This window comes from Chitinophaga rupis, from assembly GCF_900109685.1.
Lineage (GTDB): Bacteria > Bacteroidota > Bacteroidia > Chitinophagales > Chitinophagaceae > Chitinophaga > Chitinophaga rupis.
In genome coordinates, this window is sequence record NZ_FOBB01000007.1 from 230,687 (window position 1) to 346,029 (window position 115,343).

Here is a 115,343-nt window from a genome sequence, read left to right on the forward strand (position 1 = left end):
GCAGGAGGTAGACACCATGTTACAATCATCCATCCGTCATGCGCAGGAAGATCTGCAGACACGTAACATGCTGGAAATACAAACCACCGCACAGCAGCTGCTGGATGTAACCGCTGCTTTCCTGGATAAGAATATGGAGCTGCTCTCCGGTGAAGAGATTCAAAACACCCGGCAGGCTATGAACGACCTGCAGGATGTAATAGCCACTAATGATAAAGCAGTAATAGAAGAAAAGATAGCTGTGCTGAATGAGCTGTCAAAACCTTATGCGGAGCGGCTTACAGATAAAGCTGCGCGAGCTGATATGAAACAGCATATAGAAGAATAATACCAAAAGCAATCGCCGTTCCTGCTAAGAGAACGGCGATGTTGCTTATAATAAGGATGTGTTACTTACAGGTGTTGTAAGCACACCTTTAAACTATCTTTCCAGTAAGGCACCTGGATGCCAAATGTTGTTTTGATCTTTTGTTTGTTTAACACGCTGTAGGCCGGGCGTTGCGCCGGGGTAGGGTACAGGTCCGTAGTAATGGGTGATATCTCGCAGGCTGCGCCGGTAAGCTCTTTCACTGTAACGGCAAAATCATACCAGCTGGTAACGCCTTCATTGCTGTAGTGGTATATGCCGCTCACGTTAGTGTCCGGGTTTTCTTTCCGGTATTGTAAGATCTGCAGTACGGCTTTTGCAAGGTCTACCGCATAGGTAGGCGTGCCTGCCTGGTCAAATACCACGTTCAGGCTGGGGCGTTCCTGCATCAGCTCCTTCATGCGTTTTACAAAGTTTACGCCGAACTGGGAGTATAACCAGGCCGTACGTATTACAATGGTATTGGGGTTGGCGCCTATGGCAGCAGCTTCCCCACGTAGTTTGGATGCGCCGTAAATGCTTTGCGGGTTGGGCTCATCCTCTTCAGTATAGGGGCGGTAATGTTTGCCGTCAAATACATAATCCGTAGAAATATGCACCAGCTGAGCGTTGTGCTGCAGGCAGGCTTCCGCCAGGTTCAGCACCGCTTCAAAATTCAGCTGAAAAGCCCTTTCTTCATCTGTTTCTGCTTTGTCAACGGCCGTATAGGCGGCACAGTTAATACAGGCATGGATCTCCTGCTGGGAGAAAAGGCCGGCTATGGCTTCAGGGTTGGTAATATCCAGCTCCTGGTAGTCAGTATAAATAAAATTAAGATCCGGGAAGCTGCCGGCTATCAGTTGAATAGCCTGCCCCAGTTGACCATGTGCGCCGGTTACCAGAATGTTTTGCATAAACACTAAGAATTATAAACAAAGTTATGTGTACAGTTTTCCAGCGTAGGTAATACCTGGTCTTTATCAGAAACAACGGCATCTTTCAGATCAAAACCCCAGTCAATGTTCAGGGCAGGATCATTGTAAATAAGACCGCCTTCGCTGGCTTTATGGTAAAAGTTATCGCACTTATACATTACCTCTGCTGTTTCACTCAGCACAGAGTAGCCATGTGCAAAACCTTTGGGCACCAGCAGCTGCTTTTTATTTTCTGCGCTTAGCTCTATGGTAAATACTTTGCCATAGGTAGGCGATCCCTTGCGGATATCCACTACCACATCCAGTATGCGCCCTTCCAAAGCCCTTATCAGCTTGGTTTGCGCATAAGGCTCCAGCTGAAAATGGAGGCCGCGTAGTACCCCGTAGGTAGAGCGGGCCTGGTTGTCCTGTACAAAGGGAAAGCGCAGCCCTTCCTGCTCAAAAGTGCCGGCGTTATAGCTCTCAAAAAAATATCCCCTGCTGTCGGCAAATACTCTGGGCTCATATACCAGTAGGTCCGGTATTCCTGTTTCCGTAAATGGCATCTTATGGTTGGTTATCTTTTTTGATATTGATCCTCGTAATATTCCTTGTAAGCCCCGCTGGTCACATGTTCCAGCCAGGTTTCATTGTTCAGGTACCAGTCCACCGTTTTTTCCAGCCCTTCTTCAAATTGCAGGGAAGGCTCCCAGCCCAGCTCTTTATTTAGCTTGGTGGCGTCAATGGCGTAACGCATATCATGGCCGGCACGGTCCTTTACAAACGTGATCAGCTGGGCGGAAGTGCCGGGAGCACGGCCCAGCTTTTTATCCATCACCATGCAAAGCAGGTTAATGAGGTCAATGTTCTTCCACTCATTAAACCCGCCTATGTTATAGGTTTCACCATTGCGCCCCTTATGGAAAATAGTGTCTATAGCACGGGCATGATCATCTACCCACAGCCAGTCACGCACATTTTCCCCTTTACCGTATACAGGCACGGGCTTGCTGTTCTTGATATTATGAATAGCCAGTGGGATCAGCTTTTCCGGAAAATGGTGGGAGCCATAGTTATTGGAACAGTTGCTGATAATAACCGGTAAATGATAGGTATGATGATAGGCCATCACAAAATGGTCAGAGCTGGCTTTGGAAGCAGAGTACGGCGAGCGGGGATCGTAAGCTGTTTCTTCTGTGAAAAAGCCTTCTGCACCCAGGGTGCCATATACTTCATCGGTAGATACGTGGTAGAACAGCTTGCCCTCCATATTATCCTGCCAGTATTTGCGGCTGGCATTCAGGAGTACCGCAGTACCCAGCACATTGGTTTTAATAAAGGCCAGCGGGTCCATAATAGAACGGTCCACATGACTTTCAGCGGCCAGGTGTATAACCCCGTCAAACTGGTGGGTAACAAACAGCTTGTCTATAAAAGCTTCATTTGTAATGTCGCCCTTTTCAAAGACGTAGTTAGGTTTATCCTTTACATCCTCAAGGTTTTCGAGGTTGCCCGCGTAGGTCAGTGCATCCAGATTCACGATCTTGTATTCCGGGTATTTTTCAACAAATAACCGCACTACATGTGATCCAATGAAACCGGCACCACCGGTGATCAATAAAGTACGTTGCATATGGCAAATTTTGAATGAATTACGAATGAATGCTGAAAGCTTAACGCCGAATGCTTAACGCTAAAAGCGCAATGCATAGAACACAGCACAATCAGCATTCCGCATTAAGCGTTCCGCCTTCAGCATAATTCCTAATTATTTATTTAGCGCTTCTTTAAAATACTGATATGTGATCTTCAACCCTTCCTGGCGGTCTACTTTCGGCGACCAGCCCAATAGCTGCTGTGCCTTGGTAATATCCGGCTTGCGCTGTTTAGGATCATCTTTCGGTAACGGCATGTATACAATTTTTTGTTTGGTGCCGGTAAGCGCAATGATCTCTTCTGCAAACTGTTTCAGGGTAATTTCCACCGGGTTGCCAATATTTACCGGCAGGTGGTAATCACTGAGCAGTAAGCGGTAAATGCCATCCACCAGGTCATCCACATAACAGAAAGAGCGGGTTTGTGAACCATCGCCAAACAGGGTCAGGTCCTGGCCGGTAAGTGCCTGGCTCATAAAAGCCGGTAATGCACGGCCGTCATCCAGCCGCATACGCGGGCCATAGGTATTGAAAATACGGATGATGCGCGTTTCAACACCATGAAAATTATGGTAAGCCATGGTAATAGATTCCATAAAACGTTTGGCTTCATCATACACACCGCGCGGTCCTACAGGGTTTACATTACCCCAGTATTCTTCCGTTTGCGGATGCACGGCCGGATCGCCATATACTTCAGAGGTGGAAGCCACCAATATGCGTGCCTTTTTTTCCTTGGCCAAACCCAGTAAATTATGGGTGCCAAGGGAACCTACCTTCAGCGTTTGAATGGGCTTTTTCAGGTAATCAATAGGGCTGGCGGGTGAAGCAAAGTGCAAAATGTAATCCAGGTTGCCGGGTACGTGCACAAACTTGGTTACATCATGATGGTAATACTCAAAATCCTCCAGGGGAAACAGGTGCTCAATATTTTTGATATTGCCTGTAAGCAGGTTATCCATGCCTATTACATGGTAGCCTTCTTTAATAAACCGGTCGCACAGGTGCGATCCCAGGAAACCAGCGGCGCCGGTTATTAAAACTCTTTTCTTGCTCATATTCTATATTAGATTTTACGGCTTACGGTTTTGATACCGCACGGCCTACGCTTTCATAATAAAAACCTAATTCCTGCATCCGCTGTACATCAAACAGGTTGCGCCCGTCAAAGATCACTTTATTCTTCAAAATGGCGTTGATCTGGTCAAAGTCCGGTGTGCGGAACACGCTCCATTCTGTAGCTATGATCAGCGCATCGGCGCCTTCCAGGCAATCGTACTGGTGCTTTGCATATTGTATCTTATCGCCCACCACCTGTTTTACATTAGGCATGGCTTCCGGGTCAAATACACATACCGTTGCCCCTTCGTTTACCAGCGCCTCAATAATATATAAGGCCGGCGCTTCACGGATATCATCTGTATTAGGCTTAAAGGCCAGGCCCCACAAGGCAAAACGTTTGCCTTTTAAACCGTCTTTGAAATAAGCTTTTATTTTTGGGATGAGGAATACTTTTTGCTTTTCATTCACATCCATCACCGCGTTCAGGATCTTAAAATCATACTTCACTTCTTCAGATGATCTTACCAGCGCCTGCACATCTTTGGGAAAACAGCTGCCGCCATAACCAATACCCGGAAACAGGAAACGCTTGCCGATACGGTCATCGCTGCCAATGCCCCTGCGTACCATATCCACATCGGCGCCCAGCTTTTCACATAGCACCGCTACCTCGTTCATAAAAGATATTTTGGTGGCCAGGAAAGAGTTAGCGGCGTATTTGGTCAGCTCCGCAGATCTTTCGTCCATATACAGGATAGGGTTACCCTGGCGTACAAAAGGCGCATACAGGTCGCCCATTACCTTGCGGGCCCTTTCGGAATTAGTACCTATCACCACACGGTCCGGCTTCATGAAATCATCCACTGCTACGCCTTCCCGTAAAAATTCGGGGTTAGATACTACATCAAATTCAACCTTGCTGTTCTTTAATATAGCTGCATGCACTTTTTCGGCAGTACCTACAGGCACGGTGCTTTTATCTACGATCACTTTATAGTCGGTCATCAGGTTACCCAGCTGTTCTGCCACTTTCAGTACAAAGGAAAGATCAGCCGCACCATCGGCGCCGGGCGGGGTAGGCAGCGCCAGGAAAATAACCTGCGCATCCTTAATGCCCTCTGCCAGGCCAGTAGTAAAGTGCAGGCGGCCTTCTTTCAGGTTACGCTCGAACAGCTTTTCCAGTCCGGGTTCATAAATGGTGATCTGTCCGGATGATAGCTTTTTTACTTTGTTCTCATCAATATCTACACACGTAACGTTATTCCCTGTTTCGGCAAAACAGGTACCGGTAACTAATCCTACGTAACCGGTGCCAACTACAGTAATTCTCATTGGGGCTTAGTTTAAGAATGATTTAACTGAGTGAATGATATGCTCCAGCTGATCCGGATCCATTTCGGTATGTATGGGTAAGGAAATTACTTTGGTGGTAAGATCGTCTGTAACCGGCAGCTTAAAGGCAGCGCCGCCAAAGCCGGCAAACATTTTTTGCTGGTGGGCCGGTACGGGGTAATAGATCATAGCCGGCACATTACGCTCCTGCAGGTACTTTTGCAGCTCATCCCGGCTAACGCCGTTCAGCTGTAAGGTGTATTGGTGGTATACATGATAACTGTAGGGGGCGCGGTAAGGCGTGGTAATTTGCGGAATGCCTGCAAAACCGGCATCATAAGCGTCTGCCACGGCTCTGCGGGCGGTAACATATTCATCCAGCAGTTGCAGCTTAATGCGCAGTACTACAGCCTGCAAAGTATCCAGGCGGGAGTTAACGCCTACCACATCGTGATAATAACGGGCGGATTGGCCGTGATTGGCTACCATCCTGATCCTGGCGGCTAATGCATCATCATTGGTGAACAGCGCGCCGCCATCTCCGTAACAACCCAGGTTCTTGGAAGGGAAAAACGAGGTGCAGCCAATATGGCCGATGGCGCCCAGCTTTTTAACGGTACCATTTTTAAAGGTATAATGACCGCCGATGGCCTGGGCATTATCTTCAATTACAGGAATATTATGTTTTTCAGCAATGGCCATCAGTGGTTCCATATCTGCGCTTTGGCCATACAGGTGCACCGGCACAATAGCCTTGGTTTTGGAGGTAATGGCCTTTTCTACAGCTACAGGGTCCAGGCAAAAGGTTTTCGGATCCACATCCACAAACACCGGTTTCAGGTGCAGCAAGGCAATAACCTCTGCGGTGGCTATAAAGGTAAAAGAGGGAGTGATCACTTCATCGCCGGGTTGCAGCCCCAAGGCCATCATGGCTATTTGCAACGCATCAGTACCATTGGCGCAGGGGATCACATGTTTAATATCCAGGTATTGCTGTAATTCCTGGCTAAACTGCTGTACCGGCGCCCCGTTTATGAAAGCGGCGCTTTCCAGCACATCCTGGATGGCAGCATCCACCTGCGGTTTAATTTTTAAATACTGGCGTTTCAAATCTACCATCTGAATAGGAACCATGCGGAATAGGTATTTTAATTTGTTTTAAAGTGGGCAAATTTACAAAAATTGCCATTGGAAGGCGATTATCTTTGTGCTACCCATAAAATTTGTCAGGATGTTTGCAGGTAACGCTATTATTGCCGGAACACCAGCTAAGCGGCTGATAATAAATTCATTCAACCATTATTACGAGCATGTTTTCAACCATTTTCTATAACCTGGGCATAGCCCTGTACAGCGCAGGTCTAAAAATAGCAGCTGCCACCGGAAATACCAAGGCAGCACTTTGGCTGAACGGCCGGAAAGATTGGGCTGCCCAAATGCAGAAAGCTCTTGCAGCCGGTAACGGCGGCCCCCTGGTATGGGTGCATGCAGCCTCCCTGGGGGAGTTTGAGCAGGGCCGGCCCGTGCTGGAGGCTTTCAGAAAGCAGCACCCGGAATGCCGCCTGCTGCTTACTTTTTTTTCCCCCTCCGGTTACGAAGTGCGGAAGAACTATGAAGGGGTAGATTACGTGTATTATTTACCGTTAGATACGCGCAAAAATGCGCGCCTTTTCCTGGACATTGTACAGCCCAAACTCGCCATTTTTATTAAATATGAGTTCTGGTACCATTTCATGGATACGCTGCACCAGCGCCAGGTCCCGGCCATCCTGATCTCCGGTATTTTCCGTGAGGACCAGCCCTTTTTTAAATGGTATGGAGGCTTGTTCCGCAAGCTGTTACAGCAGCTTACACACATTTTTGTGCAGAATGAGGCCTCCCGTAATATCCTTCAACAAATTGATATTAAACATGTTACTGTAGCCGGAGATACCCGGTTCGACCGGGTATGGGCCCTGCAGCAGGAGGCAGTAGAGCGGCCGCTGGTAAAACAGTTTGCCCGCAACCGGAAAACCGTGGTAGCCGGCAGTACCTGGGAAAGCGATGAAGCAGCATTGTTTGCCTGGTGGGCCGGGCATTATGAGCCGGACCGCCGCCTGGTAATAGCCCCGCACGAAATAAACGAAAGCCATATTATGCGCCTGCTGGAGCTGTTCCCCGGTGCCTTACGTTACTCCGACCTGGCAGGTACACATGTAAGCCTCCCGGAAGATGCGCCCCATGTGGATATTGAGCACCCCGGTAAAGTGCTGATCATCGATAATATCGGTATGCTTTCTTCCCTGTACCGTTATGCCTGTGTAGCTTATGTAGGCGGCGGGTTTGATAAAAATGGTATCCACAATGTATTAGAGCCTGCCACTTATGGCAAGCCGGTAGTATTTGGCCCTGTGTATGAGGAGTATGCAGAGGCGGTGGAGCTGGTGGCCCTGGGCGGCGCTTTTACCGTGCCGCATGAGCCCGCGCTCTCGCAACAGATGGAGGAATTATTAATGAACGATGAATTATGCACACAGGCCGGTTACATTGCCGGCAAATATGTGTCGGAAAGCAGGGGCGCTACCGGTAAGATCCTGGCTTATATTCAGGAAAAACGTTTCTTGACCAGCGTGTAAAAGTGCCGTACCGCACGGGTATCATCCAGCCATCCCTGGCGGATCTTCAGCTCCCTTTCAATCCAGTACTCTGCTTCCTGCAGGGTATGGAACTCGTTGATGGTTTTAATGGAGCGCTCGTACATGTCCACATCCCCGCGGAATAATTCCTGTATGAACTGGAACTTGTCATTGATGCCAATGGCCTGCCGCAGGTCCTTTACGGGCATTTCACCCAGCCTTTCGCCTATTTCTGATTTGGACTGTTTCAGCTTCTCGTTCAGGGAAGGCATAGTTTGCGCTGCCAGCTCATTGATCTCTTTACGCAGGTTGCTGTTATCCTTTGCTTTTTTAGCGGGTACGGTTGTTTCCACTTCAAACAGCGTAGCGCTCACCGGCTGCTTTTCCAGCAGGGGAGCGGGCTTAGGCTCGTAGCTCCTGGTTTCAGGAGCAGGTTGGGATACCTGAACCATAGCGGGTTTGGGCTCAGCTGGCCTGGTTTCAGGAATAGCAGCCGGTTGTACAGCCACTATCGGTTTAGGCTCAAAGATTGGTGCCTCCACAATTACCGCAGCTGGTTTTATCACTTCTGTTTCAACAGGTTGTGGCTTTGCTGCCGGCGGTTCCGGTCTTTTTTCCGGCACATCGGTAGTGGTATGGTAAGTGGTATTATTTGAATTCGTATATCCGTTGGCGTAAGTAGCGGGCGCCGGCTCCACTATGGTAATTGTTTGTGCCGGCGTAGGCATTATTACAGCAATATGGCTTTTTACCTGTTGCTGTTGTTCCTGCGCTTTTTGTTGTGTACGGACATGTAACACCTCAGCCTGAAGCATTTGCACATAATATGAAATGGACTGCAGGTCTGCGTTGGAATTTTTTAATTCCTGTAATTTGTCAATTAATGCATTGATCTTTTCCATGCCTTAATTGTTTTAAACGCGTTGTGAGAGAATTTATTTTATTTGCATAAAGTTAGCGTTTTTCAGACATTTTGCTAATCTAAACAAGTATAATATGTTTATTGAACCTTCCCTTGCAGGGGAAAGAAGAGGATGGATTGAAGTGATATGCGGTTCTATGTTCTCCGGTAAAACGGAAGAGCTGATAAGACGGCTGAAACGGGCCAGGATAGCCAATTTGCGGATAGAAATATTTAAGCCTGGTATAGATGTGCGTTATGATGAGCAGAATATTGTATCGCACGATGAGAATAAAGTACTCTCAACACCTATAGATAACTCGCAGCAAATATTGCTGTTAGCGCAGGAAGTAGATGTGGTGGGCATTGATGAAGCACAGTTCTTTGATGCAGAACTGCCTTACGTTTGCGACCAGCTGGCCCTGCGCGGCATACGCGTAATTGTGGCCGGTTTGGACATGGACTACCGGGGCCGCCCTTTTGGTACCATGCCGGCGCTGCTGGCCAAGGCCGATTATATTACCAAGCTGCACGCCATTTGTGTAAAGTGCGGTAATATAGCCAGCTACTCCTATCGTAAAACAGCCAGCAAAGCCACTGTAGTATTGGGTGAGCAGGATGTATATGAACCCCGCTGCCGCCATTGTTATTATGAAGGTGAGAACAAAAACGCCTGAAAACAAAAACGCCCTGACGAGTTATAAACCTGTCAGGGCGCTGTTATATTGCTTAAATTTTAGAATAACTTTAACTTTTCAGGCTTCACCTTGAAGGTGAATTTCTTCTGCGTAAGGTAGCTGAAGCACACTACAAAGAAGGTGGTAAGTATTTTGGAAATGGTAGGGTAGATATGCAAATGCTCCACAAATAACTTCATAAACACGTAGTTCAGCAGTATACAGGCGCTTACCAGCATAAAATAGCGGAACAATTGCGTACGCCCGCGCAGGTTAGATTCTGAGAACACCACATATTTACTGAGTAAAAAGCCGGTAGGAAAAGTAATGGCCAGCGACATGAACAGCGCTGCAATGTGCGGGGTAATGGTTACAAACGGTAAATGTACCATTTGCTTGTGTAACACAAAGTTGTACATAATAAAGTAAAGAACAATATCCAGCGCGGTATTACCGCCGCCACAGGCCAGGTAGCGGAAGGTTTGCAAGGGAATCAGCCTTGCAAAAGGACGATGAAAGAAGTCTATGACCTGTAGTATAAGGTTCCTCATTTCAAATTATAACTTAATACAAAGTTAGCCCATTTTATCTATCAGCCAACGGTTAGCTGTTATCTTAAGGTTTTTCTTTTCTTCCAGCTGCCATTTGCCGCAGTAACAGGCAAAGGTACTTGTCCAATCCGGCTTTCCTCCCATATCTGCGCCGCCAGGATGGCTGCTGCACGTGTGGCTGCATCATCCGTTTTGCGCAGCACCTCTGGTGCAAAATACTTGCCAATAAAGCCCGTATCAAATTGCCCTTCAATAAAAGCAGGCTGCTGCAGGGCCCAGTGGCCAAAGGGCAGTGTAGTGCGGATACCTTTTACATGATACTCCTCAATAGCGCGGATCAGCCGCAGCCGCGCCTCTTCCCGGTCACTGCCCCAGGCTATCAGCTTTGCGATCATGGGATCATAATAAATAGGAATATCCATACCCTGCTCATACCCGTCATCTACCCGTATCCCGTAGCCCTGCGGGCGAATGTAGGTAGTAAGGGTGCCTGTATCCGGTAAAAAATTATTGGCCGGGTCTTCTGCACAAATGCGTAGCTCTATGGCATGCCCGTTTATTTGCAGGCTTTCCTGTGTAAAGGAAAGGGTTTCGCCCCTGGCTATACGAATTTGCTCTTTTACCAGGTCCAGGCCGGTGATCATTTCAGTTACCGGGTGCTCCACCTGCAGGCGGGTATTCATTTCCAGGAAGTAAAAATTCAGGCTTTCATCTACCAGGAATTCTACCGTGCCGGCGCCATAATACTGGCAGGCGCGGGCCACATCCAGGGCGCATTTGCCCATGGCCGCGCGTATAGCAGGCGTAAGGCAGGAGGAGGGGGCCTCTTCTATCAGCTTCTGGTGCCGGCGCTGTATGCTGCACTCCCGCTCAAACAGGTATGCATAATTGCCGTGCTGGTCGCCCACGATCTGTATTTCAATATGCCGGGGTGCGCCTACATATTTTTCAATGAACACGGCATCATCCCCAAAAGCATTCAGCGCTTCACTTTTGGCCAGCCGGATCTGCTCTGCCAGCTCATTTTCATTATTTACAACCCGCATTCCTTTACCACCACCACCTGCAGAGGCTTTGATGAGGATTGGGAACCCGGTTTTTTTTACCACTTCCTGTGCTTCTTCCAGGCTGCGTAGCGGCGTTTCCGTGCCCGGTACCATGGGTACGCCAAATTTTTGCGCTGCTTGTTTTGCGGCCAGCTTGCTACCCATTATTTCAATGGACTGCGCGCTGGGGCCAATAAAGATAAGGCCCGCATCCGCTACCAACTGGGCAAAACGGGCATTCTCACTCAAAAAACCGTAACCGGGATGGATGGCATCAGCGCCGGTTTGCTTAGCTGCTGCTATAATCTTATCACCCAGTAAATAAGACTGGTTGGAGGGCGCGGGGCCAATACACACAGCTTCATCAGCATATTGTACAAATGGCATGGTACGATCCGCTTCTGAATATACCGCCACGGTTTGTATGCCCATTTCCCTTGCAGAACGCATTACTCGTAAAGCTATTTCTCCCCGGTTAGCTACCAGTATCTTTTGCATGCAGTTGTGATTGTTAGGGAGCGAATATAATACTTATTAGCTGTTAGCCATTAGCTGTTAGCTTTTAGCTAATGAGTAACGGCTAAAAGCCAACAGCTAAAAGCTAATAGCTAACAGCTAATCGCTTATCTTTACCCCCCATATGGCCGCCCTTCATCAAACACTTACCCTGGTTAAAAAAGACCTGGTGCTGGAATTGCGCCAGAAATATGCATTCTATGGCATACTGTTATATATTATCTCCACCGTGTTTGTGATCAATATGATGATGGGCAAACCCGAAGAGCAGATCTGGAATGCACAGTTCTGGGTAGTACAGCTGTTTGTATCTGTAAATGCCATCGCCAAAAGCTTTATGCAGGAAAGCCGCGGCAGGCTGCTATACTTTTATTCTGTGGTGCATCCGCGTTACTTTATAGCCGCCAAGCTGCTGTATAATATGCTGCTGATGGCCATTATGAGCATTATAGCCCTGGTAAGCTGCATTGTATTTTTAGGCAATCCCATTATTAATGTATGGTATTTTGTAGGGGTGGTTATGCTGGGCGGCATTAGCCTGTCGCTGTTATTCACCATGCTGGCGGCCATTGCAGCCCAGGCTAACCAGAATGCAGCGCTCATGGCCATTATGGGCTTCCCCATCATGATGCCTTTGCTGATGATGCTGGCCAACATTGCCCGCTCTGCCTTTGTGCCGGTATACCAGCCCGGGTTGCTTAATATGTTCCTGCTGCTCATAGGTATGGATGTGCTGATCATTGGCCTGGCCATGATCCTGTTCCCTTTTTTATGGAAAGATTAACAACCCCCTTCCTACCAACTACCTCTCCAATTTTGTGATTAGTGATAAAACCTGTAGGTTTGCCCCCAATATAGCTGACGAAAAAATGGCAAAACATTGGTGGAAAGCGCTGGCGGTACTATTGCTGCTGTATACGATCATAGCCGGGTTCCTGGTAAAGGTGCCGGCCATAGAAAATAACCAGCAATCCACGCGCAATCTCTTCTTTCACGTACCTATGTGGGTGTGCATGTACACCTTATTCACCATCTCCGTTGCCAACTCAATCCTTTATCTCACCAAATACGATCTGAAAAAAGATATACTGGCCAGTTGTGCAGCCAATGTAGGCGTATTATTTGGGCTCATGGGGTTTGTAACCGGCTCATTATGGGCCACCTACACCTGGGGCAGCACCCTCACCAATGATCCCAAGCAGATCGCAACCGCGGTGGCATTGCTCATTTACCTGGCTTACCTGGTGCTGCGCATGTCCTTTACAGACATTGACAAGCGGGCACGGGTATCTGCCATTTATAATATTTTTGCCTTTGCGCTCTTAATACCCTTGACCTATATTATTCCCCGCATGGTGGATTCCCTGCATCCCGGCAGCGCCAGCAGCCCGGGGTTTAAGTCAAAGGATACAGATGGCACATTAATGATGGTATTTTACCCTGCCTTTATTGGCTGGACCCTGCTAAGCGTATGGATCTACACCCTGCTGGCACGTTATAAAAGACTAGAGCTAAAAAATATTTTTAAATGATCAACAGAAGAGCATCTTACTTTTTTTCTACCCTGGTCTTACTGTTTACTTCCCTGTTAGCACAGGCACAACAGCAGAATACCGAAACCGGCCCTGTGAATGAAATGCTGCGCAGCAATGGCAAAATTTATGTAGTTGTAGTAGTGCTGGTGATTATTTTTATCGGGATTATTTTATACCTCATACGGCTGGATCGGAAGATCACTAAGCTGGAACACCAACAACAGTCTAAATCATAACCAAAGCAATACTTTCCAAAACAATTTTTTATGTCGCAAGATCAGCATTATAATTTCTTTGAAAGCGTAGAACGAAGCTTCGATAAGGCTGCGCAATTCACCAAATGGGAAAAAGGGATCCTGGAGCAGATCAAAGCCTGCAACGCAGTGTACCGTATTAAATTCCCGGTAAGGGTGGGTGATACCATTGAAGTAATAGAAGCCTACCGCGTACAGCACTCACATCACAAGCTGCCCTGTAAAGGTGGTATCCGTTTCAGTGAGGAGGTGAACCAGGACGAAGTGATGGCCCTGGCCGCGCTGATGACCTACAAATGCGCTATTGTGAATGTGCCTTTTGGCGGCGCCAAAGGGGGTATTAAGATCAATCCCCGCAACTACAGCCCTTTTCAGCTGGAAAATATTACCCGCCGTTACACCGCAGAGCTGGTGAAGAAGAACTTCATTGGCCCCGGTGTGGATGTACCGGCGCCTGATTATGGTACCGGCGAACGTGAAATGAGCTGGATCCTGGATACTTACATGAGCTTACGTCCCGGTGAAATTGACGGTTACGGTTGTGTAACCGGTAAACCGGTATCACAGGGCGGGGTACGTGGCCGCAAGGAAGCTACCGGCATGGGCGTATTCTATGGCCTGCGCGAGCTGTGTAATATTAAGGAAGATATGAAGAAGCTGGGCCTGGAGCCCGGCCTGGAAGGTAAGCGGGTAATTGTACAGGGTATGGGTAACGTGGGCTACCACGCTGCCAAATATTTCCACGAAGCGGGCGCTATTGTAGTATGCCTGATCGAATGGGATGGCGCCATTTATAATGAAAAGGGTATGGACCCGGATGCCGTGCTGAAACACCGCAATGAAACCGGTTCTATTGTAAATTTCCCCGGCGCTACCAACTTAAAGAAGAATACTGACGGCCTGGAAATGGATTGTGATATATTGATACCAGCTGCGCTGGAAAGCGTGATCCATAAAGACAATGCGCCCAACATCAAGGCTAAGATCATTGGGGAAGCAGCAAATGGTCCGTTAACGCCGGAAGCAGATGTGATCCTGAATAAAAAGGGTGCCATCGTAGTACCGGATATGTTCCTGAACGCCGGTGGGGTAACGGTTTCTTACTTTGAATGGTTAAAGAACCTGAGCCACGTACGTTATGGCCGTTTGGGCAAACGCTTTGATGAGAATATGAACATTCACATCCTGAGCACCATTGAAGACCTGACGGGTAAAAAAGTTTCTGAACAGGAAAGAAAGTTCATTGCCCATGGCGCTGATGAAGTAGACCTGGTATATTCCGGCCTGGAAGAAACCATGCACGCCGCTTTACATGAAGTGCGTGAAATAATGGTCACCAACAGTAAGATCCATGATATGCGTACCGCCGCTTATGTTTGCGCTATTGATAAAGTAGGCGCAGCATACGAGCAGCTGGGCATATTCCCGTAATCAATTAAGAATGCTAAACGCTCAATGCCTAAGGCAAAACGCTGATTGTGTTTTGTCTTAGGCATTATACTTTGTGCACTATAAGCTATGCTTTCGCGTTCAGCATTAAGCATTCAGCGTTCCGCCCAATTCGTAATTGATAATTCGTAATTAAATATATGCCGGTATTTCCCCCAGAAACTCCCACTTCCCCTGGTCCGGCTGGTATAAGCAACAATAAGTATGCACCCCGTTGGTGATCACCAGGTAAACTGCTTGTAACACCATATGGTAACGGGCAATCTGCTCTACTGTTGCCAGGCTTAAAGGCACGTTCATTTCCTTACACTCCACGATCATCCAGGGCAGCATGGCACGGTTATACACTACAATGTCACAGCGTTTTTTCAGCTCGCCTAAGTAGATCTCTTTTTCAATACCAATGAGCTTACCCGGGTATTGCAGGCTTTTTACGAGGTAGTTCAGGAAGTTTTGCCTCACCCATTCTTCCGGCGTAAGGGTTACATATTTTTTGCGGTACGTATCAAATATCAGCTCTTTGTTGCCTTCACGTACCAGCTTAAAATCAGGCGCAGGAAACTCAATGGCGATCATAATACAAAACTAACATAAAAAATACGGCCAAAAAGGTGTACATTTGCGTGTCAAAAGGCTATGAAGACAAAAGAAGACATTGTAGCTAATTGGCTCCCACGCTACACCGGAGAAAAGCTGGAAAATTTCGGCTCTCACATCCTCCTCACTAATTTCAGTAATTACCTTACACTTTTTGCAGAATGGAATGATGCCACCATTATTGGTCAGGGCCGTCCTATGCAATGTGCCACTGCAGGCGATATCACTATCATCAACTTTGGGATGGGCAGCCCCGGCGCCGCCACCATTATGGACCTGCTAAGCGCCATCAGCCCCAAAGCAGTACTGTTCCTGGGTAAATGTGGTGGGTTAAAGAAGAAGAATAATATTGGTGACCTCATTCTCCCCATTGCAGCAATACGGGGCGAAGGTACCTCCAATGATTACTTTCCGCCGGAAGTACCGGCCCTGCCGGCTTTTGCGCTGCAAAAGGCTATCTCCACCAGTATCCGGGAATATGGCTGCGACTACTGGACCGGTACCTGCTACAGCACTAACCGCCGGGTTTGGGAGCACGACCTGGAGTTTAAACGCTACCTGGAACGCATCCGCGCTATGGCAGTGGATATGGAAACTGCCACCATTTTCTCAGTGGGCTTTTTCAACAAAATTCCTACCGGTGCATTGCTGCTGGTAAGCGATCAGCCCATGGTGCCCGAAGGCGTAAAAACAGAGGACAGTGATAAGAAAGTAACTACCAACTTTGTAGAGCGTCACCTGAAAATAGGCATCGACTCCCTGAAAAACCTGATCAACAGCCACCAAACGGTGAAGCACCTACGATTTTAGATTTACGATTTACGATTTTAGATTTTTGGGAAGTAGTTAGGGCATAGGTATGTGATCATATGAATAGGAATAAACGCAGTAGTATTTAAGGGCGTAGATCCAACAGCAGTGTAAACCTTCCAAAATCGTAAATCTAAAATCTAAAATCGTATATTACTGCATGCTGGTGTCTATTCAGAACCTCACCGTAACGTTTGCAGTAGAACAGGAAGCCGTAAAGGCGGTGAACAACATCTTCCTGGACATTCCCCGGGGTGGTATCTTAGGCATTGTGGGTGAATCTGGCTCGGGGAAATCGGTAACAGCTTTATCCCTGATGCGCCTGGTACAATCACCCGGCAAAATAACAGCGGGTAATATTCTTTACCACGCACCTGCACAAGCCCCTGTAAACTTATTAGAACTCTCCCCGGCAGACATGCGTACCCGGCGCGGTAATGAAATAGCCATGATCTTCCAGGAGCCTATGACCTCCCTGAACCCGCTGCACACCTGCGGCGCCCAGGTTTCAGAAACCATCCGCCTGCATAAAAAAGTATCTTATAAGGAGGCCGAACAGCAAACCATTGCTTTATTTCACCAGGTAAGGCTCCCAAACCCGGAGCAGCTATTGCACCGCTATCCGCATGAATTGTCCGGCGGGCAAAAGCAGCGGGTTATGATAGCAATGGCCATCAGCTGTCAGCCCCGGCTCTTAATTGCAGATGAACCTACCACCGCATTAGATGTAACCGTGCAAAAAGCCATCCTGGAGCTGTTGAAAGAATTGCAGCAGCAAACAGGCATGAGCATCGTTTTTATTACCCACGACCTGGGCGTGATTGCCGAAATAGCCAATGAGGTGGTGGTAATGTATAAAGGCAGCATTGTAGAGCAAGGACCGGTGCAGAACATTTTCCGTAATCCGCAGCACCCTTATACCAAAGGGTTGCTGGCCTGCCGCCCCCCATTGGATAAACAATTGTACCGGCTGCCCGTTACGGCAGATTTTATGGAGGTGGATGCAACGGGGAACATCCGTGAAAAGAACTATGCCGTAAAGGAGCTTGTATATAAACTTGAAATACCGCAGTCCCGGCTTGTGGCACGGGAACAGCAGCTGCGGCAAAGTCCGCCCTTTTTAGAGGTAACTAACCTGCAAACCTGGTTCCCGGCCCAACGCAGTCTTTTGGGTAAAGTAAAGGGCTGGGTGAAGGCAGTGGATGATGTAAGCTTTACCGTGCGGCAGGGGGAAACAATGGGACTGGTCGGGGAATCCGGCTGTGGTAAAACTACCCTGGGCAGAACTTTGCTCCGCCTGGCAGAACCAACCGGCGGCAGTATTATTTACAAAGGGAAAGAGCTTACCACCTTATCTGCCGCAGACATGCGCGATCTCCGCAAGGATATGCAGATCATTTTCCAGGATCCGTACTCCTCCCTGAATCCGCGGCTCACCATTGGGCAGGCCATTATGGAGCCCATGCTGGTGCATGGATTATACGGACGGGAGCAGGACCGTAAGCAAAAAGTGCTGGAATTGCTGGAAAAGGTGAACCTGCGCCCCGAACATTTTTACCGTTACCCGCACGAGTTTTCCGGCGGGCAGCGTCAGCGTGTGGTCATTGCCCGGGCATTGGCGCTGCACCCATCCTTTATTATCTGCGATGAATCTGTAGCTGCCCTGGATGTAAGCATACAGGCCCAGGTGCTGAATTTGCTGATCAGCCTGCGGGAAGAATATGGTTTTACATATATCTTCATCTCCCACGACCTATCCGTGGTACGGTTTATGAGTGACCGGATGATGGTGATGAACAAAGGCAAAATTGTGGAAAGCGGTCCGGCAGGGCAGGTGTATGATCATCCGGAAAGTGCCTATACAAAACAGCTGATTGCCGCCATTCCTAAAAACATTTATGCATAAATAGTTGTTTTACAATTTTGAGAATGTTTTTTTGGTATCCTTGACACTTATTAATACCTTTGCAACCTTTAAATTCATTCATACCGTAATATGAAATTATCGCAATTCAAGTTCGATCTTCCTTTAAATCTGATCGCGCAGCACCCTTCCAAATCAAGAGATGAATCCCGTTTAATGGTGGTTAACCGTGCCACCGGGAAAATTGAGCACAAAGTTTTCAGGGACATTATCGGTTATTTCAACGATAAGGATGTAATGGTGGTGAACAACACCAAGGTATTCCCTGCACGTTTGTATGGCCGTAAAGAAAAAACCGGCGCCAAAATAGAAGTATTCCTGCTACGTGAGCTGAACAAGCAGAACCGCCTGTGGGATGTGATCGTAGACCCTGCCCGTAAAATACGTGTAGGTAACAAGCTGTATTTTGGAGACGATGAATCACTGGTAGCAGAAGTTATTGATAACACTACTTCCAGGGGCCGTACCATCCGCTTTTTATTTGAAGGCAATGATGATGAGTTTAAGGCAGTGCTGGACACCCTGGGTGAAACGCCTCTGCCTAAGTACATCAAACGTAAGCCTGAAGATGAGGACAAAGAGCGTTACCAGACCGTATATGCAAAATACGAAGGTGCAGTAGCCGCTCCCACCGCAGGTTTACACTTTAGCCGTGAGCTGATCAAACGCCTGGAAATTAAAGGGGTGAAGTTTGCAGAAGTAACGCTGCATACCGGTTTAGGTACTTTCCGGCCCATTGAAGTGGAAGACCTCAGCAAACACAAAATGGATGCAGAGTACTTCCATATTGAGGAATACGCCGTAAAGATCGTGAACAAGGCCAAGGACGAAAACCGTAAGATCTGCGCCATTGGTACCACTACCGTAAGGGCTGTAGAATCTTCCGTAACCGCGCAAAATCACTTAAAGGCAGCTGAAGGCTGGACCAATACCTTCATTCACCCGCCCTACGATTTTTCTATTCCCAATGCGCTGGTGACCAACTTTCACCTGCCTAAAACCAGCCTGTTGATCATGGTATGCGCCTTTGCAGGGTACGACCTGATCATGGAAGCTTACCAGCAGGCAATTAAAGAGAAATACCGCTTCTTCAGCTATGGCGATGCCATGCTGATCCTGTAAGCAGTTAAATATTTAGCTTTAAAGATGATTACACGAATTTGTGCAGGTTTTACCTCCACGGATTCGTGTAATTTTTTACATTCATACCTGTTTTAGCACTATGCAGCAGCGCAAAAAAATTGCCATTATAGTAGCAGGCGGCTCCGGTACCCGCATGGGTGCTGCTGTTCCCAAACAGTTCCTGGAGCTGGCTGGCAAGCCGGTATTATACCATACCATAGCTGCTTTCATCAACGCCTATGCAGATATGCAGGTGGTGCTGGTAGTGCCGGAAACGCATTTTGCACCTGCCCAACAGGTATTGAACAGCTTTCCTGCGCCACCACCGGTTACCCTGGTAAAAGGCGGGGAAACCCGCTTCCACTCTGTGCAGAATGGTTTACAGCAAGTGCCGGATAATGCGGTAGTATTTGTGCATGATGGCGTACGCCCTTTATTAACAGCTGCGTTGGTACGTCACTGTTATGAGCAAACCTTGCTGCACGGCAATGCTATACCGGTAATAGACATGAAAGACAGTGTGCGGGAAACAAATGCCGCCGGCAATAAGGCCGTAAACCGGGAGCAGTTCAAGATCATACAAACACCCCAAACCTTTTTATCAGAGCAGCTTTTGCCGGCCTTTGCCCTGCCTTATGATCCATTATTTACAGATGAAGCTACGGTAGTAGAGAAACTGGGTCACCCTATACACCTGGTACCCGGAGAAGACCGGAATATAAAAATTACCCGTCCGCTGGATCTGGTGATTGCAGAGGCGCTGTTAAGGCAGTAAATTTTAATTACGAATTACGAATTTTCAGGCTAACAACCTCTCCCAAATCTAAAATCGTAAATCTAAGATCTAAAATCAGGAGGTAGGGGTAGACTGGTTCTTACCGATCTTCTGCAATATCTGGTGAGCCACATCCAGGGCCTGCAGGCCGTCAATTACATTCACTGCTACCGGTTTGTTTTGCAGAATGCTGTCGCGGAATAGCTCCAGCTCCATGCGAATGGCGTTCGACTGTTTTACTTCCGGGTTATCAATAGCAATGGTCTTTTTACCCGAGTTGGTTTCAATGTCCAGTGTAAATAACCCTTCATCTTCCGGTGTTTTCAGCTTAATGATCTCTGTTTTTTTATCCAGGAAATCTATACCAATGTAGGCATCCTTCTGGAACAGGCGCATTTTGCGCATTTTTTTCAGGGAAATGCGGCTGCTGGTAAGATTGGCTACGCAGCCATTATGGAACTCAATGCGCACATTGGCAATGTCCGGCGTATCGCTCATCACTGCTACGCCACTGGCAGAAATACGGCTGATGGTGGATTGCACAATGCTGAGTACAATATCTATATCGTGGATCATCAGATCCAGTATCACACTTACATCTGTACCCCGGGGGTTAAACTCAGCCAGGCGGTGTACCTCTATGAACATGGGCTTCAGGTTATAGCTCTTCAGCGCCAGAAAGGCCGGGTTAAAACGCTCTACATGCCCCACCTGGAATTTTACATTAGCCTCTTCCACCAGTTTCACCAGTGTTTTGGCTTCATCCATCGTATTGGTCATGGGTTTTTCTACAAAAATGTGCTTGCCGTTGCGCAGGGCTATTTCGCAGAGTTTAAAGTGCAGGGTAGTGGGGGCTACTATATCAATGGCATCTACTAACTGTATCAGTTCTTCAGCAATGGTAAACCGGGGGATCTGGTATAGCTCTGCTACACTGGCTGCATTGGCATTGCTGGGATCATAAAACCCTACTACTTCTACATCCTTCATAGTTACCAGCTGGGAAAGATGGATCTTCCCTAAATGTCCAACACCAAAAATTCCAATTTTCAACATACCAGATAAGAATGAAATACGGGTTAGAATGAAATATCTGCGAATGTAAGGAAAAAGGGAATTATTATATCCAAAAGTTTAACTATGTAAAAAGTGCTTTATACCATAGTGCCTTCTTCTACCATACTGTAATAACCAGCTTCCGAAACAATGATGTGGTCCATAACATCAATGTCAAATAGCTTACCGGCTTCCTTAAGCTTGCGGGTAAGCCCTATATCTGCAAAGCTGGGAGAGAGGCTGCCGGAGGGATGGTTGTGGCATAAAAGCAACCGGGAAGCGCTTAGCTCCAATGCCTCTTTAAAAATTAGTTTAGGATCTACAATGGTGCTGCACATGCCGCCATTGCTGATGCAGCGGTAATGTAACACCCGGCAGTTATGGTTCAGGTATACTACAAAAAAGGCTTCATGGGCATAGTCGCTTAAAAGCGGTTTAAAGAACAGTGCCGCATCTGCGCCCCGGCATATTACTTTTTTTTCCAGCAGGGAGCCTGCCTGCCTGCGCCGGGCCAGTTCCATAGCTGCTATAATGGTAACGGCTTTTGCATTCCCGACACCCTTTAGTTTCTTAAGCTGCCGTACATTTAACCGGCCCAGCTCGTTAAGGTTATTGCGGGCTGCCTGTAATATTTCCTGCGCCAGTGTTAGCGCGGATTTTTGTTTGTGCCCGTTATTGAGCAAAATGGCTAATAACTCGGCATCGCTTAATGCACCGGTACCTTTTTTAATTAACTTTTCTCTGGGTTGATCGTCGGGGGCCCAATCTCGGATGGAGACGTACAACGGGTTAACATTCACACACATATCCAAATTTACCTCTTCCCCCATTGCAAAAAAAATCTTTTTCCCCACATTCCGCCACTTACAATTAATTACCTGAAAGCCCTGCTATTGCTGGATTTGCTCTTGGCCGAATGTGCAAAAGTGTTCAGGATGGCCCGGCCCGGCAAAAAAAATGGGGCAGATCCCTTCAAAAGTCATAGTTTTGCAACCTCTTTTCCACCACAATCATGCAACCAACAGTTAAAATCTTTACGGGCAACAGTAACCCCGCATTAGCCGAGAAAATTGCCAAACGTTATGGCAATGGTATAGGCAAGTTACAGATCCAGAAGTTCAGCGATGGCGAGTTCCAGCCGGTGTACATGGAAAGTATCCGCGGTGACTATGTTTTCCTGATCCAAAGCACCAATGCTCCCTCAGATAACCTGATGGAGCTGCTGCTAATGATAGATGCGGCTAAAAGGGCCTCTGCGGGGTATATTACGGCTGTAATCCCCTACTTTGGCTTTGCACGGCAGGACAGGAAGGATAAACCTAGGGTGGCTATTGCCTCCAAGCTGGTGGCTAATCTGCTTACTTCAGCAGGCGCTAACAGGGTGATAACCATGGATTTACATGCTCCCCAGATCCAGGGTTTCTTTGATATTCCCGTGGATCACCTGGACAGCTCTGCAATTTTCATCCCCTATATTGAGAATTTGAGGCTGGAAAACCTTACCTTTGCGTCCCCTGATGTGGGAAGCACCAACCGGGTAAGGGAAGTAGCGTCGTATTTCAATGCAGAAATGGTGATTTGCGACAAACACCGTAAACGGGCAAATGAAATAGCATCTATGGTGGTGATAGGAGATGTGACAGATAAGGACATTGTACTGATAGATGATATTATTGACACAGCAGGCACCCTTACCAAAGCGGCTAACCTGCTGATAGAAAAAGGTGCTAAAAGTGTGCGGGCTTTCTGTACACACCCGGTATTAAGCGGCAAGGCGTATGAGAATATTGAAAATTCTGTATTAAAAGAGCTGGTGGTATGTGATACCATGCCTTTGAAACAGGAAAGTTCAAAGATCAAAGTGATCAGTGTAGCAGAGCTTTTTGCAGTGGCCATCCGCAATATGTACGAGAACAAGTCTATTACCAGCCTGTTTGTACATAGCCAGCGGAGAGGAATGTAAGCGTTTTATTAATTTATATAAATGTTTAACAAATGAAAACAATAACCATCGAAGGACAACTCAGGAGCGACTTAGGCAAAAAAGCCACCCGCCAACTTCGTTCTGAGGAGCAAGTGCCTTGCGTTATTTATGGGGGTGCTGATACCGTGAGCTTTTCCGCTCCGGCAAAGGCTTTTAAAGACCTGGTGTATACACCTGACTTCCAGCTGGCCCAGATTAACGTGAATGGCAAAACTTACAGATGCATCCTGAAAGACAAACAGTTTGATGTAGTAACAGATGAGCTGTCACACGTAGATTTTCTGGAACTGGTAGAAGACAAGAAAGTAGTAGCCACCCTGCCTTTGAAAATGGTAGGCCAGTCTGTAGGTGTAAAAGCCGGCGGTAAACTGGTAGTAAAAATGAAAGCGCTGAAAGTAAAGGCCCTGCCTAAGCACCTGCGTGAGAACATTGAAGTGAACATCGACAACCTGGATCTGAATGCTAACATCCGCGTAGAAGATGTAAAGGACGAAAACCTGGAGATCCTGAACTCTCCCCGTATTCCGATCGCTTCTGTAGTTATGACTCGTCAGTTACGTCAGGACGAAGCCAACGCTGAAAAAGACGCTAAGAAGAAATAATATTTCTTTTGCAAATATTTCCGCAAAAGCCCCGGTCCCGGTACAACGGAGACCGGGGCTTTTTTTCATTCCTGATGAATAGGATGTTAATAGGATGTATGCAGATTAAATTTCTATTTTTGATTGTAATTTAAACAGCCGGAATATCCGGGTATCTTAAATGAAATACTTAATAGCCGGTTTAGGCAACATAGGTGATAAATACCATCACACCCGCCACAATATAGGCTTTGATGTTGTAGATGCTTTTGTGGCTAAACATAGCGGCGTATTTGCCAATGGCCGTTTGGCGGATGTGGCGGAATGCAGGTGGAAGGGAAAAACCTTTGTGGTTATAAAGCCCACCACTTTTATGAACCTGAGTGGTAAAGCGGTGAAGTACTGGATCGATAAGGAAAAGATCCCGGTAGAAAATTTACTGGTCATAATGGATGAGCTGGCCCTGCCATTGGAAGTACTGCGCCTGCGCCCCGGAGGTAGTGATGCCGGGCATAATGGTTTAAAGAGCATCCAGGAGCTGTTGGGTACCAATCAATATCCACGCCTGCGTTTTGGCATCGGTAATAATTTTCCGAAAGGCCAGCAGGTGGATTATGTATTGGGCAGATGGGAGCAGAAAGAGGAGCCGCTGGTGCAGCAGAAGATCGAAAAATCAGTAGAGATCATTGAAAGCTTTGCTACTATTGGCATTGAAAGAACTATGAATACTTATAATAATCTGACTTTCCCTTCTGCCGGGTAGTAACGGCAGCAGAGGCCATATTATTTAACCTTTAAAAATACGCATTATGAAGATTATTTGCGTTGGACGAAACTATGCTGAACACGCCAAAGAACTCAATAATGAGGTGCCAACAGAGCCGGTGTTGTTTATGAAGCCCAAAAACGCATTGTTACAGAATAACCACCCCTTTTATTATCCTGATTTTACGGATAACCTCCACTATGAATGTGAGCTGGTGCTGCGTGTATGCAAGAATGGTAAGCACATACAGGAAAAATTTGCCGATAAATATTATAATGAAATATCCGTAGGCATTGACTTTACCGCCCGCGACCTGCAGGATAAGCAGAAAACAAAAGGCCTGCCCTGGGAGATCGCCAAGTCATTTGATAACTCCGCTGTAGTAGGGAAGTTCATTCCCCTTACTCCCGAAACAGATAAAAAGGATATCAACTTTTGCCTGTACAAGAACAAAGAGATCGTGCAGCAGGGTAACACTAAGCACCTGATCTTTACATTCGATTTCCTGTTAGCCTACATTTCAAAATTCTTTACCCTCAACATCGGAGATCTCATCTTTACCGGCACACCGGTAGGAGTGGGGCCGGTAGAAATTGGGGACAACCTGGAAGCCTTTATTGAGAACGACAGCCTGCTGGAGTTTATGGTGAAATAAAATTCATATGCTGATGTGCAATACCGGCACATCAGCATATGAATCCCTGGTTTAGGGTATATTGCTGTAAATAACATCCAGTATCCTGGTTAATTCCATATAATCCTTTTCAGTCAGATCCTTCCACCCCGTTTTACGCATTTCCAGCACCAGGGGACGCACATCCTTATACTTTTCAATGCCGGCAGGGGTAAGCTGTAAAAACACCTTGCGCCGGTCGCTGGTGGCGCCTTCCCGCAGCACCAGGTCCTTTTTTACCATCAGCTCTATTATACGCGATACCGTCGTAATATCCTTTGAGGTTAAACGGGCCAGCTCGTTATGGGTGATCTTTTTATGCTTGTATAGGTTTTCCAGCAATAACCATTGGTCCACAGTCAAATCTTTTTGCTGGGCATCAAAGCTCTTTTGCCAATAGTTGCGGATCTTTTTCAAAGTAGCATCCAGCTTAAAAAAAGATGGATTACTGACGTAAGTATCGGGCATATTCAGTAATTTGCAGTAGCAATAGTTGTTATAGCAACTATTATTTTCTAGGGAATAGCTTACACCAAAACAATTTTACATGTTTAAAGATAATACAAGCGTTCCAACTTTAAAAACCCCTGCCAATGGGCAGGAGCGCTCCGGCAACCAGGAAGCTTTATTATTGAAGGCCTACCGGTTAATGCGCCTGGCCCGCCACATGGCCGCCACTTATGAAGCTAACCGCTCCACCTGCAAGTATGTACACTCCACCTCTGGCGGCCACGAAGCCATACAAATAGCCACCGGCCTGCAATTGCAGCCATGGGACTATGTTAGTCCCTATTACCGCGACGATAGCCTGCTGCTGGCTATGGATTTCTCCCCTGAGGAGCTTATGATGCAATTGCTGGCAAAAGCAGATGATCCTTTTTCAGCCGGCCGCTCTTATTACTGCCATCCCAGCAGCCGGCGGGATGACCGGCCGCTCATCCCTCACCAGAGCAGCGCCACCGGTATGCAGGTAATACCCGCCACCGGTATGGCCCAGGGCATTAGCTACCTGGAAAAAACAAACTCCGGTAAATTACGTAAAGGCCCGGACGGTGAGCTGCCCGTTGTATTGTGCTCTTTAGGCGATGGCAGCGTAACAGAGGGAGAGGTAAGCGAAGCCTGGCAATGCGCTGTATTATGGCAGCTGCCCATTATTTACCTGGTACAGGATAATGAATGGGGCATTTCTGCCACCGCAGCGGAAACCCGTGTAATGGATGCATATGAATATGCCGCCGGGTTCAAAGGATTGGAGCGCATGCGTATAGATGGCAGCGATTTTGAAAAAAGTTACCAGGGCATGGAAGCCGCCATTCATTATGTACGCACAGAAAGAAAACCTATACTGGTGCAGGCCAGCGTGCCTTTGCTGGGCCACCATACCTCCGGCGTACGCAAAGAATGGTACAGATCGGCAGAGGACCTGGCTGCCCATGACCGCCGCGATCCTTTGCCTCAATTGCGGCAGCTGCTGCTGGAAAAAGGTATTAAAGAAACCACGCTGGCTGCCATTGATGATGAAACAGCACATACTATTGCCGCTGCTTTTGAAATAGCCGTGGAAGCTGCAGCACCGGACCCGCAAACCGTGCAGGAGCATGTGTTTGCACCTGCTGCCGTAACAACGGAAACAGGCACACGTACTCCTGCAAATGGCAGCAAGGTGGTGATGGTAGATGCCGCTCTGCATGCAGTGGAAGAAATATTACAGCAATACCCCGAAGCTATTTTTTACGGACAGGATGTAGGGCGCCGCCTGGGAGGCGTGTTTCGTGAAGCGGCTACCCTGGCGGAAAAGTTTGGAGATCACCGTGTGTATAACACGGCCATACAGGAAGCCTATATTATTGGCGCTACAGCAGGGCTTTCAGCAGTAGGGGTAAAGCCTGTTGTGGAAGTGCAGTTTGCTGATTATATCTATCCTGGTTTTAACCAGCTGGTTACTGAAATATCCAAATCCTGTTATTTAAGCGCCGGTAAGTTCCCCGTGCAAACATTGATCCGCGTACCTATTGGCGCCTATGGCGGCGGTGGGCCTTACCATTCCGGCAGTATAGAAACCACTTTGCTGAGCATTAAAGGTATTAAAGTGGTGTACCCCTCCAATGGCGCCGATATGAAAGGCCTCATGAAAGCAGCCTTCCTGGACCCTAACCCCGTAGTAATGCTGGAACATAAGGGGCTGTACTGGAGCAAGGTGCCCGGTACCCAGGATGCTATGACCATAGAGCCGGATAAGGATTATATGATACCGCTGGGCAAAGGCAGGGTCGCATTACAGGCCCACCCTAAAGATGTGCAGCAGGGCAGCAGCCTTTGCATTATCACTTACGGCATGGGTGTTTATTGGGCACAAGCCGCTGCCAAAGCATTTCCCGGTAACGTTGAGATTATTGACCTGCGCACCTTATACCCGCTGGATGAAGCCCTGGTATTTGACACCGTAAATAAACATGGGAAATGCCTGGTGCTTACGGAAGAACAATTAAATAACTCTTTTGCGCAGGCGCTGGCCGCCCGCATACAGCAAAACTGTTTTCGTAAGCTGGATGCGCCGGTGTTTACGCTGGGCGCACTTAACCTGCCGGCTATTCCCATTAATACAACGCTGGAAAGCGCTATGCTGCCTACACCGGAAAAGGTGGAAGCCGCTATCCGGGAGCTGCTGGCCTATTGAGCTTTACGGGTAAATTTTTCTCTTTGTGCCAGGTACAGGCCGCCTATCACCAATGCTGTACCAGCAAAGGTATAAGCAGTAATAGGTTCATGTAATAACAGGGAAGAATATATGAAACCGAAAATGGGACACAGGAATAACCAGAAAGAAGCTTTTACCGCATCCTGCTTCACCAGGTAAAACCATAGCTGTAAGGCAATAATAGATACCGGTACAATCAGCCAGAATACAGATGCCCAGAAGGTGAGCGTTAAACGGGTAGTGCTGAAATGTGCCGCAAAACCGGTAAATGGTAATAATAGTAAGCCACCCAGCAATACCTGCCACCCGTTAATTACAATGTTGGGCAGCTTCCATTGTACCCGGCTATAGTACACCGTAGCAACCGATACCGATACCATTCCAAACAGCAAAATAGCTAAACCGTCAAGGGAGGCATGACTGTCCTGCAGCAGAGGGTACGTGGCCAGGCCCACGCCGGCTAATCCCAGGATAACGCCTATGATCTCGTACCAGCGCAGCTTTCTTTTTACCCAGATAGCGGAAATGAGCATAATGAAAAGCGGGCTGGTAGCGGTAGACAGGCTGCCAATGCCAGCAGATACCTTTTTCATAGACAATACAAAACAACCCAGGTAAATAGTGGTGTTCATGAGGGCAAAAATGATCAGATGGCCCCATTCGGCTCCTTTCGGTAAGGCATATTGTTTATCTCTGCGCAATACATACACATAGCATAACATAAGCAGGCCGGCTACCAGAAAACGTACGTTTGCCAATATCAGCGGATCTGCATCCCGGATACCAAATTTGGTAGCCACTGCAGCAGAAGCCCATAACATAGCAAAAAGAAAACCGGCAGAAAGTTGACGCATAAAATTGCGAAAATTACGAATTGTCAATTAAAACCCCAGCCATTTCCAGATAGTAACTCCACTCAGCCACCCCATCACCACTACCACCAGCCAACCCGCCGCCTGCATCCATACCGGATGGCGATAACCGTTCATTAAGCGTTTGCGGGTAGCGGCCAGCAATACCACGGCCAGGGCTACCGGCAATATCAGCCCGTTGAGCGCGCCAGCCATGATCAACAGTTTTACCGGCTGCCCTACCAGGATAAATACCAGCGTAGAGAATACAATGAAAAAGGAAATGAACCAGCGTTCATTTAAAGCAATAAAAGGATGGAATGTTTTTAAGAAGGAAACAGAGGTATAGGCAGCGCCCACCACAGAAGTAATAGCTGCGCTCCACATTACAATACCAAAAAAACGGTACCCCACCTCACCGGCTGCAAACCGGAAAACGGATGCCGGCGGGTTGCTGCTGTCCAGCAAAGCGCCTTGTGTTACAACACCTAAAGCAGCCAGGAATAACAAGGTGCGCATAACGCCCGTGATCACAATACCACTCACCGCGCTTTTATTCACATACCGTACATGCGAAGGACCGCTAATGCCCGCATCCAGCAGGCGGTGGGCGCCGGCAAAGCTGATGTAACCACCAACCGTACCACCCACCAGCGTAACAATAGTTTTAGTATCAATTACAGACGGCCATATGCTTTGCTGCAAAGCGGCGCCCAGGGGCGGATGGGAGCTTACCGCTACATACAATGTTAACAGTACCATTAAAATACCCAGCCACCGCGCAAAATGATCCAGGGCTTTGCCGGCTTCCTTTAACCAGAAAACAAACAGGGCTATGCCGCCGCTCAGCAGCGCGCCATAAGTAGTATCCAGGCCGCTTAATACCTGCATACCCATGCCGCAGCCGGCAATATTGCCAATGTTAAAAGCCAGCCCGCCCAATACGATCAGCGCAGCCAGGAAATAGCCCAGGCCGGGTAACAGCTCATTGGCCAGGTCCTGCGCACGTTTATCCGTTACCGTAAGTATGCGCCACATGTTTAATTGTGCGCCAATATCCAGCAGTACGGATATAAGGATTACAAAGCCAAAGGCCGCTGCCAGCTGCTGGGTGAATACGGTGGTTTGCGTTAAAAAGCCGGGGCCAATGGCGGAGGTAGCCATCAGGAAAGCGGCGCCCAGCAGGGCGGAAGATCGTTGTTTGCTCAAGGATGGCGGATGGTTAAGTGGTGATCATGTAAGGCAGCATGCACGGCACGGGCAAATGCAACAGCATGTGCGCCATCGCCATGAATGCAGATGGTATCTGCAGTCAGCGGTATCGTATGCCCGTTAACGGTAGTCACTTTTTGCTGGTTTACCATTTGCAGCACCTGTTGTATGGCCTGTTCCTCACTGTCTATAAGGGCGTTGGCCTGGCTGCGGGGTGTCAGGGAGCCATCATCCTGGTAGGTGCGGTCTGCAAATACTTCGCTGGCGGTTTTAAGTCCGGCCGCTTTTGCAGCCGTTATCAGCTGGCTGTTGCTTAACCCGAATAGGCAAAGTTTTTTATCTACATCATGTATGGCTCTGGCTATGATACGGGCCATGTTAGCGTCTTTGGCGGCCATATTATACAGGGCGCCATGTGGTTTTACATGTACCAGCGGCGCATGCAGGGACCGGCATATTACCTGCAGGGCATATACCTGGGTGGTAACCAGGTCATACAAAGCATTATCTGTTAAGTGCTGTTCTGTTCTGCCAAAGTTTTCCTTATCGGCAAAACCAGGATGTGCGCCAATAGCTACTTTATGCTGTACTGCCAGGGTAGCGGTATGCAGCATGGTATCCTTGTTGCCGGCATGGTAGCCGCAGGCAATATTAGCGCTGCTGATAAAGGGCATAATAGCGCTGTCAGTATCCAGCCCTTCACCCATGTCGCAGTTCAGATCAATGTAAGCCATAAAGAGAAAGCCATTCTTCTAACCGTAATTTACAGGCATTTTGCAGCAATTGCAAACGCTGGTCCTGCAGCACTAAAAGGTCTTCCGCTTCCTGTTGTGTAACCAGGCTAAAGTGCAGGTGCTGGTGCGGTTTCAGCTGTGCCAGGGATGGCTGGTCGGCAGTAATTACATGTGCTATACGCGGGTAGCCCCCGGTGGTTTGATGGTCGGCCATTAATATGATCAGCTGTCCGTTGGGTAACAATTGTATGGTACCCCTGGTAACACCGGCCGACAGTTGTTCTGTTTTTACCGCCGTTTTCAGGGAAGGCCCCTGCAGGCGAAAGCCCATCCGGTCACTTTGCGCAGCTATAGAAAAAGCCGTGCTGGTAAATTGTTCCTTTGCATGTGCATCCAGCAGGGTAAAACCGTTGCCATTGGTAATGCGTATATGATCGCCGGTAGTGTACAGGTCGCGCACGCCTATCATCCAGGGCAGCTCACGGGCCAGGTGCTGCTGTAATAGCTTGTTATACGGGGTAACCTGCCGCATAGGCAGCACATCATTTTTTTGCAGGCACCTGCCCTGGAAGCCGCCGGCGCCTGCTTTCAGATGGGTGCTGTAGCTTCCCAGCCAGGGCGTTAAGGCCAGGCCATGGCGTATAGCCATGTAGGTACAGGCACCGCTAACCGGTTTGGTAAAATGTAATACGGCCTGCCGGGTCATAAGCACAGGTTTATTAATAGGCACCGGCTGTTCGTTTACCATAGCGCCCAGGTCCGCACCGGACAAGGCTATCATGGCAAAATCTTCAAACAACAATGCCGCAGCAGGAAAGTGCATTTCTATCACCGCTTCATCAGGTGCATTGCCCACCAGGCTGTTAGCTACGTACATGGCTACACGGTCCATTACCCCGGTGGGGTTAATGCCCAGGTGCTGGTAACCGGTTCGTCCTGTATCCTGCACGGTATCCAGCAGGCCGGGTTGTAGTACGCGTATGCTCATAGCATTTATTTAAATGATTTATGCATGCTGTATGCTTAGCTGTTGAAACTCTTCCAGGGAAATGGGCACAAATTGTACCTGGTCGCCGGGCCTGCAATAACAGGGGTCGTCCAGCGCAGCATCAAACAGGCGTATGGGTGTTTGGCCGATAATATTCCACCCGCCGGGGGAAGCCAGCGGGTAAATACCTGTTTGCTCACCCGCAATGCCCACACTGCCGGCAGCTACCTGCAGGCGTGGTTGCTTTAAGCGGGGCGTGGCCAGGGTGTTATGCACTTTGCCCATATAAGGAAAGCCGGGTAAAAAGCCCAGCATATATACCGTGTAGGTGGCGGCTGTATGCAGGGTTATAATATCATTGGTGCTTATATTTTTTTGTTTAGCCATTTCCGTTATATCAGGCCCCAGCGAAGGGTGGTAACATACGGGTATTTGCAGGTGGCGGAGCGGAGGAGTGGTAACAGTGATGGTTTGCTGCAAAGTGGTGGTCAGCAGATCTTTGAGCCATGTAAAGGCCGGGCGTTTGGCTTCCTGTCTTACCTGTACAGCATCGTACAACACGGAAAGGGAAGCGTAAGCCGGTATCAGGTCTGTAACATATGGCAGCTGCAGGGATTGCAGGTGGTGGAATGCCTGCATTACCTGTGTATGCACAGGTAATGTGATCTCTTGTTCCCACTCAATTATCAATGCGCTATCGCCCAGCGGAGTTATGCTAAAGGTTGTGTTCATGATATCCCTGCCGGGGAAGATACGGAATCTTTCCGGAGCAGTGGAACATCGTCCGGCAGCTTGTTTTTGCCGGCTTTGGAAGGTTGCTTTTTCTTTTTACGGTTCAGCCATATGCATAAACCGGTTATAGGCAGGGAAGCCGCCACCAGTGCCGCTATCAGGGCAATGATCTTGGTAGGCCAGCCCAGCAGGCTGCCGGTATGAATGGGGTACACCAGCCTCCGGGCTTTCATGCCGCGGCTTTCCGTTTCGTAAGGGCGCACTTTTACCAGCTTGCCACTGCCTTTCTCAAAATAAGCAAAGCTGGTAATGTTGCTCACAGCAGCATCCGTATTCTGCCGGCTTACTGTGATGGCCTCATCTTTCTTTTCAGAAAAGCGGATCTTAATGGGGCCATGGTAGGCAAACAAACTATCGGTAGTAGCTAATACCTGGTCCAGGTAAGCAGTATGCATAACCTTTGCAGGCGTAACCTTAGGGGCGGTCATTTTTTTATAGGGCTTGCCATCAAAGGTGAGGAAAATGAGGTTATTCACCCATTCATAGCTCCAGGTAAGGCCCATCAGCGCAATGGTGAAAATAACAATGTGTACATAAAAGCCCAGTACGGCATGCAGGTCCCAGTTCAGGCGTTTCCAGGATGCGTCCCATTTCACCTGCATGCGTTGCCTGCGGGTATTACGTTTGGGCCACCACAATACCAGCCCGGTTAGCACCAGTATCAGGAAAATGGAGCAGGAAATGCCGGTGATCACTTTGCCCACGGCGCCCATACACAGATAGCGGTGCAGCTGCAGTACTACATAGAAAAAACGCCGTTGTTCCTTCACCGCTTCAACAATGGTACCGGTGTATTGGTTCACCGCTACATCCAGCACATCAGTTTTGCTTTTGCGCAGGGCAAAGATCATGCTGCGGCTGGCCTCCTGTTCTATATTAATATCATAGAGCTTATAACCGGGGTATTGCGCCTGTACGGTTTTAGCCAGCGCATCTACAGACAGAGGGCGGGCGCCGGCAGGAGCCGTTACGTAAAAGAAAGAAGGATGGAAAAGCGGGTCCAGCTCATCTTCAAAAACCAGTAAACTGCCTGTTAATGCCACTATCAGCACCACTAACCCGGAGGAAATACCCAGCCATAAATGTAACCAGCCTATTATTTTTTTCACGTGTTAATGATTTAAAATGCGCTAAATGCTTAACGCTGCCTGCATTTTGCGTTAAGCGTTTAGCATTCAGCATTCCGCCTTAAAAAGTATACGATACCGTAGCTTGCCAGTTACGGGGCGCACCCGGGAAAAGGCGAAGATAGTCATATCCGCCCACCCAGTAAACCTTATTGCCAATGTTATTCAGGTTAAACTGCACCTGCACTTTATTCACCTTATAGTACAAAGCCGCGTTCAGCAAAGCATAACCGGGAAGGTTCTGTGTTTTGCTGAGGCTCACATTCCTTTCTGTAACAAAGTTGGCGCCTGCGCCTATGCCAAAGCCTTTAGCAGGGCCGGCGGGAATGGTATACTTGGTCCACACATTACCCTGTTGTTTTGGGGCATTTGGCTTTTGCACGCCTACCAGGTCAGCATCCGTTTTGCCGGATGAGGTGATCTTGGCATCATTATAAGCATAGGTTACCACTACATCCCAGTTAGGCGCTATTTGCCCGGTTACATCCAGTTCCACGCCTTTAGCCTCTTCTTCACCTACCTGTATCATCAGGTCAGGATTGTTAGCATCAGAAGCATTGTACAAAGTACCTTTCTGGCGAATGCGGTATACCGCCAGGTTAGCCGTTAAACGGCCGCTGAGCCATTCTGTTTTTAAACCACCTTCTACCAGGTTGCTGGTAATAGGATCAAACGGGCCGCCGGTTAAACGGTTGGCCTGCACCGCAGGGTCCTGCGGGTTGTAACCTTCCGTATAAATACCATAGATATTAACGTTATGAGTAAGGGTATACACCACGCCTATACGCGGTAAAAAGGCATGCTGGCGCACATTTCTTACGCTATCGGTTTTATAGTTGGCTTTATCAGTATACAGCTCATAACGCACACCCAGTAATACCTGCACCGGTCCCAGCTTCACCTGGTCCTGTGCATAAAAGCCGCTTAACCCGCCAAAAACCGGCACGGTAGCGCTGTTGGCAGCCGTAGTGAAGATGTACTTCGTCATATCCTCCAGCTGGTTATTCCTTAAGATCAGGTCGTAGGAAGGGACGTTAGGTTTGGGAATATACCGCACAGAATCTGCGGTGCCTGCACTGTTGCGGATAGGTTTCCCATGTGTATCTGTTACTTTATAGTTGTAGAACACGTAATCATCTTTCTTCTTGGCATTATAAGCGCCGGCAGTACCGTCTTTTTTCAGGTAGCCGTTGGCTGTCTGCTGGGAAGATCCGGGAGGCAGCGTGCTTTGGGCATAGTCATAGCCCAGCAGCAGCTTGTGAGCCAGCTTGCCGGTATTCAGGTCATAGGTAAGGTAGGCCGATACGTTATCGCTGAACTGTTTTGACTGGCGGATGAATGCCTGCCTGGCCACCAGGTTGCCAATAGGCTTACCGGAAGAGTCTACAGCATAGGAATTGGCGCTCCGGTTCTCCACCAGGTCCTGTATATAACCCGTACGCAGATACGAAAGGTTAAATGCCAGCTTGTTGCTGAACTGGTGGGTCAGGGAGGTCATAACCGTAAAATTCTCCTCGTCCAGGTGATCATTCACCGCATTCAGGGCCAATGAGGTGGGCGTGGTGTACAGCGCTTTCTGGTCAGTGCCGTTAAATACAGACTGGCCGCGGTCTAAGCGGCTGTTGGATTTGTTATATACCGCATCAAAATTCAGCCTGGTGCGGGAAGTAGGCAGAAATGAGATGGAGGGCGCTATTACAATGTTCTTATCAAACTGCAGGTCGCGGAACGATTGTGCATTTTCATATCCCAGGTTTAAACGATACAGGATGGTCTTTTGATCGTTCAGCGGGCCTGTAAAATCGGCCAGTGCACGGGTAGTATTAAAGCTGCCGGTGGTAAAGCTCAGGGATTTGCGGGATTCTTCCAGCGGTTTTTTGGTAACACGGTTTACGGTACCACCGGGAGAGGCATTGCCAAACAGCGCGGAGGCAGGGCCTTTGATCACTTCTACACGCTCCAGGTAGTTTACCATGGGCTGTTTCCAAAAGCCGGTAAAGGTGCGCATACCATTTAAGAGCTGTGTGGTGCTGCCCCCGTTAATACGGAATCCGCGAACGGTCAGATCATCGTAGAAGGTGAACTGGTTCACGCCGCTGAAGTTTTTAACCACATCGCCTACCCGAACGGCAGACTGGTCCTGCATCAGTTCTTTTGTTACATAGGAAATAGCCTGCGGCACCTCCTTCAGGGGAGTCGCGGTTTTACTGCCTATGAAAGAGTTGGTGTTCTTATAACCCGCTTCTTTACGGCCGGTGATCTCTACGGTTTGCAGCTGCTCTGTAGAGGGCACCAGCACCAGGTCTACTACCCGGGTTTCGCCCTGGTTCAGGGTAAGGGTTTTCTGATCTGCGGCAAAACCGGTATGGGTAAAGCGGATGGTATATTTTCCCGCCGGCAGATCGCTGAAAAGGAATGCGCCGGTAGTATCGGTAGTGGTGCTATGCTGTTTATTGAGTAAAATAACGCTTACTTTTTGTACAGGGGTGTTGTTAAGATCCCTCACAACTCCTTTTATAGACGTTTGTGCTAAAACATTCAATGACAAGAGAATAAAAACTGCAGTCAGTAGCTGCCGGTTGGTCGAAATTGGCATGTGATAAAGTATACTTGTTTTCGCCGCAAAGGAACGCCCCCTGAATATTTGTTGGAACTCCAATCGGGAAAACTGTTTACGCAAAACGGAAAAATCGATGAATCTCAGGTTGGCGATCCCCCCAAACCCTAAATCCTTTAACAGGGCCATGTTCAGAAGGAGTAAAACAAATTATTACACAATAGAGCTGGATAAGTATACTGTTTTAATGCATTCCCGCGTTATGGCTAATGAACAGGCCATAAAAAAAGCCGGAACAGGATTATTCCGGCTTATTGCCTAAACCTACAACTGTTACACTGTAGTAACAGCAATTATATACGATGAAAAATTAGAATATTATCGTTTTCCGGTCGAGTAACGGGCAAATTTTTTTAGGACCTTCTGATACCATTCATCAGTATGGACACCAGGAAGTCCATCATTTCCCCGATCTCATCCAGCTTTTGATCCATTACCAGGGCCGTTTCTACACCCCGTTGTGCATTTACCAGTAAAAAGGCCAGCATTCCTATATCCTGCTGATCATAGTTTGGAAATTCGCCGGTAACAACCCCGTACTGCAAAATGCTTTTCAGAATTTCTATCTCCGTACAGTCGTAATTTCTGCGTATGCTCGTTTCCAGCTCATTACAGATCTTTAGCTCACTGGCCACCACCTGGTATAAAGTGGTCATCCGCTTAATCTCCCGCATCTTGCTGCGGGTAAAGGCTTCCAGCTTTTTAACCGCACTCTCTTCCCTGCTTACGGATTCCTGTATGTTGCGGAACATCATGTTCTTTTCCTTACGGATCACCGCATCAAATATCTCCTCCTTATTCTTATAATAGTAATACAGTGTACTCTTGCCTTTACCAACCGCTCTCGCAATATCTTCCATGGTAGTCTTCTGCAAGCCATAGTGCCGGAAAAGCTTCGCCGCTTCCTCCAGTATATCGGATTTGATCACTTCGTCTTTGGCCAGTGTTGTCATTGTAGGTTTAAAATCGTTCCACTCAAAACTACCTAGAAAAAACGATAAGTACCAAACTTTAACTGACTTTCGGACCAAAATACTTTAAAAGTCGAAAATAAAGATAAAGCAAAAATAATATTTGTTGAAACGAATTATTCCTCTTACTTTTGCTAACACCGTTAGGATTTCTAAAGGGCGATTAAAATGGAAGGATGGGCAATTATAAACCTCATCTCCCAGAATTCAACAATTTTATAGCACATGGGTATTGCAGAACGTAAACAAAGGCAGCGGGAGGAGATCCGGACCGGCATATTGGATGCCGCCTGGCACCTGGTGCACGAGGAAGGCTGGGCTGCGCTATCCATACGTAAAATTGCAGAAGCTATAGAATACAGCGTGCCGGTGGTGTACGACCATTTTGAAAATAAGGATGCGATCATCGCAGAATTTAATAAAAAAGGTTTTCAGCTATTGGAAAACCAGCTTCGTAACGCCAGGCAGCAGCATACGGATGCCGAACAGCAGCTGGAAGCTATTGGAAGGGCTTACTGGGATTTTGCCTTTCAGCATAAGCAATATTACCAGCTCATGTTCAGCCTGGGCATACCTACCTGTGAAAGTGCGCGCAAAATACCGGAAGTAGGAGAGTGTATGGATGTAATCCGGTGTACTATTGAGCATATCATAAAACAGAACGGGAACGGGGTTGCAGACCCTTTTTTAAAGTTCCAGGCCTTCCAGTCCATGATCCACGGGCTGGTATCCATTAACATCATTGGCCCGGCCAATAATGAGGAGCTGAACCGGCTGGTATTACAGGATCTTATATCCGGTTTCATTAAAGGATGTAAAGCATAGCCTTTATTCAATTATAAAAACAAAAAATAAAACACACAATGAAAAAGACCGCCCTGATCTTCGCAGTATGCACTATTTTTTCCCTGGCCAGTTTTGCACAAACCTGGACCCTGGATCCCGCTCACTCTAAATTAGGTTTCAGCATCACCCACATGATGATCTCTGATGTAGATGGCGCTTTTACCAATTTTGAAGCAAAGATCACTTCTTCCAAAGAAGATTTTTCCGATGCTGTAGTTGAGCTGACTGCAGACGCCAACAGCGTAAGCACTGACAACGAAAAACGCGATGCACACCTGAAAACAGAAGATTTCTTTGACGTAGCCAAATACAAGACCGTTACCTTCAAAAGCAAATCTGTACAGAAAGTAGGTGACAACAAGTACAAAGTAACCGGCGATCTGACCTTGCATGGCGTTACCAAGCCCGTTACCCTGGATGCTACCCTGCGCGGTACTACCGTAAATCCCATGAGCAAGAAAACAGTAGCAGGCTTTAAAGTAACCGGTACTATCAAACGTTCTGATTTCTCTTTCGGTACCAAATATCCGAATGCAATGCTGAGCGAAGAAGTGACCCTGACTGCCAATACTGAGTTTATAAAAGGATAATTTACCGGGCCGGACAGGCCCCAATAAAAAAATTACAACGAATTACACGAATTGGTAATTACAATTTGTGTAATTCGTTTTTAATTTGCGGTTAAATTCATTTTTGGGTATTATGTCCTAAGCTTTTTTCTATTCCAGGAATAATTAATATATATGTGCCCACTTTGAACAGAGTCAAAATAATTAAAAAAAATATTTAACCTATTGAAAATGAGCAATATCCCTATGGAAAAACAAACCTGGCCGCAAAATTTTTTGTTAAGAAATGTTTAAGAATTGTATTTTTGGACATTAAAAGTTTTTTAGTCGAACAAATCTAAAGGCTTTTAAGACAAGCAATAAGCAAATTACGCGTACGATTTTCACAGCTAAGCATATTAATTAATGTACAAGAGGCTACCTGTAAAAGAGGCAGTTATTGCCAAGGAAAAAGGTATATATCCGTATTTCAGGCCTATATCATCTGCTCAAGACACGGAGGTGATTATTGATGGGAAGAGGGTGCTAATGTTTGGCTCCAACTCGTACCTGGGGCTTACCAACGATCCAAGGATCAAGGAAGCATCCAAAAAAGCCATAGACACCTACGGCACCGGTTGCGCCGGTTCCAGGTTCCTCAATGGTACTTTGGATCTTCATATTGAGCTGGAGGACCGGTTGGCCCGTTATGTAGGGAAAGAGAAGGCAATTCTGTTCAGCACCGGATTTCAGGCTAACCTGGGCGCATTGTCCAGCTTAACCGGCCGTAACGACTATATCATCCTCGATGAGTATGATCATGCATCTATTATTGATGGCAGCCGCCTGTCCTACTCCAAGGTGATCAAGTACCGCCACAATAATATGGACGACCTGGAAGCCAAGCTGAAAGGTTTGCCCCCTGAGGTGAATAAGCTGATCGTAGTGGATGGTGTGTTCAGCATGGAGGGCGACCTGGCCCGCCTGCCGGAGATAGTAGCCCTGGCCGAGCAGTATAATACCGGTATAATGGTAGATGATGCGCATGGATTAGGTGTGGTAGGTGAAAAAGGCGCCGGTACCGCTTCTCACTTTGGCTTAACAGACAAGGTGGATGTGATCATGGGCACCTTCAGCAAATCCTTTGCTTCCCTGGGTGGTTTCCTGGCCAGCGATGCAGATACCATTGAATATTTGAAACACAGCGCCCGTTCCCTGATCTTCAGCGCCAGCATGACGCCGGCTGCAGTAGCCAGTACAATGGCCGCTTTAGATATTATAGAAACAGAACCTGAGCACATTGAAAAACTGTGGGCTAATACCAATTACGCCAAGGACCTGTTAATGGAAGAAGGTTTTGAGCTGGGACCCACCGCATCCCCTATTATTCCTGTATATGTAAGGGATCATGAAAAAACCTTTGCCATCGCAAAAATGCTGCAGGATAACGGGTTGTTCGTAAACCCCGTAGTACCGCCTGCCGTACCTGCTGATGCAACAATGCTGCGCTTCTCCCTCATGGCTACACATACTTTTGACCAGATCGAAGAAGCGGTGTATAAAATGAAGGAAGCTTTCGCAAAACTGGACATCATCACCTTAAAAGAAAAAATATGACGGAGGCAACGCCGGTGCAGCAGCGTAAACCGCTTACAACAGCACAAGGGGTAACCATACAACCCGTGCATACAGGTAAACAGTTGGCTCAATTCATAGACTTCCCGCACGATCTTTATAAGGACGATCCTTATTACGTGCCGGAACTGCATATAGCCCAGCGCGACCTGCTAACACCCGGTAAGCATCCTTTCCACAAACATTCCACCCTGCAGCTTTTCTTAGCCTGGAGGGATAATAAGATCGTGGGCCGGATAGCCGCCATCCTCAATAAAAATCATAACGAGTTCAATAAAGCAAACGACGGTTTCTTTGGTTTCTTTGACAGCATTAATGACGAAGGCGTAGCTGCCTCCTTATTCCAGGCCGCTGAGCAGTGGTTAAAGGAAAAAGGCACCCGCACTATGATAGGGCCGGTGAACTTTTCTACTAATGAGACCTGCGGGTTGCTGGTAGATGGGTTTGACAGCCCACCGGTAGCTATGATGACGTACAACAAACCTTATTACCTGGATCTGATAGACCGGCAGGGCCTGCAGAAAAAGGTAGACCTCTATGCATATAAGATTACGGAAGATGCGTTTAATGATAAGGCGCTGAAAATGATGAACCTCCTGAAACAACGTTTGTCTCAGCGGGGTGTCACCATCCGTAATATTAACATGAAAGATTTCAAAGCGGAGGCAGAACGCATCCGTGAAGTATATAATGCCGCCTGGGATAAGAACATGGGATTTGTACCCATGACACGGGAGGAATTTGACTATACTGCCAAAGATCTGAAATTGATCGCCGACCCGGATTTCATCCAGTTGGCAGAGCTGAATGGGAAACTGATCGGCATTTCCATTTGTGTTCCGGATATAAACCAGATCTTGATCAAAATTAAGCGGGGCCGTTTATTCCCCACCGGTTTGATCAAGCTGCTGACCGGCCGCAAAAAAATAAATTCTCTCCGTGTAATGGTGCTGGGTGTGCTGGAAGAGTACCGTAAAATGGGGATTGAAGCCTGCTTTTACGGCTCTATCATGGAAAAAGGCCTTGCAAAAGGTATGAAGTGGGCCGAAGCCAGCTGGGTGCTGGAAGGCAATGAGATGATGAACCGCGCCGTAGAGCACATCAACGGAAAGGTATATAAGACGTACCGGATATATGAAAAGGCGATTTGAGGCTTTAGGTTTGAAGTTTGAACGTAGATCGCATTGTCAAACTTTGAACATTAAACCTCAGATAAACAATAAAAGGTGACACAAAAAGTTCTTATTACAGGTGCCAGTGGATTTGTGGGATTTCATGTGATTGAAGCTGCGTTAAAAGCCGGACTGGAAGTACACGCAGCTGTTCGGGCCTCCAGCCAGGTAAAACATTTGGAAGGGCTGGCCGTACAATACGTTTCCCCGGATTTCAGGAGTGAAGAAGCCATAAGGAAATTGCTGGAAGAGCATCAGTATGATTATGTGATACATGGCGCCGGCATTACCAAAGCCTTTTCCGAAGAAGAGTACAATGCGGTGAATGCAGGTTATACACAAAACCTTGCATTGGCTATTAAAAATGCCAAAGCACCCATTAAACGGTTTGTGTTCATCAGCAGCCTGGCAGCCCTGGGGCCCATTGCATATGAAGCGCAGGCCCCTTTGCTGGAAGAAAGTGCACCGCAGCCGGTAACGGCCTATGGAAGAAGTAAACTGTTAGCAGAAAAATATTTACAGCAAATAGAGGGACTTCCCTTAATTACCTTACGTCCCACCGCTGTATATGGCCCCCGCGACAAAGACATATTCATTATGTTCAAAATGATCGCCCGCGGATGGGAACCATACATTGGCAGAAAGCAGCAACGCTTCAGCTTTCTGTACGCTAAAGACCTGGCAAAGGCCGCGATCAGTGCGCTTACATCACCTTGCCTGGGTACCTACAACTTGTCAGATGGAAATGTGTATGACCGTTATGCTTTGGCAGACATCACCAAAAAGCTGCTAAAGAAAAACACCCTTAAATTCCATGTTCCGTATGGAATAGTAGAGGTAATAGCGGGCATACTCGAAAAAATGCCTTCCGGAGGGAAAGCGCCGGCGCTCAACAAAGAAAAGCTGAATGAGCTAACCGCGCCCAACTGGAATTGCAGCATTGAAAAAGGCCGGAACAACCTGCCTTATACGCCGGAATATGACCTTGAAAAAGGGCTGGCTGAAACGCTGCAGTGGTATAAAGAAAATAAATGGTTATAGGTAACAGTTCTTTTATAAAACCACAAAACGAAAAATTGAGCTGAAACCGGTAGCAAACCTGCCGATGCCGTACTGGCATCAGGGGAAAGGTACCGTGCGACAGCTAAAACCAATTAAAGATGGCAAAGAAACAACAAGTTCAGGACGCAAAAGGCAAGCTGGGAATCCTCATCCCCGGCCTGGGCGCAGTAGCAACTACTGTAATAGCCGGCGTTGAAGCAGTTAAAAAAGGCCTTTCCCAACCCACCGGTTCCCTTACCCAAACAGGCAGCATACGCCTGGGTAAAAGAACGGAGAACAGAAGCCCCAAGATCAAAGATTTTGTACCCCTGGCAGACTTAAATGACATTGTGTTTGGCGGATGGGATGTGTATGAAGATAATGTGTATGAAGCCGCCCGTAAAGCAGGCGTACTGGACCCCTACCTGTTAAAAGCCATTCAGCCGGAGCTGGAAGCGCTGGTACCCATGACCGCCGCTTTTGATAAAAACTTTGTAAAGAACCTGGACGGTACCCACGTAAAGGAATACGATACCAAGTACAACCTGGCACTGGCCGTAATGGACGATATTAAGAATTTTAAGGCTCAGCATAATTGCGACCGTATTGTACTGGTATGGTGCGGCTCCACGGAAATTTTCCATGAAGCGGCCGATATTCATGACACTTTGGCAAAATTTGAGCAGGCCTTAAAGGACAATGACAGCCGCATTGCCCCCAGCATGATCTACGCTTATGCAGCGCTGAAACTGGGCGTACCCTTCTGTAATGGCGCGCCTAACCTTACCTGCGATATTCCGGCACTGGTACAGCTGGCTAAAGAAACCCATACCCCTATTGGCGGTAAAGATTTCAAAACCGGCCAAACTCTCATGAAAACCATTCTGGCACCCGGTTTGCACGCAAGGGCGCTGGGCGTTCAGGGCTGGTTTTCTACCAATATCCTGGGCAATCGCGACGGATGGGTGCTGGATGATCCGGATAACTTTAAAACAAAAGAAGTATCCAAACTAGGGGTGCTGGAAGATATTTTCCGTCCTGATCTAAACCCCGAGCTATACGGTGACCTGTATCACAAGATCCGTATCAACTATTATCCGCCCCGTGGCGATAATAAGGAAAGCTGGGATAACATTGACATTTTTGGGTGGATGGGCTACCCGATGCAGATAAAGATAAATTTCCTGTGCCGCGATTCAATATTGGCAGCACCCATCGTACTGGACCTCGCTTTATTCATTGACCTGGCTAAAAGAGCCGGTATGGAAGGGGTACAGGAATGGCTGTCATTCTACTTCAAATCACCGCAAACAGCGCCTGGTTTGAGACCGGAGCATGATATTTTCAAACAATTAATAAAACTGGAAAATACTTTACGTTATATGATGGGCGAGGACCTGATCACACACCTTGGCCTGGATTATTACGAAGAAGGCGAAGCTTAAAAATGAACAGGTTCCATCAATTGATCTCCACCAGCCTGGGAATAGGTTATGTTGGCAAAGGAGCAGGTACGCTGGCAGCAGTAGTAACCGCTATTTGCTGGTATACGCTCCAGGTTGGGGAGATCCCCAATATTGCAATGCAATGGGCGGTAACCGCTTTTATTACGGTATTGGGCGTATGGAGCGGTAATAAGGTGGAAGCTTTTTGGGGTAAGGACAATCAAAAGGTAGTAATAGATGAGGTAGCAGGCATGTGCATCAGCTTACTGATGGTGCCTTTAAGCATACCATATGTGGTAGCAGGATTGATCCTGTTCCGCATTTTTGATATTACCAAACCATTGTACATCAGGCGGGCAGAACGCCTGCCGGGCGGTTGGGGGGTAATGCTGGATGATGTGCTGGCCGGTATTTGTGCAAATGTGCTGTTACAAGTGGTGTATAGGGGGGCCAGATTATTCTGATGAGAATGGCAACCTTCCTGAAAGCGCAGGCATCATCTTTGGCAGCCACCGCTTTCGACTATTTGACCACAATCGTTTTGGTGGATTTTTTTGGCTGGTGGTACCTGGCAGGTAGTATTACAGGTACCATAGCCGGTGGTGTACTTAATTTTATGTTAGGCCGGCTTTGGGCGTTTAACGCTGCCGATGGGAAAGTAGAATGGCAATTTATTAAATACGCGCTGGTCTGGTCCGGCAACCTCCTGTTAAATGCAGCGGGAGTTTTCATGTTCACGCATTACATGGGTTTGGACTACCGGGTATCTAAAGTTATAACCGGTTTAATAGTTGGCATTGGATATAACTATGTATTGCAAAAGAAATTTGTTTTCAGATGAATAAGCTTATGAAGTATAGCTTGGAAAAATTTGGCCTTGCGCTGTTATTGTTGTTAACCATTTGTTCGGTGCGCTTATCCGCACAAAACACCACCATTAAAGGAACTATTACAGACGCAAAGCAAAAGGCACCGATGCCTTTTGTAAACGTATTTATTCCCGGTACCGCCATTGGAACATCCACAGACATGAATGGTAAGTTCACCCTGGAGTTCACCGGCCGGTATGACAGTATACATGTTGCCAGCCTGGGCTACAAAACCTTTAAGGTAAAGATCAATATTGGTACAGAACAAACCGTGAACGTACGGCTGGAAAGTACTTCCCGCATGCTGGGAGAGGTGATTGTTAAAGGTGCAAAAACTGCACGTTACCGCAATAAGGATAACCCGGCAGTAGAGCTCATCCGCCTGGTGCTGGACCACCGGGACAGCAACCGTATTGAAGGCCTTGATTATGCGCAGTATAACCAGTATGAGAAGCTGCAGTTTGCGCTCAGCAGCGCATCTGACAGGGAAAGGCCTAACCGGCTGCTGCGTAAATACAAGTTCATAATGGATAACCGGGACACCACAAAAGTGGAAGGTAAATCCCTGTTGCCCATTTACCTGGAAGAAAATATTGCCGACGTATATTACCGCCGTAACCCCGAGAAAAAGAAAACATTTGTACGTGGCGATAAAAAGGTAAGTTTTGACGAAAGTTATATTGATAACGCAGGTATGAGCCAGTACCTGAACCATATTTACCAGGACTTTGATATTTACGACAATAACCTGATGTTGTTCACCAACCAGTTCTTAAGTCCTATTTCCAACGCCGGCCCCACTTTTTATAAATACTTTATTACCGATACCCTTTATACGGAAGATAGTACCAAGCTCATTGAGCTGTCATTTGTGCCCCGTAACCAAACCGATCTGCTGCTGCAGGGCAAGTTGTTCATTACTGCCGATGGGCATTATGCTGTGCAGCGCGCCGATATGACGGGGAATAAGCATACCAACCTTAACTGGATCCGCAGTTTCCGCATTATGCAGGAGTTTGAGAAAATGCCCAATGGCCGCTACCGTACCAGCAAGCGTACGCTGATGGCAGATATGGGCATGTTTACCAGTGGTAAGGGCGGTATTTATGGCGAACGAACGGTATCGCTCCGGGATTTTGTGGCTAATAAGCCCATGCCGGATGATTTTTATAAGGGCAACCCCATTGTAAAAGCAGATAGCGCGGATAAAACAACCGACAGCTTTTGGGTGCACTACCGGCATGATACTCTTACCACAGCAGAATCAAAGGTTTACGCCAATATCGATAGCCTGCAGCACACCCGGTCCTTCCGCCGCACCATGGATATAGCTACCCTGCTGCTGGCCGGTTATAAGGGTTTTGGACCCATAGAAGTAGGCCCGGTAAATACTTTTTACAGCTTTAACCCGGTTGAAGGATTCCGCCTGCGTTTGGGCGGCCGTACCACGCCTAAGTTCAATAAGAGCATTTACCTGGAATCGTATGGTGCTTATGGTTTTAAGGATAAAAAGTGGAAATATTACTTTGGCGGCACTTACTCCTTCACACACCGTTCCATCTGGGAATTCCCGGTGCGCTCGCTTTCTGCCAACTACCAGCATGATATGCAGATCCCCGGTCAGCAGCTGCAGTTCATCCAGGAAGATAACTTCCTGTTGTCATTTAAACGCGGTAACAACGATAAATGGCTGTACAACGATATTTACAATGTTAATTACCTGCATGAGCTGGTGAACCATACGTCTTTTAAATTCGGGTTCAAGTACTGGGCGCAGTCACCGGCAGGTAGCCTGGCATACATAAAAGGGCAGCCGGTGGGCGGTTTCCCCGATAGTATACAGAGGGTAAAAACCAGTGAGTTTTCGCTGGAGTTCCGTTGGGCGCCGCATGAGCAGTTTTACCAGGGCAAACAGTTCCGGGTACCCATTCCCAATAAATACCCCATTTTTTTGCTGCGGGGTACTGCAGGCGTAAAGGGTGTTTTTGGCAGCCAGTATAACTACCAGAATGTTACGCTGAACATTTACAAAATGTTCTACCTGTCGCCCATAGGTTATAGCGAGGTGGTGTTTGAAGGTGGCTATACCTTTGGAAAGGTGCCCTTTCCGCTGCTCAGTATCCACCACGCCAACCAAACCTATGCTTACCAGCTGGAATCCTATAACTTAATGAACTTCCTGGAGTTTGTGAGCGATCATTATGTTAGCTTAAACATTGACCACCACTTTAACGGATTTATTTTCAATAAAATACCTTTGCTGAAAAGATTGAAGTTACGTGAGGTGGCGGCCGGTAAAATATTATATGGCGGCCTGCGGGATGAGAACCGTCCGGAGAACGACCCTACGCTGTTCAAATTCCCGGTGGATAAGAATGGCATACTTTCTACCTACACCCTGGGTAAAAAGCCTTATATAGAGGGGAGTGTGGGTATTGCAAACATATTCAGGCTGATCCGGGTAGACCTGGTTAAACGGTTTACTTACCTGGACCACCCGGATATTTCTTCCTGGGGGATAAGAACCCGGGTAAGATTGGATTTTTAAGCAGACATTTGCATAATTAAAATTAGATCAACTATATGCGATGTAGGGTGATCCGGCCTGAAAAATTTAAATATTAACGGATGAAAAAGAGCACATTCAGAGATAAGTTGCAGCAGGGCATTTATGTGGTCATTAATCCCGTGGTAAAGGGTTTAATAAAAATAGGCCTTACGCCCAATGCGGTCACTACCATAGGTTTGATATTGAATATTGGCGTAGCCATCATATTTATAGTGGGGGCAGAAAAAAGTAACCGTGGCGACCTGTCCTACGTGGGCTGGGCCGGCGCATTGATCCTTTTTGCGGGGTTGTTTGATATGCTGGACGGGCAGGTGGCCCGCCTGGGTAAAATGAGCTCCAAATTTGGCGCCCTGTACGATTCCGTGCTGGACCGCTATAGCGAGCTGGTGCTGTTCCTGGGTATTTGTTATTACCTGGTGGCGCACCACTATTTCCTCAGCTCCCTGTTTGCCTTTATTGCCCTGATCGGGTCTATGATGGTAAGCTACACCCGGGCGCGGGCAGAAGGGCTGGGTATTGAATGTAAAGGCGGCCTTATGCAGCGGCCGGAGCGGGTGGTGCTTATTGCCCTTTCAGCCTTAGGCTGTGGCATTGCCAGTCATTACATTGGCGGCGGATATAAATTATTTATACCGGGCATACCGTTTCATGTATTTGAAACCATGTCTATCTTTACAGTTCCGATCACCGTTTTGGCTATCATGAGCAACATTACGGCCATTAACCGCCTGCGGGAAGCCAAACGGTCGCTGGAAAAAGAACAGATCATGGAAGAACATAAAAGCAAAACGCCTGGTAAACAACTGATTGCCGTGATCGGTATTTTTATAATACTGCTTACCGGCATTGGCGCTCATGCTGGCGGGCCGGAACGGCCTAAGTTCCCGGTCCCTACCGGCATTCCCCACATGTTATACTACCTGCAGCGTACGCCCAATTCCAATACCGTGGTGTACGATCTGAACCTGAAATCGGATGGTACCCTGGATGAGGACGACCCGGTAAATGTTTACTGGCTGCGGTACACAGAAGGAGGAACAAAAAAGGGATTAAATTTTATTCAGCGTAAATTTGCATACGGTATTAAGGTAAAACGCCTGTCTGCAGAAAAGTACGAGATCAAATCCGTTGCCTATGACGGCCGTCCTATGTACCTGATGAAGTCTGACAAAGGCCAGTACCAGATGTACATGAAGATCAGTAATACCATGGCTTTGTTAAATAACATCTGGATCCAGATAGAAGGCGGTACCTTTTGGGTGCCTAATGTTGTATATGTGGAGCTGAATGGTACAGACCCTGCTACCGGCGCAGTAAAAACAGAACGTTTTAAACCATAGAAAAGACTGTTATCCGCTCACCACACGGGTAACACAAAATATATTAACGGGATGAAAAAGAATTATGTATCCAATTCCGAGGAATCCGTCCGCATGTTTAAGCAGGGATGGATGGAAGCCTTATCAAAAGTGCACTTTACGGTACCGCTGATCCTGTACGTACCGGTGATCCTGTATTGCATCTGGCGGGCCTTTGTCGTAGTAGGTATGGGCATACTGCCTTTCATTGGCTGTTTTGCTGCCGGGTTATTTTTATGGACCATTACGGAATATATTATGCACCGCTGGGTGTTTCACTTTATACCTAAATCCAAGTGGGGGCTGCGCCTTCATTTCATTTTTCATGGGGTGCATCATGACTATCCCAATGACAGGTTAAGGCTGGTGCTGCCGCCTTCCGTAAGCATTCCGCTGGCCATTGGTTTTTATTTCCTTTTTAGAGCGGTTGTAGGCGAAGCATACCTGTATGCGTTTTACCCGGGTTTTGTGTTAGGGTATCTTTGCTATGATATATCGCATTATGCTTTTCACCATCTGAATTTTAAAAATAAGCTCTGGATGAAGCTGAAAAAGCATCATATGCTGCACCACTATTCAGATCCAACCAAGGGTTACGGCGTAAGTTCGGCGCTGTGGGATAAGGTCCTTGGGTCGGATTTTATAAAGAAGTAAAATGGATTCATTTTCAACTGTCACACCTATTCCATTCTTTGATCGCAAAACAGTATTGATTACTACGCTGCTCAGCGTAGCATACCTGCTGCTGTCAACCTTACTGGTGGGCTTCAAGAGCGATCAGCTGGTGCTGGTAGGTTTGTTTAACGGGGCATTCTATATTTCGCGTCCTACGCGCAAGTTTATCATAGGTTTTTCCATCTTTATCATTTACTGGATCGTGTTTGACTATATGAAGGCTTTTCCCAACTATCAGTTTGGAACGGTGCATATAGAAAGCATTTACAATGCGGAAAAAAGTATTTTCGGCATTCATTCCGGCGGTACCGTGCTTACCCCCAGTGAATACTGGCTGGCACATTCCCATACCTTCCTGGATGTGCTGTGCGGTTTGTTTTACCTGTGCTGGATCCCACTACCACTGGCTTTTGCGGTATATTTATTTTATACCAACCGCATGCAGTTCTTCCACTTTGCGCTGATCTTCTTTCTTACTAATCTGCTGGGCTTTGTTGTATATTATACTTACCCTGCTGCTGCACCCTGGTACGTACAGCAATATGGGTATGTGCTGCATGTACACACCCCCGGTAACACCGCCGGCCTGGCCCGTTTTGATACTTTTTTCCAGGTGAATATTTTCCATAGCATTTACGCCAAAAGCTCTAATGTATTTGCGGCTATGCCTTCCTTACACTCGGCCTATCCGCTGATCGTATGGGTATTTTCCTGGAAGAGTAAAAGCATTTTCTTCCGTGTGCTGTCTACTATTGTAACGCTGGGCATCTGGTTTGCCGCAGTGTACACCAGCCACCATTATGTGCTGGATGTACTGGCCGGTATTATATGCGCCGTACTGGGCATTTTGTTATATCAGAAGGTATTATGCCGGCGCTATTTCTTCATTAGCTTCTTACAGTATTTGTACCGCCATACCTGATGGGCAGGTATCTCCACATAATTATAGAAAATGCAACACTGCTATTTGTGTTAACCATTGGCTATAGCATCCTGCCACTCCTTATGGATTGATATTGCTATAGTTACCGGCTATATGAAATAATACGGCAGTCCGGCATATCATTTGAAATATAATAACAAGACAGAACGCTACATCAGTGCAATTAGTGTTGAGGATGTTGAATTATGCAGCGGTTTGATCCCCTTCCATGCCGCATCCATTTGTGAATGTACAGGAAGAGAAGGAAACCCAAAACGGCATGACCAGGGATGGTGCTGAGTGTAGTAATGCAGAGATGCTGAACGCTTAACGGTAAAACTGTTAAGCGTTCAGTTTTTTTATGACCTACCGGGACAGTATAGGATACCCCTGAATGGGTATTTGGGTATATTTAAATACTTAGATACGTCCATGTTATGAAAGCTGCAAAACTTATTTCCCTGCTTTGTTTATTATTTGTTTCATCTGTTGTATATCCACAGTCCGGCGGTAACGATGTAACCACTCCTTTACATGCCCTGCAACCTGATTACGCAGTTCCTTACGGCGCTCCCGCAGCAGATCAGGTAAAGCAGGTGCTGTACCGCATTTATCATTATTTAGATACCGTTACACCAGCGCAGCTGGTGGATAAGGTTTCCGGGCGGCCGGTAAAAGACTTTGCTGCAGTGAATGAAAATACCACCTGGCAGCAGGGGGCTTTCCGCCTTACCAGCTATGAATGGGGTGTTACCTACTGCGGAATGTTACTGGCCGGGGAAGCCACCGGCGATACTACCTTTACCGCCTACACGAAAAAACGCCTCCACTTTATTGCGGATGCACAACCGGCTTTCAGCAAATTATACCGGCAACCCGGTAACAATGCCAACCCACTGCGGGCCGTGCTTTTCCCCCACGCCCTGGACGATGCCGGCGCTATGTGCGCTGCAGTGGTTAAAACGCTGCAAACCGGCGGCCAGGCTAATTTGCGGCCCCTGGCAGATCATTATATTGATTACATATCCCATAAAGAATTTCGCCTGCCGGATGGTACCCTGGCCCGCAACCGCCCGCAGAAAAATACACTCTGGCTGGATGACCTGTATATGAGCGTGCCGGCCCTGGCGCAAATGGGCAAGCTTACCGGAAAGCGTGCTTATTTTGATGATGCGGTAAAACAGGTGCTGCAATTTTCACAACGCATGTTCAATAAAGAAAAAGGATTGTATATGCATGGCTGGGTGCAGGACATGGATGTGCATCCACAATTTCACTGGGGCCGCGCCAATGGCTGGGCCTTCCTGGCTATGACAGAGCTGCTGGAAGTGCTGCCGGATACTCACCCGGGCAAACCCGCTGTGCTGGCGCAGTTCCGCGCACTGGCAAAAGGGCTGGCCAGCTATCAAACCGGTCAGGGTTTCTGGCATCAGCTGCTGGACCGTAATGATTCTTACCTGGAGACCTCTGCCACGGCTATTTATGCATACTGTTATGCACGCGGTATTAATAAAGGCTGGCTGAATGCCATGGCCTATGGCCCGGCAGCATTACTGGCCTGGAATGCAGTAGCTACCAAAGTAAATGATAAGGGGCAGGTAGAAGGTACCTGCGTGGGCACCGGTATGGCTTTTGACCCGGCATTTTATTATTACCGCCCGGTAAATGTATACGCCGCTCATGGTTATGGGCCGGTATTGCTGGCCGGCGCTGAAGTATTGAACCTGTTAAAACATTTTCCGTTTGTGATCAACGATAGTTCCCTGCAAATAGATCAAAAATAAATTACCCTATTGCCAGTAATACAATGCCTGCCAGTATTACCACGGCAGCTACTATACGTTTTTTTGCATCTGCTTCTTTCAGCAGATTGGTGCCAAAGAATACGCCTACCACAATGCTCAGTTCACGCGCCGGAGCCACATACGTAATGGGCGTGGTTTTTAGCGCTATCAGCACCAGTAGGTAGGAGAGGGGTTGAAAAACGGCTACCATTATTACCTGCTTCCAGTGCAGGCGGGCTTCTTCCGCCACCTCCTGCCGCCGTTTAAGCATTACCGGTATTAATAATAACAGCGGCAGCAGCATGGAGGCAAAGGTGATAAACAGGGCAGATACATGATAATCCACCACGGCTGCCTTATCCCATAGCGTGTACATGGCAATGAATAAGCCCGTGAGTAAACCATATTGTAAACCCGTAGCCACCCGCGTGTTCTTGGTTACTTTAAAACCCGTCATTACAATTACGCCTGCAATGATCAGGCAAATTCCGGTGATGGCCAGCAGGCCTGGCTTTTCATGGAATAGCAGCACTGCGCCTGTTACAGAAAACAGTGGCCCTGCACCCCGCGCTACGGGGTACACTACAGACAGGTCTGCTTTGCGGTAACCGGTTTGCAGCAGCACAAAATATAACAGGTGCAGGATAGCGCTTACCAGGGCAAAGATCAATACGGTCTGCGTCCAGGTGAACCGCACCGGCGAAGATTGTAACAAAAGAAAGGGTACGCATATGATACTGGCTGCCAGCGATACCAGCCAGAAAAAGGGCAGCTTACCGTTCACCTGTTTGGTGATCAGGTTCCAGGCAGCATGTAATACCGCTGCAATAATAACCAGTAATAATGCCTGAATGCTCATAGGTATAAGCTGCTTTTACCAGGAAAGCTGGAATAGGGCCACCGCCTGCCGCGGCAGCTGCAGGCGCACTACAGCTGCGCCGTTATTTACAGGTAATGTTTCCGGATCACTGGTAACCTGCAGCTGTCCTGTTTTTTCCAAGGTTGTTATTTGTTCCGGTGTAGGCTGCCTGGGTGATCCCATTTGTTTCCAGGCTTCATAGGCATTGCTGTGGGCAGCATCAATACGGTATTGCTGCAGCCGTACTTTATTAGCTGTTATGCCCTGAATAGTAATGCTAACAGGGGTAGCCGGCGCCGGACTGTTATTGTCATGATAGTTCCAGACCATTACGGCAGCCGTGCGGGCATCTTTTGTGGCCAGGGCGTTAATATCCGGTTGTGGGCCACGTACGCTGGAATCTTTTATTTTAATAAAGTCATATGCCAGCGCCCCGCTAACGGCTACACGATTCCCCTGCATTTTGCCAAACATACGGAACACGTTCAGCACCGGTTTATCTACGCCATTGGTGGCCAGGTCGCGGAAACCGGCAAACCAGGGCTGGTCCTCAAACTCAAAAGCCCAGGTAACAGCGCCGGCCAGGTTTACGCCGCGGGCCGCTGCCAGCTCGTATTTGCGGGCAAAGGAGGCTGCCGTATAGCTGCTATACATGGTGCCGTTGCGGTAGGCATTTTCCGGATGATATTTTTCAGAACAGGCGGCACAGCCTTCGGGGTCTGATTCACCAATGATAATGGGTAAATGCTTCAGCGTGGGGTAGGAGGCTACTATTTCAAAGCCTTTATCAATATCGCGTAGCTGTGTGCCCATGTTCATTTGCACTACACCATTTACCAGCGTAGGCGCACCTTTGGCGTGAAAGGAGATCAGATCCAGCGGGGAGCCGGTTTTACCGGTTACATAGTTGGTGCCGTTCACCACATGGTCCAGGAAAGCTTTCAGGAAGTCGGCCGCATCTTTCCAGTTAGGGCCGGTTACTTCAGGGCCGCCTATACGCGCAGTGGGCAATGCACGTTTAACTGCATCGGCCGTGTAATCATATAATTTAATGTATTCTTCTGTAGTGCCTTTCCAGTAGCCAATGTTAGGCTCATTCCATAATTCCCAGTACCAGCTTTCCACTTCTTTTTTGCCATAACGTGCCACGCAATGCTGCACCCAGGCATATACCAGCGCCGCAAATTTTTTATAATCTTTAGGCGGATAGGCCCAGCCGGTAAAAATTTCGTCATACGGATGGTCCGGCTGCCAGTGGTGCCGGTAAGGCTCGGGCTTTACAGACAATGCCTGCGGCATAAACCCGATCTGTGCCAGTGGTTTCATACCGCGTTTTATATAAGTATCAAATATGCGGTCAGTAATGGTCCAGTCATATACAGGGTTACCATTTTTATCTTCCGTATAGGCGTTGGTAGATCCCCATTTTAAAGCCGCCTCACCATCGCCGGTCACTAAAAGGCTGTGTGTTCTTACATACACCGGTACTTTGCTTAGCTGCGAAATTTCAGTAAGCAGCTTTTGCCCGTCTTTCATGTAGGTATAGTTAGGCTCATCATAGCCAAACCAGGCCCAAATGGGCGTCATAGGGCCTTTGGGCTGGTCCAGGTGCACCTGTATGGTCACGGTATCCTGCGACAGGCAGCGAAAGCCAATGCCGGTAAGCACAAGCAATAACAATATAAAACGAACGGAAGTTGATCGGGTCATACGCACAATTTTATGTGGAACTATTAAAGATACGGTTTGAAGAAAATAAAACGGAATGTATTATTTTTATCTACTAAATAAGTAGACTAATGAAAACCGCTTCCAGTTTTGTTATGTTGCTGTTCACTGCCGGCACCGTATTGGCGCAGGTGAAACAAGATCCTATACAGGCAGCTGATCTTAAACGGGACCTGTACCGCATGGCGGATGATTACTTCCGTGGCCGGGAAGCTGGTACGCTGGATGAGCTGAAAGCCTCCGTATGGCTGGCGGAAGAGGCGCGTAAAGCAGGACTGGAGCCGGCCGGGGAGGATGGTACTTATTTCCAGTTCTTTCCTTTAATACGCGAGCGTGTAAGTACGCGCAGCACCATTACCATTGGCAGCCGTTCGTTTGTGCTGTGGAAAGATGCTATTGTGTATGAACCTTCTTTTGCAGCGGTACATGCGCCGCTGGTGTTTGTTGATGATCCGGCTACGGTTACAGATGCTGCGGTAAATGGTAAAGTAGTGGCCCTGCAGTTCTCAGATAAAGGTATTAATGATCCGCGGGTACATGTGCCCATGCGGTATGGTGCTATTGTTATCAGCTTCTGGGCTAAAAAGCTGGCTGCCAAAGGCGCTAAGGCCATCGTGTTTGTTTCTGATGACCTGGCAGATAAGGTTTGGGCGCGGGGTTCCGAATATGCCAACAGGGGCTCTTACCAGATAGAGGGCAGCCTTTTTCACCGGCAGCTGTTAAATGGTATTCCCATCATCTGGCTAAAAAAGGAAGCGCTGGACCTGGTGCGTACACCCAACCAGCAGGTAGATGCGCAGATCTTTTCTGAGAATTTCACCTACCCTTCCGTGAATGTAGTGGCTAAAGTAAAGGGCAGTGACCCAAAGCTGGCCAATGAGTATGTGCTGTTTAGCGGCCACCAGGATCATGATGGGGTACGTAATATTACACCGGGCAAAGATTCTATTTTCAACGGGGCCGATGATAATGCTACGGTAAGCGTAGCGCTGCTGGCCATTGGCCGCGCATTTCATCAAAAGCCTGGAAAGCGTTCCGCTTTGTTTGTATGGCATGGGGCCGAGGAGCGGGGATTGTTTGGTTCCACCTGGTTTGCAGATCATCCTTTAGTGCCGCGGGAAGCTATTGTAGCGGTGTTAAACGGGGATATGATCGGTAACAATGCCCCGGATAGCGCAGCTTTACTGGGGGTAGTACCGCCGCACCGCAGCTCGGCAGACCTGGTAAATATTGCGCTGCGTGAAAATGAAAAGGGGCTGCGGTTTAAGCTGGATACCGCGTGGGATAAAGCCTCACACCCTGAGGGCTGGTATTTCCGCAGCGATCATTTTCCTTATGCTAAAAAGAATATTCCTGCTTTATTCTTCAGCTCTTTGCCGCATCCCCTGTACCACACGCCGGGCGATGAAGCAGCCAGCATCAACATAGAAAAGCTTACCAAAATTACCCGATGGATGTATGCCACCGGTTTTGCTGTAGCCAATGCTGCGCAGCGTCCGCGGCTGGAACCTGGCTTTCAGCTGGAGCGGTAGGTTATCCTTTACCGGTTATTTTCTTTTTGTGCTTCTTGCCCCAGTCTATCATCGCTAATATGATAGGGCCAAAGGTTTTGCAGTAATCCGTGCTTTCATATTCCACACTCACGGGTATATCTGCATATACGGTGCGGGTAATGAGCTTATTCAGCTCCATTTCCTTTAGCTCCCTGGACAGCATACGGGTGGTAATGCCCGGAATGCTGCGCTGTATATCTCGGAAGCGCTTGTTGCCATTACAAATGGAGTTAATAATGGGCAGCTTCCATTTACCACCTATTACATAAATGGTATCCTGCAGCGCCTGCACTTCCTCTGCCTGGTTACGGGGGAAGGATAAGATCTTTTTGGCCTGTTTTTCTAAATGCATACCTGGTATACTCTGTTATACTGGTTACAAAGTTATACCAATTGCGCCGGATATTTGCACTGGAATTAAACAAACAGAAAATGAGCAAAACAATTTTTATTACCGGCACCAGTACCGGTTTGGGTAAATTAACGGCCATACATTTTGCCAACCAGGGCTGGCAGGTAGCGGCCACCATGCGCAGCCCGGAAAAGGAAACAGCATTAACTGCCTACCCCAATATCAGGATCTTTAAGCTGGATGTTACAGATGTAACCCAGGTGCAGCAGGCCACGGAAGCGGCTATTGCTGCATTCGGGAAAATTGATGTGGTGGTGAACAATGCAGGCATAGGCGTTTACGGCCCGCTTGAATTTGCAGCGGATGCCGTTATTGACCAGCAGTTTGCCGTAAATGTACACGGCCCCATTAATGTGATCCGCGCTTTCCTGCCGCATTTCAGGACCAATAAAGGTGGCATGTTCATTAACATCAGTTCTTTTATGGGTGTAACTACCGCAGTGCCAACCGGCTCTTTATATAATATGTCCAAGTTTGCGCTGGAAGGTTTAACGGAAGGGTTGTACTATGAGCTAAAACCCTTTAACATTCAGCTGCGGCTCATAGAACAGGGCGGCTCTAACGGTAACAATTTTAAGGAGAATATAGTCTGGACCACCCATCCCGCTATTACGGATTATGATCCTATGGTTAATAAGGTAAAAGCCCTGATGGATAATGCAGACCCTTCCCTGCGCGATGATCCGCAGGTGATCGTAGACGAGATCTATGCCCTGGCTACCGGTAAGAACCAGCAGTTCAGGACATTGATCGGTAACATGGGTAAGAACCTGATGGCTATGCGCAACAGCTTACCCATTGAGGAATACCTGGAAAAAATAGCCGCCAATTTTAATTAGGCTAGGGTTTGTGGAACCGTACCCAATAAATGTGGCAGTCTTTTTCGCTGGTGCCTTGTGTATAGAAAAGGTACTTGTTATCTGGCGTAACATATTGTCCCCAGCGGTGTGCGGTACCATTGTTAATAAGTGGCCCCATGCTTTCCGGTGTGGTCCAGGTGCCGTCATTTTTCCGGCGGCTGATATAGAGCTCGCATTCAAAGTCCTTCGTTTCTTTGGCGCTGATAATAATGAAGGATTCATCTCTTGCAATAAAAAAATCCCCGTCAAAGCCGGGTGTGTTTAAAGGCGCGCCCAGGCTTTGAATGGTGGTATCTTTGGCCGTCATGGTGAATTTGCAGAAATCATAGGTGCTCCAGTCCTGCATGCTTCCCTGCTTCCCGTTACTGCCTACGTAAAAAGCACCGCTTTGCACCGGCATAAAATCATAGAGGCCGTAATTTTTTTTCAGGTAAAGCTCCGGTTTGCTCCAACCCTGGCCTTTGCGCCGCGATTGCCATACTTGTCCCCGTCCTGACTGTAGGTATAGGGTATTGTCATCTAAAGAAAAGGTGGGCGCATAAAATTGATCTGTTAAAACAAAGGGGCCTTTCCACTGATGATCTGTATACCTGAAGTATTTGATCTTGTTAGTACCGGTGCTGAACCATTTCAGCGCATTGCAATAATAAAACTCCTTGCCGTCTGCTGACCAGGCTACCCGGTCCATTGCAATGCCGGTATCGGGTAGCAGGGTGGGTGCAAAGATCTTAGGCGTATCACCTGGTGGTGTTTGTCCCAGGTAAGCATGGGCGCTGGTCCAGAAATCAGCTTGCGCCCGGCATACCAGGTTGGTGATCAGTAATAATAACACGGCAATCATAAAGTGTTTGTACATAGTTAAACAGGTTGAGGGTGAATGATAAACCAAAAAAAGATTGTAACTTTTTGCAGAAGGAGCTGTATCGTTGTTCAAAGCTATCACAGGTGCAACACAGGTACAATTCACGGATGGTACAAGTTTTTTCAAGTTTTATCACACTGATTTCCAATGCCGGCAGATATAGATAAATTGTTGCGTATGATTGAGCAGAAGCTCGATTGGGGCGATAGTGCGGCCTGGCAAAGCAGGGATTTTGAAAATTTGCAGCAGCTGATCCTGGATGAAACAGGTGTATCCCTTAGCGCCAGCACTTTAAGAAGGGTGTGGGGCCGTGTTACCTATAACAGCCTGCCCAGCACCACTACGCTGGATACGCTGGCCCGTTTTGCCGGTGCAGTTAACTGGCGGCAGTTTGTAAAAGAACATACGGATCATAATAATGCTGCTGCACCGGCAGACCCCTTGCCCGTACCCAAACCGGCTAAGCAGCAGCCGGCCAGGCTGGTGTGGATGTTAGCCGCAAGTGTGATGATCTCTCTTACGCTGCTGGGCATTTTTGCATTAAAGAAAACACCGCCGCCGGTTAAAGAAAGTGATTATCAATTTGCAGTAAAGCCGGTTACCCGCACCATTCCCAACTCGGTTATTTTTACTTACGATGCGGTTGCTGCGCCTACAGATTCCGTTTACATCCAGCAATCCTGGGATAAACGCAGAAGAACCCTGGTAAGTAAAAACCAGCATACCCATACCTCCGTTTATTATGAACCGGGTTTTTACCTGGCCAAGCTGGTGGCCGATAACCAGGTGGTAAAAGAAATACCCTTGCTGATCCCTACGGATGGATGGCTGGCCACTATAAGCAAAACGCCTGTACCGGTTTATTTGCCGGCAGCCGCTTTCATGAATAAAACCATGTTACGCTTACCGGCAGAAGCCGTTACCGCACATAATATGCCGTTGCAGCCGGAAGCACCGGATGTATATTTTTATAACGTAGGCAATTTTAACCCGGTTCCCTTGTCGGAGTTTGCTTTTAGCGTTCGTATAAAAAATGAGTACGGGGAAGGGGCGGCTGCCTGCCGGTTAACAACCATTACACTTGTTACGGACGATTCGCCGATTATTATTCCCCTGTCTGCCAAAGGTTGCGTGTCTGAAATAGGTTTGTTAAGTGTAGACCAGATGGTATCCGGCAAACAGGCCGACCTGTCTGGTTTTGGGGTGGATTTTTTAGATTGGGTACAGGTGGGCTGCAAAAGTATTGGTAAAACTATTGAATACAGCGTGAACGGAAAGACGGTATACACCTGCGCATTGCCTGAAAGGCCGGTGCATATTGTGGGCATGATCTACCGTTTCAGGGGCGCCGGCGCAGTAAAGGACATCAATCTCTATCAACAGGATAAACCCGTGTTCCGCGCATTTTTTTAGTAAGGTCCACCATCCCTATTCCGGGTACAGCAAATATTTTTTTCGCATGGTTTTATATGCTGAGAGTTGCGGCTCCCAGCTTTTGCGTATCTCTGCTTCTGATTTACCCGCTATGATCTGTTGTTTAAAAAGAGTAGTACCTGCCAGCTTATCTATATTGCCCATTTGTTTGCTTTGGCTCATATCAAAGAATTTTTCTTTAAAGGGATAAGCTTTATACATTTCTATCATCCACTGAATATTCACTTTGCCGCTGCTGCGGAGGGCCGTCATATCATACTGCCGCAGGTCCAGGCCATAACAAACTTTATCCTGGTGTAACGGGGTTTCGGACATGCCGGGTATGCTTACTGGCGTAAAGGAAAAAGTATATTTTCCTTTCAGGTCCGGGTTGCCCAGCACTGTGAAAGGCATATGGGTACCGCGCCCCTGGCTGATGATGGTACCTTCAAACAAACACAGCGACGGATAGAGCAGTATGGATTGCTGTGTGTTTAGATTAGGCGATGGCGCCACCGGTAAAGTATAGTCCATGTGATGCGCGTAGTGCTTTACGGTGATCACTTTTATTTTACATTTTTGTTTGCCGGGCAGCCATCCTTCGCCGTTTATCATCTGGGCAAATTCACCAATAGTCATACCGTGTGTAATAGGAATAGGGAATTTACCAATGCCGGAGCTGAGCTTCATATCCAGCACAGGTCCGTCTACATACCCATTGGGATTGGGCCGGTCCAGGATCAGCAGCTCTTTATTATTTTCAGCGCAGGCTTCCATAATATCCGCCAGCTTGTTGATATAGGTATAAAAACGGCAGCCCACATCCTGTACATCAAAGATCATGATGTCTATACCCGCCATATCTTTTGCCGAAGGTTTTCTTTTCTGACCATATAAAGAAATTACCGGGATACCTGTAGCCGGATCAATTTCATCACCCACCTTAGCGCCATTGCTGGCATTGCCACGAAAGCCGTGCTCAGGGCCAAAGATCACTTTAATATCCACGCCAAAGGCATGTAAGCTATCTGCAATAGACCGGTTGCCAATGATAGAGGTGGTATTGGCCAGCATGCCTACCCGTTTGCCTTTCAGGTAAGGCAGGTAAGCGGCTGTTTGATCAGCACCGGTGATGATGGTATTGGTGGTACCTGTTTTTCCCGGGTTACCAGCCGGCAAAAAGGAAAAGCAAAATGGCAAAAGGATCAGTGTAATAAACTTCCACATGGTTATGTTGCATCTGTTGTTATTACAAGGTAATTATTTTACCGGCTATATTTAAGGCGGTTGCTAATCTTTTAGGTAGTAATAGACATTGCGGGATTATTGTTTTATTTTAAGGTACTCATCAGATCTACTATGCAGAAAATAATTCCACTCATGGTTACCGCTTCTCTGCTGCTGGCCGTCCTCACCATTTGTCAGGGACAGCAATCGCCTAAAGCGGTCACTTTCAAAAAACATGTTATTAACCCGGTGTTTGTATCAGAAGGTGCGGCTACCGGCGATGTGAATAGGGATGGCCGTGCCGATATACTGGCCGGCAATTACTGGTATGAGGCGCCCGGCTGGCAACCCCACCTGCTGCATGCAGATACCTTGCACCCGGTACCGGGCTACAGCACTACTTTCCTGAATTTTTGCATGGATGTAAATAATGATGGCTGGGCTGACCTTATCCGGTTTGACCAGCCTGGTGGTGTATGTGTGTGGTATGAAAATCCGAAGACTAACAATAAGCTTTGGCCTTCGCACATGATCTTGCCATCCGCCGGTATTGAAACACCGCTTTTTGCAGATGTAGATAAGGATGGCAGAAATGACCTGATCTGCAATGATACATTAGCCAAACAGGTCATCTGGCTGAAACCGCCAGTGGGCAAGGGTGATACGCTCTGGCAGCGCCATATCATCAGCAGCGATCCTGCAAGAGGTACGCACCGCTACACCCACGGGCTGGGCTGGGGAGATGTGAATAAAGACGGCCGCAATGATGTGATCATTAAAAGCGGCTGGTGGGAATCACCTGCAGATGTAAAACAAACTAACTGGGTTTTCCATCCTGCTGATCTTGGAAAAGACTGCGCCAATATGTTTGTGCTGGATGCAGATGGTGATGGCGATATGGATGTGATCAGCTCTTCCGCGCATGATTATGGCATCTGGTGGCATGAGCAGCAAGCCGCCGGCCAATGGATCACCCATGATATCAATACCTCATTTTCTCAATCACATGCCATGGCTATGGCAGATATTAACCGGGATGGCCACCCCGACCTGATCACCGGCAAACGCTATTTTGCACATAACGGGCATGATCCCGGTGAGTATGAGCCGGCAGTATTGTATTGGTTTGAGTACATTCCCGGCAAAGCTCCGCACTGGATACCGCATGAGATCGATAACAATTCAGGCATCGGCAATAGCTTTGTGGTAACAGATATGAATAAGGATGGGCTATTGGATATTGTGGTAAGTAATAAGAAAGGCGTATACTTTTTTGAGCAGGAGGGGAAGTAGGGCTTATATAGTGTATGCGTTTACGGTGGGAAAAAAATAATTTGTAGCTTGCTGCGCAAATCAAACCGTTTCACAAGATGAATACCCCCGAAGTATTATTAGAACAGCCTAATAACCGCGGTACTTTGCATGCTGTAGTAGAGCAGGACGATCGTACCGCCTATTTTTACATTTATCCTGCAGAGCAATTTTCCGAGCGTTATAGTATAAGAGCCTGTTGGCTGCGCAACCTGCAACCCGCTCCTGAAGAGCGGGATAACGCGGCCATGGAAGAGGGCAGGGCGCCGCTGCTGGAAGCACAGTATTGTAAACACCCGCAAGGCGCGGAGCCTTTGCAGGCAGAATATGTAAACATCATGTGGAATGAGGAAGATGATGGGGCTACCGTGTTTTACCAGGATGAGCCTATAGCCATTATTCCCGGATGGAGCCTTTACTCCGACCAACGCGCATGTTATACATTGGACTGCAGCGCTATAGTTGAGGACAGGGGCATTTTCCCACTAACAGCGCCTGCGTTGTATAACAGGCTGCAAAAAACATCCGCTTTCTGGGATAAGTGGGGAGATGAGAATAATAATCCCTGGCTGCCTATTCAGCAACAATTCCTGGACGCGTATGAAGCGCAGCTCGGCAGCTCACTGCAATATTATGCTATAGATCAGCAGCAGTGGCCGCCCATGGCATTAGCCAGGTTTGAGAAAGATGATATTGTATATTTTATGAGCCTGGGCGTAAGCATCCGCCCTATGCCCTGGGTGGAGTTGTTATATAATGACCAGGCAGCGGGTTTCAGAAGAATGGAGCTGGGCCTTGCCGTGAGTAAAAAAGATTATACAGAAGAGCAGATCATGAACATGGCGCAGGCTGTATCTGGTATGGCAGACAGTCCGTGGCGCAACCTTACCTGGCTGGGAGAGGGACATACCATTAGTTCATCTGGCTTGCCGGCGGGATATGACAGTTTTATTCTTTCATCCGCGCTGTATAAAGGCCCCGGCATAGACCTGCCATCCATTGAAGGCGACCGTGTAAATCTTTATTGGGCCTGCCCCATAACGCTGGCGGAAAGAGAAGGCGCGCATAGCAAGGCTAATGGTGGTTATGAGCTGCTGGAAAAAATGATCGGTGCAGGGATCACGCATGTTTTTACAAAAAGAAAAGGTTTATAGAAGTTTTAGAATTACAAAAGCCGCAAATACTGAATAGTGTTTGCGGCTTTTGCATTTGTTGATACAAATTTAACATAGCCAGCGCTTATGGTCTTATAACTTTGCGGCGCACAATTCTTCAACGGAAACCTTTTTACTCAATAATAATTTTGATATGATGTTCAGGAATAACAGCATACTTACAGGTATGGCCTATACCGGGGTGCTGATGGGATGTATCAGCAGTGCTGCATTGGCACAGTCAGGCCACAGTAATCCATGGGCGCCTACGGTTATTAACATGTTGCCACCTGTAGCCAGCCTCACTACTGGGGTGTGGTTAAAGGGAGATCTGCACTTACACTCCCGGCATAGCAAGGAATCATCGAATAACCCTGTTGCAAAGATCATCGCGTTTTCCAGATCTGTTGGTATAGATTATATCTGCATCACGGATCACGATAACCATGTTGAGGGCGATGTTGCAAATAACACCTGGGCCGATCCTGAGTTCAGATCAGACTCCGTGCTGCTGTTGTATGGTGCAGAATGGACAACCACCCGCGGCCACGGCAATGCATTTTCTGCCAAACCGTATGATCATCAACGCCTATACGACGTTCGTGATCAGCGCGATGTGGTGATAGGTGCTGTAAAGAAACAGCTTGGGATCCATTTGTCGGCCAACCATCCCAGCGGGAAAGATCATTTTGGATACTCCTATGATATCATTGAATCTATTGAGGTCTGGAATTCCGCGATCTGGTCAAAGAATGAAAATGCGATCATGATCTGGGACGATATGCTGTCATCAGGCCGCAAGCTAACCGGCAGGGGCGGGAGCGATGCGCATCATGGTACGCCGGATACACCTGATAAGGCAACAAAGAACAGTGTGCAGGCGAAGGCCAACTATGTTGGCACTCCAACAACCTGGGTGTTTGCTACAGCACGCACTCCGCAGGCAGTTGTAGATGCCCTCACAAATGGCCGGGTTGCTGTTAGCGCAAATCCATACGCACCCCGCGTTGAATTTTATGCCGACCTGGATCAGGATGGTAAGATGGATATGATGATGGGTGATAACGTTAGGTCAACAGGCAAAGCCGTGAAGTTCCGTGTTCAGGTAACAGGAAATACTGTTCCGGATGCATCATATACTATCAGTGTTGTAAAGAACGGTAACAAGTTCGATTCCTTACACGTGACCGGGAAAACACCTGTTGCTGAGTTTACAGACACGCCGGCAGCACTGGGCCGTACTTATTACCGCGTTACGGTAGAAGGGCCGGCAACACCCTATCCACAAGTGCCGGGATCAATGGCATTGAGCGGCAATATGGTGGGGCTGTCGAACCCGATCTATTTTAATTTTGATCCGAATTTTTGAGGATGGAGTGGATTTGAAGCATTATGGAGCAAGGTTAAAATCCAAGATTATGATAGTGTAGAGGCATTTTCTGCGTTAACAAAAGATATCCTAACTCTATTTAATTCACGAACTAACCCAGAAAAATCTGTTCCTTTTTCAAGGATAGTCTTTTGGGCCAAGGGTGCCGGCAGACATTCAGAAAATTTGGAGAACCATTTGACATGAATCTGTTCTTCAATTATGTCTTGAAGTTCTTGTTCGTTTTTAAATCTAAAGGATGAGATCAAGTCGTGGATATCATGTAACGATTTTGGGTTCTCCTTTTCTAAACCAATTACAACCTTCATATAATCATGGCTAAGTTCACCTTTAATTTCTGAAGAAATAAGATTGTATAAAGCGCGATTGATTTTATCACCAGCAAAAGTCCAAAGGTAAGCTTTACCGTACTCTGTTGATGACTCTAATACCCATTTTTTGCTTTCCCAATATATGTGGTGATGCATATTTCGGTATGCCTGTAGTATTCGTTGAGCAGGTAAATCCAAAAAATCAAGCTTTATATTACTCATGAGTATTAGACCAACTTCCTGAGCTAACTCAAAGGGGATATCATAATTGCCGAAGGCCTTCCATTTGGGCGCAACACCTGTTTCATTTTTTTTGACAGATATCTGTTGCATTTCATGATCAATTTTGAGCGCATTCCATTCCTGGCCACCCAAAACAAATACAAATGGCAGTTGTTGTGCCCTGGCAAAACCTGAATCGAGTGTTCCGATGACTTTTTTACCATCTACGACGTTATACATAGGCCCTGTGTCGAAAATAGCAAAAAGTCTTTTCCAATTCGCTCGAAGGAACTCACTTTCAGCTTTATTACTAATTAATAAGGTATTGCCATTAACAAACCTTAAAAGATCTTCCTGTACCATATGGCTAATCAACAGATCAAGCTCACTACGTTGTATTCCAGAGAAGCAGGAAGCCTTTGAAATAATCTTCCAAATGTGATCGGCAGTAGTCCCCAGGTCTTGCAGGCAAAGACAAATGACTTGGTGTGCAAGAATATGAAACGCTTTTTTGGGGAATAAAATGCCTTCTGAAACGTGCTTTAAACCCAGGTTAACGCAACCTGCCAACAATACTAACTCATCTTCATCAGAACATAAGCCACGGAAATATTGAGGGCGATCTGGCCGGCGGCCAGTTCTGCCAACACGCTGTAGAAAAGAGGCTGAGCTATTTAATCCTCCAATTTGTATTACTTGGTCAAGCTCACCAATATCAATACCCAGCTCCAAGGTAGAAGTACTAATTATTGCATTTATTGACGTTTCGGTATGTTGTTTAATTGATTCTTCTGCTTCTTCTCTTAATCGTTTACTTACTGATGAGTGGTGAGTTTTTACTTTTATAGGGAACCGTGTTTGACTTACATTATTCCGCTCATTTATGCGGGTAGCGGTATCTTCAGAATTAGAACGAGAACGTTCAAAAACTATTGATTTTTTTTGAACTAATAGGGTATATAAATGATCTTGAAGCCCTTCCCCATCATTCACAAAATAATGAACTTTGAAATCTCTTTCCTTGTCAGTCTTTCTATCAACTTGTATGTATTCACCACCCAGACGATTTCCCATAAGCCAAGATAATAAATCATTTGGGTTGCCAACAGTAGCAGTAACTGCAATACGTTGCGGTTGCTTTTCTATACCGGCCTCAACTCTCTCCAGAAGAGAAACTAAGTGTGAGCCCCGTTCAGTAAGTGCAAAATAATGAGCTTCGTCGATTACAATAGTTTCAAGGTCCTTGAAAACCTCTCGCCAATTTGGCTTGCGAAGTAAAATAGCTTCGATAGACTCGGGGGTTGTTAATAGAATATCTGAAGGGAAGAGCATTTGCTTTATTTTATCATTCTGACCAACATCTCCATGCCATTTGAATGCCTCTACATAACACATTTTAGCGTAAGGAATAACTCGAAGCGCCAGATCATTTAGCAATGCCTTAAGTGGCGCGATATATAGAATTTTGAAACCCGATGATTTTGTGCCTGATATCCTTGTTAATAGAGGAAATAGAACGGCTTCAGTTTTCCCTCCCGAAGTTGGGGCTTCTATAATGCAGCTTTTTCCTTGATAAACAGGATTAAAAGATTGTTTTTGTATAGGGGTTAGGTCAGGCCACTTTTTATTTTTCACGTGGTCCTGCAATCTTGGGTGCAATTTGTTTAGTGACATACTAGGGATTATTATTTTGTGAGTTCATACTCCGAAGTAACTTCCTGCTTTGTTTTAAGAAATTGTGAAAGATCGACTCCTTTATTCTCCTCACATAAATCCAGCATTTGAATAAACTCCCTCAAAACGGGCCTAGGTTTGCGATCGATACTTTCCTCTCCAAATACTGTCCACTCCTCAATAAGTTTTAGGATGGATGAGTCATTTGCAAACTGTTGAGCATCCCAATTGTACGCTATCCCGTACAAGTCACGTATTTTAAATAGTACATTAGCTAATCTATTTTGATCGAGAGATTCAAGGCTTATAATCGGTTGTCGCATGCTTACAAAACTGTCATGAGTAAAAGGAGTCATGACTCTTTCTGCTAGCGCCTCATAGCTTTTGAGTCCATATCGCTCATCTTCAAAAAACTCATCTGTTCCGGTGAAGATAATCAAACACCCAGGAAGAGCATTTCTGCCAGCCTCGTCAATTAATAGCCGTAGTGTTTCGAGTGCTAATTCCCGTTGACGGGCATGAGGGAATTTTCGTACTAGCTCCAATTCATCAACCAAAAGTAATAGGCCTTTATAACGAGCACCACTAATGATTTCCAGGATGGCACGCATTCTTGGAAATACGTTGTTGGCTTCAAGATAGCCTCTAACACCAATATCTCTTAAAGCTTGCGATGAAAGTGATTTGCTTCCCATAATCCATGCAACGGCATTAGAAACTAATTCCATATTTCCCATAGCCTTACCTTTATAAAATGCACGCAAAGCTTGAGAAAAGCCAGGTTCAATATCACTTAGATTTGCTAATTCTACTTCAATTGAATTTTCAACAATTCTGCTGAGATTTTCCTGAGTACCAGTTTGTGATAACTCTATTCCCTCTATTCTTGCTGTCTTGTTATGAATATTTAATAACCAGGATTCCAGGATATCAACTAATGCACTTGAATCGGTTTTCTCAGGTGTACGCAAACCATTGATCAAGCCAGAAAAGAAAATGGGAAGATCAGATAAAGGTTGATCATGACTGATGTTCATGAAGGATACAGCAAATTCATTGTCCAATGCAAATTCCTTCAGCCAAGAGCACAGAAAGGTTTTACCGGAACCATATTGACCGCGTATAAATTTGAAATGAGATTTGTTAGAATTCACTTCCAATAATATATCAGAGAGATGTTTTCTCGCAGTCTGTTGCCCCACCATTAACAGACTTAGATTGTTTCTTGGAACCACTCCATGACGTAGAGCATCGATAATATCGCGAGCAGATTTCTTTTCAAGGATTTGGTTATCTGCGATATCATTAGCTGTCCACTGGTAAATATTAGCATTTTGGATACTTTTAATTTGAATATACGGCTTGTCCTCTCTTTTCAACTTTGCCATCAATTCTGCCATATGTGCTTTGTGTAAAAACCAGCCAAGTTTGTGTTTTGTAACAATCCGCGTTAAATCCTGCTCCGTTATAGATTTAGCTTCCTTTAAGATTGCTAGAACTATCTTCTCATCATTTCCAAGACTGGGAAACATAGAATTGATTTCATCCCAATTAAGCGGTAAAGTAGTAGGGTCAGTACCTACCTTTAATTCCTCACTAAATACTTCCGGAGTGTTTAATGTATCTTTTATTATTACATTATCCTTTTCCTCCGGCAAATTGACAGGAGTTGTAAACGGAACGTAATCCAAAATACGATCAACTAATTCTTGTTTGGAGCCTGAGATAGGTAGAATGAATTTTCGGCATAACTGTGCTAAATCCTCTTTACGAAGAAAATTTAAAATCGACCTTTCAGACAAATGACAATCTAAAATGCGTTTCACCTTTTCTTCTTTAGAACCACTCGTCATAAGAGCGTTTTGATGAAGAATATCATACAGCTGTTGACCTGTAAGAATCGTCAGAACCTTTATATAAATTTCCGGATCCATTTCTCGGGGTTCAGGTTCGGGTGGTAAGGAAATCGTTGGTTCGTCTAGCTGATCTTTCCGTAAATCTACATCTTCATCAAAAAACTGGATGATATTGGCAATTACAGTACTCTTTGCTCCGCTAATTTGAATATTTTCCCGCCTGCATAACTCTCGTAAAGTTTCCAGATGAAGCTGGCCCAAAACTTCGGCTGGTGGAATCAAGCTATTCAGCAATCGTCCAATCATTGCATCCTTAGTACCACTAATATTTAATTGATAAAAAGTAAGTATCAATGCCAAGTCTTCTCTATTAAGACTGTTTAGTAGCCTTTTGTAAGAATCATCCATGATTTCGATCCCAAGCGTCTTCCTAATCTGAACGGCAACTTCATCTGCGATTAAATATTTATTTTCATGAGTAAGTATAATTCCCGTAGTAAGCAAGTGATTTCTCACTAAATAGTATTCCTGTTCAATATTCCATAGGCTTATGATCGACGCGTCGTGCATTAACATAAAATGCTCACGGTCCCAAATGCCAAGTTCATTCCTCAGGAGCTCCAGTATATATCCTTCACTTTTATCAATTATGCCATCATTTTCCCAAGCCTTTTTAAGAATTTTCATATAGAGATGAGGATTTTTTTCATGAGTGCTTTTAGTTTGACCTGCTCTAATAGAAAGCTCTTTCACATAATCCAAAACTCTTGCTTGAAAGCCCTCCACTTCAGTCATGAAGTCAGGAGATTGCAAGATCAGGTTTAGTATCGCAAAGGTGGGAGGCTTGCCATAGAGAATCTTATCAGATATATATGATTGAGAGCTCAAAGCTGAAATAATCTCCTGAACAATAACAGACTGAGGTAGCCTCAAATTGATAGTTTCATCGACCTTGTCTGCAGAAAGTTGGTCTAACAGGACTGTATCATAGTTCTCAAGGATGTTCAATAATTTCATAAGTACTCAAGTTTGACAGTTAAATGAGGTTTTATATATACGATGTGAAGTGTTTTATGGATTAAATATTACATTCATAGGAATAAATGTGGATCCTCGTCCCATTAATCAATTAAGGATAAGTACAATTTAAATAATTGGAAATTAAAAAACAAAATATTTAAAAGTTATATATATCCTGGCATAGCCTATGATTTTAACTTCTTAGAAGTCAGAATAAACTACTTATTGGAAACTAAGGCTTTTAAGTGTTTACCTCAAAACCTTTCCGGAAAGACATAAGGAGGAAACGGGAAATGTTGTGCCATTATACGAAGATTTACCTGCGCTTAACGATTATCCATTCCGGATGTATTAATTTCATGATTGATACAAAGACAGGTAAAATGGAAAATAATCAGATTATCATTTACCAGACACCGGATGGAGAAACGTCTATAGATGTTATCCTTGATCAGGATACAATTTGGTTAACACAATCACAAATTGTAGATCTTTTTCAATCCAGTAAGGCAAACATTAGCGAGCATATAAAACATATATTTAATTCAGAGGAATTGAATCAGGAAGCAACTGTTCGGAAAATCCGAACAGTTCGAAAGGAAGGTAAAAGGAACATTTCCAGGGAATTGGAGCATTATAACCTGGACATGATCATTTCCATTGGCTATCGTGTCAACTCAATCCGTGGTACCCAATTCCGCATTTGGGCAAACAAAATTCTAAAAGAATACCTGGTTAAAGGATATTCCTTAAACGAAAAACGCCTGCACGAACAAAGCCAGCAGTTTGAGGCGCTTAAACAAACTGTGAAATTGATGGGCAATGTATTGGGAGCACAGGAATTATCTTCTGACGAAGCAAGCGGCCTGTTAAAAGTAATTACCGATTATACCTATGCGCTGGATGTTTTGGATAAATATGATCATCGTAAGCTTACCATAGAGGCTACGCATACGCAGCAAGGCTTTATTGCTACTTACGGGGAGGCAATGAAAGCTATCCGTAGCTTAAGAGATAAATTCGGTGGCAGCAGCTTATTCGGTAATGAAAAAGATGAATCGTTTCAAAGCTCTATTGCAACCATCTATCAATCTTTTGGCGGGCGGGATCTCTATCCGAGCATTGAAGAAAAAGCAGCCCACCTGTTATACTTTGTAGTTAAGAACCATTCATTTTCAGATGGCAATAAACGGATCGCAGCTTTTCTGTTTGTATGGTTCCTTGAAAAGAACAGTATCCTTTACAGGGAAGATGGTACAAAACGCATTGCTGATAATGCGCTTGTTGCACTAACGTTAATGATAGCAGAAAGTAGGCCGGATGAGAAGGATATTATTGCGCAGGTGGTTGTTAATCTTATCAACGGGTATAACTAAAGCAGCATTAAGTAAAAGACTCCTTTAAGCCTTCCTGAAAGTGTAGCTGGAATTATCCAGCCTCTTGCTAACACAACCCTTATAAAATATACCGATCATTTAGGGAATTAAAAAATTTGCTTTTGTTAGAAAATTATTAATTTAATATTAAATGCAATCGATTGGATAACTAAGACAAACGTTTGCATATTAGATACATTTTAATCCCTTATTTACCCGTAACCCAAAATTTCCGTTATGAAAACAACCCTACAATTCGTTATTTTTTTTATGGTATCCTGGCTTTTCATCCCTCTTTATGTACATGCACAGGTGACATTACAGGCAGATGGCCCGGGCAACACCTACGAGCTTATTCAAAGCGTTTTAGGCAGCGGCACTGCCGGTGAAGTACCAGACTGCGGCCACCCTGCCTTTGGCAGGCATATTATCGAGGTGTTCGACAGTCAGCTTAACAAGAATGTTTTTGTATTTCACATCCATGTAACACCTGATAATGATCGCTGTAATGGAAGTACAGACCGGCAAAGGAATGAGATAAAAACGCAAAGTTCTTCGCCTGCAAATCTAAAAGGTGCGCTTAACGAAACCGTTACCTATCGCTGGAAGTTCAAGCTCGATGCCGGGTTTATACCTACTTCCAACTTTTGCCACATTCACCAGATCAAGGCAGGTGATGGGGATGACGGCGCTCCGCTTATTACTATCACCCCCCGGGCCGGTAATCCACAGAAACTGCAGATCATTCACAGCACAGGTAACGGTGGCACAGGCGGTGAAGTTCACAGTGAGAATCTTTCATCATTCAAAGGCGTATGGGTAGAGGTGTTCGAGAAAATAAAATACAGCACCAGTGGTACTTATCAGATAGTAATAAAAAGGGTTAGTGATGGTGCTACACTGCTTTCTTACAGCAATAGCAACATTAATATGTGGCGGGATGGTACCACTTTTTGCCGGCCTAAATGGGGCATTTACCGCAGCCTTAACAGTATAGCCCAGCTGCGTGATGAACAGGTGCGCTTTGCGGATTTCTGCATTGCAGAAGGCAACGCCACTTGCCCTAGCGATGTAGGGAGCGCCTCCTCTTCCGGTACCGGGTTAACAGCCTACTCAAAAGCGGATGATGCATCAAAAGAAACAGCAGACATAGTGGTTAAAGCATATCCTAATCCACTGCTGCAGAACACCACTATTGATCTTAGCCTGAAAGAAGCAGGGAAAACCCTGGTAGAAGTATTTGATACGCAGCAACGCAGAGTAGCGGTATTGATAAACGCTAATCTGCAGCCCGGTACTCACCGCACTGTATTTAACGCAGGATCTGTTCCAGCCGGTACTTATGTCATAAGCGTGCTGCATAATGGAAAGATCGTAACGAAAATGATAGCCAAACAGTAATAGCAAAGTCAATTCCACTTTTATTGTTAACCGATCAATCAAAAGCAAATGAAAACCTATTCAAACTGTAAGCATGCCAGCCAGCTGGCAATGCCCCTGGCACTGCTGGTAATAATTCTTTTTACCAGCAGCTGTAAGAAAACGGGAGAAACACTTAATGAAGATCATCTCTCTCCAATTGAAACACAAAAAAACATGGCAGCCAGTAGCGACGTTACGATAGCAGCTGCGGTTGGCTCGGGATGGCTAGCATATTCCCCTACCAAAAAGATCCACCTGGATGATGAGAACGGGCTGCAAATTTTTGACTGGACTTCTTATAAATCGGTAGGCAGCCCCATTTGTGCAGACTACCGTTCAGAGAATAGAACAGAAACCTTCCGCATTGTAAATAATAAGTCTAACCGTTCGGAAATACGGCTGCAGAACGACTATTCCACTGGTAGCCGCCAGTTTGAAGGGTATGTTACTTTCTCTGCTCCTTTAGACGATGAATCCCTGATGCAGATTTTCGGCAGCACTAACGGAGCCACCCAGTTAATGATCCGCGGATACGCTGCTGATGGAGGATCTATAAAGGGAGCTGGCCAAACATTGGCTACCAATGTTTATGGAAAAGAGGTGCATATAAATGTTATCCATTTACAGGAAGATAAGGGTAACCGTATCAAGATCTATATTAATGGGGTTAAGAAGGCAGATATTGCCGATAATGAAGCAGTTACTAACTATATGAAGTATGGCAATTACGGCACGTTAAGAACCGGAACCGCCACTGTAAAGTGGAGAGCGGTGAAAGTGTATAGAGATGGTACCGCCCCTAACTGATAGTGAAGTGCCCCGAAAAGTTTTAACCTTTCTGGGGCACTTTATATTACTCTTTTAATTCCACTACAGTTCCATCATGGCCCTGCAGCTCCAGCGTATATTTATCTGAAAATTTGCCCAGGCTTTTACCTGTCCAGTGGTCCACTACCTCACAGGGCTTATCCAGCTTAGCCGTAATGGTTCTGGCAGTACTATCCCAGTTCAGCAGCACTATGTATTTACCTTTGGGAGTAGATAGCTTGCCTATCTCAAATTTCCCATCTTCAAAAGCAGCTGCCTGCGGGGTGGGTGGTACTGTTTTCCGTAATACGTTTAACCGTTCGGGTGAGATGGTGGTCAGGTCGTCTCCGCTCAACAGCATGCCACCCGTGCTATATATGAGCGCCGCATGAAAACGGAATTCATTATCCGGCATTTTACCGGTCAGCAGCAGGCAATCGGGATCATTCCACCACAGGCGGCCATTCTGCCAGGCGCGGTACAGGTTTTCCCTGCCCGAACGCTCAAAAACAGACCACTGCCTCTTAATATCCATAGAGCTGCGGGAGCCATGTATAAGGCCCAGAGAGGGCCACAGTGGATGATTACAGCCCAGTATAAAAGCATCGCCGGTACCTTTAAGTATAGCTTCCATACCGCGGCGGTATGCATCTACACGGGTAGCCTGTTTGTCATAGAAATAACCACCGTGTATAGCGCCCCAGAAATTTGCGTCCAGCTTAAAGTAGGTACATCCCCATTGGTTACGCATAATGCGGAACATTTGTTCCAGGTGTTTTTGCACGGCAGGATTGGTACCATCCAATACATACCAGGGTTTAAGCCGCCAGCCGCCGAAGGTAACAAGATCGCTGCGCAGCGGTTTACCACCTGCATCTTTTACCAGCCAGTCAGGATGTTCTTTATATACTGTTGAATTGCTATCGCAAATAAAGGGAGCCACCCATATGGCCGGTTCAAAGCCTTTGCTGCGTATGGTCTTCAATACCGGCTGTATGTTACCGCCAAATGACTTGCCGGTTGATAGCCAGTCGCCCATATGCGGCTGGTAGCCATCATCTATCTGTATGTATCGCAGGGCAGGCAGGTTGGCCTTGATATAATCCAGGTTATCATAAATATTCTGCGCCGTTACCTGCGGGCCAAAGCAATACCAGCTGCACCAGCCGGTAGGTGGTTGCTTAAAGGCCAGGCGGGGATGATAATGATTTATACGGTTGGCAAATTTTTCCAGCAGGGTATTCCCTTCCCCGCCATTCAGCAGCGCCCATTCTTCCAGCTGAAAAGCCGCTCCGGGAGCCAGGGACAGATTTTCCAGGTCCATTACTACTTTAATGGTGTCTGCATTCAGGTAAAACTTGCCTGTAAAGTGTTTGCAGCTGGTAAATCCCAGCAGCAGCTGCGGTTCGCCGGCAGGGTACAGGCGTAACAGGTTGTACACGGCCAGGTAACCGGCCGGCTGTGGCATCCGGTAGTGCCCGTCATCCGTATAATTACCCAATACCTCCGGCTTTTCCAGCGTGCCGCTAGTCTGTGTCAGCATCTGGAATCCTTCGCCATAAAAAGGTGTATTAGATGCTAGTGCTTTACCCGCCTGTGCCAGCACCACTTCCCGGATACGTACCGGTGTACTACCGGTATTGACTATACGTGAAGTACAAAAATCTCCATTCCAGCTGCGGGTGATCTGTACCGTAGCAGGTGCAGGCTGCCCGTTGTCCATTATAATGGTAGCTTTGCTGCTTTTTAATGCCTGCAGGAATTGATCTGCCGGGCCGGCATGCAAAGCTGTTCCTGCCAGCAGGCCTGCTAATAAGCAGGTATAACCCCATTTCTTTAATATCATTCGTATAAAATTTTACCTGGTTGGTATTAAGGTGATCTCAAATAACTTCATCAGCTCCGCACCGGCTATTGTTCCCGGCCGTATAGTTAAAGTATGTACGCCGGCAGGTAATGCTAAGTCGCCTAAAGGCTGGGTCATGATACTTTCTGTTGAGGGCACGGCCTGGGTTTTTCCACTAAGCGTTTTCCCGTTTACGTTAACCAGGAAATTATTTACGCCGGTAGTTGAATCCGCTGCGTATTTGAGAGCAGCATGAAAATGTGCCGGTGTGGTTAGCCGGAAAGTCCAGCTAATGTACTGCGTGGGCTTAGTCCAGTTATATACATAATACTTGGGCGCTTTACCATCTCCATATAGGAAGCCATCTCCATGCAGGGTACCGTCAAAAGCCCGCAGCACATTCGTAATAGACTGAGTATCCAGTACACGTACACTATCGGTTGCCAGATGTTCCTGCATGTCCAGCACTATTACGCTGTTAATGGAATCCGGCGCTGTAGCAGGGAGTGTGATCGTTACATCCAGGTCGTTCACCCGTTTTACGGGCAGTGCTTTTTGTTGCGGATCTGCCAGTAGCCAGGCTTTACGTACATTGCTTTTTAACCCGCCTACATATAACGGCGCTTTGGCCGGCCAGTTGAATACATGCAGGTACAGGCGCTTGCCTTTAAGCGTGCTTTCACCCCAGGGTTGTAAAGGCAATGGAGAGGCGGTAGTGCCGTAAATGCTTTCCCCGTTCACCTGCATCCAGGTGCCAATACGGTGCAGTATAATTGTATCACGTGGGTCTACCAGCCCATTGCCCATTGGGCCTATGTTCATAAGCAGGTTACCGCCCCTGGAAGCAGCTTTGGCCAGCAACCTTATAAAAAAGCCGGCCGGCTTATGGCTGTTATCATACTTTGAATAACCGTAAGATTCATTTGTAGTAGGAATAGCTTCCCAATCCCCGGTAACCGGGTAAAATTCTGCAGGACGATCGGACGTATTCTTATAATCCCCGAAAGAAATATCGGCAGTACGTGCCAGGCGGCCATTCACCACTACATTATTATCTACTTCACGGATGGCTTTTAAGATGCGGATATTCTCACTCAACGGTAATTTACTGGGCGTATCAAACCACAGTATATCCGGATGGTATTTGCGGATCAGCTCCACTATTTGCGGGATCGCTTTTTCGTTCACATATTTTACCGCTTTGGGTAATAGCTCCGGATGAACATTAAACCAGTTAATGCCGCCATGCAAACGCTTATCGCCGCCGGGGTTATCATAATCCCAGTCATTGCCCGGCGCATCCGGGTGCTCCCAGTCAAAGGCGTGGGAATAATAAAACCCGAACCGGATACCATATTTTTTACAGGCAGCAGAAAGCTCCTGCATAGGATCACGTTTGAAGGCGGATGCGCTGATATTCATATCGCTTACTGCAGATGGGTACATGGCCACTCCATCATGATGTTTGGAAGTAATGATCAGGTAACGCATGCCGGCAGCCTTTATCAGCCGCACCCAGGCCTCTGCATTGAACTGTTCAGGGTTAAATGTTTTCAGCAATTTTTCCCGGTAAACCTCCCTGGGTATCGTTTCCTTACGCATGAGGTGCTCTGCATAGCCATCTACTTTTTTACCATTCCATTCCCCGCCGGCGGCGGAATATACGCCCCAGTGTATGAAGCAGCCAAACTTATCCTCCCGCCACCAGGCTATACGGGCATCATGGTTTTCCATGCTGCGTTTCCACCAGCCGTTCACTGCATCATCAATAGCTGCCTGGTCCCGTTCAGCGCCCTTTTGCATCAAAAGGCCCTGCTCATCTCCCTTATCGCCGGCAGGTGTTTGCGCCTGCAGACTTATGGATGTAACAGTAATGATTGCACTTAAAAATATGTGCTTCATAGTATTATATTAGTTGTGCTACGTTAATGGGTATTAATGTTATAATCTTTCCCGGCTGTTGTCATCAGGTCATACTCATAGATCTTTTTCAGGGGCAGCTCCGGCAGCTTGGTTTTGTCCTTCACTTCCGTTCTTACCGGCAATGGAATAAAGTAATAGGGGTTGGGATTATTTCCGCTGGCAGGTTTTAATGCAGTACCTGCTGCAGTTACGGGCACCTGTATACGAATACGGCAGTTGCCGCCCAGTTTACTGTGAAGCACTGCTTTGGTAAGCTTGCCCTGTTTCCATTCCATATCTATTTCAAAGCCACTACGGGCCTTCAGCCCCTTTACATGGCCGTTTGGCCAGGCAGCCGGTAATGCCGGTAATAAATAAACGGCGCCATCATGACTTTGCAGCAGCATTTCCGTAATACCAGAGGTTACGCCAAAGTTGCCATCTATCTGAAAAGGCGGATGTGCATCAAACAGATTAGGGTAAGAGCCGCCCGATCCATCCGCTACACTTACACTATCTACAGTGGTAAGGAACAGTTGTTTGTTCAGCATTGTATAGGCATGGTCGCCATCTTCCAGCCTTGCCCACCAGTTCACCTTCCATGCTTTGGACCAGCCGGTGCCTCCATCGCCACGCAGCAGTAAGCTGCGTTTGCCTGCTGCTGCCAGCACCAGGTTATGTCGCGGTGTAATGAAATAGCCGGGAAACAACCCATATAAATGGGAGAGGTGCCGGTGATGGTCATCGGGATCATCCAGGTCCTTATACCATTCCTGCAATTGCCCGTACTGCCCTACATGGAAGGGATACAGCTCCTGCAGCGTAGCTTGTAACCGGTTTGCAAATGCAGCATCTTTATTTAATACCTGCGCTGCCTGCACCGTATTATTGAACAGGTCACGTATTATGGAAAGATCCATGGTAGTGGCTATGCTCACGGAGCCTTCTCTTTTACCATTTACCAGGAAATTATTTTCCGGAGAGGTGGCCGGGCTGGTTACCCATTGGCCCTTATCGTTCTTTATCAGCCAGTCCAGCATAAATTCTGCTGCAGACTTCATAACTGGGTAGGCGGTATCTGCCAGGAAGGAACGGTTGCCGGTGAACAGATAATGCTCCCACAGGTGCCGGGTAAGCCAGGCTCCTCCCATAGGCCAGATGGCCCACCTTGGATTACCCCGTGGATCATTAAAATCAATACCGCCTGCAGGATTGGTCATGGCCCAGATGTCTGCATTATGATGTGCGGTCCAGCCTCTGGCGCCATAATTAACGGCAGCGGTTACACGCCCTTTTTTGGCCAGCTGCATAATAAAGTTGAACAATGGGATACCGCATTCACTGAGGTTGGCCGTTTCAGATGGCCAATAGTTCATTTCTGTATTGATGTTAATAGTATAGTTGGAGCCCCAGGGCGGCTGCATTTCATGGTTCCATAAACCCTGCAGGGTCATGGCTGGGCCGCCTTTACGGGAGCCTGCTATCATCAGGTAACGTCCATATTGATACAGCAGCGTGGTCAGCTGCGGATCGCGGTGGCCGCCACTGGCCGTGTATGCCTTTAGCCGCACATCAGTAGCCTGTGTTGCAGAGCTGTCTTTACCAAGATCCAGCTGCACTTTGCAGAAAAGGCGCTTGTAATCTCTTTCATGTTCCAGCAGCAGCTGTGCATAATCTTTTTGCCTGGCAGCATCCAGGTAACGCAAAGCTTCAGCAGCAGGATCTTTACCCTCCCTGCCCGGAGATTTATCGGGTCCGTTATAGCTGGTGCCTATGGATAGTAACAATACTACTTCTGAAGCACCCTGCACTTTTAACCCGCTGGTATCAGCATGCACGGCGCCATCTTTTACCCTTGCCTGCAAATGCACTTCGTAATTCATTCCCTCACCGGGTGCATACACAATTTGCCGGGCTTCTGCGGGGCGGTTAGCTACATACTCCGGGCATTTGCCTTTCATGACCACATAACGGTCGTTCACCGCCTGTGTGTGATGCGGCATGGGGTTTTGAAAACGTGTATTAAAAGTAATAGCGCCGGAGTGGCTGGCCCTGAAACGAACTACCAGCAATTGCGCCGGGTAGCTGATGAATACTTCCCGTGTATAGGTAACTCCACCTGCAGTAAATGTTACGGTGGACAAGGCATTGTTCAGGTCCAGCTGCCGCTGGTATTGTTCCGGTGCGCCATTGATGCTGTTATCAAAAAACAGGCTGCCCAGGGTCAGGTAACGGGCACTGTACAGGCCCATCATTTTACGTGCAACCTGGTCTGCCTCCAAATATTTTTCTTCAGACAGCAGCTGGCGTATAAGCGGTAACGTTTGTTTGGCTTGCGGATTATTACCATCACGCGGCCCGCCTGACCACAGATAGCCTTCATTCAATTGCAGCTGTTCCTGCTGCACGCCACCAAATACCATAGCGCCTATACGACCATTGCCTACCGGCAGGGCGGCTATCCATTGCGTGGCTGGCTGTTGGTACCATAGCCGTAGCAGCGAATCTTCCGGCGGCGCTGCGGATAAAACCTGTACTGCTAATAATAAAAGAAGGGTAATGGTGTAACGTTTCATACTGGAATTCAGATTTTGTAGAACAGCAGATCTGTGATGACTTTATTTTTATAAGATCAAGCTTCCAGGCTTTACTGAAATTGCTGAAGAATATTTAGTGCAACAGGTGGCTTATAGTAGCTCACTAAACCTGACGCCCATTATTAATGATAAGCAATACAGTTACTAACAGCATTCTTGTAATAGAGAAAAAAAGGATGGACTAATAATATTTACGTCCTTCTTTTTTCATAAACCTGGAATCTTGATTCAAATTAAGCAATCGATTGCATAAAATAAAATTCTGGTGAAGATTGCATCAGGAACAGCGGAAATCACATTAATACCACTGAAAAAACCTTCGTTCAAAACTTAAGGAAAGGGAGTAATGTGCCGGGCAAAATGTTCAGGGATACCGGTGGTATTATCTGATCCTATCGCTGGCAAAAGCTGGCAGAATATCTGGTTGTATTGAACAAAAAGGAACAAACAATGAAAACGCTTTTCATAGTATCAGCATATGAACAAAATGGGATTAAGCTCCCAAAGCATCTGCCTGAAAGCCTTTCTACAAGTGTAACCGGGAATATTGTCCTTTGATAATTTACCGGTGCTGTTTAAGCAACGATGTATTGAATTTTTGAGGTTGAAAGAAAATAGTGCTTACTGTAGATCATAAAACTAAAAACGCCCCGTAATTGCGGGGCGTTTTTAGTTTCGTCATGGATGCTGATAAAGATGGTAAACAAGGGTTCCTGATGGCGGCAGGCCTGGCCCACCATCGGTATATCCCAGCGCTACCAAAGTTCCGTTAACTGGATTGGTGTCGGCATCGCTGACAATTTCTGCATTTGCCAACGTGCTCCAGGCAACAAACTGGCCGGAAGGGGTGTACCATGCGTAATTAATGATGGCAGGTCTTGCTGTTTGGGTCTGTTTAGTTGAAAATGAGCTTAACAGAAAGATCCCGGCGAATAGTGGGAAAAAGAGAAGGGCTTTCACGTTTTTCATGTGAAAATGTTTAATGGTTAAGAGGAGTATATCATTTAAATCTACAAAAGAGATTTGAACAATCAAAGAACATTTCAGAACATGTTTGTATGAATTGTGTAACAGCCGGATTATATGGGCAAACGGTATTATAGGTTTCGTGATTTAAGTTATTTACATACATTAGCGGCGTAAAAATGTTAATCATGGAATATGTAAAAGAATATGTTGTTAATCCTGATCATATAGATGTTCAGGGAATAATGGATGGTCTGTTTTACCCTTTTTACATGGAATATTGCCGGCATGAGTTTATAAAAGATGTTCTTGGATTTGGCCTCGAAGAAGAAGCGAAAAAAGGAATAAATATGGTTTTGTCTCAGTATACGATCAATTTCCTTCGTTCCCTCAAAAAGGATGATAGATTTACAGTAACCTGTGAATTGTTTGCTGATAAAAGTGGCAAACCTCAAATACACTTTGAGCAAAAAATAATTCTAAACGGAAAGATCGTTACCAAAGCAGTTTTCACCGGAACCTGTGTACCTGCTACCGGTGGACGGCCATTCCTCCCGGATTCGATCAAAGAAAAATTGCTTACAGCGCCTATATTGGAATCTTAATAAAGTACCAACCCGACCCAAAATGAAATTTACAAAACTGGTCCCCAATGTATTTTATACAGACATTAAAGTAGGTCTCCGGCTTTTTGTTGAGTGCCTGGAATTTAATATTGGGTATGATGAATTGAACTCGGAGGATCCTTTTTGTGTGATCGAAAAAGATGAATTGCGTATCAACCTTTTTCAAAACAAGGAGTATGCAGAAAAAGACCGGCCTGAATTCAGGCTGGTAACAACTGATATTAAAGAGGTGTATAAAAAAGTAGCATCAACGCATCCGGAATTACTGCATCCCAATCTTAACAAAATTACACTCCGGCCCTGGGGCGCCAGGGAATTTGCATTGAAGGATGAATCCGATGTTTGTATGATCATTCAGCAATGGTAATTGTAGTTAGTGTTTACTCGCCATCGGGATCCACTACATCTGTTTGGGCTACGCGGCCAACCTGCCCATCCTCCAGCCGTACCTTTATTCCTCTTGAATGATAGGCTGCTGATGTAAGCACATCTTTAACAATGCCATATGTTAACTTACCACTTCGCTGGTCTTTTTTAAGGATAATGGCTACTTCCTGTCCGGGATAAATGTCTTTTCTATATTGGCCATCCATATGTTTTCTGTTTATCAGCCGTAAAATTATTGAAGGAAAACATCATTATGGCAAAAATGTATCAGAAAAGGTGTCGATGCTTTGTTTCCTTGACTGGTCCATTTCAGTTATTACGCTCTCCATAGCCAGGTTCTCAATCACCAACAGTAAGAGCACCGTTCGGTTATTTGCTGCTGCAACAACTATTGGGGTCAACAATTGTCCCGTACTGTATCGGGACAATTGTTGAACCAGCTTGCCAGACTAACAAATTGTTAGCTGGTAGTGTATACATTAAGATCTAAGTGGTTGCAACCAATATTGGTTCAGCATTCGATAGGGAAAGCCCATCCGCCCGGCCGGCAAAATATTTACCTGAGAGGTCGCTCCCGGATACAATTTCTGCATTCCGCAAACCCGCTTTAGCAGAAAGCTCCAGCATCTGCTCAGGTGTGAAAAAGCTGAGAAATGGCGTCCCTGCAGCCGCAGCTCCTTTCATGGCCATCTCAAGCAAATGTTGTTCGTCTGGATGTAGCAGCTCTTTCGGTAACAAAAAAGACATAGCTAATGTAGAATGCGGAGCCAGGGATGCAACCTGCTGAAGCATGCCCAGTATCGCCTCTTGTGTAAGGTACATGCTAACACCGGTACAGGCAATGATTGCCGGGCTACTGGCATCAAAGCCGGCATTTTTCAGCGACAAAAGCCAGTTGGCATTTTTTTCAAAATCAACCGGAACGAACCGCAGTCTATCAGGTATACCTAAGCCGAGTGCAATCAGGCGCTGCTCTTTCCACGCCTGTGTGTTGGGTTCGTCAATTTCGTAAACTGTTATTTTTGAACTCAGTTCCTTTTGCCGTAAGGCAAAGGTGTCAAGGCCGGCGCCCAGTATAACATACTGCTGTACTCCACGGTTAACGGCCGCTGCCACCAGGTCTTCTACAAACCTCGCCCGCGTAACTATTGACAGGCGTGCTTGCCGGGTGCCTTCCGGATTCATGTCCGGCCGTTGTTGCCAGCTGGCTTCCGGGCCTGCCAGCTGCAGGCCAAGTTCATCTTCCAATATGTGCGGTGGTGCATCTACCTGCAGATGTAATGCTCTCCATAAAGCCACGCGCACGGCGGTATTATCCGGAATTGTTTTTTGCATAGACTAATTGTTTACATCATTGAATGAGAACATTGGATCAAAACAGGATTAACTGCCAGGAGAAATTGTATTGATCTGAAAAGAAAGCAAACTTACGGCTGAAGCCATAACTATCCAGCGGCATCATCACCTTACCTTCTTTTAAGAGTGCCTGATAAAGGGTTTCAATTTCTGTATCAGTTTCACAGTTTACGGCTATGGATACAGAAGGATTAAAAGAGTAGCTGCCCTCCGGATCATCTGCAGCCATATATTCTGTGCCTGCCAGTGAAAAAAGCACATGTTTGATCAACCCTTTTTCGGCGCCCGGCTCGCCCGGTTCAAATCCTTTTATCTCCTTTATTTCTGAATTGGGAAGGAGCGATGTATAAAATGTAACGGCCTCTTTCGTTTTCCCGCAATTATTGCCGGTAAACATCAGGAATGGTATTGTCTTTTGCATAAGTGTTCATTTAACCTGAGGCAAAGGTACCGGCTGCGGCTAAATTGAAATTGTACAAAAGCGACACGCACCTGCTATGATTGCCACTCCGGAAAACCAGGCATCCGTTCAATGGTTTTACGCAGGTAAATGCGGGGGCTTGCCCCTGAAAACAATTTAAAGTCGCGGATAAAATGAGACTGGTCGTAGTAGCCGATCGAATGCGCAAGATCTGTGAGGGAATGAAACTTGCTCTGGCGCAAAAATGCCAATGAGGTCTGGAACCGGCAAATACGTGTAAACAGGCTGGGGGCAATGCCTATATATGAATGAAAGAGCCGTTCAAGCGAACGTCCCGATAAGTTGAGATCATGCAGTACACGGGATAGATTTGCGCCCTGCTGCAGCGCGCCAACAGCATATTCCACTTTTTTATTTCCACCTTCATGACGGCGCACCTGTGCCAGCAGAAATGTGGACAAGCAATTAACCTGTTGTTGCAATGAGCTGCAATTGAGGAGCTGTTCAGTTAGGACTGTTTTAGTAAGCTGAGAGATACATGTATTTTGATGGGTCAGCTCATTTGCGTTTAAGCCAAAGACTGATTTTAGCGCTGTTGGCTGAAAGCTTACGCCAAGGGTGCGGAAACTGCCATGACAATGCAATTGCCCATACTTTGTCGCCTGGCCGAAAACAAATAGCTGCGGCAACCGTTCTCCTTCAAAACCGGCGAATGCCTCGGGTTTCTCCTGGAAAATAAGCCCTGGTATACCATTACACATTGCCGTGAAGGTCTTTGGCGATACATCATCCGTTTGATCCTCCAGCATCCAGAAATGACGGACATAATTTTTGAGGGATGGAGGAGGAGGAATTATCTGAAAGTTCATGCGGCAGTTTTTCAGGAATAAAGATACGACGTAACCTTAGTACGGGTAATTACCATCCTGTATTTGCATTAAAAAAAGCCATTATAGTTGCATATATTTGGTAGTGATGAGGCTATTACCAGGTACCCATAAAGAGCATGTAAACACCGTTTTAAGATATTTATAATGGCATTGAACATCCCACAGCTTATTCTGCAGTTTATCGAAAACCACATAGAGACAGACACCATGTTATTACCCTTTCATTACCCCAAAAAGAACGAATGGGAGGAATTTCAAAGCGGTTTCAGGTATCACGGCCTTTCAGGGAAAGATCTTACATCAACCAAAGAAGGGGAATGGCAGCCAGGCTGGTACGTTATAGCACTGAACGAGATGGATGATCCTTTTTTTATTGACCTGAACGAAGAGGCTTCAGGCTTTCCGGTTTATTATGCGCTGCATGGGGCAGGGCGATGGGATGCCATTGCCCTTGGTTTCGATATTGCTTCTTTTGGCCGTTTTTTGGAGCAAATGGAAAAGGCTGGTAAAGATAAAACAGCATGCCTTCAGCTCGTGGAGCTTTCTACAGATATCCAAAACCCTTTCTGGCTGGAACTTCGCACGACCATACAGGAATGGGACGATGAAGAAACGGAAAATACAGAAATTGACCCTGCATTGCTCAGGTACGGAAAACTGGTCGTTACAGATGCTGGACCCAACAAAGTAAAAGTGGCCAAATACCTCATGAAGATCTGGGAAATTAGCCCGCAGGAAGCATTAGCCAGACTAACGCAACCGGATGTACTGGTAGCAATTGGCTTTGTGCTACATCTACAAAAATATAATGATGACCTGCAGCAGCTTGGGGCAAAGGTGGCCTGGTCTGATTTACCACTTTAAAATTCCAGATCCAGCGGGGCGGGATTAAATTGTTGTACTAAAACAAAAAAGCTTTGAGTGCTTTATGCTCAAAGCCTTTACTAATGCGTAGCGAGAAAAGGCGGATCATCTAACCTGTTAAATCATTTTCTCTGAAATTAGCTTTACTTTATTATAACGGAAACACTACAAGTAAATCTTTTCATCATCTTCACGAGCAAAGGCACAGTTACCGCCAATTACAAAAAATATTCACGACAGATGATTCAATTGGATTCTAAAATACTGAACACTTCAGAACAAGCAATTTTTTATGCGCTGCAAAGGCAAATAGATGCTGAAATTAGTTTTGATAGGGAAGTTCAAAAGCTCAGAATTTGTGGAAGAATAAAAGTGGAGGTCAAAAAATAAGACTGCGTTTGAAAATATAGCAACTACTCTCAATCTATATATGTCTATGTGAGACTATAATATTTCGGCTTAAGAAATTAGGTCATTATGTTGATTAAATTTTATGTTGTAGTGCTTTATTTTGAACTGTAGAGGATTTCTTAAGACATAGTTAATTATTTGAAAAACCTAATCAATATAAATCTCGCACTTTCCATCCGCAATATCTTTTTCTACCTTTTTATACTTACTTTCAATAATTTCACTTGTACCCTTATACTTAACTTTAACAAATTCGTTCCTCCCATAAGTTCTCGATTTCTTTATAGGGATATTTCTACTATTTGTGGTCTTAATAATAACTTCAGCAGCATTTCTTATATCTTCTAACCCTCTCTCCCCTAAAAGATTACTCTTTTGTTTCTGAATCTTCTCATCCTTCGACAAAATCAGAACTTCAGTAGCGTTCTCCCGTGCTAATTCATATCTCTTCAACTTTAAATTTGTATAAGCTTCATAGTATTTAATCAACAGCGAATTAATTAGCAATTCACTTGGAATACGATCTTTTACAGTATGAAAAATTTCAATGGCCTCTAAAGCTTTATTAAAATCTGAGGTACTATAATAATTTTGGATTATAGAGGCATATATTTCAAAATCGATAAAATCAATCTTATCAAAATCTGAAATTTTAAATCGTTTGAGATAATCGAGATAGTATTGGGACTTTTTATCTTGATTTGTAAAATACGTTAGAAATTTAGAAATCTTATATTTTGTCTCATCAGACAATGCAAAAATTTCACTTTCGAAGTTCGTAAAGAGTTGTCTTAAAGCACCAATAATGTCAGGCAATGAAGTCGTTATACTTTTTGCTATACACACATATATTGCACCGAAAAGCTCTTCGCCAATTGGCCCCGAACCCAGAAGGTTGATGTGAGGTCTTATTCGTTCAAACAAGGAGTTATAATGATTAGCTAGAATTAAAACAGCATAAACATTTAATGTTTCAATCGAAAAGTCCAATGGATTACTAAAATTACTTGCAGCTGGAACAGCTTCTTTAGTATCAATGAGATCCAATACGTGGCTCAGCAACTTCTCTTTCTCTCCCAAATCTGATAAAATCTGATAAAAAGACAAGGCAATTACAGGCTTGTTTTCAACACATGCATGCTCCATAGAGGACCTATAATGAAGCATCGCGTTCTCCCTATCATTTCGCGCAGCATATACATTTCCCAAATGCATATGTGCAATAGATTTACTCTGATCAATCAACTCTTCTTTCACCTTTAATTTATCCAATCCCCTCTCTTCAATAACGTCTTTAAATATACTCTCCGCTTGCTTCTTAGTTTCATCATCAGTTGATTTTAAGCAGGATATTCCGTAATTAATTAATGCTCGGACATACTCAACATCCTTTCTTCCACTTCTAATTATTTCAGATAGACAAGCTAAGCTCTCATCTATCAGATTCAAATTATGGTATGCAGTACCTTTTAGATTTAAATTATAATAATAGTAACGCGCTTGATCTTGAATGTCAAAATTCGCTTTGTTGAAATACTCAATGGCTTGATCATATTTCCTCAAGTGCATTTGGCAAACACCCATGTAATGATAATAAAGAGGGGTATTGACCTCATCAAAAGCACTAACTTCCAATGCTTTTTCAAAGTGCAAAAGTGCTTCGGAAAAATCCTCTTTTTTATAATAGTCTATTGCAACATCCAAGACACCCTTTTCCTCCTCATCTATCGACTTTATCCAGTCCAGATTTACAGATCGCCTAATTATCTCATTTTTAATATGTATATCGTCATCTTGATAATTAATTATTCCGCAGAGATACAATTTGCTTTTTATCTTGTCAGAAACCTCTTTACCCTTCTTGTATTCAATTTCGACTATGGAATTCCTAATTTCTCGGTCACTCTTCACTATTTCCCGAATATTGTCAATTGGTGGTTTGTCATAAGCGGTTAAATATAGTTTCTGTACTACGCGATCGATATCCTGAGTTTTAATTACATTGACATCATTTTCTGATTCAATTTCAGAACATAGATCCCATGTCATTCTTGGATTTCCGCTAGTCCAATAGAAAATTCTATCTCTAACATCATCACTAATGTTAAGCTTGGAATTGTTAAGAAAAATTTCAAATTCACTTCGGTTAAAATCGTTTAAAAATATTTTCTGACCAATATTAAAAGGAGATATTTTTGCATCCTTAATTATTTCATTTGGCTCGATTACGCCTGATAAGATATATGTTAGATTTTCGAGTTCACTATAATTTACCCTCGAGAAATAGACACTTCTAATTTGAGCGAAAATCTGATCGGAGTATTGAGTCTTCGTCAAGGCATCAATTTCATCGAGTATTATTACCAACTTGCCAGGAATGGATTTAAGCAAAAGCCGGAGCTCAATAGTGTGTTGTTTATGAGCAGGAACATTCCTAAGGTCATCCCGTTTTTCAAGAATTTCCTTTCCTATCTCGTCAAACTTATTTGGATTAGTATCTACTGCTGTATCGATAATATTTTCAAAGCAGGATCTAGCATCATCAAAAGGATTTGATAAATCAACATATACAAATACATCTGATTCAGATTGAAGATTTCTTTTTGCATTTAACAAAAGATTAGTTTTTCCCATTTGCCGAGACACTAAAACGTACCCCGGCCTTCCCATATCATCAATAATATTCTTTATCTGCCTATCAGCATCTCTCTGAACATAGAGTGATGAAGGAACAATTGTATATGGTTTAAGTATCTTATCCATTATTATATTGATTAAACTCCCGTTCAGTTTCACTTAACACAAATCTAATTGTTGGTTCACTAAAATCATTAATAGTAAGTAAACTCCGGAAAAACTTCTTGACAAAACGTGGAGATCCTTTTGCCGCACCTAATAAACGCTGCCGAGATTGAGATGGTAGTGGAAAATCAAGCTCTTTTTCTATTAAGTCAACGAGATTATTTATGTCTTGTTCTGACCAATACTCAAGTGGGAAAAAAGATACCCCTTGATGTATCTTTTGTTGGAAAGCTTTTAAATACTTTTGAGGGTCGTTAATTGAAGACAAAACAAATTTAATCCCGTCGAGCTCTTGGTGCAAATTCTTAGTAAAAAGAATCGAACAAAATTTTGTAATAAAGGAACTATAATCTTCTTCTGAACTAATAGGTATTTCTTCAACAAAAATGATAAGTGTCCTGTCCGAATATTCTTTTTTCAATATATTAAATAACGCCCTTGAACACTCCTGAAAGGTTGCCGGAAGATTTACCTTAGAAGATGGATCATTTTTACTCGCTATCTCAAGAAAAATTTCAGTAAAGTAAACATCAATATCCTGTCCAACACATGCAGCTAATCCAATCTGAACAAAATCAACTTTTCCTTTCTGCAAATTTCTAATTATTAAATTCGATTTACCCACACCTGAAGGACCAAAAACCCAAACACTAAATTGCGAAATTGCGATATTAAAATTGGCATCATTCCCTCTTACTATATAATAAGCATCTTTGCTTTTATCATACACCTCAAATAAAACCTTACTGATCGGAATTGAACAAACGAGTTGTTTTTCAGGCGCGTTGGACGCAGGGAATATTTCTAAATCCCTAAATGCTGTATCAGAATTAAAAACATACACACAGGCGTCGAGAGCAGATTGTATCGCTGTAGTCTGACGCAGTTCTTTATCCAGGCCTTTATTACCATCTGCAAAATCACAAATCCCCTTAACTAAAATCCAGTTAGCTTTGCCATCACATGCTGCAAAGACTCCAACCCCTTCCATCTCCCCACCTTTGGAGTCTGGATTTTGTCCAATCAACTTATTTCTATGATCGATATTATCAATCAATTCTTCACCTGAAAGAAGTCTCGTAGGAATAAGCTTAGCAAGAACACCTTCCCTTATAAAATATTCCCAATCTCTAATATTTTTAAACCGGTTCAATAATATTTTACTGCATTGTGCCTCCATTCCTCTTTGTATAATTTCGTCGCTTCCTACCCTTTTTGAATCATATGGTATAATCGATTCAGAAATCAACACATCTCCTATATTTTGTTTCGTAGAATCTACTCCAAACGCAATTCCAATCATAACAACAACAGTGACCTTCAAAAAAAGAATCGCGTCTGTCACGGTTGTTATGGAGGAAGCGCGGGAAACTGACCCCATAGAGCATTGCACATGAGCTATATTGTATTTCCCAAACTTCCCAAAATAATAGGTTGATGCCCCCCCGTGAACTTTGATAAGTGATAACCGGCCAGAGATTGGGCTCAATGCTTCATGTAAATTTTTAGTTTCTAGCTCCGTGGCAGTAACCAATAGAATTAAACTGCCATTCAATAATTCAGGTATTGTTTTGGAATCAACTTCCTGATAAGAAGGTATACTCATCAAAGAATCTATATAAAAATCAATGAATATTACAGTACATGACAGGTAGTAAAGTTATCAAACCTTAGCTATATAAGCCAACTTTTCATATTCATATCTCCTTTCTTGGAGTGTTTCTCAATAAACATTGTTAAAAATGTTATTTGAATCTACCGAAAATAAAAAAGTAAGCTAAAAAAAAGGATTGTTCGATATTGAACAATCCTTTAATACCTCTGTGTAGCGAGAAAGGGAGTTGAACCCTTGACCTCAGGGTTATGAATCCTGCGCTCTAACCGCCTGAGCTACCTCGCCATATAAGCCCCTCTTTTTTACGGAGGGAGTGCAAAGATAATGGTCAATCCTGAAATATCAAAAACTAATCAATTTTTCTTAATAAATCCCCGGTATCAGCCGCTTAGTATGCTTTTTATATTCCAGGTAATCCACCCCTAAAGCCTCAGCCAGCATTGTTTCCTCCACATGGATCCGGTACAGGAAAGCGATCGTCACCGGTACAAATACCACCAGCAGGGCTACCCAGTTATTCATGGAAATGCCAAACCCCAGAAAAGAGAGCAGCGACGCCGAATAGGAGGGATGCCGCACATATTTGTACATCCCATCCCGCTTAACAGTATGCCCTTCCCGGATGGCTACATTCACCGTAAAAAAACGGCCCAGGGAAATAACCGCGATCAGCCGCAGCACCATACCTGTTATAATAAGCCCGATTCCTGCCAGGCCAATAACAGGGGACTTTATAATGGGAAAATAGGTCCGTTTAGAGATGTTTACAGCAGCAATCACACAAACCATTGCCGTTATCCATATATAGGTCAGGGAGTGTTTATCCGGTTTTTTATCATTTTGCCCGGCACGCAGCACCCGGTTCAGGATGATCTCTGATGCAAACCAGCAGAAGTAGACAATATTGAAGAACAGCTCCATTGGTATCGGTTCTCCTAAAGGTAATGGCTACAATGGCAATAAGCAAAAATTGCAGGACGGCTCTGTAACTTTGATCATCAACAATGGTGTTGCTGCAATAACAATAAGCAAGAATTGCAGGTTGACCGACTACCGCCGCCCCCCCCTTCGCAGGTATGAAATTTTACCGCAGTCAACCAGTCTAACTTTAGGTTCTCCCTTAAAATAACCGGTATGGAACAGTTACACCTACCGCAGATCTGTTGTCCGTTTCCGGCCAGCATCAGCCATCTGTTGGATGATGTGCATGCGCATAATATGTATTGGGTACAGCAATTCAACCTGGCGCCCACTCCTCAACTTATGGCAGCTTACCGCCAGGCCAGGTTTCCCTGGTTCGTTTCCCGTATCTATCACACTGCTGATTACTTAGAGCTTTGCCTGGCCTGTGATTTCTGTACCTGGCTGTTCAGGGTAGATGATCTGCTGGAACAGCTGGGAGGCAACAAACGGCAGCATGAGCGCGTGGTGCAGGAAATGATCCGCGTACTGGAACATGGGCAGGCCAGTGTATTGAGTGAGCAGGCCACTTTAGCCGCCGGGTTAATGGATATCTGGGAGCGCATGAAAGCCCTTTGCCCACCGGGCTGGCAGCGCCGCTTTATAAAGAACATGAAGAACCTGTTTGATGCCACCTGCTGGGAAGCGGATAACCGGTTTGCTGCCCAGCCACCCGGCATAGCAGAGTATATTAAAATGCGGCCTTATACCAGCGCCATGTACCCCTGCATTGACCTAATAGAGATGATGGGGCAATCCTGGCTGCCCGACGAGATCCGTTTGCATGATGCGGTGCAGCAGCTCACCCTTACCTGCATAGAGGCTGTATGCTGGATAAACGATCTGGTTTCTTTTAATAAAGAACAACGGATCAACGAGCCGCATAATGTAGTATTGTTGCTGCAGGGTGAGCATCGTTTAAGTCCCTATGATGCCATCCGCGAAGTAACAGAGGTCTGTAATGAAACTATTCGTCACTTCCAGTTCCTGGAAAATAAATTGCTTACAGGCGGAAAGGTAGTGCACAAAAATTTGCCGCATTACACGGCCGGGCTCCGCTCCTGGATACGGGGAAACCTTGACTGGAGCATATTTGATACAGAACGTTATGGTGTGAAAGTGGTAAAGCGGGATGAAGAATATTTGTCATTCAGCAAAATATTCCTGGAGGAATAATAGTAAAGGCTAAATACAACAACTTTAAAAAAAATAGCCACCTATGCCGGGTGGCTATTCATGTAAAATCTAAATATTAAAATGTATCAATCCAAAATTAACTCCATTTGAATGTTAGCCCTTTCATAGGGTGAGGGCGGGCCGGTTATTTTCTTAAACCCCAGTTTATGGTAAAGGTTAATAGCCGGCTTTAAAATAGTATTGCTTTCCAGGTACAGGCGATGAGCGCCAATGCTACGGGCCTTTTCTATAATAGCATTCCCCAGCAGCCAGCCAATGTTCTTCCCGCGCGCTTCGGGTGACACGGCCATCTTGGCCAGCTCATAACCGCCGTCTTCCATTTTAATAAGGGCACAGGTACCCACTGGTTCATCATTATAAACAGCCATCAGGATATATCCGCCTTTTTGCAGAATGTATTCTTTGGGATGGTCGAGCGCTTTGTAATCGGCCGCTTCCATTTTAAAATAAGTAGTGATCCATTCTTCGTTCAGCTTCCTGAATGCTGCTGCGTGTTTGGGCTGGTAATCTATGATCCGCACCTCTGTGCTTTCCCGTTGTTTTTTCTCCTCTTGCACGCGCCGCAGCAGGCTTTTCTGCTCTAGTAAAAACTCCCATTCTGCAATGCCTTTCCACAGGTCGTACTGCGTGGTTTTCATGGCAGTATCCACCGCAGCGCCTACATCTTTATACTGATCCTGTATTTTAATGCGGATGGCTTCCCCGGCAGCAGAGAGGGTAATGTAGTTCTTACGCCCATCCTTTTTGCCTTTCTTCTCTTTCACATATCCTTTCTTAGCCATTTCCCGCACAATCTGGCTTACAGAAGGGTGGGTGTGTCCGATCTCCTGCGCTATCTCTGTAATGGTCCTTTCCTCCCCGCGGGATAGTACATAAAATACCGGGAACCATTTCGGCTGCATGTCAATAGCATACAGACTGTAGATCTGTGAGGCCTCTTCCGTTAGCAGGTCGCTCAGGCGCCGCAGCCGGCTGCCCAGAGCCATTTTTCCTATTTCATCGTAAAAATCCATAACTCTATCTTTAGTTACGTAACTGCTTACGTAAATTTATGGGGAAATATTTTTACCGCCAAATTTAGTTGCTGCAGTTTATTAGGAACCGTGAGTTTTCCGCCGGAATACTTTTGCCAGTTGCAAATTTTGCTGCCAAATGAGAAAAGAAAAAAACTAATATCAGCTCCCCATTATAAACTTCAATCGGGATTATTTAACCAAGGTGTAACCTATTCTAGAACAAGACCCTCTATGTTTTCCCATGTCCCTCTCATGTCTTTCTCATGACTTTCCCTACTAAATCCCATGTTTTTCCCTAGTGAATCCCTGGTGAAGTTCATGTCAGGGTATATTTTTTAGCCATACATGCGGTTATAATCCCTTCCCTCCATGTGTACGTGTATGGCTGGTTTCCAGCAAAAGAGTGATCATATGTGCCGACAATCCATCCGACCGCTTGTAAAACGCATACCGTAATGCCGCTTCCCGGAAAGAATAGTTGCCCAAAAAAGGTTTGTAAAACGCATACCGTATGCCCATGCCCAGCTTGTAGCTGTTAAAGGTAGAAAGGTCGTAGTCAGAAGTATAAAAACGCTCACTAAGAAGATGCTCCTTATAGGGCTTAAAATATTTACTGCCCTGTTGATTATAATATCGCAGCAGGGGAGATAAGGTAAGCCGGGGCGTTATTTTTACCGGCGCTTCCAGCTGCAGCGTATGTGCCGTAATACCAAAGTTATCCCGGTAAAAACGGTAATAGGAGCGGAGAATAACCCGCGAGCCTACAAAAGTGTTCAGCTGTATACCCAGCGGCATTTTCCATCTTTTCCGGGGCAGGTTCTCTACTTTTAAGCTATCGCCCAAAAAATATACGCGGTGAAAAGGGGTGGATAATAATCCATACTGGTATACCAGCTCCGGGAAAACAGCCAGCTGCATGCGCTCATTGATCACCTGGTACAAAGCAAAGCTGGCATTGTAAGAGCGGCGTTTGTACTCCGTAAACCATTCTTTATACCGCAGCTCTTCCGGGTAGATCAGCTTTTCAGGTGAAAAATGATCAGGGTCCAGCCGGCCCCAGCGCAGATCGTCCAGGAATACCTGCAGGGAAGCGCTTACTTCACGGGTACCGCCGGCATTTGCCTGGCTCAGGGTTATGCCAACAGGTACAGAAAAATAATCGGATTCAATAGAAAAGCCGGAGTGGATACCTACCCGTACACGGGACCGCCGTAACAGCCGGCTGTAACCGGCATCCAGGTGAGTACGCGCATCTACCCGGGAGGCAGAGGAAACAATATGGTCTATTTTATCAGTGGATGCAGAGGTGATCACATCCACCCCCATATTAACATGAAAGGTATTTACAGAATCACGTTTATGCGTAATAGTTACCTCCGGCGCATATACCTGTAATGCCTCCGTACCTATACCTCCGGTAACAGCAGAATGATCGCCTTCCTGTGTATAATAAGAGAAGAGCAGCTGCACATCCGTTTGCGATACCCGCTGCTTTTTATACGTACTGTCTTTTGCCTTTTGTGCAGATGCAGATAAAGCCGTTGCTAAAAGTCCTAATACCAGATATTTCTTTTTCATGCCCTGATTCAGTTACAGCCGCATCCTCCGCTGGCTTTGCCATTGCCGCCGCCGCTGGCGCCTTCGCGGTAAGTATGTGCACCTTCTTCAAATTTTTCTATGTCGCGTTTACCGGGTTGCATATTTTCATCATTCAGGTAAGCCCGCTGGTAAGGTTTTACACTTACACAGCTGTGCAGCGCAAATATCAGCACTGCCGTCACGAATAAAATATACCGCCTTGTTGTATTATGCTGTTGCATGGATATTAATATGCCTGGATTGAAAAACCTGGTTCTCTGCATCTATAAGCAGGCAATGTACATTCGGTAGCTGATCTACCAGGTACATGCCGGCCTCACGCCCCATTACTGTTACAGCCGTAGCCAAAGCATCTGACAGCTCTGCGCTGGGGCTCACCACCGTTACGCTTTTAATAAAGGGAACCGGCTTACCGCTCACGGGATCTATATTATGGGAATAGCGGATGCCGTTCTGCTCAAAGTATTGTTCATAATTACCGGAGGTAGCTACCGCCGCATTATTTATCGGTAACCAAAGCATTATTTTAGCAGGATTATCCGGGTCGGCAATACCTATTTTCCAGGGGCTGCCATCCGGCTGCGTGCCCCAGGCTGTGAGGTCGCCACTGGCATTTATTACGCCGTTTTTTATACCCTTAGCCATCCATAAGGCTTTTACCCGGTCTGCCGCATACCCTTTACCAACTGCGCCAAAACCAATACGCATGCCTTTACGCGATAAGTAAACGGTACGGTCCCCTTGTAATTGTATATGTTGGGAGCCCACTGCCTGCAGGGTAGCGGCCAGTGTAGCCGCATCCGGTAGCTGAAAGGAGCTGCCTTTAAAATTATACAATGCCTTTAATGCCCCTGCCGTAATATCAAACGCACCCTGTGTAAGTGTGGATAAACGGATGCAGCGTGCTATAAGGGCATATACTTCCTCATCCACTTGTAGGGGCTGCACACCGGCTTGCCGGTTCAGCAGCGCGGTTTGGGAAGTATTATTAAATTCAGTGAGTAATTGTTCAATACGTTGTATCTCCGCCACGCCTTCGTGTAAGCGTTGCTGTGAGGTAGCCGCATCCTGCTCCACAACGATCAGCTCAAAGTCTGATCCCATTAACCGCAGCTGTACCTTATGGCTTTGCATACACGTTATTTTAGCATTTGCCGCACAGCGGTAATAAAATCCCCCGCAGTCTGGTGGTTGAAAGGCACTTGCGCTAACATTTTCTTTGCAGGGGTCAGCAGCACTATCTGCGGAAAAGCTCCATGTGGATTAAACTGCTCTGCCAGCGATTCATACTGCGTTTTCAGCGGGGCCGGTATCTTTTTACGCTGGGGAAAGTCGGCTTCCAGCAGCACCAGCTTGTCATGTGCAAAATGCTGAAAGCTGCTATCAGCCAATATGGTTTTATTAAACTGTATACAGGGAATACACCAGTCAGACCCGGAAAAGATCAACAGCACTTCCTTGCCGGAGCTTTGCGCCAGCGTAAATGCTTCATCCGGGTTTTTAAGCACCTGCGCCTGAGCAAAAGCAGTAGTAAAAAGCAATAACAACAGCAAGGTTCTGAACATAGGTAATATCATTACACATTACAAAATTAGGGATGTTGTTACGTAAGGCCAATATTAAATTTTAGCTGGATGCTCCTTCCCCCGGTGGTTTCTCCGGTTTCCACTGCTGTAAAATGGTGGGATCCACAGACTTAATATGCAGCTCCCGCTGGGGAAAAGGTATCTGGATACCTGCTTTTTGCAGATTTTCGTATATGCGGATCAGTACATCGTGCTGTAAGGTGCCGGCAAGGCCCAGGTCCATGATCCAGAAAAAGATGCGGAAGTTTATGGAGTTATCTCCAAACTGGTACAGCAGCACCACCGGCTCCGGATTCTCCATCATGCCTTCCCAACCCTTTACACTTTGTTTTAAAATATCCGTTACCTGTTTAAGGTCTGATCCGTATTCCACTCCTATCAGCAGCTCCACACGGCGGGTACGGTTGCTGAGGGTCCAGTTGATCAGCTGCTGGGAAATGAGGTCCCCATTGGGTACAATTACTTCAGAACCATCATATGCAGAGATCTTACTGGAGCGGATGCCTATTTCCTTTACCACGCCCGACCGGGTGCCCAGCTCAATTACATCGCCCACTTCAATAGGCTTTTCAAAGGCCAGTATTACACCGGATACCAGGTTGTTCACAATATTTTGCAGGCCAAAACCAATGCCCACCCCTAATGCGCCTATCACAATGGCCAGCTTATCCATCGGTATGCCGGAAGCCGCAAATGCCAGCAGCACGCCCAGCCCCAATACCGCCAAACGTATCAGCAGAATGGCAGATCCCAGTTTTTTCTTTTTACCGGTAGCAGCGTTTTGCCCGGTGTCGCCAAACATATAGGCAATCATCTGTGTAATGACGGTAGATATCCAGAGCACCAGCAAAAAGATGATCACACTGCTGAACGTAAAGGTGGTGTTACCAATGGTACGGCCGGCTTCCAGAAACTCGCTGATAGCCTCATAAATATTGTCAAACACATACAGGTTGCGGGCTATCAGCATTAGCCAGGTAATGGTGGCAAACAGGTACAGGAATACTTTTAAGCGCGACTGTACATTCTGAAAATCAATAAAGGAAATAAAAGTGCTGGAATGCTTATTCGCCTCTACCTGCAGGTATACCGCTTCCATCAGCAGATCCACAAAGAATACCAGGTTAACGGCCATGGTTATACTAATAGCTGCTGTAGCGCCTATGATCTTGGCCGCTGTAACACGGCCGGTTAGCACCAGCAGCAGGGAAAAAGCGCTCATCACAATAAACAGCATCAGCATGTTGCGGGAATATTTAGGCAGGGCCAGCGTGCTGTGTTTGGTTATTCTGCGTAAACGGATGCCTAATATTATGCAGGCAATAGCTGCCAGGAACAGCCCCCATTGTTCCGCATTGGTGGCCTGTATGGTAAGGTTATTCAAAAAGTAAATGAACAGCAGCGCCACCAACGCTATCCAGTGGTTCAGCAAATGCCGGGGTATGGAATGGCCTATCACATAGCTCAATGCGGTAATAGTAACCACCCAGTTTAGCTGGATGAACAGGATAGGATACTGCACGGAAAGCAGGCCGGCCAGCGTAAAAACGAATATGAGCGTACTGGCCACCGGGAAACGGTATAAGATACGGGAGTGCTGTAAAATAGCTTCTGCCTCTGTAGGTGGATGGCGCTGCCGGATCTTGCGGGTATTGTTATATGCCCAGAAAGCAAACAGGCCTGCCAGCAGTAGCCAGATAACAAGCACCGGCCATTGCACGGAAAAAAAGATGAGCAGTATCTGCAGGTTCTTGTACACAGAATCCTTTAACACGGTAATGAACGTAGGTTCCTGCAATTGTTTTTTGGGCTGCCATAAGTAGGTATAATCTTTAATGAACATGCGCCGGCTGAAGTTGTCCAGCTGAAACTCCATATCGCCCAGCTGGTTGTTCACCGCTATGTACCGCATGGCCACTTCATTCTGCAGCAATCCAATTTGCAGCAGGGCCTGTTTGTTAGACTTATCAATTTGCCGGAACTTCATAATAAGGCTGGTGAGCTGGCTGATGTAAAAGGTGCGCAGCTCATCCTCCGTAGGTACGGCGCGCATGGCAGTATCCTTGCGTACCTGTTGTAGGGTATCATTAATGTTCACCAGTTTTGCATAGTGCTGGAACAGGTCATCCTGCCACATTTTTAAAATGCGGTTCAGCTGCACCAGCATTACTTTATTGGTATACAAGTCATGCACATTGGGGGTGCTGCCTAAAGCTGCAATATTGTTCTTGATTACATGCAGGGTGGAATCCATGAGTGGCAGCTTCTCTGTAATGTGAGCAGTATCATATCCCCGTTTAAGGGTGCTGCCCAGCTCATTCAGCATAAGCGTATAGCCTTCCAGCCGGTTAATGATAATGGCCACCGCGGTATCTGATACGCGGGAGCGGCTGGTATCCCTAGTGCTTTGTATCACCTGTTTGCTGATACGGGCGCTATCTGCCAGGGTAGAGTCCTGTAGATTTTTTGCAGGCTGTTTTTTCCCTTTCTGGGCTTGTAACCCCGCACAGGGTAATAATAGTAAAAGCAGCCACAGTAGCCGGCGGCCATGTTTTTCAAAGATAGGCATGTTCATGGTTACTGTATAAATACCCCGGCAATTTAAGGTATTCCATTTACTTACCTGTAGCAATGCAGCTAACAAACTCTGGCATTATTAATGATTACATAATACTGCTTGTGCCAATAAGCCGTTATATTCAGCCTTTAATTTACAATACAACATGGTGAAACAAACTTTACTGCTAGGTACTTTATTGATAGCAATGTCAGAAATGAAAGCGCAAACTACCTTCCCGGTTTTTGATGAAGAAGGCCACCGTGGCTGCCGCGGGCTAATGCCTGAAAACACCATACCCGCCATGAAAAAAGCCATTGATATCGGTGTGACCACGCTGGAAATGGATGTAGTGATCAGCAAAGACAAACAGGTAGTACTTTCCCACGATCATTACATTAACCCACTGTTCAGCCTTACACCGGATGGAAAGGAGTTTACAGCAGATGGAACGAATAACTACATTATTTATAAAATGGATTATGCGGAGGTTAAAAGATTTGATGTAGGCTCCAAAGCCCATCCTTACTTTCCGCGCCAGCAGAAAATAAAAACCTATAAACCATTATTAGGTGAGCTCATTGATTCAGTAGAAGCATATGCGCAGCAGAAAAAGAATCCACCCATGTGGTATAACATTGAAACAAAATCTGTAGAAGGGCATGATGGCGAATGGCAACCTGCGCCCGAAGAATTTGTAGACCTGCTGGTGGCCGTGCTGCAGCAGAAAAAGATCACAGACCGGGTAGTGATACAATCTTTTGATAAAAGGACCTTGCAGGTATTACACAAAAAATACCCTGATATAAAAACATCTTTCCTGGTAGGCGACGATAAATTAGGCGGACTGAATGGCGCCCTCACAGCGTTAGGTTTTACGCCCTTCGTATACAGTCCTAACTATAAGCTCGTAAACGCCCAGCTGGTGCAGAGCTGCAAAGAAAAAGATATTAAGCTCATCCCCTGGACACCGGATACCGCTGAAGAAATTGCCCAGCTGAAAGCCTTAGGTGTAGATGGCATTATTACAGACTACCCGGACCTGTTTTAATTCGTAACCACCCTCACTTTCTCCGACATCGGCTTCAACCTTCTGCCTTCAGGTAGCGGCTGGTCTGTATAGCCCAGGTAAAAGAAGCCCAGCACTTTATCCTGGTCGCGCAGGCCCAGGTAATCCTGCATGGCAGGGGTGTACGTCATACCGCCGGAGCCCCAGTAAGCGGCTATTCCTTCTGCAGCAGCGCCTAACCACATATTCTGCACCGCGCAGGATACGGCCGCTATTTCCTCTATTTCCGGGATCTTGGGATTATCGCCCCGTTTCATGCAAATGGCAATAATATGGGAAGCCAGGTCGCCCTGGTGCTGTAATTTCTCATAATTACCCGGAATGTACTGCGCAGCAGGGGTATGGGTTTTATACAGCTCCGCATGATCAGTACAGAAACGTTTTACACCCTCCCCGCTATACACTACAAAATACCAGGGCTCTGTATAACCATGGGTAGGGGCCCAGTTGGCAAGCTCCAGTAATTGCTGAATGGTTTCATCCGGTACTTTTTTGCCGTTCATGGCAGCCGGTTTGATCGTTCTTCTGTCTTTAATAAGTGTTGCTAATTGCTGATCCATGTTCATCGTTCGTTTAATGCTTAATTCAATAGTTCTTTCCAGGCAGCAGGCAGGCGGGTTACCTTGCGTTGCGTATAATCAAAACATACCATGCCGGTTTTGGCTTCGGCTATTAAAATACGGGTATCCTTACGCAGGGCAGTAATACGGTAGTACAGGTCAAAACCGGTGGCGCTATGCTCTGCAGCAGCCACTTCAACTTCCAGCACATCGCCATGAAAACTTTCCCCTTTATAGGTCATGGCTACATCAGCCATAATAAGGCCGGTGCCGGCTTCGTCCAGCTCCTTTAAACTACGTGCCTCCAGGTACTGAATGCGGGCTTCATGTATAATAGACAAGATGGCGTCATTGCCAACATGTTTGCCATAGTTCAGGTCCTGTATACGGATGGGGATGTTTGTGCTGAAGTTAAATTGTGCTGGTAACTCTAATTTTATGCGTGCCATTTATGGTTTTGTTCGAATAGTTGCTGATGATTGTTGTACCTGGCTCGGGGCCGCCATCGCCTTTAAATGGTTGTCGTTTTAAAGACTGGCTTTATTGTAAGCGGCGCTTATTTTTTACGCTTCACTTTTCGCGCTCTGCAAAAAAGCTACCAGTTTGGCAAAGGCCCGGGCCCGGTGGCTGTACTGGTTTTTCTCCGTAAGCTCCATTTCTGCAAAGCTACGCGTAGCGCCTTCCGGCACAAATACCGGGTCATACCCAAACCCTTTGCTGCCTTTTCTTTCCAGTAATATATTACCGGGGCAAATGCCTTCAAACTGGTGTTCTGTTCCGTTAAGGATCAGGGAAATAACCGTGCGGAACTGTGCGCTGCGGTTGGTTTGCCCCTGCAGCTCCTGCAACATTTTGGCAATATTATCATCCGCAGATTTTTGCTCCCCGGCATAACGGGCAGAGAGTACACCCGGCGCACCGTTCAGGGCGAACACTTCCAGCCCGGTATCTTCAGAAAAGGAGTTCTGCCCCGTCATTTTATATATAGTCTCAGATTTTTCCCGTGCATTTGCTTCCAGGGTATCGTGCGGTTCAGGAATGTCTATATCAATACCGGCTTCCTGCAGGGTAATAATTTCAAAAACATTGCCCAGCATGGAGCGGATCTCTTTTATCTTGTTATCATTGTTGGTGGCAAATACCAGTTTCATCCGTTGCGTTTGATTTAATTCCGTAAAAAATGATCAGCGCAGTAGTTAAGCGATGATCAAAAGTTTATTGCGGTTCAGTTGATTATAAAAAAAGTTGTTTTAAGCCGTTCCATAATTTGCCCTTCAATACTTTATCAGTAGCAATTAATTCCAGTGGATCGGAGAACAGCAGCTGTACACCGCCTGCACTGTGTATCTGGTACGCAGGCAGCGGCTCCAAACCCAGGCTGGCAGGAGGGATGCCAAACACCACACATTGTTTCATACTCACAGCTTGCTGCCACACTGATAATGGCGATGCAGGGAAGCCGGCTATATTTACCAACGCAACATCCTGCATGCCCAGTTTACACGCATTTAATATATTAGTGAGCAGGTTAAACAATTCATCGTTTAAATACGCACCGCTTTCGTTTTGTATGACGAGTACGATGTTTTTTTGATTTTCTCCTAAAAATTTCACTTTAGGCAAGGGCTTTTGCTCCACCGCAACAGGGGTGCTTTTCCCGGGAATGATAGGCTGGGTATATATTTTAGCCAGAAAGTATGGGTCCAGTTGCAATTGATCAAAAGACATAGATATTGATTTTCGTGATCACATGATCGTTCCTGCTGGGGAAAAATCAGTTTATTTGTGTAAAAATATCGAGATAAAATTGATAAACCATGATGGTAGTAGATTATCCAGGCGTAAATGCAACAGTAATGGAACAGGCATTAAAGCAGATCAAGGTCAATAAAACCACTAACAGCCGTATTAATGAAGTGGATTTTAATAACCTGGTGTTTGGGAAAAAGTATGCAGACCATATGCTGGTAGCTGATTTTGATGGTGAACAATGGCATAGCGCGGAGATCCTGCCCTTTCAACATATTTCTGTAAGCCCTTCCAACGCTGCCTGGCATTATGGGCAGGCTATCTTTGAAGGTATTAAAGCTTATAAAGACCAGGAAGGTCATCCTATGATCTTCCGTCCGTACGATAACTACGCACGGTTTAACATCTCTGCAGAAAGAATGGGCATGCCGGCTGTACCGGAATGGCTTTTCATTGGGGGGATGGCTATGCTCATTGACCTGGACCGTAACTGGGTGCCAACCGGTGAAGGATGTTCTTTATACCTGCGTCCTTTTATGATCGCTGCCGATGAATTTATTGGCGTGCGCCCCTCTGATACCTATAAGTTTGTGATCATTAATTCTCCTTCCGGAGCATATTTTAATAAACCCATTAAGCTGCTGGTGCAGGATAAATATATCCGTGCTTTTCCCGGTGGGGTAGGGTATGCCAAGGCTGCCGGTAACTACGGCGGAGCTATGTACCCTACTATGCAGGCCCGCAAGCAGGGGTACGACCAGATCCTTTGGGTTGATGGTATGGAGCACAAATACCTGCAGGAATGTGGCACTATGAACGTATTTGCCATCATCGGCAATAAAGCGCTGACCCCGGATCTGAATCAGGGCACTATTTTGGCAGGGGTAACCCGCGCCAGTGTAATGACGCTGCTGGAAGAGATGGGCCTGACCCTGGAAGAAAGACCGGTCTCTATTGACGAGATCGTAGCAGCCTGGAAAGCAGGCACCCTGCGCGAAGTATTTGGCACCGGCACCGCATCCAGTGTAGCTTATGTAGAGCAGCTGGATTATAAGGACCACCATATTCAGCTGGATACCGCTAAATATGAAGTAGGTGCAGAGGTGATCCGCCGCCTGGATGCCATCCGCACCGGAAAAGTAGCGGATGATAAAGGATGGAACTACCGTATTGATAAATAATTAGTTTTAGTTGTGTTATGTTCACAGGCTGTTTCTTAGTGGAACGGCCTGCTTTTTTATAGACTATTCTCGTTAACAGGGCGGCATTCTCAAACAGATTCTGTATTTTTGCCCTCCGCTTTTTTAAACACAAGTGCCCATGACTTTAGACGCCTTTATTGCCTCACTGAGCCAGGCAGCGCCGCCCGAAGGGCTGAGCGGGCCTTTACAGGCACTTTGGTGGGATGGTAAGGGCGACTGGGAACAGGCGCATAACGTGGCGCAGGATATTGATAACAGCACCGGCTCCTGGATCCATGCCTACCTGCACCGTAAGGAAGGCGACCGGTCCAATGCCGCCTACTGGTACACCCGGGCAGGTAAAAGCATGCCGTTCAGCACTCTGGAAGAGGAGTGGAGGGATATTACCGCCGCTCTTTTATAATAGGTAGCCTTTGGTTATAAGCCTGCTGCTTTAGGTAGGAGGTAAATAGTAACCAGCAGAGGTGCCGCAAATGTGATGTAGAATTGGCTGTTTAAGGCAGTACCAGCGGAAACACACGCCGGAGATTTTCGGAGAGCTGCTTTAGGAAGGAATTCTTAGGCTCACCAGTCCACCCGGCTTAATTTAAAAGGAGATATTGCCGCTCTCAGGAGGCAATTTCCTGCTTTTTTAGTGCTGGCGCGAGTTTTTTTGGAATTTGGAAGTAAGTAATTTGGAATTTATCATAGTTCGTTTTACCTTTGCCCTCCCAAAATCCTTTACTGGACTTTGGAATGTCATTGTAAACCGACAGCAAAAAAAATTAGGTAAAGAATGCCTACTATACAACAATTAGTAAGAAAAGGAAGAGAAATTATCCGGGCTAAATCCAAGTCCAGAGCTCTTGATAGCTGCCCCCAGCGCCGGGGTGTATGTACACGTGTGTACACTACAACGCCTAAAAAGCCTAACTCTGCGCTGCGTAAAGTAGCTAAAGTGAAGCTGACCAATAAAATAGAGGTGATCGCTTATATCCCTGGTGAAGGGCATAACCTGCAGGAGCACTCTATCGTGTTGATCCGTGGTGGTAGGGTAAAGGATCTGCCGGGTGTGCGTTATCACATCGTACGTGGTTCCCTGGATACTGCCGGTGTGAAGGACCGCAAACAGAGCCGTTCCAAGTATGGTACCAAAAAGGAAAAGGCTAAGAAATAATCTTAATATTCAAGAGAAATTTTTCAGATAAATGAGAAAGCAAGCTGCTAAAAAATTACCATTGGCTCCGGACCCCCGGTTTAATGATAAACTGGTGACCCGTTTCGTGAATAACGTAATGGAGCAGGGGAAGAAGAGCATTGCCTATAAAATATTCTACGACGCCGTAGATAAAGTAAGCCAGATGACCGGTGATAATGGTTACGAGGTATGGAGAAAGGCTTTGAATAACGTAACACCTGCTGTAGAAGTTAGAAGCCGCCGTATTGGTGGTGCTACCTTCCAGATCCCTTCAGAGGTACGCCCCGACAGGAAAGTATCTTTGAGCATCAAATGGCTGGTACGTTACGCTGGTGAAAGAAATGGTAAAAGCATGGCTGAGAAGCTGGCAAACGAGATCGTAGCTGCCAGCAAAGGTGAAGGCGCCGCTTTTAAAAAGAAGGAAGATACACACCGTATGGCAGAAGCTAACAAGGCTTTCTCCCACTTCCGCATCTAGTTCAATCAGAAGCAGAACGCTCAAGATATATAGCAAAAAGCTGGTCATAACGGAAACGTTGTGGTCAGCTTTTCGCATTTGGAACCAGCAGTAACACTTCGTATGCTCCGCAGCGGCAGCGCCATCTCACCAAAGTCCGGCAGGCCACATTTTCCAATGCTCATAAGCTTCAATTCTAAGCCAGCTTAGCCCCACTCCGGAAACAGCATTTAACTTACACCTATAAACAAAAAAGCCCGGAGCATACACCCCGGGCTTTAAGCGTTCAGCGTTAAGCATTCCGCTTATTTCACATTCACCAATACTTTGATCTTACCAGTGCCGTTACCATCAAAGGCCTCCAGGGCTTTACCGATCACCTGCCCGGGTTTTACCTTATCCGGGTCCGCTTTCATGGCATAACCCCTCAGGCTGGAGGTTACCAGCATATCGCCCCGCCGTACAGGGCCGTTCTCGCCGCACACTTTGGTAGGAATTACCCCTACCACACCCATAGGCACCTTATCAGAAATATCTGTATCTACGTTTTCCTCAGTCAGCAATACACCCGGTTTAGTAGCATACACACCTACCACCAGGGTAGAGTAAGCACCATTTGATTTTTCTACGGTGCGGTCTGCATCCGTAGCAATCACCAGCACATCACCCGGCTCATAAGCCTGAATATTACCGGTTACATCAAAAGCTTCCGCTACATCGGCGCCGCTATTTTGGGTACCGCCATTAAAGAAGCCACGGCCGGCCTTATTAATACGGGCTACATTCGAACTGGCGCTCTGGAAAACAGCTATATTACCGGAAGGGCCGGTATGGTTCACCAATAGCCCGGTACCTGTACCAACATTGCTGATCAGCACCACTTCCCTGGAATTAGCGGAGTTAAAGTTGGCAAAACGTGCGCCGCGGCCGGTACCAAAATTAGGCACAAAGCCATAAATGCCATTACCGGCACCATCGGAGCTGCCTTCCACACCATTACCATTTTTACCGGCATTAGCAGTAATGCCATTACCGGTACCTTCCGTAAGGGCTATAACGCCTGGGCCATTACCGGATGGGTTAGAGGAATAGAATAATCCGGCAAAGCCACCGGTACCGGAAGAGAGGCCATATATGCCAGCAGTGCCAAAGTTGGAGAAAATGGAATTTACCTCTCCTTTTACTGCCGGTGAAGTACCGGTAGTACGGTCCACTTTAAAGTTACCGGCCGTGCCGTTACCCACAGTTGTTACGGTTATTACATCGCTGGTATTATTCTCGTTGAAAATATTAAACCTGCCGGCCCGGCCTGTGGCAAAGGTGGGTACCCAGGCATACAGGGCGTTACCGCCACCATCAATATTGGCCTCCACGGCGTTACCATCCTTGCTGGCATTGGCGGTAATAGCATTGCCATTACCATCCGTGATCGCTACAAGCGCGGGTCCGTTACCGGATGGGTTAGAGGCGTGGAACAATCCGGCAAAACCACCGGTACCGGAAGCCGTGCCGAACAGGCCGGCTGCGCCAAAGTTGCCAAAAATAGTGTTTACTTCCCCTCTTACAGCTGCTGCCACACTGTTGGTATTATTCACCTTAAAAGAAGCGGCATTGCCCAGGGTATTATCCGGTATGTTGCCGTTGCCATTGGTTTCTACTTCCAGGGTATTACCTCCTGTGTTGGTTTGATTGAAATTTTCAAAGCGGCCCGCCCGTCCGGTGCTGTTATTAAGGCCCACTTGTCCGTACACGCCTATACCGGTATTACTGGTGCTGGTAGCTATAAAACCCCGCACGCCATAACCGCCGCCATCATTCCGGCCTACTACCGCGCCGGCTATATCACTGGTGGTACGGCCCACTACAGCTTCGCCCCCGCCGTTATTATCGCCTACAACACCGGCAGAAGTTTGCGCGCTGGTAATGCCTTGCACGCCAAAACCAGCAGCAGTAGAGCTACGCAGGCCCGCACCGTTGCCGGTGGTGGTTACATTAACAACAGTACCATTACCAACGGAGTTGACATTTAATGCAGTGTTGTTATTGGCATTATTGAAAATGGAAATGCTGGCAGGAATACCATTATTACTGGTAGCAGTAAGGCCAGTGCCTGTGTTACTGTTGGCGTATACTCCTATACCGTTTGCGCTGGAATTACCGTATACACCTAAGCCATTGGGCGTAACGCCATACACCCCCCAGCCACTGCCGTTCTGTGAGCCATATACACCAACACCCAAGCCGCCGGTGCCATTGTTAATACCGCGTACCCCGCTGGAAAAACCACCGGGAGAAGTGGAGTTCACGATGCCCCTGATAGCGCTGATGTTGGATGTAGCAGTGTTATTTACACCCTCCAGCGAAGTACCGTCACCGGCATTAGTGATGGAGAAAAGGGTAGCTGCATTATTTTCTGCGGCGCTAAAAGGTAAGGTAAGCCCACCACCGCCTGCATTATCTGCACTGGGCAGCCAGTTGGTACCATCAAATTTTAATACCTGGCCGGCTACGGGTGCGGTGGCAGATACCGGTTTGGTTTGTATAGCTGCTACTACCGGGTTAGGGTAAGTACCGCTTAGGTCACCGCCAGCAGGTGCGCTGTTAATGCTGCCGGCCGGTCCTGCCGGTCCTATAGGTCCTACAGGGCCAGCGGGTCCTACGGGTCCGGCAGGCCCAACAGGCCCGGCTGGGCCGGCAGGTCCATTCGCACCAACAGGTCCAGCAGGTCCTGCCGGTCCGGCGGGTCCCGCTGGTCCGGCAACGCCAGGTGCACCTTTTACACCCTGTGGTCCATCGTCACCTTTGGGACCGGCAGGCCCCGCAGGTCCGGCCGGTCCGGTTGCGCCGGCAGGGCCGGTAGCTCCTGCTGGTCCCGCCGGGCCTTGCGGACCAGGGGTCGTATTAGCCGCGTGCAAAGCAAAAGGCACACTTTTGAATGGGGTAGTACCCAGGGTTTCAAAGCTGCCATTGCCAATAGCTGTTTCTACCTTCAGGTATTGGTTGGCATTCGCCCAGGGAACAGCGGCAAAGGTGCCGGTTACCGGGGTACCGTTACCGATTTGCAGGGTAAATAACCCTAAGGTATTGGTAGTAACATCATGTGTTTCCTGGTATTGTACCGGGCCATTAGCAGCCCCGCCTAATATGGAAATGCGTACCGTCATGGCCTGGTTGGCCAGCATTACGCCATTATTATTACGGGCCACCGCCTGGTAATTGATACCGGTAAGCCCGCTCTGCGCCTGTAAAGCGCCGGTTAAGGCTATTAATATCAGTAGGGTGAGTAAAGTTCGCTTTTGCATGTATAGCTGATTTTATTGTTGTTGTTGAATAGGGGTCTTTTCTATTTTTACCGGCTTAATGGCCCTGAAGGCTTCTGCTGCAGATATTTCAGAAGGCTGGGGTTTGCCATTAGCGCTAACCGGGCGCCGGCTTAGCTGGCTGCTGCTGTTATTGCTGCGGGGCTGCTGATAGTTGGTAAAAAGCAGGCTGCGGGTAGAGGTAGCCGTTTTACGCGGGTCGGCTGTAGTGGCAGCTGCCGTATGCTGTTTGGCAATATCTTTCTGGAAATCGGGGAACAGCTGGTCACGGGTGCGTTCCTGCGCATGGGCGGTAACGGTTGCAGCTGTTATCATGAACAGGACTAAGTACAATGCTTTCATTAGTATATGTTTTGTGTTATTAACAAAGGATTATTGTTTAGCAGGCCGGGTATAGATCACGGAGAACTGCAGGCTGGCCCGTTGCAGCACCCCGGTGGTAGGCATGCGGTAGGCCGCATCCAGCTGAAGGGAATGAATGCGCAATCCTACGCCGGCGCTAAAGTGTTGCCGGTAGCCTTTATTGGGATGCTCGTAGAAGTAACCGGCACGGGCAAAGAACTGGTGCTGGTAGTTGTATTCCAGCCCGCCGCCTGCAGTGAATTCCCGCAGCTCTTCCTGGAAACCGCCGGGCGCGTCCCATAAAGAGGTGAACATAGCAGAAACTACACCCCGGTTAGGATCTTTACCTTTCAGGATCACATTGGTGGGCTGCCCGTTAGCATCCAGCTGGTATTCGGGCGGGGTGGGCACCAGCAGCTTATTGATGTCGGCCAGTATGGTGAATTGATGGTCTGCCGTGTTTACAAAAGTGAATCCGCCGCCTATGCGCAGGTTCATGGGTAAAAAGGTGCGGCGGTTACTATCATCTGTATAAGAAAGCTTGGAACCTATATTGGTGAAGCTAATGCCCCAGCAGTAGCGGTTGCCGTAATCCAATATGTCGGAGTAGTTCTGGTAATACAGCCCCACATCGCCGGCGCCGGCAGATGCCGGTTTTTGCTGCAGGCCGTTATAGCTGCCCTGGCCCAGCTGGCTGCGGATGTACCGGAGAGATACTGCCAGTGATAAATGCTGGCTCAGCTTGCGGGCGTAAGTGGCATCCAGCGCATATTCCACGGCATGGTACTGCTGTAGCATCATACCATTATTATCCCGGAAAGTTATATCCCCGTGATTAAAATATTTGAGGGATGCGCCCACCCCTTCCAGCTCATTAAAGTTCTTAAAGGCGGCAATATGACCCATATGTGTTTTGCGGTCATTCACCTCCCACATCCAGGGAGAGTAGGAGGCACTTACGCCCCAGTCGCCGGCAAATACAATTTTTGCCGCATTACCGAACAGGTCGTTCACATTGGGTTCAAGGCCGGTAACAGCATCGCCTACGGAGCCACTGCGGGCATCCGGGTTAACCAGGAGAAAGGCTGCGCCTGCATTCACCGGCACCTGTACCTTTTGCGCAGCTAGCGGCAGGGCCACCAGCAACAGGCAGGCAGAGAATAGAGTAAAACGGTATTGCATAAACGTAGATTTTATTGGATGACCAGTTTATCAAAGAAGAGTTTCCCGTTTACGTTCAGGATCACGGAATAAATGCCGGCAGCAAAGCGGCTTACTGTAACGGGTATTACCACCTGTCCGGGGCTATAGTGCTGGAACTGCTGGTACATCTGCTGCCCGGCGCTGTTAAGGATCCGTATCATCACACCGGCGCCGGTAAGCAGCTCAAACTGCGCTTTGGCAGTGCTAAAGGCAGGGTTGGGGTAGAGAATAAAATTCCGGACGGGATCTGCCCCCGGGGTTAGGGGAGGGTATTCCGGCTGCTGGAACCCCTGGGTAAGCATTGTAGCGCCACTGGTAAAAGTGGCCACTACCGGTTCACCTACTGTGTACTGGATAAATACATTGCCCACCAGGCCGCTGCCACCGCTGCTGGCCACTACCTGCCGCTGTGTATTTTGCGCCCGGGCCCGGCTGCTTAACAAACCCATCAGCAGTAAAGGCAAAAAAAGTGTGTAGATAAATTTCATGGAACAACATTTAGGAATGAGAATATTTATCCGCATTGCCTATAATGGCAATAACAGAACATCAGGCGCCGGTGCGGCAGCCTGACAAAGAGTTGATAATCTTGGTTTAGAAACCGGTGTTATTCGGTTAAAACGTCACAATCAAGACGTTACATTAATTAGGGTATTCATTAGTGCGCATTGAGGTTGACTAAAAATTTAATTCCAATCTCTGGGATTCGTTGCCAGGCGCCAGGGCAGCCTGCACATTCAACTGACAAACCTTAAAACAATAACACAAAAATTAGGTAAATGGGTAGGATAAACAACAGGTACTTTTTTTTCGGTTATTTTCTGCAGGTAGCTGGCAGCCTGTACACCATAGATGGTTTTTTACCGGTTATTTATAGGAGGGACATTCCTGGATAAGCCAGGGAATCATGGTTTTACTATTAAATAACATTTTGGCAATACATCCTGGTTTTATTTATTTCTAAAAAAGGATTACCTTTGCCCCCCAAATTGCATTTAAAATACAGTCATTTCTAATATTATGGCAGACTTAAGATTTCAAAGGAACTTTGGTATTGCAGCGCACATTGATGCGGGTAAAACCACTACCACAGAGCGTATCCTGTATTATACAGGTAAAACCCACAAGATAGGTGAGGTGCATGAAGGTGCTGCCACCATGGACTGGATGGCACAGGAGCAGGAAAGAGGTATTACCATTACATCTGCTGCTACTACCTGTTTCTGGAACTTCCCTACCCTGCAGGGCCAAACTCAGCCTGATACCAAACAATATAAATTTAACATCATTGATACTCCGGGTCACGTGGACTTTACCGTAGAGGTGGAGCGCTCCCTGCGTGTACTGGATGGTCTGGTAGCACTGTTCTGCGCCGTATCCGGTGTAGAGCCTCAGTCTGAAACCGTATGGCGCCAGGCTAACCGCTACCGTGTACCCCGTATCGGTTTCGTAAACAAAATGGACCGTTCCGGTGCCGACTTCCTGAACGTGGTAAAACAGGTGAAGGAAATGCTGGGCGCTAACCCGGTTCCCCTGATGCTGCCTATCGGCGCTGAAGATACCTTCAAAGGTGTGGTAGACCTGATCACCATGAAAGGTATCATCTGGGACGAAGAAGGTAAAGGCGCTACTTACCAGGAGATCGAGATCCCGGCTGATATGAAGGACGAGGCTGATGAGTGGAGAGCTAAGCTGGTAGAAGCCGTTGCTGAATACGACGACAAGCTGATGGAGAAATTCTTCGACGATCCGAACTCTATTTCTGAGGCGGAAATTCACGAAGCTATCCGTAAGGCTACTATTGATATCGCTATCATTCCCATGCTGTGCGGTTCTTCTTTCAAGAACAAAGGCGTACAGAAAATGCTGGATGCCGTTTGCCGTTACCTGCCTTCTCCGGTAGATATTGAAGCGGTAAAAGGTACCAACCCCGACAACGGTGAAGAAATTGAGCGTAAACCGGATGCAAAAGAACCTTTCGCAGCCCTGGCGTTCAAGATCGCAACCGATCCGTTCGTAGGCCGTCTGGCATTCTTCCGGGCCTATTCCGGCCGTCTGGAAGCGGGTTCTTACGTACTGAACACCCGTACCGGCAAGAACGAGCGTATCAGCCGTATCATGCAGATGCACGCTAACAAGCAGAACCCCATCGACTTCATCGAAGCAGGTGATATTGGCGCTGCGGTTGGTTTTAAAGATATCAAAACAGGGGATACTCTCTGTAATGAGAACCATCCCATTGTGCTGGAATCCATGACCTTCCCCGAGCCGGTGATCCACATTGCCATTGAGCCTAAAACACAGGCAGACGTGGACAAGATGGGTATGGCCATTGCCAAGCTGGTAGAAGAAGATCCGACCCTGCGCGCAAAAACAGACGAAGATACCGGCCAGACCATTCTGAGCGGTATGGGTGAGCTTCACCTGGAGATCATCGTTGACCGTATGCGTCGCGAGTTCAAGGTAGAAGTTAACCAGGGTGCGCCGCAGGTGGCTTATAAAGAAGCATTAACAGCTACTATAGAGCACCGTGAAGTGTATAAGAAACAAACCGGTGGTCGTGGTAAGTTTGCCGACATCCAGATCGAGATCGGCCCTGCTGATGCAGAATGGCTGAAAGAGAACGATGGCAAGCACTACCAGTTCATCAACGATATCTTTGGTGGTTCAATTCCTAAGGAGTTCATCCCCGCGGTTCAGAAAGGTTTTGAACAATCTATGAGCCAGGGTGTACTGGCTAACTACCCGCTGGATAACCTGAAGATCCGTTTGTTTGATGGTTCTTTCCACGCAGTGGATTCTGACGCCATGTCATTTGAGCTTTGCGCCAAATCTGCTTTCCGTGAAGCCGGCCGTAAGTGTAAACCTGTACTGCTGGAGCCTATCATGAAAGTGGAAGTAACTACCCCTGATCAATACATGGGTGATGTTACCGGTGACCTGAACCGTCGCCGTGGTATGCTGGAAGGTATGGAATCAAGAGCAGGTGCCCAGGTTATTAAAGCCAAAGTACCGCTGAGCGAAATGTTCGGTTATGTAACCCAGCTGCGCTCTCTGTCCTCCGGCCGTGCTACCTCTATCATGGAGTTCTCTCACTACTCACCTGCGCCTAACAACATCGCTGCAGAAGTGATGGCTAAGGTAAAAGGTAAAGTGAACGCTGATTGATCCTAAGCTTAAAGCAGAAGGCTTAAAGCAAAAAGCATAAAAAAGATCCCCGGTGCATGTATTTGCACCGGGGATCTCTGTTTTTAAGGCATTTATAACTTCAGCAATTACATCGCAGTTCTCACAATGTGCAACATAAGCGTTCCGCGTTCGGCATTAGCGTTCCGCATCACAAACCACTGATCTCAACCACTTTATCATTATTCCCGCCATTGCTGGTGCACAGGTATACCCGCCCCGCCGGCGACACACAAACATCGCGCAGGCGGCCAAAAGCATTCACAAACCAGGTACGGCTGCTGGTAACCTGCTTTCCATCTGCCGACAGTTTTAGCTGGTACAGCCGCTGTGATTTTAAGGTAGCTACCAGCAGGGAATTACCCCATTCCGGTATGCGGCTGTTGTTATAATATTCCATGCCGGAAGTGGCCACCGTGCTGCTGCCGGATGACCAGATGGGCGCCGGAACGTTGTTCGTGCTGCAAAAATTCTGCTCAGCTCCCTGGTCGCAGGGCCCCTCTACCGCCGGCCAGCCATAGTTGCGTTGTTTCTCTATAATATTTACCTCATCCTCAATATTAGCCCCATGTTCCGCGGTATACAACCGGTCATGGGCCCATACCAGCCCCTGAGGGTTGCGGTGCCCGTAGCTCCATACCGGGTTATTGGCAAACGGATTATCTGCAGGGATGCTGCCATCCAGGTTAATGCGCAGCACCTTGCCATTGGGGATGCCTGTATTTTGTGCATTGGCGCTGTTGCTGGCATCGCCGGTGGTGATCCAGAGCTTATTATCAGGGCTTATCAGCAGGCGTGCGCCGTTATGGATACCGGCTGCCTGAATGTTGCTCAGCAGCACCTGTGGGCTGTTAAGGGTGTTGTTAGTGTAGCTGTACCGCACCACTTTTTCCCGGTAATTCCCGCTTTGATCATAGTTGTACACTACATACAGGTAGGGCTGCTGCGGAAAATTGGGGTGCAGGGTCATACCTAACAGGCCGCCCTCTCCATCCGTTTTCACATCATTGATAGTTAATAAAGGCTGCACGGCCCCGGTTTTAGGCTCAATGCGGCTAATGCGTCCGCCTCTTTCCGTCATCCAGATATAATTATCAGGTCCCCAAAGTATTTCCCAGGGAAAATTCAGCTGCTGGGCCACCATGCGTACACTGTCGCTGGGCCAGTCGTCACCTTCGGGCCGGGGAGTAGTGGATTTTTTTTTACAGGTTACACTGAGCAGGCTAAGGGTTATAATGCCCAGGATCAATACTACAGAATGTTTCATTTGAATACAGGTTTAGTTTTTCAATACCGTGAAAGCCGGTTTATGGCAATTATTAGCTGTAACCAGATAATAAAGCGGCTGTATATATAACGTAACCCGGGCAGCTTTAGATATAGGATCCGGCATGGTGGATAATGATTATTCCACCCTGGAATATTTAGGCACGTTTAATGCTATATGATTCATTTTCAGTAGTTTTACGGCATTGTACCCTGGAATCCCATTATTCCTTGCCCGGTCCCCATTTTCTCTATACTATGTTGTTCATGTGTATTAGCGGTAGTTAACACCGCATTCCTATAGTTCTTTTTGATGGCAAGTATTATTAACCAAAACAAAAACTCCGGACATGAAGAGGATCTTTAAATTGACATTGGCCGCTGCGGCAGTATTCTGTAGCTCCATTGCTGTAGCGCAAACCCAACAAGGCAATATGATGGTTGGTGGTGACATTTCCAGCTTTAACCTGGAATTCCTGGGAGGTGGAAGCGGTACTGCCTTTGATATGAGCCTTACCCCTAAAGTGGCGTATTTTATTAAAGATGGGCTGGCATTGGGAGGTTATGTTAATTTCGGCCTTTCAACCGCCAAAGACCAGGGTACCAAAACTACTTATGGTATAGGTGCGCTGGGCCGTTACTTTCTTGAAGACCAGAAAGTGCGGAAAATGGAGTTCTCCAAGAGAAGCCGCTTTTTCGTGGAAGCGAACGCCGGTTTTGGCGGCCGTAACTATTCAGGCGGCGGTGGCAGCACTAATGGCC

At 46.5% G+C, this 115,343-nt stretch carries 103 protein-coding genes and 1 tRNA gene (2 of these 104 running past the window's edge); 49 read left to right on the forward strand and 55 right to left on the reverse strand.

The window, feature by feature from the left end:
- Window positions 1-328, forward strand: the 3' portion of a protein-coding gene (hscA, locus tag BMZ54_RS23925) for a Fe-S protein assembly chaperone HscA (protein WP_089918506.1). Its footprint begins 1,535 nt before the window's first position; the window shows 328 of its 1,863 coding nt (coding positions 1,536-1,863); the start codon falls outside the window, past its left edge; its stop codon occupies window positions 326-328.
- 65 nt (window positions 329-393) lie between these two features.
- On the opposite strand, the gene rfbD is transcribed toward hscA, so the two are convergent.
- From rfbD to BMZ54_RS23955, 6 genes are all read right to left on the reverse strand, one after another.
- Window positions 394-1,260 (reverse strand): dTDP-4-dehydrorhamnose reductase, encoded by an 867-nt coding sequence (gene rfbD / locus BMZ54_RS23930; RefSeq protein ID WP_089918507.1) that lies wholly within the window; start codon window positions 1,258-1,260, stop codon window positions 394-396.
- Window positions 1,261-1,265: 5 nt separating this feature from the next.
- On the reverse strand, window positions 1,266-1,826 hold the full coding sequence (rfbC, locus tag BMZ54_RS23935) for a dTDP-4-dehydrorhamnose 3,5-epimerase (RefSeq protein ID WP_089918200.1): 561 nt from the start codon (window positions 1,824-1,826) through the stop codon (window positions 1,266-1,268).
- Between the two features lie 11 nt (window positions 1,827-1,837).
- On the reverse strand, window positions 1,838-2,893 hold the full coding sequence (rfbB, locus tag BMZ54_RS23940; RefSeq protein WP_089918203.1) for a dTDP-glucose 4,6-dehydratase: 1,056 nt from the start codon (window positions 2,891-2,893) through the stop codon (window positions 1,838-1,840).
- 135 nt (window positions 2,894-3,028) lie between these two features.
- The gene (locus tag BMZ54_RS23945; protein ID WP_089918205.1) at window positions 3,029-3,973 is read right to left on the reverse strand and encodes a UDP-glucuronic acid decarboxylase family protein; all 945 of its coding nucleotides are present in this window, start codon (window positions 3,971-3,973) and stop codon (window positions 3,029-3,031) included.
- 22 nt (window positions 3,974-3,995) lie between these two features.
- Window positions 3,996-5,309 carry a UDP-glucose dehydrogenase family protein gene (locus BMZ54_RS23950; RefSeq protein ID WP_089918207.1) on the reverse strand — a complete coding sequence of 438 codons (1,314 nt, stop codon included), beginning with the start codon at window positions 5,307-5,309 and terminating at the stop codon, window positions 3,996-3,998.
- A 6-nt stretch (window positions 5,310-5,315) separates the two neighbouring features.
- Window positions 5,316-6,443 (reverse strand): DegT/DnrJ/EryC1/StrS family aminotransferase, encoded by a 1,128-nt coding sequence (locus tag BMZ54_RS23955; RefSeq protein WP_089918209.1) that lies wholly within the window; start codon window positions 6,441-6,443, stop codon window positions 5,316-5,318.
- Window positions 6,444-6,619: 176 nt separating this feature from the next.
- Between BMZ54_RS23955 and BMZ54_RS23960 the strand changes: the two genes are divergently transcribed.
- A complete protein-coding gene (locus BMZ54_RS23960; protein ID WP_089918211.1) occupies window positions 6,620-7,924 on the forward strand; it encodes a 3-deoxy-D-manno-octulosonic acid transferase in 1,305 nt (434 codons plus the stop codon).
- Here BMZ54_RS23960 and BMZ54_RS23965 read toward each other — a convergent pair.
- Entirely contained in the window at window positions 7,894-8,826 is a 933-nt protein-coding gene (locus BMZ54_RS23965; RefSeq protein WP_089918213.1) for a hypothetical protein, read from the reverse strand. The two genes, BMZ54_RS23960 and BMZ54_RS23965, sit on opposite strands and share 31 nt — an antisense overlap.
- A gap of 94 nt (window positions 8,827-8,920) precedes the next feature.
- Here BMZ54_RS23965 and BMZ54_RS23970 point away from each other — a divergent pair, with 94 nt between their 5' ends.
- Complete coding sequence (locus BMZ54_RS23970) at window positions 8,921-9,502, forward strand: thymidine kinase (protein WP_089918216.1); 582 nt, start codon at window positions 8,921-8,923, stop codon at window positions 9,500-9,502.
- A gap of 59 nt (window positions 9,503-9,561) precedes the next feature.
- Here the strand turns inward: BMZ54_RS23970 and BMZ54_RS23975 are convergent, their stop codons facing one another.
- Together BMZ54_RS23975 and accC are read right to left on the reverse strand one after the other, a co-directional pair.
- On the reverse strand, window positions 9,562-10,053 hold the full coding sequence (locus BMZ54_RS23975) for a GtrA family protein (RefSeq protein ID WP_089918218.1): 492 nt from the start codon (window positions 10,051-10,053) through the stop codon (window positions 9,562-9,564).
- Window positions 10,054-10,112: 59 nt separating this feature from the next.
- Window positions 10,113-11,597 (reverse strand): acetyl-CoA carboxylase biotin carboxylase subunit, encoded by a 1,485-nt coding sequence (gene accC, locus BMZ54_RS23980; RefSeq protein WP_089918219.1) that lies wholly within the window; start codon window positions 11,595-11,597, stop codon window positions 10,113-10,115.
- Window positions 11,598-11,739: 142 nt separating this feature from the next.
- On the opposite strand from accC, the gene BMZ54_RS23985 reads away from it, so the two are divergent.
- From BMZ54_RS23985 to BMZ54_RS24000, 4 genes are all read left to right on the forward strand, one after another.
- Entirely contained in the window at window positions 11,740-12,399 is a 660-nt protein-coding gene (locus BMZ54_RS23985) for a heme exporter protein CcmB (protein ID WP_089918221.1), read from the forward strand.
- A gap of 85 nt (window positions 12,400-12,484) precedes the next feature.
- Window positions 12,485-13,147, forward strand: coding sequence for a cytochrome c biogenesis protein (gene ccsA / locus BMZ54_RS23990; RefSeq protein WP_089918222.1), 663 nt, complete (start codon window positions 12,485-12,487; stop codon window positions 13,145-13,147).
- Window positions 13,144-13,386, forward strand: coding sequence for a CcmD family protein (locus tag BMZ54_RS23995; protein ID WP_089918224.1), 243 nt, complete (start codon window positions 13,144-13,146; stop codon window positions 13,384-13,386). Before ccsA ends, BMZ54_RS23995 begins: the two co-directional genes overlap by 4 nt.
- Window positions 13,387-13,416: 30 nt before the next feature.
- The gene (locus BMZ54_RS24000; protein ID WP_089918225.1) at window positions 13,417-14,835 is read left to right on the forward strand and encodes a Glu/Leu/Phe/Val family dehydrogenase; all 1,419 of its coding nucleotides are present in this window, start codon (window positions 13,417-13,419) and stop codon (window positions 14,833-14,835) included.
- Between the two features lie 150 nt (window positions 14,836-14,985).
- Here BMZ54_RS24000 and BMZ54_RS24005 read toward each other — a convergent pair whose 3' ends face one another.
- Entirely contained in the window at window positions 14,986-15,429 is a 444-nt protein-coding gene (locus BMZ54_RS24005; protein WP_089918227.1) for a type I restriction enzyme HsdR N-terminal domain-containing protein, read from the reverse strand.
- A gap of 60 nt (window positions 15,430-15,489) precedes the next feature.
- Here BMZ54_RS24005 and BMZ54_RS24010 point away from each other — a divergent pair, with 60 nt between their 5' ends.
- From BMZ54_RS24010 to BMZ54_RS24025, 4 genes are all read left to right on the forward strand, one after another.
- Entirely contained in the window at window positions 15,490-16,260 is a 771-nt protein-coding gene (locus BMZ54_RS24010; protein ID WP_089918229.1) for an AMP nucleosidase, read from the forward strand.
- A gap of 160 nt (window positions 16,261-16,420) precedes the next feature.
- Complete coding sequence (locus BMZ54_RS24015; protein ID WP_089918230.1) at window positions 16,421-18,166, forward strand: ABC transporter ATP-binding protein; 1,746 nt, start codon at window positions 16,421-16,423, stop codon at window positions 18,164-18,166.
- Window positions 18,167-18,256: 90 nt separating this feature from the next.
- Complete coding sequence (queA, locus tag BMZ54_RS24020) at window positions 18,257-19,306, forward strand: tRNA preQ1(34) S-adenosylmethionine ribosyltransferase-isomerase QueA (protein WP_089918232.1); 1,050 nt, start codon at window positions 18,257-18,259, stop codon at window positions 19,304-19,306.
- Between the two features lie 100 nt (window positions 19,307-19,406).
- Window positions 19,407-20,081 carry a 2-C-methyl-D-erythritol 4-phosphate cytidylyltransferase gene (locus BMZ54_RS24025; protein ID WP_089918234.1) on the forward strand — a complete coding sequence of 225 codons (675 nt, stop codon included), beginning with the start codon at window positions 19,407-19,409 and terminating at the stop codon, window positions 20,079-20,081.
- 75 nt (window positions 20,082-20,156) lie between these two features.
- Here BMZ54_RS24025 and BMZ54_RS24030 read toward each other — a convergent pair whose 3' ends face one another.
- Both BMZ54_RS24030 and radC read right to left on the reverse strand, forming a co-directional pair.
- On the reverse strand, window positions 20,157-21,137 hold the full coding sequence (locus BMZ54_RS24030; RefSeq protein WP_089918236.1) for a Gfo/Idh/MocA family protein: 981 nt from the start codon (window positions 21,135-21,137) through the stop codon (window positions 20,157-20,159).
- A 98-nt stretch (window positions 21,138-21,235) separates the two neighbouring features.
- Entirely contained in the window at window positions 21,236-21,943 is a 708-nt protein-coding gene (radC, locus tag BMZ54_RS24035; RefSeq protein ID WP_089918509.1) for a RadC family protein, read from the reverse strand.
- A gap of 206 nt (window positions 21,944-22,149) precedes the next feature.
- On the opposite strand from radC, the gene BMZ54_RS24040 reads away from it, so the two are divergent.
- The 4 genes from BMZ54_RS24040 (at window position 22,150) to BMZ54_RS24055 (ending at window position 25,123) form a co-directional block, all read left to right on the forward strand.
- On the forward strand, window positions 22,150-23,100 hold the full coding sequence (locus BMZ54_RS24040; protein ID WP_089918237.1) for a ribose-phosphate pyrophosphokinase: 951 nt from the start codon (window positions 22,150-22,152) through the stop codon (window positions 23,098-23,100).
- Between the two features lie 32 nt (window positions 23,101-23,132).
- Window positions 23,133-23,723, forward strand: a complete 591-nt coding sequence (locus tag BMZ54_RS24045) for a 50S ribosomal protein L25 (RefSeq protein WP_089918239.1) — start codon at window positions 23,133-23,135, stop codon at window positions 23,721-23,723.
- A gap of 160 nt (window positions 23,724-23,883) precedes the next feature.
- A complete protein-coding gene (gene pth, locus BMZ54_RS24050; RefSeq protein WP_089918241.1) occupies window positions 23,884-24,465 on the forward strand; it encodes an aminoacyl-tRNA hydrolase in 582 nt (193 codons plus the stop codon).
- Window positions 24,466-24,511: 46 nt separating this feature from the next.
- Complete coding sequence (locus tag BMZ54_RS24055) at window positions 24,512-25,123, forward strand: fumarylacetoacetate hydrolase family protein (RefSeq protein WP_089918243.1); 612 nt, start codon at window positions 24,512-24,514, stop codon at window positions 25,121-25,123.
- A 51-nt stretch (window positions 25,124-25,174) separates the two neighbouring features.
- On the opposite strand, the gene BMZ54_RS24060 is transcribed toward BMZ54_RS24055, so the two are convergent.
- On the reverse strand, window positions 25,175-25,609 hold the full coding sequence (locus tag BMZ54_RS24060; protein ID WP_089918245.1) for a MarR family winged helix-turn-helix transcriptional regulator: 435 nt from the start codon (window positions 25,607-25,609) through the stop codon (window positions 25,175-25,177).
- A 79-nt stretch (window positions 25,610-25,688) separates the two neighbouring features.
- Here BMZ54_RS24060 and BMZ54_RS24065 point away from each other — a divergent pair, with 79 nt between their 5' ends.
- A complete protein-coding gene (locus tag BMZ54_RS24065) occupies window positions 25,689-27,818 on the forward strand; it encodes an alpha-ketoacid dehydrogenase subunit alpha/beta (protein WP_089918246.1) in 2,130 nt (709 codons plus the stop codon).
- Here BMZ54_RS24065 and BMZ54_RS24070 read toward each other — a convergent pair.
- The 8 genes from BMZ54_RS24070 to BMZ54_RS24105 form a co-directional block, all read right to left on the reverse strand.
- Window positions 27,812-28,693 carry a DMT family transporter gene (locus BMZ54_RS24070; RefSeq protein ID WP_089918248.1) on the reverse strand — a complete coding sequence of 294 codons (882 nt, stop codon included), beginning with the start codon at window positions 28,691-28,693 and terminating at the stop codon, window positions 27,812-27,814. The genes BMZ54_RS24065 and BMZ54_RS24070 overlap by 7 nt on opposite strands.
- A gap of 27 nt (window positions 28,694-28,720) precedes the next feature.
- Window positions 28,721-29,899 carry an NRAMP family divalent metal transporter gene (locus tag BMZ54_RS24075; protein WP_238386675.1) on the reverse strand — a complete coding sequence of 393 codons (1,179 nt, stop codon included), beginning with the start codon at window positions 29,897-29,899 and terminating at the stop codon, window positions 28,721-28,723.
- Window positions 29,896-30,636, reverse strand: coding sequence for a 5-oxoprolinase subunit PxpA (locus tag BMZ54_RS24080; protein ID WP_089918250.1), 741 nt, complete (start codon window positions 30,634-30,636; stop codon window positions 29,896-29,898). Before BMZ54_RS24080 ends, BMZ54_RS24075 begins: the two co-directional genes overlap by 4 nt.
- Window positions 30,623-31,624, reverse strand: a complete 1,002-nt coding sequence (locus BMZ54_RS24085; RefSeq protein WP_089918252.1) for a 5-oxoprolinase subunit C family protein — start codon at window positions 31,622-31,624, stop codon at window positions 30,623-30,625. Before BMZ54_RS24085 ends, BMZ54_RS24080 begins: the two co-directional genes overlap by 14 nt.
- An 18-nt stretch (window positions 31,625-31,642) precedes the next feature.
- Window positions 31,643-32,356, reverse strand: a complete 714-nt coding sequence (pxpB, locus tag BMZ54_RS24090; RefSeq protein ID WP_089918254.1) for a 5-oxoprolinase subunit PxpB — start codon at window positions 32,354-32,356, stop codon at window positions 31,643-31,645.
- A complete protein-coding gene (locus BMZ54_RS24095) occupies window positions 32,353-33,525 on the reverse strand; it encodes a PepSY-associated TM helix domain-containing protein (RefSeq protein WP_089918256.1) in 1,173 nt (390 codons plus the stop codon). The genes pxpB and BMZ54_RS24095 overlap by 4 nt, the downstream gene beginning before the upstream one ends.
- A 79-nt stretch (window positions 33,526-33,604) precedes the next feature.
- Complete coding sequence (locus BMZ54_RS24100) at window positions 33,605-36,139, reverse strand: TonB-dependent siderophore receptor (protein WP_089918258.1); 2,535 nt, start codon at window positions 36,137-36,139, stop codon at window positions 33,605-33,607.
- A 374-nt stretch (window positions 36,140-36,513) separates the two neighbouring features.
- Window positions 36,514-37,113: a TetR/AcrR family transcriptional regulator gene (locus BMZ54_RS24105; RefSeq protein WP_089918260.1), complete on the reverse strand. Its 600-nt coding sequence runs from the start codon at window positions 37,111-37,113 to the stop codon at window positions 36,514-36,516.
- 243 nt (window positions 37,114-37,356) lie between these two features.
- On the opposite strand from BMZ54_RS24105, the gene BMZ54_RS24110 reads away from it, so the two are divergent.
- The 13 genes from BMZ54_RS24110 to BMZ54_RS24170 all read left to right on the forward strand — a co-directional run bounded on the left by BMZ54_RS24110 (window position 37,357) and on the right by BMZ54_RS24170 (window position 51,995).
- The gene (locus tag BMZ54_RS24110; RefSeq protein WP_089918262.1) at window positions 37,357-37,956 is read left to right on the forward strand and encodes a TetR/AcrR family transcriptional regulator; all 600 of its coding nucleotides are present in this window, start codon (window positions 37,357-37,359) and stop codon (window positions 37,954-37,956) included.
- A 38-nt stretch (window positions 37,957-37,994) separates the two neighbouring features.
- On the forward strand, window positions 37,995-38,567 hold the full coding sequence (locus BMZ54_RS24115) for a YceI family protein (RefSeq protein WP_089918264.1): 573 nt from the start codon (window positions 37,995-37,997) through the stop codon (window positions 38,565-38,567).
- 384 nt (window positions 38,568-38,951) lie between these two features.
- Window positions 38,952-40,142: a serine palmitoyltransferase gene (gene spt / locus BMZ54_RS24120; protein WP_089918266.1), complete on the forward strand. Its 1,191-nt coding sequence runs from the start codon at window positions 38,952-38,954 to the stop codon at window positions 40,140-40,142.
- Complete coding sequence (locus tag BMZ54_RS24125) at window positions 40,139-41,311, forward strand: hypothetical protein (protein ID WP_089918268.1); 1,173 nt, start codon at window positions 40,139-40,141, stop codon at window positions 41,309-41,311. The genes spt and BMZ54_RS24125 overlap by 4 nt, the downstream gene beginning before the upstream one ends.
- Window positions 41,312-41,386: 75 nt before the next feature.
- On the forward strand, window positions 41,387-42,373 hold the full coding sequence (locus tag BMZ54_RS24130) for an NAD-dependent epimerase/dehydratase family protein (RefSeq protein ID WP_089918270.1): 987 nt from the start codon (window positions 41,387-41,389) through the stop codon (window positions 42,371-42,373).
- A gap of 119 nt (window positions 42,374-42,492) precedes the next feature.
- Entirely contained in the window at window positions 42,493-43,818 is a 1,326-nt protein-coding gene (locus tag BMZ54_RS24135) for an inositol-3-phosphate synthase (protein ID WP_089918272.1), read from the forward strand.
- Window positions 43,819-43,820: 2 nt separating this feature from the next.
- The gene (locus tag BMZ54_RS24140) at window positions 43,821-44,282 is read left to right on the forward strand and encodes a phosphatidylglycerophosphatase A family protein (protein ID WP_089918274.1); all 462 of its coding nucleotides are present in this window, start codon (window positions 43,821-43,823) and stop codon (window positions 44,280-44,282) included.
- Window positions 44,283-44,287: 5 nt separating this feature from the next.
- Window positions 44,288-44,659 carry a GtrA family protein gene (locus tag BMZ54_RS24145; RefSeq protein WP_162277657.1) on the forward strand — a complete coding sequence of 124 codons (372 nt, stop codon included), beginning with the start codon at window positions 44,288-44,290 and terminating at the stop codon, window positions 44,657-44,659.
- Window positions 44,660-44,667: 8 nt separating this feature from the next.
- On the forward strand, window positions 44,668-47,235 hold the full coding sequence (locus BMZ54_RS24150) for a DUF5686 and carboxypeptidase-like regulatory domain-containing protein (protein ID WP_202909341.1): 2,568 nt from the start codon (window positions 44,668-44,670) through the stop codon (window positions 47,233-47,235).
- Between the two features lie 80 nt (window positions 47,236-47,315).
- Entirely contained in the window at window positions 47,316-48,596 is a 1,281-nt protein-coding gene (locus tag BMZ54_RS24155; protein WP_089918279.1) for a DUF4833 domain-containing protein, read from the forward strand.
- A 51-nt stretch (window positions 48,597-48,647) separates the two neighbouring features.
- Window positions 48,648-49,268: a sterol desaturase family protein gene (locus BMZ54_RS24160; RefSeq protein ID WP_089918281.1), complete on the forward strand. Its 621-nt coding sequence runs from the start codon at window positions 48,648-48,650 to the stop codon at window positions 49,266-49,268.
- A gap of 1 nt (window position 49,269) precedes the next feature.
- Window positions 49,270-50,211, forward strand: coding sequence for a phosphatase PAP2 family protein (locus BMZ54_RS24165; protein WP_089918283.1), 942 nt, complete (start codon window positions 49,270-49,272; stop codon window positions 50,209-50,211).
- 437 nt (window positions 50,212-50,648) lie between these two features.
- Entirely contained in the window at window positions 50,649-51,995 is a 1,347-nt protein-coding gene (locus BMZ54_RS24170; RefSeq protein ID WP_089918285.1) for a glycoside hydrolase family 88/105 protein, read from the forward strand.
- A gap of 1 nt (window position 51,996) precedes the next feature.
- Here the strand turns inward: BMZ54_RS24170 and BMZ54_RS24175 are convergent, their stop codons facing one another.
- Both BMZ54_RS24175 and BMZ54_RS24180 read right to left on the reverse strand, forming a co-directional pair.
- A complete protein-coding gene (locus BMZ54_RS24175; RefSeq protein ID WP_089918287.1) occupies window positions 51,997-52,854 on the reverse strand; it encodes a DMT family transporter in 858 nt (285 codons plus the stop codon).
- Window positions 52,855-52,869: 15 nt separating this feature from the next.
- Window positions 52,870-54,564: a GH39 family glycosyl hydrolase gene (locus BMZ54_RS24180; RefSeq protein WP_089918289.1), complete on the reverse strand. Its 1,695-nt coding sequence runs from the start codon at window positions 54,562-54,564 to the stop codon at window positions 52,870-52,872.
- 89 nt (window positions 54,565-54,653) lie between these two features.
- Here BMZ54_RS24180 and BMZ54_RS24185 point away from each other — a divergent pair, with 89 nt between their 5' ends.
- On the forward strand, window positions 54,654-56,114 hold the full coding sequence (locus BMZ54_RS24185) for a M28 family metallopeptidase (RefSeq protein ID WP_089918290.1): 1,461 nt from the start codon (window positions 54,654-54,656) through the stop codon (window positions 56,112-56,114).
- A gap of 1 nt (window position 56,115) precedes the next feature.
- Here BMZ54_RS24185 and BMZ54_RS24190 read toward each other — a convergent pair whose 3' ends face one another.
- Window positions 56,116-56,487: a winged helix-turn-helix transcriptional regulator gene (locus BMZ54_RS24190; protein WP_089918292.1), complete on the reverse strand. Its 372-nt coding sequence runs from the start codon at window positions 56,485-56,487 to the stop codon at window positions 56,116-56,118.
- A gap of 80 nt (window positions 56,488-56,567) precedes the next feature.
- Here BMZ54_RS24190 and BMZ54_RS24195 point away from each other — a divergent pair, with 80 nt between their 5' ends.
- Window positions 56,568-57,386: an SDR family oxidoreductase gene (locus BMZ54_RS24195; RefSeq protein ID WP_089918512.1), complete on the forward strand. Its 819-nt coding sequence runs from the start codon at window positions 56,568-56,570 to the stop codon at window positions 57,384-57,386.
- Between the two features lies 1 nt (window position 57,387).
- On the opposite strand, the gene BMZ54_RS24200 is transcribed toward BMZ54_RS24195, so the two are convergent.
- Window positions 57,388-58,263: a hypothetical protein gene (locus BMZ54_RS24200; protein ID WP_089918294.1), complete on the reverse strand. Its 876-nt coding sequence runs from the start codon at window positions 58,261-58,263 to the stop codon at window positions 57,388-57,390.
- A 183-nt stretch (window positions 58,264-58,446) separates the two neighbouring features.
- Between BMZ54_RS24200 and BMZ54_RS24205 the strand changes: the two genes are divergently transcribed.
- On the forward strand, window positions 58,447-59,682 hold the full coding sequence (locus BMZ54_RS24205; RefSeq protein ID WP_143081119.1) for a hypothetical protein: 1,236 nt from the start codon (window positions 58,447-58,449) through the stop codon (window positions 59,680-59,682).
- A 15-nt stretch (window positions 59,683-59,697) separates the two neighbouring features.
- On the opposite strand, the gene BMZ54_RS24210 is transcribed toward BMZ54_RS24205, so the two are convergent.
- A complete protein-coding gene (locus BMZ54_RS24210; protein ID WP_089918299.1) occupies window positions 59,698-60,909 on the reverse strand; it encodes an exo-beta-N-acetylmuramidase NamZ family protein in 1,212 nt (403 codons plus the stop codon).
- A 132-nt stretch (window positions 60,910-61,041) separates the two neighbouring features.
- Between BMZ54_RS24210 and BMZ54_RS24215 the strand changes: the two genes are divergently transcribed.
- The 3 genes from BMZ54_RS24215 (at window position 61,042) to BMZ54_RS24225 (ending at window position 64,743) form a co-directional block, all read left to right on the forward strand.
- On the forward strand, window positions 61,042-62,202 hold the full coding sequence (locus tag BMZ54_RS24215; protein ID WP_089918301.1) for an FG-GAP repeat domain-containing protein: 1,161 nt from the start codon (window positions 61,042-61,044) through the stop codon (window positions 62,200-62,202).
- A gap of 77 nt (window positions 62,203-62,279) precedes the next feature.
- Entirely contained in the window at window positions 62,280-63,374 is a 1,095-nt protein-coding gene (locus BMZ54_RS24220) for a suppressor of fused domain protein (protein ID WP_089918303.1), read from the forward strand.
- 154 nt (window positions 63,375-63,528) lie between these two features.
- Window positions 63,529-64,743, forward strand: coding sequence for a CehA/McbA family metallohydrolase (locus BMZ54_RS24225; RefSeq protein ID WP_238386677.1), 1,215 nt, complete (start codon window positions 63,529-63,531; stop codon window positions 64,741-64,743).
- 47 nt (window positions 64,744-64,790) lie between these two features.
- Here the strand turns inward: BMZ54_RS24225 and BMZ54_RS24230 are convergent, their stop codons facing one another.
- On the reverse strand, window positions 64,791-66,971 hold the full coding sequence (locus BMZ54_RS24230; protein WP_089918305.1) for a DEAD/DEAH box helicase: 2,181 nt from the start codon (window positions 66,969-66,971) through the stop codon (window positions 64,791-64,793).
- Between the two features lie 11 nt (window positions 66,972-66,982).
- Complete coding sequence (locus tag BMZ54_RS24235) at window positions 66,983-69,844, reverse strand: BREX system ATP-binding domain-containing protein (RefSeq protein WP_089918307.1); 2,862 nt, start codon at window positions 69,842-69,844, stop codon at window positions 66,983-66,985.
- 362 nt (window positions 69,845-70,206) lie between these two features.
- Between BMZ54_RS24235 and rhuM the strand changes: the two genes are divergently transcribed.
- The 3 genes from rhuM to BMZ54_RS24250 all read left to right on the forward strand — a co-directional run bounded on the left by rhuM (window position 70,207) and on the right by BMZ54_RS24250 (window position 73,452).
- A complete protein-coding gene (gene rhuM, locus BMZ54_RS24240; RefSeq protein ID WP_238386678.1) occupies window positions 70,207-71,223 on the forward strand; it encodes a virulence RhuM family protein/type II toxin-antitoxin system death-on-curing family toxin in 1,017 nt (338 codons plus the stop codon).
- A gap of 237 nt (window positions 71,224-71,460) precedes the next feature.
- Window positions 71,461-72,624 (forward strand): T9SS type A sorting domain-containing protein, encoded by a 1,164-nt coding sequence (locus BMZ54_RS24245; protein ID WP_162277658.1) that lies wholly within the window; start codon window positions 71,461-71,463, stop codon window positions 72,622-72,624.
- Between the two features lie 48 nt (window positions 72,625-72,672).
- Window positions 72,673-73,452, forward strand: coding sequence for a polysaccharide lyase family protein (locus BMZ54_RS24250; RefSeq protein WP_089918310.1), 780 nt, complete (start codon window positions 72,673-72,675; stop codon window positions 73,450-73,452).
- 46 nt (window positions 73,453-73,498) lie between these two features.
- Here BMZ54_RS24250 and BMZ54_RS24255 read toward each other — a convergent pair whose 3' ends face one another.
- The 4 genes from BMZ54_RS24255 to BMZ54_RS24270 all read right to left on the reverse strand — a co-directional run bounded on the left by BMZ54_RS24255 (window position 73,499) and on the right by BMZ54_RS24270 (window position 80,766).
- Entirely contained in the window at window positions 73,499-75,298 is a 1,800-nt protein-coding gene (locus tag BMZ54_RS24255) for a glycoside hydrolase family 36 protein (protein ID WP_089918312.1), read from the reverse strand.
- A 12-nt stretch (window positions 75,299-75,310) separates the two neighbouring features.
- Window positions 75,311-77,200 (reverse strand): alpha-L-fucosidase, encoded by a 1,890-nt coding sequence (locus BMZ54_RS24260; RefSeq protein WP_089918314.1) that lies wholly within the window; start codon window positions 77,198-77,200, stop codon window positions 75,311-75,313.
- Between the two features lie 23 nt (window positions 77,201-77,223).
- Window positions 77,224-79,776, reverse strand: a complete 2,553-nt coding sequence (locus BMZ54_RS24265) for a glycoside hydrolase family 95 protein (protein WP_089918316.1) — start codon at window positions 79,774-79,776, stop codon at window positions 77,224-77,226.
- Window positions 79,777-80,475: 699 nt separating this feature from the next.
- Entirely contained in the window at window positions 80,476-80,766 is a 291-nt protein-coding gene (locus tag BMZ54_RS24270) for a hypothetical protein (RefSeq protein ID WP_089918318.1), read from the reverse strand.
- Between the two features lie 185 nt (window positions 80,767-80,951).
- Between BMZ54_RS24270 and BMZ54_RS24275 the strand changes: the two genes are divergently transcribed.
- Both BMZ54_RS24275 and BMZ54_RS24280 read left to right on the forward strand, forming a co-directional pair.
- The gene (locus BMZ54_RS24275) at window positions 80,952-81,368 is read left to right on the forward strand and encodes an acyl-CoA thioesterase (RefSeq protein ID WP_089918320.1); all 417 of its coding nucleotides are present in this window, start codon (window positions 80,952-80,954) and stop codon (window positions 81,366-81,368) included.
- Between the two features lie 22 nt (window positions 81,369-81,390).
- Window positions 81,391-81,756 (forward strand): VOC family protein, encoded by a 366-nt coding sequence (locus BMZ54_RS24280; protein ID WP_089918322.1) that lies wholly within the window; start codon window positions 81,391-81,393, stop codon window positions 81,754-81,756.
- A 13-nt stretch (window positions 81,757-81,769) separates the two neighbouring features.
- Here BMZ54_RS24280 and BMZ54_RS24285 read toward each other — a convergent pair whose 3' ends face one another.
- The 4 genes from BMZ54_RS24285 to BMZ54_RS24300 form a co-directional block, all read right to left on the reverse strand.
- Entirely contained in the window at window positions 81,770-81,982 is a 213-nt protein-coding gene (locus BMZ54_RS24285) for a YwbE family protein (protein WP_089918324.1), read from the reverse strand.
- 280 nt (window positions 81,983-82,262) lie between these two features.
- Window positions 82,263-83,111: a class I SAM-dependent methyltransferase gene (locus tag BMZ54_RS24290; RefSeq protein WP_089918326.1), complete on the reverse strand. Its 849-nt coding sequence runs from the start codon at window positions 83,109-83,111 to the stop codon at window positions 82,263-82,265.
- A gap of 37 nt (window positions 83,112-83,148) precedes the next feature.
- The gene (locus tag BMZ54_RS24295; protein ID WP_089918328.1) at window positions 83,149-83,553 is read right to left on the reverse strand and encodes a VOC family protein; all 405 of its coding nucleotides are present in this window, start codon (window positions 83,551-83,553) and stop codon (window positions 83,149-83,151) included.
- A 74-nt stretch (window positions 83,554-83,627) separates the two neighbouring features.
- Window positions 83,628-84,422, reverse strand: coding sequence for an AraC family transcriptional regulator (locus BMZ54_RS24300; RefSeq protein ID WP_089918330.1), 795 nt, complete (start codon window positions 84,420-84,422; stop codon window positions 83,628-83,630).
- A 165-nt stretch (window positions 84,423-84,587) separates the two neighbouring features.
- Here BMZ54_RS24300 and BMZ54_RS24305 point away from each other — a divergent pair, with 165 nt between their 5' ends.
- Window positions 84,588-85,307 (forward strand): SMI1/KNR4 family protein, encoded by a 720-nt coding sequence (locus BMZ54_RS24305; RefSeq protein WP_089918332.1) that lies wholly within the window; start codon window positions 84,588-84,590, stop codon window positions 85,305-85,307.
- A 558-nt stretch (window positions 85,308-85,865) separates the two neighbouring features.
- On the opposite strand, the gene BMZ54_RS24310 is transcribed toward BMZ54_RS24305, so the two are convergent.
- The 4 genes from BMZ54_RS24310 to BMZ54_RS24325 all read right to left on the reverse strand — a co-directional run bounded on the left by BMZ54_RS24310 (window position 85,866) and on the right by BMZ54_RS24325 (window position 91,056).
- On the reverse strand, window positions 85,866-88,481 hold the full coding sequence (locus BMZ54_RS24310; protein ID WP_089918334.1) for an AAA-like domain-containing protein: 2,616 nt from the start codon (window positions 88,479-88,481) through the stop codon (window positions 85,866-85,868).
- A complete protein-coding gene (locus tag BMZ54_RS24315; RefSeq protein ID WP_089918335.1) occupies window positions 88,474-90,126 on the reverse strand; it encodes a 5'-methylthioadenosine/S-adenosylhomocysteine nucleosidase family protein in 1,653 nt (550 codons plus the stop codon). The genes BMZ54_RS24310 and BMZ54_RS24315 overlap by 8 nt, the downstream gene beginning before the upstream one ends.
- A gap of 220 nt (window positions 90,127-90,346) precedes the next feature.
- Window positions 90,347-90,420 (reverse strand) — tRNA-Met (locus BMZ54_RS24320).
- A 78-nt stretch (window positions 90,421-90,498) separates the two neighbouring features.
- Window positions 90,499-91,056, reverse strand: a complete 558-nt coding sequence (locus tag BMZ54_RS24325) for a methyltransferase family protein (protein WP_089918337.1) — start codon at window positions 91,054-91,056, stop codon at window positions 90,499-90,501.
- Window positions 91,057-91,269: 213 nt separating this feature from the next.
- Here BMZ54_RS24325 and BMZ54_RS24330 point away from each other — a divergent pair, with 213 nt between their 5' ends.
- Entirely contained in the window at window positions 91,270-92,271 is a 1,002-nt protein-coding gene (locus BMZ54_RS24330) for a terpene synthase family protein (RefSeq protein WP_089918338.1), read from the forward strand.
- Between the two features lie 86 nt (window positions 92,272-92,357).
- Here the strand turns inward: BMZ54_RS24330 and BMZ54_RS24335 are convergent, their stop codons facing one another.
- The 6 genes from BMZ54_RS24335 to BMZ54_RS24360 all read right to left on the reverse strand — a co-directional run bounded on the left by BMZ54_RS24335 (window position 92,358) and on the right by BMZ54_RS24360 (window position 99,068).
- Complete coding sequence (locus BMZ54_RS24335) at window positions 92,358-93,305, reverse strand: bifunctional helix-turn-helix transcriptional regulator/GNAT family N-acetyltransferase (protein WP_089918341.1); 948 nt, start codon at window positions 93,303-93,305, stop codon at window positions 92,358-92,360.
- Window positions 93,306-93,659: 354 nt separating this feature from the next.
- The gene (locus tag BMZ54_RS24340) at window positions 93,660-94,886 is read right to left on the reverse strand and encodes a DUF3570 domain-containing protein (protein WP_089918343.1); all 1,227 of its coding nucleotides are present in this window, start codon (window positions 94,884-94,886) and stop codon (window positions 93,660-93,662) included.
- A gap of 8 nt (window positions 94,887-94,894) precedes the next feature.
- Complete coding sequence (locus BMZ54_RS24345; RefSeq protein ID WP_089918345.1) at window positions 94,895-95,128, reverse strand: DUF4266 domain-containing protein; 234 nt, start codon at window positions 95,126-95,128, stop codon at window positions 94,895-94,897.
- Complete coding sequence (locus tag BMZ54_RS24350) at window positions 95,115-96,041, reverse strand: FAD:protein FMN transferase (RefSeq protein WP_089918346.1); 927 nt, start codon at window positions 96,039-96,041, stop codon at window positions 95,115-95,117. Before BMZ54_RS24350 ends, BMZ54_RS24345 begins: the two co-directional genes overlap by 14 nt.
- Before the next feature lie 5 nt (window positions 96,042-96,046).
- Complete coding sequence (locus tag BMZ54_RS24355) at window positions 96,047-96,472, reverse strand: thioredoxin family protein (protein ID WP_162277659.1); 426 nt, start codon at window positions 96,470-96,472, stop codon at window positions 96,047-96,049.
- A gap of 61 nt (window positions 96,473-96,533) precedes the next feature.
- Window positions 96,534-99,068, reverse strand: a complete 2,535-nt coding sequence (locus BMZ54_RS24360) for a mechanosensitive ion channel family protein (RefSeq protein WP_143081120.1) — start codon at window positions 99,066-99,068, stop codon at window positions 96,534-96,536.
- 148 nt (window positions 99,069-99,216) lie between these two features.
- On the opposite strand from BMZ54_RS24360, the gene BMZ54_RS24365 reads away from it, so the two are divergent.
- Window positions 99,217-100,101, forward strand: a complete 885-nt coding sequence (locus tag BMZ54_RS24365; protein WP_089918351.1) for a glycerophosphodiester phosphodiesterase — start codon at window positions 99,217-99,219, stop codon at window positions 100,099-100,101.
- Here BMZ54_RS24365 and BMZ54_RS24370 read toward each other — a convergent pair.
- From BMZ54_RS24370 to BMZ54_RS24385, 4 genes are all read right to left on the reverse strand, one after another.
- Window positions 100,098-100,679, reverse strand: coding sequence for a nitroreductase family protein (locus BMZ54_RS24370; RefSeq protein ID WP_089918517.1), 582 nt, complete (start codon window positions 100,677-100,679; stop codon window positions 100,098-100,100). The genes BMZ54_RS24365 and BMZ54_RS24370 overlap by 4 nt on opposite strands.
- Window positions 100,680-100,699: 20 nt before the next feature.
- Window positions 100,700-101,128: an acyl-CoA thioesterase gene (locus tag BMZ54_RS24375; protein ID WP_089918353.1), complete on the reverse strand. Its 429-nt coding sequence runs from the start codon at window positions 101,126-101,128 to the stop codon at window positions 100,700-100,702.
- Window positions 101,129-101,242: 114 nt separating this feature from the next.
- Window positions 101,243-101,830: an RdgB/HAM1 family non-canonical purine NTP pyrophosphatase gene (gene rdgB / locus BMZ54_RS24380; protein ID WP_089918355.1), complete on the reverse strand. Its 588-nt coding sequence runs from the start codon at window positions 101,828-101,830 to the stop codon at window positions 101,243-101,245.
- An 82-nt stretch (window positions 101,831-101,912) separates the two neighbouring features.
- Complete coding sequence (locus BMZ54_RS24385; protein WP_089918357.1) at window positions 101,913-102,407, reverse strand: hypothetical protein; 495 nt, start codon at window positions 102,405-102,407, stop codon at window positions 101,913-101,915.
- An 89-nt stretch (window positions 102,408-102,496) separates the two neighbouring features.
- Here BMZ54_RS24385 and BMZ54_RS24390 point away from each other — a divergent pair, with 89 nt between their 5' ends.
- The 4 genes from BMZ54_RS24390 (at window position 102,497) to rpsG (ending at window position 105,285) form a co-directional block, all read left to right on the forward strand.
- The gene (locus BMZ54_RS24390) at window positions 102,497-103,609 is read left to right on the forward strand and encodes a branched-chain amino acid aminotransferase (RefSeq protein WP_238386679.1); all 1,113 of its coding nucleotides are present in this window, start codon (window positions 102,497-102,499) and stop codon (window positions 103,607-103,609) included.
- A gap of 139 nt (window positions 103,610-103,748) precedes the next feature.
- Window positions 103,749-104,033 (forward strand): hypothetical protein, encoded by a 285-nt coding sequence (locus tag BMZ54_RS24395; protein WP_089918359.1) that lies wholly within the window; start codon window positions 103,749-103,751, stop codon window positions 104,031-104,033.
- 372 nt (window positions 104,034-104,405) lie between these two features.
- Window positions 104,406-104,786 (forward strand): 30S ribosomal protein S12, encoded by a 381-nt coding sequence (gene rpsL, locus BMZ54_RS24400; RefSeq protein ID WP_089918361.1) that lies wholly within the window; start codon window positions 104,406-104,408, stop codon window positions 104,784-104,786.
- A 31-nt stretch (window positions 104,787-104,817) separates the two neighbouring features.
- A complete protein-coding gene (gene rpsG, locus BMZ54_RS24405) occupies window positions 104,818-105,285 on the forward strand; it encodes a 30S ribosomal protein S7 (protein ID WP_089918363.1) in 468 nt (155 codons plus the stop codon).
- 284 nt (window positions 105,286-105,569) lie between these two features.
- Here the strand turns inward: rpsG and BMZ54_RS24410 are convergent, their stop codons facing one another.
- Genes BMZ54_RS24410 through BMZ54_RS24425 form a run of 4 tightly spaced genes read right to left on the reverse strand, consistent with a single transcriptional unit; the run spans window position 105,570 to window position 110,617 of the window.
- The gene (locus BMZ54_RS24410; protein ID WP_202909342.1) at window positions 105,570-108,566 is read right to left on the reverse strand and encodes a beta strand repeat-containing protein; all 2,997 of its coding nucleotides are present in this window, start codon (window positions 108,564-108,566) and stop codon (window positions 105,570-105,572) included.
- A gap of 12 nt (window positions 108,567-108,578) precedes the next feature.
- Window positions 108,579-108,926 (reverse strand): hypothetical protein, encoded by a 348-nt coding sequence (locus tag BMZ54_RS24415; protein WP_089918365.1) that lies wholly within the window; start codon window positions 108,924-108,926, stop codon window positions 108,579-108,581.
- Between the two features lie 30 nt (window positions 108,927-108,956).
- The gene (porV, locus tag BMZ54_RS24420) at window positions 108,957-110,108 is read right to left on the reverse strand and encodes a type IX secretion system outer membrane channel protein PorV (RefSeq protein WP_089918367.1); all 1,152 of its coding nucleotides are present in this window, start codon (window positions 110,106-110,108) and stop codon (window positions 108,957-108,959) included.
- Between the two features lie 11 nt (window positions 110,109-110,119).
- Entirely contained in the window at window positions 110,120-110,617 is a 498-nt protein-coding gene (locus tag BMZ54_RS24425) for a T9SS type A sorting domain-containing protein (RefSeq protein WP_162277660.1), read from the reverse strand.
- Between the two features lie 532 nt (window positions 110,618-111,149).
- Here BMZ54_RS24425 and fusA point away from each other — a divergent pair.
- Window positions 111,150-113,297, forward strand: coding sequence for an elongation factor G (gene fusA / locus BMZ54_RS24430; RefSeq protein ID WP_202909343.1), 2,148 nt, complete (start codon window positions 111,150-111,152; stop codon window positions 113,295-113,297).
- Between the two features lie 169 nt (window positions 113,298-113,466).
- Here the strand turns inward: fusA and BMZ54_RS24435 are convergent, their stop codons facing one another.
- On the reverse strand, window positions 113,467-114,582 hold the full coding sequence (locus BMZ54_RS24435; RefSeq protein WP_089918373.1) for a PQQ-dependent sugar dehydrogenase: 1,116 nt from the start codon (window positions 114,580-114,582) through the stop codon (window positions 113,467-113,469).
- Between the two features lie 349 nt (window positions 114,583-114,931).
- Between BMZ54_RS24435 and BMZ54_RS24440 the strand changes: the two genes are divergently transcribed.
- Window positions 114,932-115,343 carry the 5' portion of an outer membrane beta-barrel protein gene (locus BMZ54_RS24440; protein ID WP_089918375.1) on the forward strand. The gene runs 197 nt beyond the window's last position, so only the first 412 of its 609 coding nucleotides appear in the window; the start codon lies at window positions 114,932-114,934; the stop codon falls past the right edge of the window.

Coding starts and splice junctions, on each gene's coding strand:
- rfbD (WP_089918507.1), bottom strand. CDS start 1,260: ATGCAAAACATTCTGGTAACCGGCGCACATGGTCAACTGGGGCAGGCT.
- rfbC (WP_089918200.1), bottom strand. CDS start 1,826: ATGCCATTTACGGAAACAGGAATACCGGACCTACTGGTATATGAGCCC.
- rfbB (WP_089918203.1), bottom strand. CDS start 2,893: ATGCAACGTACTTTATTGATCACCGGTGGTGCCGGTTTCATTGGATCA.
- BMZ54_RS23945 (WP_089918205.1), bottom strand. CDS start 3,973: ATGAGCAAGAAAAGAGTTTTAATAACCGGCGCCGCTGGTTTCCTGGGA.
- BMZ54_RS23950 (WP_089918207.1), bottom strand. CDS start 5,309: ATGAGAATTACTGTAGTTGGCACCGGTTACGTAGGATTAGTTACCGGT.
- BMZ54_RS23955 (WP_089918209.1), bottom strand. CDS start 6,443: ATGGTTCCTATTCAGATGGTAGATTTGAAACGCCAGTATTTAAAAATT.
- BMZ54_RS23960 (WP_089918211.1), top strand. CDS start 6,620: ATGTTTTCAACCATTTTCTATAACCTGGGCATAGCCCTGTACAGCGCA.
- BMZ54_RS23965 (WP_089918213.1), bottom strand. CDS start 8,826: ATGGAAAAGATCAATGCATTAATTGACAAATTACAGGAATTAAAAAAT.
- BMZ54_RS23970 (WP_089918216.1), top strand. CDS start 8,921: ATGTTTATTGAACCTTCCCTTGCAGGGGAAAGAAGAGGATGGATTGAA.
- BMZ54_RS23975 (WP_089918218.1), bottom strand. CDS start 10,053: ATGAGGAACCTTATACTACAGGTCATAGACTTCTTTCATCGTCCTTTT.
- accC (WP_089918219.1), bottom strand. CDS start 11,597: ATGCAAAAGATACTGGTAGCTAACCGGGGAGAAATAGCTTTACGAGTA.
- BMZ54_RS23985 (WP_089918221.1), top strand. CDS start 11,740: ATGGCCGCCCTTCATCAAACACTTACCCTGGTTAAAAAAGACCTGGTG.
- ccsA (WP_089918222.1), top strand. CDS start 12,485: ATGGCAAAACATTGGTGGAAAGCGCTGGCGGTACTATTGCTGCTGTAT.
- BMZ54_RS23995 (WP_089918224.1), top strand. CDS start 13,144: ATGATCAACAGAAGAGCATCTTACTTTTTTTCTACCCTGGTCTTACTG.
- BMZ54_RS24000 (WP_089918225.1), top strand. CDS start 13,417: ATGTCGCAAGATCAGCATTATAATTTCTTTGAAAGCGTAGAACGAAGC.
- BMZ54_RS24005 (WP_089918227.1), bottom strand. CDS start 15,429: ATGATCGCCATTGAGTTTCCTGCGCCTGATTTTAAGCTGGTACGTGAA.
- BMZ54_RS24010 (WP_089918229.1), top strand. CDS start 15,490: ATGAAGACAAAAGAAGACATTGTAGCTAATTGGCTCCCACGCTACACC.
- BMZ54_RS24015 (WP_089918230.1), top strand. CDS start 16,421: ATGCTGGTGTCTATTCAGAACCTCACCGTAACGTTTGCAGTAGAACAG.
- queA (WP_089918232.1), top strand. CDS start 18,257: ATGAAATTATCGCAATTCAAGTTCGATCTTCCTTTAAATCTGATCGCG.
- BMZ54_RS24025 (WP_089918234.1), top strand. CDS start 19,407: ATGCAGCAGCGCAAAAAAATTGCCATTATAGTAGCAGGCGGCTCCGGT.
- BMZ54_RS24030 (WP_089918236.1), bottom strand. CDS start 21,137: ATGTTGAAAATTGGAATTTTTGGTGTTGGACATTTAGGGAAGATCCAT.
- radC (WP_089918509.1), bottom strand. CDS start 21,943: ATGTGTGTGAATGTTAACCCGTTGTACGTCTCCATCCGAGATTGGGCC.
- BMZ54_RS24040 (WP_089918237.1), top strand. CDS start 22,150: ATGCAACCAACAGTTAAAATCTTTACGGGCAACAGTAACCCCGCATTA.
- BMZ54_RS24045 (WP_089918239.1), top strand. CDS start 23,133: ATGAAAACAATAACCATCGAAGGACAACTCAGGAGCGACTTAGGCAAA.
- pth (WP_089918241.1), top strand. CDS start 23,884: ATGAAATACTTAATAGCCGGTTTAGGCAACATAGGTGATAAATACCAT.
- BMZ54_RS24055 (WP_089918243.1), top strand. CDS start 24,512: ATGAAGATTATTTGCGTTGGACGAAACTATGCTGAACACGCCAAAGAA.
- BMZ54_RS24060 (WP_089918245.1), bottom strand. CDS start 25,609: ATGCCCGATACTTACGTCAGTAATCCATCTTTTTTTAAGCTGGATGCT.
- BMZ54_RS24065 (WP_089918246.1), top strand. CDS start 25,689: ATGTTTAAAGATAATACAAGCGTTCCAACTTTAAAAACCCCTGCCAAT.
- BMZ54_RS24070 (WP_089918248.1), bottom strand. CDS start 28,693: ATGCGTCAACTTTCTGCCGGTTTTCTTTTTGCTATGTTATGGGCTTCT.
- BMZ54_RS24080 (WP_089918250.1), bottom strand. CDS start 30,636: ATGGCTTACATTGATCTGAACTGCGACATGGGTGAAGGGCTGGATACT.
- BMZ54_RS24085 (WP_089918252.1), bottom strand. CDS start 31,624: ATGAGCATACGCGTACTACAACCCGGCCTGCTGGATACCGTGCAGGAT.
- pxpB (WP_089918254.1), bottom strand. CDS start 32,356: ATGAACACAACCTTTAGCATAACTCCGCTGGGCGATAGCGCATTGATA.
- BMZ54_RS24100 (WP_089918258.1), bottom strand. CDS start 36,139: ATGCCAATTTCGACCAACCGGCAGCTACTGACTGCAGTTTTTATTCTC.
- BMZ54_RS24105 (WP_089918260.1), bottom strand. CDS start 37,113: ATGACAACACTGGCCAAAGACGAAGTGATCAAATCCGATATACTGGAG.
- BMZ54_RS24110 (WP_089918262.1), top strand. CDS start 37,357: ATGGGTATTGCAGAACGTAAACAAAGGCAGCGGGAGGAGATCCGGACC.
- BMZ54_RS24115 (WP_089918264.1), top strand. CDS start 37,995: ATGAAAAAGACCGCCCTGATCTTCGCAGTATGCACTATTTTTTCCCTG.
- spt (WP_089918266.1), top strand. CDS start 38,952: ATGTACAAGAGGCTACCTGTAAAAGAGGCAGTTATTGCCAAGGAAAAA.
- BMZ54_RS24125 (WP_089918268.1), top strand. CDS start 40,139: ATGACGGAGGCAACGCCGGTGCAGCAGCGTAAACCGCTTACAACAGCA.
- BMZ54_RS24135 (WP_089918272.1), top strand. CDS start 42,493: ATGGCAAAGAAACAACAAGTTCAGGACGCAAAAGGCAAGCTGGGAATC.
- BMZ54_RS24140 (WP_089918274.1), top strand. CDS start 43,821: ATGAACAGGTTCCATCAATTGATCTCCACCAGCCTGGGAATAGGTTAT.
- BMZ54_RS24145 (WP_162277657.1), top strand. CDS start 44,288: ATGGCAACCTTCCTGAAAGCGCAGGCATCATCTTTGGCAGCCACCGCT.
- BMZ54_RS24150 (WP_202909341.1), top strand. CDS start 44,668: ATGAAGTATAGCTTGGAAAAATTTGGCCTTGCGCTGTTATTGTTGTTA.
- BMZ54_RS24155 (WP_089918279.1), top strand. CDS start 47,316: ATGAAAAAGAGCACATTCAGAGATAAGTTGCAGCAGGGCATTTATGTG.
- BMZ54_RS24160 (WP_089918281.1), top strand. CDS start 48,648: ATGAAAAAGAATTATGTATCCAATTCCGAGGAATCCGTCCGCATGTTT.
- BMZ54_RS24165 (WP_089918283.1), top strand. CDS start 49,270: ATGGATTCATTTTCAACTGTCACACCTATTCCATTCTTTGATCGCAAA.
- BMZ54_RS24170 (WP_089918285.1), top strand. CDS start 50,649: ATGAAAGCTGCAAAACTTATTTCCCTGCTTTGTTTATTATTTGTTTCA.
- BMZ54_RS24175 (WP_089918287.1), bottom strand. CDS start 52,854: ATGAGCATTCAGGCATTATTACTGGTTATTATTGCAGCGGTATTACAT.
- BMZ54_RS24180 (WP_089918289.1), bottom strand. CDS start 54,564: ATGACCCGATCAACTTCCGTTCGTTTTATATTGTTATTGCTTGTGCTT.
- BMZ54_RS24185 (WP_089918290.1), top strand. CDS start 54,654: ATGAAAACCGCTTCCAGTTTTGTTATGTTGCTGTTCACTGCCGGCACC.
- BMZ54_RS24190 (WP_089918292.1), bottom strand. CDS start 56,487: ATGCATTTAGAAAAACAGGCCAAAAAGATCTTATCCTTCCCCCGTAAC.
- BMZ54_RS24195 (WP_089918512.1), top strand. CDS start 56,568: ATGAGCAAAACAATTTTTATTACCGGCACCAGTACCGGTTTGGGTAAA.
- BMZ54_RS24200 (WP_089918294.1), bottom strand. CDS start 58,263: ATGTACAAACACTTTATGATTGCCGTGTTATTATTACTGATCACCAAC.
- BMZ54_RS24205 (WP_143081119.1), top strand. CDS start 58,447: ATGATTGAGCAGAAGCTCGATTGGGGCGATAGTGCGGCCTGGCAAAGC.
- BMZ54_RS24210 (WP_089918299.1), bottom strand. CDS start 60,909: ATGTGGAAGTTTATTACACTGATCCTTTTGCCATTTTGCTTTTCCTTT.
- BMZ54_RS24215 (WP_089918301.1), top strand. CDS start 61,042: ATGCAGAAAATAATTCCACTCATGGTTACCGCTTCTCTGCTGCTGGCC.
- BMZ54_RS24220 (WP_089918303.1), top strand. CDS start 62,280: ATGAATACCCCCGAAGTATTATTAGAACAGCCTAATAACCGCGGTACT.
- BMZ54_RS24225 (WP_238386677.1), top strand. CDS start 63,529: ATGATGTTCAGGAATAACAGCATACTTACAGGTATGGCCTATACCGGG.
- BMZ54_RS24230 (WP_089918305.1), bottom strand. CDS start 66,971: ATGTCACTAAACAAATTGCACCCAAGATTGCAGGACCACGTGAAAAAT.
- BMZ54_RS24235 (WP_089918307.1), bottom strand. CDS start 69,844: ATGAAATTATTGAACATCCTTGAGAACTATGATACAGTCCTGTTAGAC.
- rhuM (WP_238386678.1), top strand. CDS start 70,207: ATGATTGATACAAAGACAGGTAAAATGGAAAATAATCAGATTATCATT.
- BMZ54_RS24245 (WP_162277658.1), top strand. CDS start 71,461: ATGAAAACAACCCTACAATTCGTTATTTTTTTTATGGTATCCTGGCTT.
- BMZ54_RS24250 (WP_089918310.1), top strand. CDS start 72,673: ATGAAAACCTATTCAAACTGTAAGCATGCCAGCCAGCTGGCAATGCCC.
- BMZ54_RS24255 (WP_089918312.1), bottom strand. CDS start 75,298: ATGATATTAAAGAAATGGGGTTATACCTGCTTATTAGCAGGCCTGCTG.
- BMZ54_RS24260 (WP_089918314.1), bottom strand. CDS start 77,200: ATGAAGCACATATTTTTAAGTGCAATCATTACTGTTACATCCATAAGT.
- BMZ54_RS24265 (WP_089918316.1), bottom strand. CDS start 79,776: ATGAAACGTTACACCATTACCCTTCTTTTATTATTAGCAGTACAGGTT.
- BMZ54_RS24270 (WP_089918318.1), bottom strand. CDS start 80,766: ATGAAAAACGTGAAAGCCCTTCTCTTTTTCCCACTATTCGCCGGGATC.
- BMZ54_RS24275 (WP_089918320.1), top strand. CDS start 80,952: ATGGAATATGTAAAAGAATATGTTGTTAATCCTGATCATATAGATGTT.
- BMZ54_RS24280 (WP_089918322.1), top strand. CDS start 81,391: ATGAAATTTACAAAACTGGTCCCCAATGTATTTTATACAGACATTAAA.
- BMZ54_RS24285 (WP_089918324.1), bottom strand. CDS start 81,982: ATGGATGGCCAATATAGAAAAGACATTTATCCCGGACAGGAAGTAGCC.
- BMZ54_RS24290 (WP_089918326.1), bottom strand. CDS start 83,111: ATGCAAAAAACAATTCCGGATAATACCGCCGTGCGCGTGGCTTTATGG.
- BMZ54_RS24295 (WP_089918328.1), bottom strand. CDS start 83,553: ATGCAAAAGACAATACCATTCCTGATGTTTACCGGCAATAATTGCGGG.
- BMZ54_RS24300 (WP_089918330.1), bottom strand. CDS start 84,422: ATGAACTTTCAGATAATTCCTCCTCCTCCATCCCTCAAAAATTATGTC.
- BMZ54_RS24305 (WP_089918332.1), top strand. CDS start 84,588: ATGGCATTGAACATCCCACAGCTTATTCTGCAGTTTATCGAAAACCAC.
- BMZ54_RS24310 (WP_089918334.1), bottom strand. CDS start 88,481: ATGGATAAGATACTTAAACCATATACAATTGTTCCTTCATCACTCTAT.
- BMZ54_RS24315 (WP_089918335.1), bottom strand. CDS start 90,126: ATGAGTATACCTTCTTATCAGGAAGTTGATTCCAAAACAATACCTGAA.
- BMZ54_RS24325 (WP_089918337.1), bottom strand. CDS start 91,056: ATGGAGCTGTTCTTCAATATTGTCTACTTCTGCTGGTTTGCATCAGAG.
- BMZ54_RS24330 (WP_089918338.1), top strand. CDS start 91,270: ATGGAACAGTTACACCTACCGCAGATCTGTTGTCCGTTTCCGGCCAGC.
- BMZ54_RS24335 (WP_089918341.1), bottom strand. CDS start 93,305: ATGGATTTTTACGATGAAATAGGAAAAATGGCTCTGGGCAGCCGGCTG.
- BMZ54_RS24340 (WP_089918343.1), bottom strand. CDS start 94,886: ATGAAAAAGAAATATCTGGTATTAGGACTTTTAGCAACGGCTTTATCT.
- BMZ54_RS24345 (WP_089918345.1), bottom strand. CDS start 95,128: ATGCAACAGCATAATACAACAAGGCGGTATATTTTATTCGTGACGGCA.
- BMZ54_RS24350 (WP_089918346.1), bottom strand. CDS start 96,041: ATGCAAAGCCATAAGGTACAGCTGCGGTTAATGGGATCAGACTTTGAG.
- BMZ54_RS24355 (WP_162277659.1), bottom strand. CDS start 96,472: ATGTTCAGAACCTTGCTGTTGTTATTGCTTTTTACTACTGCTTTTGCT.
- BMZ54_RS24360 (WP_143081120.1), bottom strand. CDS start 99,068: ATGAACATGCCTATCTTTGAAAAACATGGCCGCCGGCTACTGTGGCTG.
- BMZ54_RS24365 (WP_089918351.1), top strand. CDS start 99,217: ATGGTGAAACAAACTTTACTGCTAGGTACTTTATTGATAGCAATGTCA.
- BMZ54_RS24370 (WP_089918517.1), bottom strand. CDS start 100,679: ATGGATCAGCAATTAGCAACACTTATTAAAGACAGAAGAACGATCAAA.
- BMZ54_RS24375 (WP_089918353.1), bottom strand. CDS start 101,128: ATGGCACGCATAAAATTAGAGTTACCAGCACAATTTAACTTCAGCACA.
- rdgB (WP_089918355.1), bottom strand. CDS start 101,830: ATGAAACTGGTATTTGCCACCAACAATGATAACAAGATAAAAGAGATC.
- BMZ54_RS24385 (WP_089918357.1), bottom strand. CDS start 102,407: ATGTCTTTTGATCAATTGCAACTGGACCCATACTTTCTGGCTAAAATA.
- BMZ54_RS24390 (WP_238386679.1), top strand. CDS start 102,497: ATGATGGTAGTAGATTATCCAGGCGTAAATGCAACAGTAATGGAACAG.
- BMZ54_RS24395 (WP_089918359.1), top strand. CDS start 103,749: ATGACTTTAGACGCCTTTATTGCCTCACTGAGCCAGGCAGCGCCGCCC.
- rpsL (WP_089918361.1), top strand. CDS start 104,406: ATGCCTACTATACAACAATTAGTAAGAAAAGGAAGAGAAATTATCCGG.
- rpsG (WP_089918363.1), top strand. CDS start 104,818: ATGAGAAAGCAAGCTGCTAAAAAATTACCATTGGCTCCGGACCCCCGG.
- BMZ54_RS24410 (WP_202909342.1), bottom strand. CDS start 108,566: ATGCAAAAGCGAACTTTACTCACCCTACTGATATTAATAGCCTTAACC.
- BMZ54_RS24415 (WP_089918365.1), bottom strand. CDS start 108,926: ATGAAAGCATTGTACTTAGTCCTGTTCATGATAACAGCTGCAACCGTT.
- porV (WP_089918367.1), bottom strand. CDS start 110,108: ATGCAATACCGTTTTACTCTATTCTCTGCCTGCCTGTTGCTGGTGGCC.
- BMZ54_RS24425 (WP_162277660.1), bottom strand. CDS start 110,617: ATGAAATTTATCTACACACTTTTTTTGCCTTTACTGCTGATGGGTTTG.
- fusA (WP_202909343.1), top strand. CDS start 111,150: ATGGCAGACTTAAGATTTCAAAGGAACTTTGGTATTGCAGCGCACATT.
- BMZ54_RS24435 (WP_089918373.1), bottom strand. CDS start 114,582: ATGAAACATTCTGTAGTATTGATCCTGGGCATTATAACCCTTAGCCTG.